Source organism: Streptomyces sp. SL06 (genome assembly GCF_058244745.1).
In genome coordinates, this window is record NZ_JBSYOT010000002.1 from 5,423,354 (window position 1) to 5,538,696 (window position 115,343).

88 protein-coding genes, 1 tRNA gene and 7 pseudogenes (2 of these 96 running past the window's edge) are annotated in these 115,343 nt (G+C 72.1%); 52 read left to right on the top strand and 44 right to left on the bottom strand.

What is annotated here, in order from left to right; genetic code table 11:
• Positions 1-200: the final stretch of a prolipoprotein diacylglyceryl transferase gene (gene lgt / locus AC4IHM_RS24855; protein WP_490869220.1), read on the top strand. 802 nt of this gene lie to the left of the window's left edge; the window shows 200 of its 1,002 coding nt (coding positions 803-1,002); the start codon falls outside the window, past its left edge; it ends in the stop codon at positions 198-200.
• Between the two features lie 36 nt (positions 201-236).
• Here lgt and AC4IHM_RS24860 read toward each other — a convergent pair whose 3' ends face one another.
• From AC4IHM_RS24860 to AC4IHM_RS24885, 6 genes are read right to left on the bottom strand one after another with little or no spacing between them, the layout of a single operon-like run.
• On the bottom strand, positions 237-1,061 hold the full coding sequence (locus AC4IHM_RS24860; RefSeq protein ID WP_490869221.1) for an HpcH/HpaI aldolase/citrate lyase family protein: 825 nt from the start codon (positions 1,059-1,061) through the stop codon (positions 237-239).
• On the bottom strand, positions 1,058-2,263 hold the full coding sequence (locus AC4IHM_RS24865; RefSeq protein WP_490869222.1) for a CaiB/BaiF CoA transferase family protein: 1,206 nt from the start codon (positions 2,261-2,263) through the stop codon (positions 1,058-1,060). The genes AC4IHM_RS24860 and AC4IHM_RS24865 overlap by 4 nt, the downstream gene beginning before the upstream one ends.
• Positions 2,245-3,627: an ADP-ribosylglycohydrolase family protein gene (locus AC4IHM_RS24870; RefSeq protein ID WP_490869223.1), complete on the bottom strand. Its 1,383-nt coding sequence runs from the start codon at positions 3,625-3,627 to the stop codon at positions 2,245-2,247. Before AC4IHM_RS24870 ends, AC4IHM_RS24865 begins: the two co-directional genes overlap by 19 nt.
• Positions 3,615-4,793 (bottom strand): ADP-ribosylglycohydrolase family protein, encoded by a 1,179-nt coding sequence (locus AC4IHM_RS24875; RefSeq protein ID WP_490869224.1) that lies wholly within the window; start codon positions 4,791-4,793, stop codon positions 3,615-3,617. The genes AC4IHM_RS24870 and AC4IHM_RS24875 overlap by 13 nt, the downstream gene beginning before the upstream one ends.
• Complete coding sequence (locus tag AC4IHM_RS24880; RefSeq protein WP_490870929.1) at positions 4,790-5,956, bottom strand: ADP-ribosylglycohydrolase family protein; 1,167 nt, start codon at positions 5,954-5,956, stop codon at positions 4,790-4,792. Before AC4IHM_RS24880 ends, AC4IHM_RS24875 begins: the two co-directional genes overlap by 4 nt.
• 50 nt (positions 5,957-6,006) lie before the next feature.
• The gene (locus AC4IHM_RS24885; protein WP_490869225.1) at positions 6,007-7,140 is read right to left on the bottom strand and encodes an ADP-ribosylglycohydrolase family protein; all 1,134 of its coding nucleotides are present in this window, start codon (positions 7,138-7,140) and stop codon (positions 6,007-6,009) included.
• A gap of 236 nt (positions 7,141-7,376) precedes the next feature.
• Here AC4IHM_RS24885 and AC4IHM_RS24890 point away from each other — a divergent pair, with 236 nt between their 5' ends.
• The 3 genes from AC4IHM_RS24890 to AC4IHM_RS24900 all read left to right on the top strand — a co-directional run bounded on the left by AC4IHM_RS24890 (position 7,377) and on the right by AC4IHM_RS24900 (position 14,538).
• Positions 7,377-8,108 (top strand): VIT1/CCC1 transporter family protein, encoded by a 732-nt coding sequence (locus AC4IHM_RS24890; protein ID WP_490869226.1) that lies wholly within the window; start codon positions 7,377-7,379, stop codon positions 8,106-8,108.
• 429 nt (positions 8,109-8,537) lie between these two features.
• Complete coding sequence (gene gltB, locus AC4IHM_RS24895; RefSeq protein WP_490870930.1) at positions 8,538-13,082, top strand: glutamate synthase large subunit; 4,545 nt, start codon at positions 8,538-8,540, stop codon at positions 13,080-13,082.
• Entirely contained in the window at positions 13,075-14,538 is a 1,464-nt protein-coding gene (locus tag AC4IHM_RS24900; RefSeq protein ID WP_490869227.1) for a glutamate synthase subunit beta, read from the top strand. Before gltB ends, AC4IHM_RS24900 begins: the two co-directional genes overlap by 8 nt.
• 132 nt (positions 14,539-14,670) lie before the next feature.
• Here the strand turns inward: AC4IHM_RS24900 and AC4IHM_RS24905 are convergent, their stop codons facing one another.
• From AC4IHM_RS24905 to AC4IHM_RS24920, 4 genes are all read right to left on the bottom strand, one after another.
• The gene (locus tag AC4IHM_RS24905) at positions 14,671-15,573 is read right to left on the bottom strand and encodes a chitosanase (protein WP_490869228.1); all 903 of its coding nucleotides are present in this window, start codon (positions 15,571-15,573) and stop codon (positions 14,671-14,673) included.
• A 37-nt stretch (positions 15,574-15,610) separates the two neighbouring features.
• Complete coding sequence (locus AC4IHM_RS24910) at positions 15,611-15,835, bottom strand: hypothetical protein (RefSeq protein WP_490869229.1); 225 nt, start codon at positions 15,833-15,835, stop codon at positions 15,611-15,613.
• 301 nt (positions 15,836-16,136) lie between these two features.
• Positions 16,137-16,766 carry an SIMPL domain-containing protein gene (locus tag AC4IHM_RS24915; protein ID WP_490869230.1) on the bottom strand — a complete coding sequence of 210 codons (630 nt, stop codon included), beginning with the start codon at positions 16,764-16,766 and terminating at the stop codon, positions 16,137-16,139.
• A gap of 28 nt (positions 16,767-16,794) precedes the next feature.
• On the bottom strand, positions 16,795-17,709 hold the full coding sequence (locus AC4IHM_RS24920) for a hypothetical protein (protein WP_490869231.1): 915 nt from the start codon (positions 17,707-17,709) through the stop codon (positions 16,795-16,797).
• 121 nt (positions 17,710-17,830) lie between these two features.
• On the opposite strand from AC4IHM_RS24920, the gene AC4IHM_RS24925 reads away from it, so the two are divergent.
• From AC4IHM_RS24925 to AC4IHM_RS24940, 4 genes are all read left to right on the top strand, one after another.
• Positions 17,831-18,181, top strand: a complete 351-nt coding sequence (locus AC4IHM_RS24925; protein WP_490869232.1) for a chorismate mutase — start codon at positions 17,831-17,833, stop codon at positions 18,179-18,181.
• Positions 18,182-18,338: 157 nt separating this feature from the next.
• Positions 18,339-20,936, top strand: coding sequence for an aminopeptidase N (gene pepN / locus AC4IHM_RS24930; RefSeq protein WP_490869233.1), 2,598 nt, complete (start codon positions 18,339-18,341; stop codon positions 20,934-20,936).
• A gap of 290 nt (positions 20,937-21,226) precedes the next feature.
• Positions 21,227-22,585: a pyridoxal phosphate-dependent decarboxylase family protein gene (locus tag AC4IHM_RS24935; protein WP_490869234.1), complete on the top strand. Its 1,359-nt coding sequence runs from the start codon at positions 21,227-21,229 to the stop codon at positions 22,583-22,585.
• Positions 22,582-23,994, top strand: a complete 1,413-nt coding sequence (locus AC4IHM_RS24940; protein WP_490869235.1) for a lysine N(6)-hydroxylase/L-ornithine N(5)-oxygenase family protein — start codon at positions 22,582-22,584, stop codon at positions 23,992-23,994. The genes AC4IHM_RS24935 and AC4IHM_RS24940 overlap by 4 nt, the downstream gene beginning before the upstream one ends.
• Positions 23,995-24,015: 21 nt before the next feature.
• Here the strand turns inward: AC4IHM_RS24940 and AC4IHM_RS24945 are convergent.
• Positions 24,016-25,840, bottom strand: a pseudogene (locus tag AC4IHM_RS24945) (bifunctional metallophosphatase/5'-nucleotidase).
• A 238-nt stretch (positions 25,841-26,078) separates the two neighbouring features.
• Between AC4IHM_RS24945 and pyk the strand changes: the two are divergent.
• The gene (pyk, locus tag AC4IHM_RS24950; RefSeq protein ID WP_490869236.1) at positions 26,079-27,509 is read left to right on the top strand and encodes a pyruvate kinase; all 1,431 of its coding nucleotides are present in this window, start codon (positions 26,079-26,081) and stop codon (positions 27,507-27,509) included.
• Between the two features lie 48 nt (positions 27,510-27,557).
• Here pyk and AC4IHM_RS24955 read toward each other — a convergent pair.
• Positions 27,558-27,631: transfer RNA gene (locus tag AC4IHM_RS24955), tRNA-Leu, on the bottom strand.
• Between the two features lie 101 nt (positions 27,632-27,732).
• Here AC4IHM_RS24955 and AC4IHM_RS24960 point away from each other — a divergent pair.
• Positions 27,733-28,416, top strand: a complete 684-nt coding sequence (locus AC4IHM_RS24960) for an ANTAR domain-containing response regulator (RefSeq protein ID WP_490869237.1) — start codon at positions 27,733-27,735, stop codon at positions 28,414-28,416.
• Between the two features lie 83 nt (positions 28,417-28,499).
• Here AC4IHM_RS24960 and AC4IHM_RS24965 read toward each other — a convergent pair whose 3' ends face one another.
• The 7 genes from AC4IHM_RS24965 to AC4IHM_RS24995 all read right to left on the bottom strand — a co-directional run bounded on the left by AC4IHM_RS24965 (position 28,500) and on the right by AC4IHM_RS24995 (position 37,707).
• Positions 28,500-29,216 (bottom strand): ABC transporter ATP-binding protein, encoded by a 717-nt coding sequence (locus AC4IHM_RS24965; protein ID WP_490869238.1) that lies wholly within the window; start codon positions 29,214-29,216, stop codon positions 28,500-28,502.
• Complete coding sequence (locus AC4IHM_RS24970; RefSeq protein WP_490869239.1) at positions 29,213-30,136, bottom strand: ABC transporter ATP-binding protein; 924 nt, start codon at positions 30,134-30,136, stop codon at positions 29,213-29,215. Before AC4IHM_RS24970 ends, AC4IHM_RS24965 begins: the two co-directional genes overlap by 4 nt.
• Before the next feature lie 4 nt (positions 30,137-30,140).
• On the bottom strand, positions 30,141-31,967 hold the full coding sequence (locus AC4IHM_RS24975; protein WP_490869240.1) for a branched-chain amino acid ABC transporter permease: 1,827 nt from the start codon (positions 31,965-31,967) through the stop codon (positions 30,141-30,143).
• Positions 31,968-31,972: 5 nt separating this feature from the next.
• Positions 31,973-32,905 carry a branched-chain amino acid ABC transporter permease gene (locus AC4IHM_RS24980; protein WP_490869241.1) on the bottom strand — a complete coding sequence of 311 codons (933 nt, stop codon included), beginning with the start codon at positions 32,903-32,905 and terminating at the stop codon, positions 31,973-31,975.
• A 116-nt stretch (positions 32,906-33,021) separates the two neighbouring features.
• A complete protein-coding gene (locus tag AC4IHM_RS24985; protein WP_490869242.1) occupies positions 33,022-34,257 on the bottom strand; it encodes a branched-chain amino acid ABC transporter substrate-binding protein in 1,236 nt (411 codons plus the stop codon).
• Positions 34,258-34,858: 601 nt separating this feature from the next.
• Entirely contained in the window at positions 34,859-35,344 is a 486-nt protein-coding gene (locus AC4IHM_RS24990) for a PaaI family thioesterase (protein ID WP_490869243.1), read from the bottom strand.
• Positions 35,345-35,427: 83 nt separating this feature from the next.
• Positions 35,428-37,707, bottom strand: coding sequence for an FdhF/YdeP family oxidoreductase (locus tag AC4IHM_RS24995; RefSeq protein ID WP_490869244.1), 2,280 nt, complete (start codon positions 37,705-37,707; stop codon positions 35,428-35,430).
• A gap of 188 nt (positions 37,708-37,895) precedes the next feature.
• Between AC4IHM_RS24995 and polA the strand changes: the two genes are divergently transcribed.
• From polA to AC4IHM_RS25010, 3 genes and pseudogenes are all read left to right on the top strand, one after another.
• Positions 37,896-40,619 carry a DNA polymerase I gene (gene polA, locus AC4IHM_RS25000; protein ID WP_490869245.1) on the top strand — a complete coding sequence of 908 codons (2,724 nt, stop codon included), beginning with the start codon at positions 37,896-37,898 and terminating at the stop codon, positions 40,617-40,619.
• Between the two features lie 1,093 nt (positions 40,620-41,712).
• Positions 41,713-42,048 (top strand): hypothetical protein, encoded by a 336-nt coding sequence (locus AC4IHM_RS25005; protein ID WP_490869246.1) that lies wholly within the window; start codon positions 41,713-41,715, stop codon positions 42,046-42,048.
• Positions 42,049-42,389: 341 nt separating this feature from the next.
• Positions 42,390-44,178 (top strand): annotated as a pseudogene (locus AC4IHM_RS25010) (lytic transglycosylase domain-containing protein).
• A 125-nt stretch (positions 44,179-44,303) separates the two neighbouring features.
• Here AC4IHM_RS25010 and hrpB read toward each other — a convergent pair.
• Positions 44,304-46,868 (bottom strand): ATP-dependent helicase HrpB, encoded by a 2,565-nt coding sequence (gene hrpB / locus AC4IHM_RS25015; protein WP_490869247.1) that lies wholly within the window; start codon positions 46,866-46,868, stop codon positions 44,304-44,306.
• 67 nt (positions 46,869-46,935) lie between these two features.
• Positions 46,936-47,598, bottom strand: coding sequence for a class I SAM-dependent methyltransferase (locus AC4IHM_RS25020; protein WP_490869248.1), 663 nt, complete (start codon positions 47,596-47,598; stop codon positions 46,936-46,938).
• A 537-nt stretch (positions 47,599-48,135) separates the two neighbouring features.
• Here AC4IHM_RS25020 and rpsA point away from each other — a divergent pair.
• From rpsA to AC4IHM_RS25045, 5 genes are all read left to right on the top strand, one after another.
• Positions 48,136-49,644 carry a 30S ribosomal protein S1 gene (gene rpsA / locus AC4IHM_RS25025; RefSeq protein ID WP_490869249.1) on the top strand — a complete coding sequence of 503 codons (1,509 nt, stop codon included), beginning with the start codon at positions 48,136-48,138 and terminating at the stop codon, positions 49,642-49,644.
• A 182-nt stretch (positions 49,645-49,826) separates the two neighbouring features.
• Complete coding sequence (locus AC4IHM_RS25030) at positions 49,827-50,765, top strand: PAC2 family protein (RefSeq protein ID WP_490869250.1); 939 nt, start codon at positions 49,827-49,829, stop codon at positions 50,763-50,765.
• 57 nt (positions 50,766-50,822) lie between these two features.
• Complete coding sequence (coaE, locus tag AC4IHM_RS25035) at positions 50,823-51,428, top strand: dephospho-CoA kinase (RefSeq protein ID WP_490869251.1); 606 nt, start codon at positions 50,823-50,825, stop codon at positions 51,426-51,428.
• Positions 51,429-51,551: 123 nt separating this feature from the next.
• Positions 51,552-51,932 carry a tetratricopeptide repeat protein gene (locus AC4IHM_RS25040; protein ID WP_490869252.1) on the top strand — a complete coding sequence of 127 codons (381 nt, stop codon included), beginning with the start codon at positions 51,552-51,554 and terminating at the stop codon, positions 51,930-51,932.
• A 73-nt stretch (positions 51,933-52,005) separates the two neighbouring features.
• Complete coding sequence (locus tag AC4IHM_RS25045; RefSeq protein WP_490869253.1) at positions 52,006-52,704, top strand: class I SAM-dependent methyltransferase; 699 nt, start codon at positions 52,006-52,008, stop codon at positions 52,702-52,704.
• Between the two features lie 61 nt (positions 52,705-52,765).
• Here the strand turns inward: AC4IHM_RS25045 and AC4IHM_RS25050 are convergent, their stop codons facing one another.
• A complete protein-coding gene (locus AC4IHM_RS25050; RefSeq protein ID WP_490869254.1) occupies positions 52,766-53,305 on the bottom strand; it encodes an RNA-binding S4 domain-containing protein in 540 nt (179 codons plus the stop codon).
• Between the two features lie 104 nt (positions 53,306-53,409).
• Here AC4IHM_RS25050 and AC4IHM_RS25055 point away from each other — a divergent pair, with 104 nt between their 5' ends.
• Positions 53,410-54,156, top strand: a complete 747-nt coding sequence (locus tag AC4IHM_RS25055; RefSeq protein WP_490869255.1) for a uracil-DNA glycosylase — start codon at positions 53,410-53,412, stop codon at positions 54,154-54,156.
• A gap of 32 nt (positions 54,157-54,188) precedes the next feature.
• Positions 54,189-55,154 (top strand): prolyl aminopeptidase, encoded by a 966-nt coding sequence (gene pip, locus AC4IHM_RS25060; RefSeq protein ID WP_490869256.1) that lies wholly within the window; start codon positions 54,189-54,191, stop codon positions 55,152-55,154.
• Positions 55,155-55,160: 6 nt separating this feature from the next.
• Here pip and AC4IHM_RS25065 read toward each other — a convergent pair whose 3' ends face one another.
• Positions 55,161-55,766, bottom strand: a complete 606-nt coding sequence (locus AC4IHM_RS25065; RefSeq protein WP_490869257.1) for a TetR/AcrR family transcriptional regulator — start codon at positions 55,764-55,766, stop codon at positions 55,161-55,163.
• Between the two features lie 116 nt (positions 55,767-55,882).
• On the opposite strand from AC4IHM_RS25065, the gene AC4IHM_RS25070 reads away from it, so the two are divergent.
• The 3 genes from AC4IHM_RS25070 (at position 55,883) to AC4IHM_RS25080 (ending at position 59,302) form a co-directional block, all read left to right on the top strand.
• Positions 55,883-56,902 carry an aldo/keto reductase gene (locus AC4IHM_RS25070; RefSeq protein ID WP_490869258.1) on the top strand — a complete coding sequence of 340 codons (1,020 nt, stop codon included), beginning with the start codon at positions 55,883-55,885 and terminating at the stop codon, positions 56,900-56,902.
• A gap of 170 nt (positions 56,903-57,072) precedes the next feature.
• Entirely contained in the window at positions 57,073-58,938 is a 1,866-nt protein-coding gene (locus AC4IHM_RS25075) for an FUSC family protein (RefSeq protein ID WP_490869259.1), read from the top strand.
• Positions 58,939-59,116: 178 nt separating this feature from the next.
• The gene (locus tag AC4IHM_RS25080; RefSeq protein ID WP_490869260.1) at positions 59,117-59,302 is read left to right on the top strand and encodes a DUF8839 family protein; all 186 of its coding nucleotides are present in this window, start codon (positions 59,117-59,119) and stop codon (positions 59,300-59,302) included.
• Positions 59,303-59,338: 36 nt separating this feature from the next.
• On the opposite strand, the gene AC4IHM_RS25085 is transcribed toward AC4IHM_RS25080, so the two are convergent.
• From AC4IHM_RS25085 to AC4IHM_RS25095, 3 genes and pseudogenes are all read right to left on the bottom strand, one after another.
• Positions 59,339-61,252, bottom strand: coding sequence for an ABC transporter ATP-binding protein (locus AC4IHM_RS25085; protein WP_490869261.1), 1,914 nt, complete (start codon positions 61,250-61,252; stop codon positions 59,339-59,341).
• A gap of 241 nt (positions 61,253-61,493) precedes the next feature.
• Positions 61,494-61,927 (bottom strand): annotated as a pseudogene (locus AC4IHM_RS25090) (hypothetical protein).
• Positions 61,924-62,565 (bottom strand): ATP-binding protein, encoded by a 642-nt coding sequence (locus AC4IHM_RS25095; RefSeq protein ID WP_490869262.1) that lies wholly within the window; start codon positions 62,563-62,565, stop codon positions 61,924-61,926. Before AC4IHM_RS25095 ends, AC4IHM_RS25090 begins: the two are co-directional and overlap by 4 nt.
• Before the next feature lie 247 nt (positions 62,566-62,812).
• Here AC4IHM_RS25095 and AC4IHM_RS25100 point away from each other — a divergent pair, with 247 nt between their 5' ends.
• Positions 62,813-63,673 (top strand): Sco1979 family transcriptional regulator, encoded by an 861-nt coding sequence (locus tag AC4IHM_RS25100; protein WP_490869263.1) that lies wholly within the window; start codon positions 62,813-62,815, stop codon positions 63,671-63,673.
• Positions 63,674-63,949 carry a DUF397 domain-containing protein gene (locus tag AC4IHM_RS25105; protein WP_490869264.1) on the top strand — a complete coding sequence of 92 codons (276 nt, stop codon included), beginning with the start codon at positions 63,674-63,676 and terminating at the stop codon, positions 63,947-63,949.
• 171 nt (positions 63,950-64,120) lie between these two features.
• Here AC4IHM_RS25105 and AC4IHM_RS25110 read toward each other — a convergent pair whose 3' ends face one another.
• Together AC4IHM_RS25110 and AC4IHM_RS25115 are read right to left on the bottom strand one after the other, a co-directional pair.
• The gene (locus AC4IHM_RS25110) at positions 64,121-65,611 is read right to left on the bottom strand and encodes a glutamate synthase subunit beta (RefSeq protein WP_490869265.1); all 1,491 of its coding nucleotides are present in this window, start codon (positions 65,609-65,611) and stop codon (positions 64,121-64,123) included.
• A gap of 147 nt (positions 65,612-65,758) precedes the next feature.
• A complete protein-coding gene (locus AC4IHM_RS25115; protein WP_490869266.1) occupies positions 65,759-66,238 on the bottom strand; it encodes an anthrone oxygenase family protein in 480 nt (159 codons plus the stop codon).
• 163 nt (positions 66,239-66,401) lie between these two features.
• Between AC4IHM_RS25115 and AC4IHM_RS25120 the strand changes: the two are divergent.
• Positions 66,402-67,035 (top strand): annotated as a pseudogene (locus AC4IHM_RS25120) (nucleoside/nucleotide kinase family protein).
• A 179-nt stretch (positions 67,036-67,214) separates the two neighbouring features.
• Positions 67,215-68,009 carry a class I SAM-dependent methyltransferase gene (locus tag AC4IHM_RS25125; protein ID WP_490869267.1) on the top strand — a complete coding sequence of 265 codons (795 nt, stop codon included), beginning with the start codon at positions 67,215-67,217 and terminating at the stop codon, positions 68,007-68,009.
• Between the two features lie 61 nt (positions 68,010-68,070).
• On the opposite strand, the pseudogene AC4IHM_RS25130 reads toward AC4IHM_RS25125, so the two are convergent.
• From AC4IHM_RS25130 to AC4IHM_RS25145, 4 genes and pseudogenes are all read right to left on the bottom strand, one after another.
• Positions 68,071-68,993, bottom strand: a pseudogene (locus AC4IHM_RS25130) (carbohydrate kinase family protein).
• Positions 68,990-69,898 carry a pseudouridine-5'-phosphate glycosidase gene (locus AC4IHM_RS25135; protein ID WP_490869268.1) on the bottom strand — a complete coding sequence of 303 codons (909 nt, stop codon included), beginning with the start codon at positions 69,896-69,898 and terminating at the stop codon, positions 68,990-68,992. Before AC4IHM_RS25135 ends, AC4IHM_RS25130 begins: the two are co-directional and overlap by 4 nt.
• Before the next feature lie 121 nt (positions 69,899-70,019).
• The gene (locus AC4IHM_RS25140) at positions 70,020-70,574 is read right to left on the bottom strand and encodes a methylated-DNA--[protein]-cysteine S-methyltransferase (protein WP_490869269.1); all 555 of its coding nucleotides are present in this window, start codon (positions 70,572-70,574) and stop codon (positions 70,020-70,022) included.
• A gap of 103 nt (positions 70,575-70,677) precedes the next feature.
• Positions 70,678-71,556: a glycerophosphodiester phosphodiesterase gene (locus tag AC4IHM_RS25145; RefSeq protein WP_490869270.1), complete on the bottom strand. Its 879-nt coding sequence runs from the start codon at positions 71,554-71,556 to the stop codon at positions 70,678-70,680.
• A gap of 314 nt (positions 71,557-71,870) precedes the next feature.
• Between AC4IHM_RS25145 and AC4IHM_RS25150 the strand changes: the two genes are divergently transcribed.
• The 7 genes from AC4IHM_RS25150 (at position 71,871) to aroQ (ending at position 80,982) form a co-directional block, all read left to right on the top strand.
• Complete coding sequence (locus AC4IHM_RS25150) at positions 71,871-72,746, top strand: MHYT domain-containing protein (RefSeq protein ID WP_490869271.1); 876 nt, start codon at positions 71,871-71,873, stop codon at positions 72,744-72,746.
• Between the two features lie 40 nt (positions 72,747-72,786).
• The gene (uvrB, locus tag AC4IHM_RS25155; protein WP_490869272.1) at positions 72,787-74,937 is read left to right on the top strand and encodes an excinuclease ABC subunit UvrB; all 2,151 of its coding nucleotides are present in this window, start codon (positions 72,787-72,789) and stop codon (positions 74,935-74,937) included.
• A gap of 142 nt (positions 74,938-75,079) precedes the next feature.
• Positions 75,080-75,658 carry a TerD family protein gene (locus tag AC4IHM_RS25160; protein WP_490869273.1) on the top strand — a complete coding sequence of 193 codons (579 nt, stop codon included), beginning with the start codon at positions 75,080-75,082 and terminating at the stop codon, positions 75,656-75,658.
• Positions 75,659-75,755: 97 nt separating this feature from the next.
• Positions 75,756-77,807, top strand: coding sequence for a TerD family protein (locus tag AC4IHM_RS25165; protein ID WP_490869274.1), 2,052 nt, complete (start codon positions 75,756-75,758; stop codon positions 77,805-77,807).
• A gap of 251 nt (positions 77,808-78,058) precedes the next feature.
• On the top strand, positions 78,059-79,075 hold the full coding sequence (locus AC4IHM_RS25170; RefSeq protein ID WP_490869275.1) for a TerC family protein: 1,017 nt from the start codon (positions 78,059-78,061) through the stop codon (positions 79,073-79,075).
• A 127-nt stretch (positions 79,076-79,202) separates the two neighbouring features.
• The gene (locus AC4IHM_RS25175) at positions 79,203-80,303 is read left to right on the top strand and encodes a calcium:cation antiporter (RefSeq protein ID WP_490869276.1); all 1,101 of its coding nucleotides are present in this window, start codon (positions 79,203-79,205) and stop codon (positions 80,301-80,303) included.
• Between the two features lie 205 nt (positions 80,304-80,508).
• Entirely contained in the window at positions 80,509-80,982 is a 474-nt protein-coding gene (gene aroQ / locus AC4IHM_RS25180; RefSeq protein WP_490869277.1) for a type II 3-dehydroquinate dehydratase, read from the top strand.
• Positions 80,983-81,058: 76 nt separating this feature from the next.
• On the opposite strand, the gene AC4IHM_RS25185 is transcribed toward aroQ, so the two are convergent.
• Entirely contained in the window at positions 81,059-81,715 is a 657-nt protein-coding gene (locus AC4IHM_RS25185) for an MBL fold metallo-hydrolase (protein WP_490869278.1), read from the bottom strand.
• A gap of 31 nt (positions 81,716-81,746) precedes the next feature.
• Positions 81,747-82,433 carry a maleylpyruvate isomerase family mycothiol-dependent enzyme gene (locus AC4IHM_RS25190; RefSeq protein WP_490869279.1) on the bottom strand — a complete coding sequence of 229 codons (687 nt, stop codon included), beginning with the start codon at positions 82,431-82,433 and terminating at the stop codon, positions 81,747-81,749.
• Between the two features lie 222 nt (positions 82,434-82,655).
• On the opposite strand from AC4IHM_RS25190, the gene uvrA reads away from it, so the two are divergent.
• Positions 82,656-85,748, top strand: coding sequence for an excinuclease ABC subunit UvrA (gene uvrA / locus AC4IHM_RS25195; protein ID WP_490869280.1), 3,093 nt, complete (start codon positions 82,656-82,658; stop codon positions 85,746-85,748).
• A 126-nt stretch (positions 85,749-85,874) separates the two neighbouring features.
• On the opposite strand, the gene AC4IHM_RS25200 is transcribed toward uvrA, so the two are convergent.
• Entirely contained in the window at positions 85,875-86,432 is a 558-nt protein-coding gene (locus AC4IHM_RS25200; RefSeq protein ID WP_490869281.1) for a YceI family protein, read from the bottom strand.
• Between the two features lie 101 nt (positions 86,433-86,533).
• Between AC4IHM_RS25200 and AC4IHM_RS25205 the strand changes: the two genes are divergently transcribed.
• Complete coding sequence (locus AC4IHM_RS25205) at positions 86,534-87,397, top strand: helix-turn-helix domain-containing protein (protein ID WP_490869282.1); 864 nt, start codon at positions 86,534-86,536, stop codon at positions 87,395-87,397.
• 27 nt (positions 87,398-87,424) lie between these two features.
• Here the strand turns inward: AC4IHM_RS25205 and AC4IHM_RS25210 are convergent, their stop codons facing one another.
• Together AC4IHM_RS25210 and AC4IHM_RS25215 are read right to left on the bottom strand one after the other, a co-directional pair.
• On the bottom strand, positions 87,425-88,333 hold the full coding sequence (locus tag AC4IHM_RS25210; RefSeq protein WP_490869283.1) for a carbohydrate kinase family protein: 909 nt from the start codon (positions 88,331-88,333) through the stop codon (positions 87,425-87,427).
• A 16-nt stretch (positions 88,334-88,349) separates the two neighbouring features.
• The gene (locus AC4IHM_RS25215; RefSeq protein WP_490869284.1) at positions 88,350-89,405 is read right to left on the bottom strand and encodes a LacI family DNA-binding transcriptional regulator; all 1,056 of its coding nucleotides are present in this window, start codon (positions 89,403-89,405) and stop codon (positions 88,350-88,352) included.
• A gap of 287 nt (positions 89,406-89,692) precedes the next feature.
• Between AC4IHM_RS25215 and AC4IHM_RS25220 the strand changes: the two genes are divergently transcribed.
• Positions 89,693-90,118, top strand: a complete 426-nt coding sequence (locus tag AC4IHM_RS25220) for a Rieske (2Fe-2S) protein (RefSeq protein ID WP_490869285.1) — start codon at positions 89,693-89,695, stop codon at positions 90,116-90,118.
• Between the two features lie 69 nt (positions 90,119-90,187).
• Here the strand turns inward: AC4IHM_RS25220 and AC4IHM_RS25225 are convergent, their stop codons facing one another.
• Positions 90,188-91,138: a hypothetical protein gene (locus AC4IHM_RS25225; protein ID WP_490869286.1), complete on the bottom strand. Its 951-nt coding sequence runs from the start codon at positions 91,136-91,138 to the stop codon at positions 90,188-90,190.
• A gap of 353 nt (positions 91,139-91,491) precedes the next feature.
• On the opposite strand from AC4IHM_RS25225, the gene uvrC reads away from it, so the two are divergent.
• From uvrC to pgi, 11 genes and pseudogenes are all read left to right on the top strand, one after another.
• On the top strand, positions 91,492-93,648 hold the full coding sequence (gene uvrC, locus AC4IHM_RS25230) for an excinuclease ABC subunit UvrC (RefSeq protein WP_490869287.1): 2,157 nt from the start codon (positions 91,492-91,494) through the stop codon (positions 93,646-93,648).
• Positions 93,645-94,662: pseudogene (rapZ, locus tag AC4IHM_RS25235) on the top strand (RNase adapter RapZ). The gene uvrC and the pseudogene rapZ overlap by 4 nt, the downstream one beginning before the upstream one ends.
• Positions 94,659-95,750: a gluconeogenesis factor YvcK family protein gene (locus AC4IHM_RS25240; protein ID WP_490869288.1), complete on the top strand. Its 1,092-nt coding sequence runs from the start codon at positions 94,659-94,661 to the stop codon at positions 95,748-95,750. The pseudogene rapZ and the gene AC4IHM_RS25240 overlap by 4 nt, the downstream one beginning before the upstream one ends.
• Positions 95,741-96,730, top strand: a complete 990-nt coding sequence (gene whiA, locus AC4IHM_RS25245) for a DNA-binding protein WhiA (RefSeq protein WP_490869289.1) — start codon at positions 95,741-95,743, stop codon at positions 96,728-96,730. Before AC4IHM_RS25240 ends, whiA begins: the two co-directional genes overlap by 10 nt.
• A gap of 121 nt (positions 96,731-96,851) precedes the next feature.
• Positions 96,852-98,308, top strand: a pseudogene (locus AC4IHM_RS25250) (zinc carboxypeptidase); the annotation flags it as partial.
• Positions 98,309-98,534: 226 nt separating this feature from the next.
• On the top strand, positions 98,535-99,545 hold the full coding sequence (gene gap / locus AC4IHM_RS25255; protein WP_490869290.1) for a type I glyceraldehyde-3-phosphate dehydrogenase: 1,011 nt from the start codon (positions 98,535-98,537) through the stop codon (positions 99,543-99,545).
• Positions 99,546-99,681: 136 nt separating this feature from the next.
• Positions 99,682-100,893, top strand: a complete 1,212-nt coding sequence (locus AC4IHM_RS25260) for a phosphoglycerate kinase (RefSeq protein WP_490869291.1) — start codon at positions 99,682-99,684, stop codon at positions 100,891-100,893.
• A 6-nt stretch (positions 100,894-100,899) separates the two neighbouring features.
• On the top strand, positions 100,900-101,676 hold the full coding sequence (tpiA, locus tag AC4IHM_RS25265; RefSeq protein ID WP_490869292.1) for a triose-phosphate isomerase: 777 nt from the start codon (positions 100,900-100,902) through the stop codon (positions 101,674-101,676).
• 122 nt (positions 101,677-101,798) lie between these two features.
• Complete coding sequence (gene secG / locus AC4IHM_RS25270) at positions 101,799-102,035, top strand: preprotein translocase subunit SecG (protein WP_432136079.1); 237 nt, start codon at positions 101,799-101,801, stop codon at positions 102,033-102,035.
• Between the two features lie 227 nt (positions 102,036-102,262).
• Positions 102,263-102,598 carry an RNA polymerase-binding protein RbpA gene (locus AC4IHM_RS25275; protein WP_003976875.1) on the top strand — a complete coding sequence of 112 codons (336 nt, stop codon included), beginning with the start codon at positions 102,263-102,265 and terminating at the stop codon, positions 102,596-102,598.
• Positions 102,599-102,721: 123 nt separating this feature from the next.
• Positions 102,722-104,374 carry a glucose-6-phosphate isomerase gene (pgi, locus tag AC4IHM_RS25280; protein ID WP_490869293.1) on the top strand — a complete coding sequence of 551 codons (1,653 nt, stop codon included), beginning with the start codon at positions 102,722-102,724 and terminating at the stop codon, positions 104,372-104,374.
• Positions 104,375-104,458: 84 nt separating this feature from the next.
• Here the strand turns inward: pgi and pgl are convergent, their stop codons facing one another.
• The 5 genes from pgl to tkt are packed head-to-tail and all read right to left on the bottom strand — an operon-like array spanning position 104,459 to position 111,061.
• Complete coding sequence (gene pgl, locus AC4IHM_RS25285; RefSeq protein ID WP_490869294.1) at positions 104,459-105,244, bottom strand: 6-phosphogluconolactonase; 786 nt, start codon at positions 105,242-105,244, stop codon at positions 104,459-104,461.
• Positions 105,241-106,296 carry a glucose-6-phosphate dehydrogenase assembly protein OpcA gene (gene opcA / locus AC4IHM_RS25290; RefSeq protein WP_490869295.1) on the bottom strand — a complete coding sequence of 352 codons (1,056 nt, stop codon included), beginning with the start codon at positions 106,294-106,296 and terminating at the stop codon, positions 105,241-105,243. Before opcA ends, pgl begins: the two co-directional genes overlap by 4 nt.
• Positions 106,293-107,816, bottom strand: a complete 1,524-nt coding sequence (gene zwf / locus AC4IHM_RS25295; protein ID WP_490869296.1) for a glucose-6-phosphate dehydrogenase — start codon at positions 107,814-107,816, stop codon at positions 106,293-106,295. Before zwf ends, opcA begins: the two co-directional genes overlap by 4 nt.
• A 4-nt stretch (positions 107,817-107,820) precedes the next feature.
• Positions 107,821-108,939, bottom strand: coding sequence for a transaldolase (gene tal, locus AC4IHM_RS25300; protein ID WP_490869297.1), 1,119 nt, complete (start codon positions 108,937-108,939; stop codon positions 107,821-107,823).
• Positions 108,940-108,973: 34 nt separating this feature from the next.
• Positions 108,974-111,061: a transketolase gene (gene tkt / locus AC4IHM_RS25305; RefSeq protein ID WP_490869298.1), complete on the bottom strand. Its 2,088-nt coding sequence runs from the start codon at positions 111,059-111,061 to the stop codon at positions 108,974-108,976.
• A gap of 358 nt (positions 111,062-111,419) precedes the next feature.
• Here tkt and AC4IHM_RS25310 point away from each other — a divergent pair, with 358 nt between their 5' ends.
• The 4 genes from AC4IHM_RS25310 (at position 111,420) to AC4IHM_RS25325 (ending at position 114,816) form a co-directional block, all read left to right on the top strand.
• Positions 111,420-112,388 (top strand): heme o synthase, encoded by a 969-nt coding sequence (locus AC4IHM_RS25310; protein ID WP_490869299.1) that lies wholly within the window; start codon positions 111,420-111,422, stop codon positions 112,386-112,388.
• Between the two features lie 98 nt (positions 112,389-112,486).
• Positions 112,487-112,840 carry a hypothetical protein gene (locus tag AC4IHM_RS25315; protein ID WP_490869300.1) on the top strand — a complete coding sequence of 118 codons (354 nt, stop codon included), beginning with the start codon at positions 112,487-112,489 and terminating at the stop codon, positions 112,838-112,840.
• Positions 112,841-112,906: 66 nt separating this feature from the next.
• On the top strand, positions 112,907-114,013 hold the full coding sequence (locus AC4IHM_RS25320; protein WP_490869301.1) for an amidohydrolase family protein: 1,107 nt from the start codon (positions 112,907-112,909) through the stop codon (positions 114,011-114,013).
• A gap of 65 nt (positions 114,014-114,078) precedes the next feature.
• Positions 114,079-114,816: a nucleotidyltransferase domain-containing protein gene (locus AC4IHM_RS25325; protein WP_490869302.1), complete on the top strand. Its 738-nt coding sequence runs from the start codon at positions 114,079-114,081 to the stop codon at positions 114,814-114,816.
• Here AC4IHM_RS25325 and AC4IHM_RS25330 read toward each other — a convergent pair.
• A protein-coding gene (locus AC4IHM_RS25330; RefSeq protein ID WP_490869303.1) for a COX15/CtaA family protein crosses the window boundary here: on the bottom strand, positions 114,771-115,343 show its 3' portion. 456 nt of this gene lie beyond the right edge of the window; 573 of the gene's 1,029 nt are visible here — the last part of the coding sequence; its start codon lies off the right edge, out of view; the stop codon is at positions 114,771-114,773. The two genes, AC4IHM_RS25325 and AC4IHM_RS25330, sit on opposite strands and share 46 nt — an antisense overlap.

Genomic DNA, 115,343 nt, shown 5'->3' on the forward strand with positions numbered 1-115,343 from the left:
TCGAACCGGGCGAGCAGTCCCCGGACGGCGAGCCCGCGGACGGCGCGAAGCCGGACGCGGACGCCGAGTCCACGGACCCCGGGGACACCAAGGACGCCGGGGACGGCAAGGACCCCGAGGACACCAAGGACGCGACGGACGCCGGGGACGGTGCCGTGGCGGACGTGAAGGACGGCGCCGACTCCGCCAGCAAGGGCTGACCGGCCCGCCGTACGTCGGCGGGCCGGGGCCGTGCGTCAGGACAGCGCGGGCCGCCGGGCCAGCGACAGGGTGCGCCGGGCCGTCGCCACCACCGCCGCGTCGACGAACCGGCCGTCCGGCAGCGCCTGCGCGCCCGGCTGCGTGGTGGCCGCCTTGACGATCGTCTCGGCCTCCGCCAGCTCCCGCTCGGTGGGCAGATACGCCCGCTCGATGACCGGCAGCTGCCGGGGATGGATCGCGGCCCGGCCGAGGAAACCCAGGGCACGGCCGTGGGCGCAGGACGCGGCCAGGCCCTCCAGGTCCCGGGTGTCCGGATGCACCGACTGGGACGGCGGCGCCAGGCCCGCCGCCCGCGCCGCCACCACCACGCGCGAGCGCGGCCAGTCCAGGCCGGCGTCCCCGCGTACGCCCAGGTCGGCCCGGAGGTCCGCCTCGCCCAGGGCGATGCCGCGCAGCGAGGGATGGGCGGTGGCGATCCGGTACGCCCGCTCCACACCCAGGGCCGTTTCCAGCAGCGCGTACAGCGGCGGCCCGCCGGTGGCCGCCGCGACGCCGGTGATCTGCTCGGGGCACGTCACCTTGGGCAGCCGCAGCCCGGACAGTCCCGGCAGCGCGGCCAGCGCCGCCAGGTCCGCCGCGGCGAGCGGGCCGTCCAGGGCGTTGACGCGGACGTGCACCGGCACCGGATGCCGCTCGGTGAGCAGCTCGGCGGTGGCCGCGCGGGCGTACTCCTTGCGGTCCGGGGCGACCGCGTCCTCCAGGTCGACCACCACGGCGTCGGCCCCGGCGGCCAGCGCCCCGGCGACCACCGAGGGCCGGTCCCCGGGGGCGTACAGCCAGGTCAGCGGGGGCGCGCTCATACGACGCCCTCCTCACGCAGCTCCTTCACGTCCGCCGGGGTGAGCCCGAGCCCGGTCAGCACCTCCTCGGTGTCCGCGCCGTGCGGACGGCCCGCCCAGCGGATCGCGCCCGGGGTGGCGGAGAGCCGGAACAGGACGTTCTGCATGCGCAGCGGGCCCAGCTCGGGGTCGTCGACGGTGGTGACGGTGTCGAGGGCCCGGTACTGCGGGTCGGTCATCACGTCCCGCACGTCCTGGATCGGCGCGACCGCCGCCTCGGCCCGCTCGAAGGCGGCGAGTACGTCGGCGCGGGTGTGCCGGGCGATCCAGTCGCCGACCGCCGCGTCCAGCACGTCGGCGTGCCCGGCCCGGTCGGCGCCCGTGGCGAACCAGGGCTCGTCGACCAGCTCGGGCCGGCCCACCAGGCGCATCACGCGCTCGGCGACCGACTGGGCCGAGGTGGAGACGGCGACCCAGTCGCCGTCGGCGGTGCGGTAGGTGTTGCGCGGGGCGTTGTTCTGGGAGCGGTTGCCGGTGCGCGGCTGGACGTGGCCGAGCTGGTCGTACCAGGTGGGCTGCGGGCCGAGGACGGTCAGGATGGGCTCGATGATCGCCATGTCGACGACCTGGCCCTCGCCGGTGCGCTCGCGGGCGGCCAGCGCCGTCATCACGGCGTACGCCGTCGCCAGCGCGGCGATCGAGTCGGCGAGGCCGAACGGCGGCAGGGTCGGGGGCCCCTCGGGCTCACCGGTCATCGCGGCGAATCCGCTCATGGCCTCGGCCAGCGTGCCGAAGCCGGGGCGGCGCGCGTACGGGCCGGTCTGGCCGAAGCCGGTGACCCGGGTGAGGACCAGGCGGGGGTTGACGGCGGACAGCTCGTCCCAGCCCAGGTCCCACTTCTCCAGGGTGCCCGGACGGAAGTTCTCGACGACGATGTCCGCGGTCGCGGCGAGGCGGAGCAGGGTGGCGCGGCCGGCCGGTTTCGACAGGTCCAGGGTGATCGTGCGCTTGTTGCGGCCCAGCAGCTTCCACCACAGGCCCACGCCGTCCTTCGAGGGGCCGTGGCCCCGGGAGGGGTCGGGCCGGGTGGGGTGCTCGACCTTGATCACCTCGGCGCCGAAGTCGCCGAGCATGGTGGCGGCCAGCGGACCCGCGAAGAGGGTGGCGAGGTCGAGGACGCGCAGGCCGGTCAGTGGGGCGGGCGTCACGGCGGGTTGGGACATGGGCGGGTGGCTTCCCTGTGGGTGAGGTGGGCGAGGGTGTCGAAGCCGGTGCCGTCGAAGTCGCCGACCGTGCTGGCCAGGCGGTTCTTCAGCGGGGCCGTCCAGTGCTCGGGCAGCGCGGCGGGGGAGCCGGCGAGCAGTCCGGCGACGCTGCCGGCGGTGGCGCCGTTGGAGTCGGTGTCCCAGCCTCCGGAGACGGCGCGGGAGACCGAGCCGGTGAAGTCGCCGTCCGCGTGGGTGAGGGCGGCGGCGATCAGGGCCGCGTTGGGGACGGCGTGCACCCAGTGCAGGGCGGGGGAGTGGACGGCGTGCAGCTCGTCCACGACCGTGTCGAAGTCGGTGTGGGCACGGGCGAGCCCCACGGCCTGCCGGACGGCCCGCGCCAGCCGGGAGGCGGGCGGTACGACCGCGAGACCGGCCCGGAGACAGGCGTGGACGTCGTGGGCGCCGGTGGCGGCGGTGGCGATGACGGCCGCCGCGAACATGGCCGCGTAGACGCCGTTGGCGGTGTGGGTGAGGGTGGCGTCGCGGTGGGCCTGCTCCGCCGCGGCGGCCGGGTCCCCGGGGTTGGTCCAGCCGTGCGCGTCGGCGCGGATCAGGGCGCCGATCCACTCCCGGAAGGGGTTGCGGTGGCGGGCGGTGAGCGGGGGTTCGAGGCCGGTCAGGAGATTGCGGTAGGCGACGCGTTCGGCGGTGAAGGTGCGGCCGGCCGGGAGGTCGTCGAGCCAGACGCGGGCCACGTCTGCGGTGGTGAAGGCCCGGCCGTGGCGTCGCAGGAGCAGGAGGTTGAGCAGGGGGTAGTCGAGGTCGTCGTCCTCCGGCATGCCGTCGATGTTCTCGGCCAGTGAGGTGGCCGCGGAGCGGCGGTTCCAGGGGTACGCGGCGCCGAGGTCCCGGGGGAGGCCGCGGGCGGTGAAGTACCTGGTCGGAGGCCAGTTGCCGGTGGCTCGGGCGAGGCGGCGGATGCCGGTGAGGGGGAGCTTCTCGACGGGTTTGCCGAGCAGGCAGCCCACGGCCCGGCCCAGCCAGGCGGCTTCCAGACGGGCGTGGGACGTGCCCGCGTGCGGCGCCGGTGGTGACGCCGGCCACTGCGGGCACAGACGCCGGATGCTCTCCAGGTCCGTCGGTTCCGTGTCCGCCGAGGGGACCGGCAGCCCGGCCAGTTCGTCCAGCAGGTCGTCGGCCAGGAGGCGCAGGTGGGGGGAGGCCGGTTCCGGGGAGGCGCCGGACCGCTCGGGGGCCTCGCGGCCGCCCGCCGCCCGCCAGCGGGCCGCGATCGCCGACGCATCGCGGCCGTCCTGGGCCGCCTGGCGCAGCTCGTGCCCGATCAGGTCCTCGGGCTGGACCCAGGTCAGCCGGAGCATCCCGGGCCCCCGATCGCCGTGAACGCCCGCTCGTGGGCGCGGCGCCGCCGCACGTCGCGCTCGAAGACCTCCCGCGCGACCCCGGCGAGCGTGGCCGCCGGCTGCCACAGGTCCAGGCGGCTCGCCTCCGCGACCGCCTTGGCCCAGTGCTCCGGCACCGGTGAGCCCAGCGCCCCGGCCAGCGCGCCCGCCATCGTGGCGATGGAGTCGCAGTCGCGGCCGTAGTTGACCGCGCCGAGGACCGCGTGGCGGAAGTCGCCGCCGGAGACGAGCAGCATGCCGAGGGCGACGGGCAGTTCCTCGATCGAGTGCAGCCGGGACGGACGGCGGGCGGCCAGCGAGGGCGCCCGGTAGTCGGGGCCCACCGTGTCGTAAGGGGCGACCGCCTCCCGCAGCGGTGCGAGCGCCGACTCGAAGTCCGAGTACCGCGAGGCGACTTCGCAGACCGCCTCGATCGCCGCCCGGGTGCCGTCCTTGGCCAGCGACAGACAGGCCGCCACCACCGACTGCGGTGTCGCCCCCGGCACGCACGCCGCGGCCACCGCCGCCGCGAGGACACCGGCCGCCTCCCGGCCGTACGACGACTGGTGGGCGCCCGCGATGTCCAGGGCCTCGGCGTACGCGGCGGCGGGGTGGGCCGCGTTGACCAGGCCGACCGGGGCCGTGTACATCGCGGCACCGCAGTTGACGATGTTGCCGGTGCCCGCCTCGCGGGGGTCCACGTGGCCGTAGTGGATCCTGGCCACCAGCCACTTCTCCGCCAGGAAGATCCGCTGGAGCGGCAGCGCCTCGGCCTCCAGCTCGGGGATCCAGCGCGGGTGCGTGATCAGGTCGGGGACCAGGTGCTCGGCGACCGCGTAGGCGTCGAGGTGGTCGCGGACCGTGTCGTAGACCCGTACCAGCGCGTGGGTCATCAAGGTGTCGTCGGTGACGTGGCCGTCGCCCTTGTGGTACGGCGCGACGGGGCGGGCGGTGCGCCAGGCGTCGCCGTTCCAGGGGCCGACGATGCCGTGGATCCGGCCGCCGTGGCGTTCGAGGATCTGCTCGGGGGAGTAGCCCTCGACCGGGCCGCCGAGCGCGTCGCCGACGGCCGCGCCGACGAGGGCCCCGGTGACGCGCTCCTCCAGGCTCGCCTCGGCGTGTTTTGCGGTGGTCGTGGATGTCATGCGGGGTGTGGCCCTTCTGCTCGGGCTGGGCGGGACGGTTGCGCGGCGTGCAGGAGGCCGGCGAGTTCGACCAGGTCGGTGCCGGCGAGCCGGGGCAGTACGCAGCCGGGGAGGGTGCGGCAGGCGTCCCGCCAGGGCGCGGGGATCGACGCGCCGCCGCCCAGCGCTCCGGTGAGGGCGCCGGCCAGGGCGGGGGCGGAGTCCGCGACCCTGGACAGACAGGCCGCCGCGGGTACCGCCTCCGCGATGCGGCCGCGAGCCGCGGTGGCCAGGGCGAGGGCCACCGGGACGGTCTCGGCGGCGGCGACGCCGTAGCTGTAGACGTGGTCGACGATCCGGTGTTCCAGCAGGGGGACCAGGGCGAAGGCGCCGTCGGCGGACGCGGCGAGGGCGAGTGCCTGGCGGGCGTTGCGGCCGATCTCCGTGGCCTCGGGCAGCTCTGCGAGCGCGGCCGTCACACAGGCGTCCACGTCCGCGCCGGCGAGGGCGACCGCCAGCGCCGCCGCCATCCCCCGGGCGCCGTGCACACCGTCGCCGTCCTGGGTGTAGCGGGCGTCGAACTCGGCGAGGTCGGCGGCGAGCCGCGGTTCCGCGGGGTGGGCGACGGCGAGGACGCAGGCCCGCACGCAGGCCGCGTCGTCGAAGTAGTGCGGGTTGTCGTGGCCGGTGGCGGGCGGGCGCAGGCCGGTGGCGAGGTTGCCGAGTCCGGCCCGTACCGAGATGCGGGCGCGCAGCGGCAGCACCGCCGACTCGGTCTCCGGGGCGCGTTCCGTCGCCGCGGCCACCTCACGGGCGACGGCGTTCCAGCTCAGGTCGATCGCGGCCCGTATCCGGCGGTCCCGGCCCAGGTCCCCGAGCGCGCTGTCGTCGCCGGCCCGCAGCACCGCCTCCGCCGCGAACACCGCCCACTCGGCGTCGTCCGACGGGCCGAGGCACAGCGGTTCGGGGGGCTGGTTCAGGGCGAGGGGTACGGGGAGGGTGGTGGTCGCGTTCTGCTCGGCGAAGGTGTCCAGCTCGCGGGTGAGCCGACGCGTCCACTCCGGCATCCGCGCGGCCCGGTGCCGAGCGGCCGGCCAGCCGGCGGCGTCCCCGACGGCCAGACCGAGCAGGAGCCCCTCGACCCGCTCGGAGCCCGGCGCGGGCTGCTCCGACGTGTCGGGCATCTCGACGTACGCCGTGGTCGCCGGCCCCTCACCGGCGGAGAGAGGCCCGGTCACGACCCCACCCCCACGACCTCACCACCCGGCACGGGCCCCTCCCGCGTCGCACCGCTCCACCCCACGACGACCGCGCCCCGCCGTGCGGCGTCTTCGGGCGCGGTGAGCGGGGTGTGGCCGGGCGGGGGTTCGGCGGCTCGGTGGGTCAGGAGGTCGGCGACCCTCAGTACGTGGTGGCCGGCCATCGTCGGCAGGCAGGTGCCGCGGGCGGGGCCGATCGCGGCGGCCCAGTCGGCCGGGATGGCGTGGACGCCGCGGGTCGCCCCGGCGAGGGCGCCGGCCACCGCGGCCGTGGTGTCGGCGTCGCGGCCCATGTTGACGGCCGTCAGCACGGCGCCCGCGAAGTCGCCGTCCGCGGCCGCGTACGCGCCGAAGGCGAGGGCGACCGCCTCCGGGGCCAGGTCGGTCCAGGGGTAACCGCCGATGACCACCGCGGCGCGGACGGCACGTTCGCCGCGGTGGGCCGCCGTCATCGCGCGGCGCATGCAGCGGGCGGTCCAGGAGTCCTCCGGGACGACGGCCAGGGCGGAGGCCACGACCGCGACGGGCGGTGCCCCGGCCATCGCCGCCGCGACGCCCGCCGCCACCGCCTGGCCGCCGTAGATGCCCTCGCCGTCGTGGCTGACCGAGCCGTCGATCGCCACCAGCCGGGCCGCCTCGGCGGGGCGGCCGGCCGCGAACACGCCGTAGGGCGCGGCCCGCATGGCCAGGCCGTCGCTCCAGGCGTGCCGGTGCTGGGCGGAGATGGGGGCGGCCAGCCCACGGCGCAGGTTCTCCAGGGTGCCGCGTTCGCTGAAGCCCGCGCCCCGGAACGGGCCCTCCTCCCGGTCCGCGATCCACTCGTGCCAGGCCGTCTCCACATGGGCCGGGGTGAGCGCGGAGCCGTGCCGGGCCAGCAGCAGGCCCGAGAAGATCGCGTACTCGGTGTCGTCGGTCCCGGCCGGCTGCTCGGCCACGTACCCCGTGATCCGGCCCCAGCGGGCGCGGATCTCGGAGGGCTTCATGTTCTCGGCCGGCGCCCCGAGGGCGTCTCCGACGGCCAGTCCGAGCAGCGCGCCCCGGGCCCGTTCGCGCGGTCCGACGGCGCCCTCGGACGCGGGGACCGGGGGAATGCAGGCGGTGGATGCCATGCGGCCTCTCCTCTCCCTTTGCGCATCTGTCCCCGGTGCGGCGCGCACCGCAGCCTCACGGGGCCCAGCGTCACCCGGTCGACCGCTGTACGGACGAGGTCGCGGACCGGCGAGAAGGGGTGAAACCGCAGGTAAGCCCAGCCTTTCCTTGCTGGCGAGGCGGAAATGACCGGCGTAGATTTGGTGTTGTAAAAAAGTAGAACGAGTCCAAACTAGACCCCCCGGGGGGAGTTCCCATGGCCGCCATCGAGACCGGGGCGCCACTGCACGAGGCGCACCGCGACAACCACACCCACCGCGACGTGAACGGCGGCTGGCTGCGCCCCGCCGTCTTCGGCGCGATGGACGGCCTGGTCTCCAACCTCGCCCTGATGACCGGTGTCGCGGGCGGTGCCGTCGGCCAGCAGACCGTCGTGCTGAGCGGCCTGGCGGGTCTGGCCGCCGGCGCCTTCTCCATGGCCGCGGGCGAGTACACCTCCGTCGCCTCGCAGCGCGAGCTGGTCGAGGCCGAGCTGGCCGTGGAGCGCCGCGAGCTGCGCAAGCACCCGGCGGGCGAGGAGGCCGAGCTGGCCGCGCTCTACGAGGCCCGGGGCGTGGAAGGGAGCCTCGCGCGCGAGGTGGCCCGCCAGCTGTCCCGCGACCCCGAGCGGGCCCTGGAGATACACGCCCGCGAGGAGCTGGGCGTCAACCCGGCCGACCTGCCCTCGCCGCTGGTCGCGGCCGGTTCGTCGTTCGGGTCCTTCGCGCTGGGGGCCATGCTGCCCGTCCTGCCGTTCCTGCTCGGCGCCACCGCCCTGTGGCCCGCGGTGCTGCTCGCGCTGACCGGCCTGTTCCTGTGCGGTGCGGTGGTGGCCAAGGTGACCGCCCGGAGCTGGTGGTACAGCGGTCTGCGGCAGCTCGCCCTCGGTGGCGCGGCGGCCGGTGTGACGTACCTCCTGGGCAGTTTGTTCGGATCCGCCGTAGGATAGGTCGGCTCCAGCCTGTGCGCCGGACCGCACAAGTGCCTGTTACTTCCTGGTTTCGAGTGTGTGAGCATCGGGCATGAGCCGTAAGCGCCGCGGGCAATGTCGCCTGCCTCGCATCCGCGGAGTCGGCGACGAGGCTTCCTCCGCCCTTCAGGGCCGACGGACATCGATCTGTCCGTTTCGGTTCTCCATAGCTTTCACCGCCGGGCGCGGCACCCCACCGCGACCCCCTCGGTGTCCGCATGCTGGAACGGACTGTCCCGGTTCCCGAGAACCGCTTCATCATGTAATCTGCACGAAATTTTTCAGCCACGCAGAGGGCCAACGTCGTCCCTCGGCACTTGTACATGCCAGATGACGACGACGGGAGAGCCGATGCGTACGCCGCGCCAGCCGTCCCAGCATTCCGTGGATGGCCGGAACTGGTCCTTCATGGATGCTCGCCCTGCTGCGCAGGGTATGTACGACCCCCGCAACGAGCACGACGCCTGCGGCGTCGGTTTCGTCGCCACTCTGACCGGCGAGGCGTCCCACACCCTGGTCGACCAGGCCCTCACCGTGCTGCGCAATCTGGAGCACCGCGGCGCCACCGGCTCCGAGCCCGACTCGGGCGACGGCGCGGGCATCCTCTCCCAGGTGCCGGACGCCTTCTTCCGCGAGGTGGCCGGATTCGAACTGCCCGAGGCCGGCTCCTACGCCGTCGGCATCGCCTTCCTGCCGGTGGACGGCACCGAGGGCGCCGTCTCACGGATCGAGACGATCGCGGCCGAGGAGGGCCTCACCGTCCTCGGCTGGCGCGAGGTCCCGGTCGCCCCGCAACTGCTGGGCGCCACCGCCCGCTCCACGATGCCGGTCTTCCGCCAGCTCTTCGTGTCGGACGGCGTCTCGCAGGGCATCGCCCTCGACCGCAGAGCCTTCGCGCTGCGCAAGCGCGCCGAGCGCGAGGCCGGTGTCTACTTCCCGTCGCTGTCCGCCCGGACCATCGTCCACAAGGGCATGCTGACCACCGGCCAGCTGGAGCCCTTCTTCCCGGACCTGTCCGACCGCCGCTTCGCCTCCGCGATCGCGCTCGTGCACTCCCGGTTCTCGACGAACACCTTCCCGGCCTGGCCGCTCGCCCACCCGTACCGCTTCGTCGCGCACAACGGCGAGATCAACACGGTCAAGGGCAACCGCAACTGGATGGTCGCCCGCGAGTCCCAGCTCGCCTCCGACCTGTTCGGCTCGTCCCCCGACCTGGAGCGGCTCTTCCCGATCTGCACGCCGGACGCCTCGGACTCCGCGTCGTTCGACGAGGTCCTGGAACTGCTGCACCTGGGCGGGCGCTCACTGCCGCACTCCGTGCTGATGATGATCCCGGAGGCGTGGGAGAACCACGACTCGATGGACCCGGCCCGGCGCGCCTTCTACCAGTTCCACTCCTCGATGATGGAGCCCTGGGACGGCCCCGCCTGCGTCACCTTCACCGACGGCACCCAGGTCGGCGCCGTGCTCGACCGCAACGGTCTGCGCCCCGGCCGCTACTGGGTCACCGACGACGGCCTCGTCGTCCTCGGCTCCGAGGTCGGCGTCCTGGACATCGACCCCGCCAAGGTGGTCCGCAAGGGCCGCCTGCAGCCCGGCCGCATGTTCCTCGTGGACACCGCCGAGCACCGCATCATCGAGGACGACGAGATCAAGGCCCGGCTCGCCGCCGAGCAGCCGTACGCCGAGTGGATCGAGACCGGCGAGATCGAGCTGTCCGACCTCCCCGAGCGCGAGCACATCGTGCACACCCACGCCTCGGTCACCCGGCGCCAGCAGACCTTCGGGTACACCGAGGAGGAGCTGCGGGTCATCATCGCGCCGATGGCCAAGGCCGGCGCCGAGCCGATCGGCTCCATGGGCACGGACTCGCCGATCGCCGCGCTGTCCGAGCGCCCCCGGCTGCTCTTCGACTACTTCACCCAGCTGTTCGCCCAGGTCACCAACCCGCCGCTGGACGCGATCCGCGAGGAACTGGTCACCTCCCTGCGCTCCTCGCTCGGCCCCCAGGGCAACCTGCTGGAGCCGTCGGCCGCCTCCTGTCGCAGCGTCCTGCTGCCCTTCCCGGTGATCGACAACGACGAGCTGGCCAAGCTCATCCACATCAACGCCGACGGCGACATGCCCGGCTTCAAGGCCGCCACGCTCTCCGGCCTGTTCCGGGTCTCCGGCGGCGGCGAGTCCCTGGCCGCCCGCATCGACGAGATCTGCGCCGAGGCCGACGCCGCCATAGAGAACGGCGCCCGGATGATCGTCCTGTCCGACCGCCACTCCGACGCCGAGCACGCGCCGATCCCCTCGCTGCTGCTCACCTCGGCCGTCCACCACCACCTCATCCGCACCAAGCAGCGCACCCAGGTGGGCCTGCTGGTCGAGGCCGGCGACGTGCGCGAGGTCCACCACGTCGCCCTGCTCATCGGCTACGGAGCCGCCGCCGTCAACCCGTACCTGGCCATGGAGTCCGTCGAGGACCTGGTCCGCGCGGGCACCTTCCTGCAGTCCGAGGACGGCACGCCCGACCAGGCCATCCGCAACCTGATCTACGCCCTCGGCAAGGGCGTCCTCAAGGTCATGTCCAAGATGGGCATCTCCACCGTCGCCTCCTACCGCGGCGCCCAGGTCTTCGAGGCCGTCGGCCTCGACGAGACGTTCGTCGCCGACTACTTCAACGGCACCGCCACCAAGATCGGCGGCGTCGGCATCGACGTCATCGCCGAGGAGGTCGCGGCCCGGCACGCGAAGGCGTACCCGGCGAGCGGCATCGCGCCCGCCCACCGCGCCCTGGACATCGGCGGCGAGTACCAGTGGCGCCGCGAGGGCGAACCGCACCTGTTCGACCCGGAGACGGTCTTCCGCCTCCAGCACTCGACGCGCTCCGGCGAGTACGGCATCTTCAAGAAGTACACCGAGCGCGTGAACGAGCAGTCCGAGCGCCTGATGACGCTGCGCGGCCTCTTCGGCTTCAAGTCGGACCGGGGACCCGTCCCGATCGACCAGGTCGAGCCCGTCTCCGAGATCGTCAAGCGCTTCTCCACCGGCGCCATGTCGTACGGCTCCATCTCCCAGGAGGCGCACGAGACCCTCGCCGTCGCCATGAACCAGTTGGGCGGCAAGTCCAACACCGGTGAGGGCGGCGAGGACCCGGAGCGCCTCTACGACCCGGCGCGCCGCTCGTCGATCAAGCAGGTCGCCTCCGGCCGCTTCGGCGTGACCAGCGAGTACCTGGTCAACGCGGACGACATCCAGATCAAGATGGCCCAGGGCGCCAAGCCCGGCGAGGGCGGCCAGCTGCCCGGTCACAAGGTGTACCCGTGGGTCGCCAGGACCCGGCACTCCACCCCCGGCGTCGGCCTGATCTCGCCCCCGCCGCACCACGACATCTACTCCATCGAAGACCTGGCCCAGCTGATCCACGACCTGAAGAACGCGAACCCGCAGGCGCGGATCCACGTCAAGCTGGTCTCGGAGGTCGGCGTCGGCACGGTCGCGGCGGGCGTGTCGAAGGCGCACGCGGACGTGGTGCTGATCTCCGGCCACGACGGCGGCACCGGCGCCTCCCCCCTCACGAGCCTCAAGCACGCCGGCGGTCCCTGGGAGCTGGGCCTCGCCGAGACCCAGCAGACCCTGCTGCTCAACGGCCTGCGCGACCGGATCGTCGTCCAGACCGACGGCCAGCTCAAGACCGGCCGCGATGTCGTCATCGCCGCGCTGCTCGGCGCCGAGGAGTTCGGCTTCGCGACCGCGCCGCTCGTCGTCTCGGGCTGCGTCATGATGCGCGTCTGCCACCTGGACACCTGCCCGGTCGGCATCGCCACCCAGAACCCGGTGCTGCGCGACCGGTTCTCCGGCAAGGCCGAGTACATCGTCAACTTCTTCCGCTTCATCGCCGAAGAGGTCCGCGAGATCCTCGCCGAGCTGGGCTACCGCTCCATCGAGGAGGCCGTCGGCCACGCCGAGACCCTCGACGTCACCCGCGCCGTGAACCACTGGAAGGCGCAGGGCCTCGACCTGGAGCCGCTGTTCCACGTGCCCGCGCTGCCCGAGGGCGCGGCGCGCCACCGGGTCGTCCTCCAGGACCACGGCCTGGAGAAGGCCCTCGACAACCAGCTGATCAGGCTCGCCTCCGACGCGCTGGCCGCCTCGGACGCCACCGAGGCAGCGCCGGTGCGCGCCCAGGTCGCCATCCGCAACATCAACCGCACGGTCGGCACCATGCTCGGCCACGAGGTGACGAAGAAGTTCGGCGGCGCGGGCCTGCCCGACGACACCGTCGACATCACCTTCACCGGCTCCGCGGGCCAGTCCTTCGGCGCCTTCGTCCCGCGCGGCATCACCCTGCGCCTGGAGGGCGACGCCAACGACTACGTCGGCAAGGGCCTCTCCGGCGGCCGGCTGATCGTCCGCCCGGACCGGGGCGCCGAGCACCTCGCCGAGTACTCCACCATCGCCGGCAACACCATCGGCTACGGCGCAACCGGCGGCGAGATGTTCCTGCGCGGCAAGGTCGGCGAGCGCTTCTGCGTCCGCAACTCCGGCGCGCTGGTCGTCTCCGAGGGCGTCGGCGACCACGGCTGCGAGTACATGACCGGCGGCCGCGCGGTCGTCCTCGGCGAGACCGGGCGCAACTTCGCGGCCGGCATGTCCGGCGGCGTCGCGTACGTCCTCGACCTCGACCGCGACAACGTCAACCCGGGCAACGCGGACGCCGTCCACGCCCTGGACGACTCCGACCGGGACTGGCTGCACGACGTGGTGCGCCGGCACGCCGAGGAGACCGGGTCCACGGTCGCCGAGAAGCTGCTCGCCGACTGGCCCGTCGCCGTGGAGCGCTTCAGCAAGATCATCCCCAGTACGTACAAGGCAGTGCTCGCCGCCAAGGACGCCGCCGAGCGGGCCGGTCTCTCCGAGACCGAGATCACCGAGAAGATGATGGAGGCGGCGACCAATGGCTGATCCCAAGGGCTTTTTGAACCACGGCCGCGAGGTCGCCAGGACCCGCCCCGTCGAGGAGCGCGTCAAGGACTGGAACGAGGTCTACGTCCCCGGCTCCCTGCTGCCGATCATCAGCAAGCAGGCCAGCCGGTGCATGGACTGCGGCATCCCGTTCTGCCACAACGGCTGTCCGCTCGGGAACCTGATCCCCGAGTGGAACGACTACGCCTACCGCGAGGACTGGTCGGCGGCGTCCGATCGCCTGCACGCCACCAACAACTTCCCGGAGTTCACCGGCCGGCTGTGCCCGGCCCCGTGCGAGTCGGCGTGCGTCCTCGGCATCAACCAGGCGCCGGTCACCATCAAGAACGTCGAGGTCTCGATCATCGACAAGGCGTGGGAGACCGGGGACGTCGCCCCGAGCGTCCCGGAGCGCCTGTCCGGCAAGACCGTCGCCGTCATCGGCTCGGGCCCGGCGGGTCTCGCCGCCGCCCAGCAGCTCACCCGGGCCGGCCACACGGTCGCCGTCTACGAGCGCGCGGACCGCGTCGGCGGCCTCCTGCGGTACGGCATCCCCGAGTTCAAGATGGAGAAGCGGCACATCAACCGCCGCATAGAGCAGATGCGCGCGGAGGGCACCCGGTTCCGCACCGGCGTCGAGATCGGGCGCGACCTGAAGGCCACCGACCTGAAGAAGCGGTACGACGCCGTCGTCATCGCCGCCGGCTCCACCACCGCCCGCGACCTGCCCGTCCCCGGCCGCGAACTCAAGGGCATCCACCAGGCGATGGAGTACCTGCCGCTGGCCAACAAGGTCCAGGAGGGCGACTACGTGGCGCCCCCGATCTCGGCCCGGGGCAAGCACGTCGTCGTCATCGGCGGCGGCGACACCGGCGCCGACTGCGTGGGCACCGCCCACCGCCAGGGCGCGGCCTCCGTCACCCAGCTGGAGATCATGCCCCGGCCGGGCGAGGAGCGGAACCCGGTCTCCCAGCCGTGGCCGACCTTCCCGATGCTCTACAAGGTCACCTCGGCGCACGAGGAGGGCGGTGAGCGGATCTACGCCGTCTCCACCACCCACTTCGAGGGCGACGAGGACGGCAACGTCCAGTGGCTGCACATGAGCGAGGTCGAGTTCATCGAGGGAAGGCTCACCCCGAAGCCGGGCACCGAGCGCAGGATCCCGGCCCAACTGGTCACCCTCGCCATGGGCTTCACCGGCACCGACCGGGAGAACGGGCTGGTCGACCAGTTCGGACTGGAGCTGGACGCGCGCGGTAACATCGCCCGGGACGCCGACTTCCAGACCAATGTGCCGGGTGTGTTCGTCGCCGGCGACGCCGGTCGCGGCCAGTCCCTCATCGTCTGGGCGATCGCGGAGGGCCGCTCGGCCGCCCGCGGTGCCGACCGCTTCCTGACCGGAGCCAGCGACCTGCCGGCCCCGATCCGCCCGACGGACCGCGCGCTGGCGGTCTGACGGACGGAACAACCGAAGAATGTCCCGTACAAAGGCGTACGGGCGGGCACTCCGGGGGACTTCCCCCGGACCCCCCGAGATGGCGTCTGCCCTTGTCCCCGACCGGACGAAGGGGCAGGCGCCGTCGCATGCTCAGGGCACCCGGTAGGTGTCCCCGTACACCTCCCACACCAGCGGCGTCCGCAGCTTCATGTTCCCGGCCGCCAGGAACCGGCGCTGGGCCGTGTCCACGCGGGAGGTGTCGATGCCCGGACGCTTGGCCGCCATGGCCTTTCGGCGGACATCCAGGAAGACGTTCAGGTAGGCCTTCTCGGAGCCGCCCCGGGCCGGGGTCTTCGCCTCGCGCATGGCCTGCTCGCGCAGCCCGTAGAAGCCCTCGGCGTCCGTGTCCGGGCCGTGGAAGACCATCGCGTCGTAGTAGACGAACTGGCCGAGCGTGCCGAGGCCGTCCAGCTTGGCGAGGCGGACCGCCGGGTCGAAGTAGACGCGGTCGCGCTCCTCCTCCTGCGCGTCGCGGAACGCCCTGACCCGCGCCTCCGCCTTCCAGGCCGCGGTGAAGCCCGGGTCCAGGCCCTGGTGGGAGTCGGTGCCGTCGACCTTGCGCAGGGCGGGCAGATACCCGGCGAGACCGTTGTCCGGGTGGGCCCTGGTGTAGCGCTCGACCAGGGTGAGCAGATCGTGGGTGCCGGTGCAGAAACCGACGATGCCCGCGGTGTAGCCGTCGCCGTCCCCGACGTCCTGGACGGCGCCGTAGGCGGTGCGCCACTCGGTGGTCGAGTTCTCGGCGCTCGACACCAGCTGCTGGGCCAGCTCCTTCTTCGCCGGCGCGGCGAGCCCGGCCGGCAGGTCGGCGATCACCTCGTCGTCGGCCTCGCGCTCCTCCTCGGCCCGGTCCTTGGCGTCCTCGCGGGCCGACTGGGCGGTGGCCGCCGGGGGAGTGACCGGTGCGTCCGCCGAGTCCCCCGGCAGGACGAAGTACACCCCCGTGGCGATCACGGGAACGGCTGCGAGGAGCAGCACACCGGCACGTTTCATAGAGGGATACCTCCGCCTGTCAGGTCCGACACCTTGATCACCGCCCCCACCGCCGGCCGCGCCACCGGCCCCGCCACGCGTACGCCGGGACCGGCGCCCCGCCCGCTGGCTGTCCGCAGAGGCGGCCCTGCCGGGAGGTGGGCCCGGCGGAGAGCGGCGGCCACGGCGGCGGGTCGGCCACGAAGCGGTTGACGGAGGCCGAGGGCCGACCGGGGTCGGCGAGCAGCAGTTCGAGTACCGAACTGCAGAGCGACGAGAGCAAGTAGAGCACGGTGTGACGCGGGCGGCCCAGTGGATCCCGAACGCGCCCCCGTAGCCCGGATGCGGGCCCCGGCGGAAGTGGCGGCCGCCGCGGGACGGCGGCAGCGGGTGGTGGTGCGACGGTGGACTCGCAAGCCACGGCCGGCTCCTCGGGGTGGGACGGACGACGAGCCGGTGGGTACGGCGGCGAACAAAATAGCGAATGCCGGTGGGCGGGCCGAGCGCCGGGGTGCCGCCCGCTCCCCCGACGGCCGTGTGCGCGTGGGGAGTCGGAGGAGTGGTGGCCGGTCGTCGGGACCGTGTCAGTGGCGCAGGGAGAAGCCCAGCAGGACGCCCGCGGACACCTCCACCGCACCCGGCGCCAGGGCGTCGGGCGGTCCGCCGCCCCGGGCGGCGCGGAACGAGGCGAGGGGCTCGGACTCCACGTCCTGGATGTGCAGCACCGGCCCCAGCCGCACGTCCGCCGCCTCCGCGTACACCTGGGCCTTGCGGCGGGCGGCGGACACGGCCCTGCGACGCGCCTCGTCACGCAGCGCCGGCCTGTCGAGCACGTCGAACTCGACGCTGTCGATCCGGTGCGCCCCCGCGTCCACCACGTCCACGATCAGCTGCTCGAGATCGTCCAGCGCCTCGGTCTCCACCGAGTACGAGGCCTGGCAGCGGTAGCCGAGGAGCGTCCGGCCGCCGCCGTGACCGTCGTACTCCGAGGTCAGGCCGAGCCGGGAGCCGGAGACCGAGCCGTCCGGCACGCCGTGCCGGCGCAGCACCTCCCGCAGCCGGGCCACGGCCGCCCGCGCCTGCCGGAAGGCCTGGTCCGGCGAGGGCTCCAGCACGTCCACGGCCGGCTGTACCCGCGCCAGTCCCGGTTCCACCCGCACCGTGCCCGCGCCGAACACGCTGATGCCCCAGGGTTCTTCGATCGCCTGTGTCATACGGGCATTGAAGCAGCGCCCCCGCGCACTACGTGTCGCACTCCAGAACCGTCCGGCACAGCCCGCACCGCGCCCGCACCCGGCCCCGCACCGGCACCCTGATCCGCTGATGGCAGGTCGGGCAGGGAAAGGACACCCGAAGCGGCCCGTGCCCGCCCGCCGTGCTCGCCGTGTCCGCCGTGAAGGCGTACGGGCCGCCCGTCGGGAGGCCCGCGGTGTGCGGGTCCCGGGCGAGGCGGCGGTCGCGGACGTAGCGGCGGCGGCCCGCCCAGCCGGCCGCGGTGAGCGGCGGCTGCCGCTCGTCCCGGCGGGCCCGTGCCATGCCCTTGACGTACGCCGTGTAGGCCTGCGGACTGGTGAACCACACCGACGGGTCCTCGCCGAAGACCAGCGCCCGCTTGGCCAGGACATAGCCGAACTCCTCCGGCGTCAGATACCCGAGCTTCTGCGAGGACGCCGAGTCCTCCCGGTAGGCGTCCAGCAGCAGCCAGCCCGCGCCCAGGTACGCCGTCGCCGTGTCCGTGAGGATCTCGTTGTCCCGGGTGCCGGGGAAGTACAGGTCGAGGCGGTGCAGATACACGTGCATCACCTCGTGCGCGAGGGCCGCCCCGATGTCCCGGCGATGCGTGCGGAAGCGGTCGTTCAGCTCGATGAAGTACTCCGGGCCCGCCGTGAGTTCCACGTTCGCCGCGTGCGTCATCTCGCGGAAGGAGACGATCATGCGGGCGTCGGGCAGCCGGTAGTGCCGCACCAGCTCGTGCGCCACCCGCTGCGCGCCCAGATACAGGTCGTCGGTGTCGTGGAACGCCACGTCCACCGGGGCCACACTGGCCGAGAACGTCTGGACGGTGTCGTACGACAGACGCCTGTACAGCGCGGTGACCGCCGCACGCACCGTCTCCAGGTGCGGGAAGCCGTGCTCGACCGGTCCGCCGTTGGCCACGCCCCAACCCCCAAGACGCCTGAACCCTGCCCTCCACTGTACGAGGAGTACGCCCCGCCGGGGCGTTCAGCGCCTGAGACGGTCTGCGACGGCGCGGGACCCGGCCGTAGGGTGGACGCCCATGACCACCAGCAACACCGGTACCGATGCCGTCGACCCCGCCGTCCGCGAGGAGCTGGGCCGGCTGCGGGACAGCATCGACAACATCGACGCGGCCGTCGTCCACATGCTCGCCGAGCGCTTCAAGTGCACCCAGCAGGTCGGCCACCTCAAGGCACGCCACCGGCTGCCGCCCGCCGACCCGGCCCGCGAGGCGGAGCAGATCTCCCGGCTGCGCACCCTCGCCGAGAGCGCCAAACTGGATCCGGCGTTCGCCGAGAAGTTCCTGAACTTCATCATCGCCGAGGTGATCCACCACCACGAGCGCATCGCGGAGAGCAACGGCGGCGGCACCTCCCCGGCGCCGCGCTGAGCCCGGCCACGGCACGGAGGGCGCGCGCACGGGCACACGCGCCGTGCGCGCACCGCCCGCGGGGGCGCACGGCGAAGAGCACGGCGGACAGCGCGGCGGACCGGACATACCTCGCGTACCGAACCGCCTCTGTGCCCTGCCGACGGCATCAGGCAGCATGTCGTGCATGTCCGTACTGACGCGCGACGAAGCGCAGACCCGTGCCCGGCTCCTCAACGTCCACCACTACGCGATCGACCTCGATCTGACCCGTGGGGACGAGACCTTCGACTCCCGTACCGTCATCCGGTTCACGGTCCGCGGCGACAGGGCGGCCACGGACACCTTCGTCGAGGTCAAGCCCGCCGAGCTGCGCGCCGTCACCCTGGACGGACAGCCCCTCGACCCGGCCGCCCTGGACGGGAACCGGCTGACGCTGAAGGACCTCGCACCGGGTGAGCACGAGCTGCGCGTCGACGCGGCCATGCGCTACTCCCGCACCGGCGAGGGCATGCACCGCTTCACCGACCCCACCGACGGCGAGACCTACGTCTACACCCAGATGTTCATGGACAACGTCCAGCGCGTCTTCGCGGCCTTCGACCAGCCCGACCTCAAGTCCGTCTTCGACCTGACCGTCACCGCCCCCGAGGGCTGGACCGTCCTCGCCAACGGCGTCACCGAGCACACCGGCGACGGCCGCTGGAAGGCCGCCGCCACCCCGCCGGTCTCCACCTACCTCGTCGCCGTCGCCGCCGGACCCTGGCACTCCGTGCGCACCGAGCACCGCGGCCTGCCCTTCGGCATCCACTGCCGCCGCTCGCTCGCCCCCCACCTGGACGACGACGCCGACGAACTCCTCGAGGTCACCCGCGGCTGCTTCGACCGCTACCACGAGAAGTTCACCGAGCCCTACCCCTTCGACTCCTACGACCAGGCGTTCGTCCCCGAGTTCAACGCCGGCGCCATGGAGAACCCCGGCCTGGTCACCCTCCGCGACGAGTTCGTCTTCCGGTCCGCCGTCACCGACACCCAGCGGCAGACCCGTGCGATGGTCATCGCCCACGAGATGGCCCACATGTGGTTCGGCGACCTCGTCACCCTGCGCTGGTGGGACGACATCTGGCTGAACGAGTCCTTCGCCGAGTACATGGGCTACCAGACCACCGTCGAGGCCACCCGCTTCCAGGACGCCTGGACCGAATTCGGCGTCACCCGCAAGCCCTGGGGCTACGACGCCGACCAGCGGCCCTCGACCCACCCCGTCGCCCCCGAGAACGTCGAGGACACCGCCTCCGCGCTCCTCAACTTCGACGGCATCTCCTACGCCAAGGGCGCCTCCGCGCTGCGCCAACTCGTCGCCTGGCTCGGCGAGAAGGACTTCCTGGCCGGCATCAACATCCACTTCGACCGGCACAGGTTCGCCAACGCCGCCCTCGCCGACTTCATCGACTCCCTCGCCGCCGCCACCGACCGCGATGTCCACGCCTGGGCCGACGCCTGGCTGCGCACCACCGGCGTCGACACCCTCGTCCCGGAACTGCGCGCCGAGAACGGCCACTGGAGCCTCGACATCTCGCACCGGGGCAGCACGGGGGTCTGGTCCGCGCCCGACCCCGCCAGGGACCGCAAAGACCCGAAGCACGCCGGACACCTCCATCCCGGGGGAGGCACACGGCCGCACCGCATCACCGTCGGCGTCTACGACCACGACCTCCACGAGGCCGGCCGGCTCACCCTGCGCCAGCGCCTCGAAGCGGATCTCACCGGCGAGAACACCGGCATCAGCACCGCCGGCGCCCGCCCCGCGCTCGTCGTCCTCAACGACGGCGACCTCACCTACGCCAAGATCCGCTTCGACGCCGACTCCTTCCGGACCGTCCGCGAGAGCCTGTCCGGCCTGCCCGACCCGCTCACCCGGGCCGTCATCTGGAACGCGCTCAGGGACGCCGTCCGCGACGGCGAACTGCCCGCCGGCAGCTACCTGGACATCGCCCGCGCCCACCTTCCGTACGAGACCGACCTCGCGCTCGTCGACGGCGTCCTCGCCTTCGCCACCGCCCAGGTCGCCGACCGCTACCTCACTGCGGAGCAGCGGCCCGCCGCCCTGACCACCCTCGCCGAGCTGTGCCGGGACCTGATCCGGCGCACCGAGGACGGCGACCACCCCGGGCTGCGCCTCATCGCCGTACGCCACCGCATCGCCACCGCCGCCCACCCCGACACCATCGCCGCCTGGCTCGCCGACGGCACCGTGCCCGGCGGCCCCGAACTCGACCCCGAGCTGCGCTGGCGCATCCTGACCAGGCTCGCCGTCCTCGGCGCCACCGACGAGGCCGCGATCGCCGCCGAACTCGAACGCGACCCCAGCGCCGCCGGCCAGGAGGGCGCCGCCCGCTGCCGCGCCGCGCTGCCCGACCCGGCGGCCAAGAGCCGCGCCTGGGAGGCCATGTTCGCCTCCGACGACCTCTCCAACTACCTGTTCATCGCCACCGCGCAGGGCTTCTGGCAGCCCGAACAGGCCGACCTCGTACGGGAGTACGTGCCGCGCTACTACGCCGACGCGGTCGCCGTCGCCGCCCGCCGCGGCCCCGCCATCGCCGACGCCGCCGGCCGCTGGGCGTTCCCAGGCCACGCCGTCGACGCGGAAAACCTGCGCCTGGGCCAGGAATGCCTCGCCGGCGCCACCCCCATCCCCGCCCTGCACCGCAAACTGACCGACCAACTCGCCGACCTGTCCCGCGCCTTGCGGGTACGCGAGACACCTGGAGCCTGACCTTGCCGGGTCGGGGTACGTCCTCGGCCTGTGGCCGGCCCGGACTGGTGCCGGCCCGGGGTCGGTGCCGACGCCGACCCGGGACCGGTGCCCGCACCCGGTCGGTGTCCGTCCGGGGGCCGGTGTTCGTCCGGGTCGAGTGTCCGCCCCGCCCCTCCGGTCGGCACCCGACGGAGTCGGCCCGTGCGCAGCCCCTTCCCCCTTTCGGGTTCTGATCCCTGGGCTTTTCGGGTGGGGGCGGGGGTTCGCGTACAAGCTGGTGGCTCCGTCTCCGTGTCCGGAGGGCAGCCATGGGTATGCCGGCTCTTGCCTCGGGGCCCCGCGGGCCCGAGGCCCTGCGGCCCTTGCTCGACACCGTGCTCGACGCCCTGCGGGCCGGCGCCGCGGCGCGGGGCGGACCGTTGCCCGCGGGCGGGCCCGGTGCCGTCACGCACCGGCTGGCGGACGCGGTCGGTGAGATCCTGCCCGACCGCGGCGCACCCGAGGCGCTCCGCGTCCTGGTCACCGCGCTCGCCGAGGGCGCCGCCGACCCCGCCCACCCCCTGTGCGCCGCCCACCTGCACGGCCCGCCCCTCGCCGTCGCCGCGGCCGCCGACCTCGCCGCGAGCGTCCTCAACCCGTCCCTCGACTCCTGGGACCAGGCGCCCGCCGCCTCCGCGCTGGAAGCCCTCGTCACCCACGCCCTCGCCCGGGAGACCGGCGCCGCCGACGCCGTGGTCACCACCGGCGGCACCGAGTCCAACCAGCTCGCCCTCCTGCTCGCCCGCGAGACGCACGGCGCGGGCGTGCGGCTGGTCCACGGCGCGAACGCCCACCACTCCCTGCCCCGCGCCGCATGGCTGCTCGGGCTGCCCGAACCCGTCGCCGTCCCCACCCCCACCGGCACCCTCGACCCCGCCGCCCTCGACGCGGCCCTCACCCGGGTCCCGGGCCCGCATCTCGTCGCCGCCACCGCCGGCACCACCGACGCCGGGCTCGTCGACCCGCTGCCCGAGATCGCCGCCCGCTGCGCCGACCACGGCGCCCGCCTCCACATCGACGCCGCCTACGGCGCGGGCCTCCTCTTCAGCGCCCGGCACCGCGCCCGGCTCGCCGGCCTCGAAGCCGCCCACACCGTCACCCTCGACCTGCACAAACTGGGCTGGCAGCCGATCCCCGCAGGACTCCTCGCGGTCAAGGACGCCGACGACCTCGCGGCCCTCCACCACCACGCCGACTACCTCAACGCCGACGACGACACCGACGCCGGGCTGCCCGACCTCCTCGGCCGCTCCCCGCGCACCAGCCGCCGCCCCGACATCCTCAAGACCGCGGTCACCCTCAAGACCCTGGGCCGCAGCGGACTCGGCGCCCTCGTCGACGCGGTCTGCTCCCTCGCCCAGGAGTTCGCCGACCTGGTCGAGGAGCACCCCGGCTTCGCACTGCACGCCCCGCCCACCATCAGCACGGTCCTCTTCCGGCCCGCACACGCCACCGACGACGCCGTGGCCGCCGTACGCCGCACCCTGCTCACCACCGGCCGCGCCGTCCTCGGCCGCGCCCGCGCCGACGGCCGGCTCTGGCTCAAGGCGACCCTCCTCAACCCCCACACCCGGCCCGGCGACCTGGCCGCCCTCCTCACCCACGTGGAAGGACACCTCCCGCGATGAACACCGCCGCGCACCACACCCCCGAAGCCCCGCGCGACCTCGTCGGCATCGGCATCGGCCCCTTCAACCTCTCCCTCGCGGCCCTCGCCGACCCCCTCACCGGCCTCGACGCCGTCTTCTACGACCAGCGCCCCGCCTTCCGCTGGCACCCCGGCCTGCTCATCGACGGCGCGCGCGTCCAGGTGCCCTTCCTCGCCGACCTGGTCACCCTCGTCGACCCGACCAGCCCCTGGTCCTTCCTCAACCATCTCAGGGCCGAAGGACGCCTCTACCCCTTCTACTTCGCCGAACGCTTCCACATCCCCCGTGCCGAGTACGACGCCTACTGCCGCTGGGTCGCCGAGAGCCTGCCCTCCCTCCGCTTCCACCACCAGGTCGACGCCGTGCGCTGGAACCCCGAACGGGAGGTCTTCGAGGTCGACTACACCCAGCTCGACGCCGACGGAGAGGCCGAGGCCCTCGGCCGCACCCACACCAGGAACGTCGTCCTCGGCGTCGGCACCGAGCCGTACGTCCCCGACCCGCTCAGACCCCTCGCCGACGCGCCCGGCGTCCCCGTCGTGCACGCCGCCGACTACCTCGGCCACCGCGACGCGCTGCTCGCCGCCGGGCACGTCACCGTCATCGGCACCGGCCAGTCCGGCGCGGAGGTCTTCCTCGACCTGCTCCGCCGCCGGCCCGCCGGCCGCGAGCGGCTGCACTGGCTCGGCCGCTCCGAGGCCTTCGCGCCCATGGAGTACTCCAAACTCGGCCTGGAGCACTTCACCCCCGACTACACCCGCTACTTCCACGCCCTGAGCGAACCGGTCCGCGACCGCCTCGTCGCCGCCCAGTGGCAGTTGCACAAGGGCATCGACGCGGACACCGTCGCCGCCATCCACGACGAGCTGTACCGCCGCACCCTCGACGGCGGCTGGCCCGACACCGTCCTCACCCCCGGCGTGCACGTCCGCACCGCCGGCCGGCTCACCGGCACCCGGATCGAACTCCACCTGGAACACACCCAGCAGAAGACCCGCTCCCGCCTCACCACCGACGCCGTGGTCCTCGCCACCGGCCACCGCGAACGCCCCCTCGGGCGCGTCCTCGCCGCTCTGGACCCCTATCTGCGGCGCGACAGCCGCGAACGCCACCGCGTCGACGACCGCTTCCGCCTCGTCCTCGACCCCCGCGTCACCGGTTCCGTCTACGTCCAGAACGCCGAGACGCACACCCACGGGGTCGGCGCACCCGACCTCGGCCTCGCCGCCTGGCGCGGCGCGACCGTCCTCAACGACCTGACCGGGCAGGAGCCGTACCCGCTGCCGGGCCGCACCGCGTTCACCACCTTCGGCCTGGACAACGCACAGCCCCGGATCCCGTCCGCGCGCCGGCACCGGGCGCTCACCCCGCTGGCGGACGGAATCTGAGGCCGTCTCGGCACCGGCGGCTCAGAACACCGGAGTGCCGTCGCGCGTCAACGCCCAGTCCACGGACGCGAAGTCCTTCGGGTCCAGTACGCCCTTGGCCGTCGCCCACTCCGCGATCCGGGTGCGGATCTCCGTCGACTCCGCCCACAGCTCCTTGGCCGACGCCACGTGCGGGAAGGCACCGCCGCCGTTGGCCCGGTAGTTGTTCACCGCCAGCACGAACTCCTGCGCGTCGTCCAGCGGAGCACCGTCGTAGGACAGGTTCTTGATCCGCGCACCGGCCGGCTGCGCGACGTTCGATCTCGTACGTGAGCCCCGACACGTAGTCGTAGTTGTAGTCCGGGCGGCCTTCGGCGTTGGTCAGCCTGTCCACGTCCACCGGCGCACCGGCCGCCGTCTGCACGTAGTACTGCGCCGAGTACTCCAGGTACGCGCGCAGTTGCGCGCCCGTCATCAGCTTCGCCACCAGGGTGTTGTCGAACACGTACAGGCTCGACAGGTCCCGGATGGTCACATCGCCCGCCGGGATCTCGGAGGTCCGCGAGAACGGGGAGGCCTGCGCCAGGACCGGCAGTGACGCGTACTCCGTGCCGGCCAGCGCCTCCTTGACCACGTCCTCCTGCACCTTGGTGATCAGGTCGATGATCGGGGCGTCCTTGTACCGCGCGTCGACCGTCGTCAGCGTCTCGGTCGCGGTCCCGACCACCTGGTTGACGTACGCCACGACCTTCTTGTGCTGGTCCTTCAGCAGCCTGGTGATCCGCGGGTCGTCCGCGACCGTGGCGGAGTCGCGCAGCGACGCCCTGACCGACTCGACGTGCCAGCGGCCCCGCTCGAAGACCAGCTCGAAGTCGAACAGGGTGAGCCGCTCGGCGAAGCACAGCGGCTCCGACAGCACGACCGTCCTGCCGGTCTCGTCGTTGACGACCTTCAGCTCCGCGATCTCCTCGTGGGCGTGCCCGACGAGAATCGCGTCGATGCCCGGCACCTGCTTGGCCACGTTGGCCGCCGCGTTCTCGACGTACGGGATCTGGTCACCGTAGGAGGACGTGCCCGACGACCCGGAGTGCGCCGACACGACCACCACGTCCGCGCCCATCGAGCGCAGCTTCGGCACCCACTTGGCCGCCTGCTCCTCAAGACCAGGGAAGGCCAGCTTCCCCTGCACGTACGCCTTGTCCCAGATCGCGATGCCCGGGTTGGTCAGACCCAGCACCGCCACCTTCACCGGCGGCGCGCCCTTCACCCGGAACGTCTTCATGAAGTACGGCGGGAAGGCGGGCTTGAGCGTCTTGGCGTCGACCGCGTTCGCGCCGAGCAGCGGGAAGCGGCACTGCTGCTCGAACTTGCGCAGGGTCTCGATCCCGTAGTTGAACTCGTGGTTGCCGAGCGCCACCGCGTCGTACCCGATCGCGTTCATCGCCTGTGCCATCGGGTGCACCGGACCGCCCTTGGCGGTGATCGGGTCCACCTTCGCGTAGTAGTACGTCAGCGGGGTGCCCTGGATGGTGTCGCCCGCGTCCAGCAGCAGCGTGTTGTGGCGGCCCTTCTCCTCGCGGACCTGGTTCACCAGCGTGGAGATGCGGGACAGCCCCTGGGCGTTGCCCGCCTCGTCCGTGTACTCGGCGTCCTTGAAGTAGTCCCAGTTGAAGACGTGCCCGTGCAGGTCCGTGGTGCCCAGCACGGTCAGCGCGTACCGCTTGGGCTTCTTCCCGCGGCCCTGGTGCGCCGCGGGCTGGTGCGCTCCGGCCGCCTGGGCCGCCGGAGCCGTCACGGCGCCGGTCAGCGCCACCCCCGCCCCCGTCACGGCGGATCTGCTCAGGAACTTCCGGCGGTTCAACGGCATGGCTGATTCTCCTTGGCGACGCGTCATCAACAACGCGCGTAGATTCGTTCCTGATCGCGCCGCGTGTCAACAGTGGACCGCTCACTTGCCCGAAAGGCGAATTAAGAGCCGCCCCCGAGCGCTCATCGGAGCGCCCTGTCGCACAATTCAACACTTGTCAATAACCCTTTGCTCAAAGGTTGTTGAGTGGTCATACACGGCCAATTCGCTACCGGCCGGTAAGTCATAGGCTCGACCCATGCGCCGAGCAAAGATCGTCTGTACCCTTGGGCCCGCCACCGACTCGTACGACCAGATCAAGGCCCTGGTCGACGCCGGAATGGATGTCGCCCGTTTCAATTTCAGCCACGGCACCCACGCCGAACACGACGAGCGCTACCGCCGGGTCCGCAAGGCGTCCGACGAGACCGGTCGCAGCGTCGGCGCCCTCGCGGACTTTCAGGGCCCGAAGATCCGTCTCGGCCACTTCGGCGAAGGACCCGTACTCCTTGAACGCGGCGACACCTTCACCATCACCGTCGAGGAGGGCGTCGAAGGCGACCGCCACATCTGCGGCACCACCTACGCCGGTCTCGCCGACAACGTCGCCCCCGGTGAGCGCGTCCTCGTCGACGACGGCAAGGTCTGCCTGGAGGTCACCGGTGTGGACGGCCCCCGGGTGCGCACGAGGGTGATCGAGGGCGGCATGGTCTCCGACCACAAGGGCCTCAACCTCCCGGGCGTCGCCGTGTCCGTCCCCGCCCTGTCGAAGAAGGACGAGGACGACCTGCGCTGGGCCCTGCGAAGCGGCTTCGACGCCATCGCGCTGTCCTTCGTGCGCAGCGGGCGGGACATCGTCGAGGCCCATCGCATCATGGACGACGAGGGCCGCCGGGTCCCCGTCATCGCCAAGGTCGAGAAACCGCAGGCCGTGGAGAACATCGAGGACATCGTCGCGGCCTTCGACGGCATCATGGTGGCCCGGGGCGACCTCGGCGTGGAAATGCCCCTGGAGCAGGTGCCGATCGTCCAGAAGCGCGCGATCAAGCTGGCCAGGCGCAACGCCAAGCCGGTCATCGTGGCGACCCAGATGCTCGACTCGATGATCGACAACGCCCGGCCCACCCGCGCGGAGGCCTCCAACGTCGCGAACGCGGTCATCGACGGCACGGACGCGGTGATGCTCTCCGGCGAGACGAGCGTCGGCAAGCACGCCACCGACACGGTGCGCACGATGGCCCGGATCGTCGAGGCGGCGGAGGAGGACGTCCTCGCCAGGGGGCTGCCCGCGCTGTCCGAGCACAACAAGCCCCGTACCCACGGCGGCGCGGTCGCCCGCGCGGCGGCGGAGATCGGTGACTTCCTCGGCGCGAAGTACCTGGTTGCCTTCACCCAGTCCGGCGACACCGTCCGCCGCCTCTCGCGCTACCGCTCGCCCATCCCGCTGCTCGCCTTCACCCCGGAACCGGCGACGCGCTCGCAACTGAGCCTGACCTGGGGGGTGGAGACCTTCCTCGGCCCGCACGTGGACTCCACGGACGCGATGGTCGACCAGGTGGACGAACTGCTCACCGGGTACGGGCGCTGCGAGAAGGGCGATGTCGTGGTCATCACGGCCGGCTCACCGCCCGGGGTCTCGGGCACGACGAACCTGGTCCGGGTGCACCACATCGGGGAGGACGACCGCTGAACGGGTGCTCCACGGATGCCGGAAGGTGCCTTCGAAAGGAAGGTTAAGTGCCCCGGGTGGGACTCGAACCCACACTGAATGCCTTTTGAGGGCATCGTCTCTGCCGATTGGACTACCGGAGCCTCTTCGAACCGAAGGGTAGTGTAGCCCCTCGGTGACTCAAACATACAGGAGCTAGGTAGGCTCTTGTCAGCAGCACCCCTGCCCCGAACGAGGAGCTCACGTGACCGCCCCCGAGTCGCCCCAGCCCGTAGACGTGCCCGACGACGACAAGTCGCACGTACCTCCGCTGACGACCCGTGTCGTCATCGCCGAGGACGAGGCGCTCATCCGGCTGGATCTCAAAGAGATGCTGGAGGAGGAGGGCTACTCCGTCGTCGGCGAGGCCGGTGACGGCGAGCAGGCCGTGGAGCTGGCCCGCGAGCACCGGCCGGACCTGGTGATCCTGGACGTGAAGATGCCCAAGCTCGACGGCATCTCCGCGGCCGAGAGGATCGCCGAGGAGGGCATCGCGCCGGTGCTGATGCTGACCGCGTTCTCCCAGCGCGACCTGGTGGAGCGGGCCCGGGACGCCGGTGCCATGGCGTACCTGGTGAAGCCCTTCAGCAAGAGCGATGTCGTCCCGGCGATCGAGATGGCCGTCTCGCGCTTCACGGAACTGAAGACGCTGGAGAAGGAGGTCGCCGACCTCAGCCAGCGGCTGGAGACCCGCAAGCTGGTCGACCGCGCCAAGTCGGTGCTCCAGACGGAGTACGGCCTGACCGAGCCGGCCGCCTTCCGGTGGATCCAGAAGACGTCCATGGACCGCCGGATGTCGATGCGGCAGGTCGCCGAGGCGGTCATCCAGGACGCCGGTGAGAAGAACGAGAAGAACGAGAAGAACGAGAAGAAGGGGTCCAAGGGCTGAGCCCGCCCCCGGAGCACGAACGAGGCCCGCGTCCCTCCAGGGGGACGCGGGCCTCGTCGTACGGCCGTCGTGGCGGTGCCGGCTCAGTCCTCGCCGAGATAGGCCTTGCGGACCGACTCGTCGTGGAGGAGGTCCTGCCCGCTGCCGGACAGGACGATGTTGCCGACCTCCATGACATGGCCCTGGTCGGCCAGGGACAGGGCCGCCTGGGCGTTCTGCTCGACGAGCAGGATCGTGGTGCCCTCGGACTTCAGCTCGGCGATGGTCGCCATGATCTTCTGCATCATGATCGGAGAGAGGCCCATGGAGGGCTCGTCGAGCATGAGCAGCTTGGGCTGCGACATCAGGGCACGGCCCATGGCGAGCATCTGCTGCTCACCGCCGGACAGGGTCCCCGCGGCCTGCTTGCGGCGCTCTCCGAGGATCGGGAAGAGGTCGTAGGCGCGCTGGATGTCCTTGTCGATGCCCGCCCTGTCGCTGCGCAGGAAGGCGCCCAGGCGGAGGTTGTCCTCGATCGTCATGCGCGGGAAGATGTGCCGCCCCTCGGGCGAGTGGGCGAGCCCCAGGGAGACGATCTGGTGGGCGGGCACCTTCTTGAGCGACTTGCCCGCGAACCTGATCTGGCCGCCGACCGGCTTCAGGAGCCCCGACAGGGTCCGCAGCGTCGTGGTCTTCCCGGCGCCGTTGGTGCCGATGAGGGTGACCACTTCGCCGGCGTCGACCTTGAACGAGATGCCCTTGACGGCCTCGATCTTGCCGTAGGCGACGCGGAGGTCCTCGACCTCGAGCAGTGCGGTCATCGGTCGTTCTCCTTGCCGGCCGCGGTGTCCTTGGGGGTGTCGGCCTGGGCCTGGGCCTGGGCCTCGGCGGCCTCCACTTCGGCCACCTCCGCCGCCCCGGGGTCGTTGTCGAGGGGTTCGCCGAGGTAGGCGGCGACGACCCGCTCGTCGCCCTGCACGGTGGCGCTGTCGCCCTCGACCAGCTTCTCGCCCTGCACGAGGACGGCGACCCGGTCGCAGAGGTTGAAGATGAAGCGCATGTCGTGCTCGATGACGAGGACGGCGATGCCCATGTCGCGGATGGCGAAGACGAGTTCCTCGGTGGTCCGGGTCTCCTGGGGGTTCATGCCGGCCGTCGGCTCGTCCAGGAGCAGCAGCCCCGGCTCGCTGGCCAGGGCGCGGGCGATCTCCAGCTTGCGCTGCTCGCCGTAGGGGAGGTTGCGGGCGAGGTGGTCGGCCTTGGCGGCCAGACCGACGAACTCCAGCAGCTCCATGGCGCGTTTGCGGGAGGCCGCCTCGGCCTTGTGGAAGCCGGGGCCGCGCAGGACGGCCGACCAGAAGCCCTCCCTGGTGCGGGTGTGGCGGCCGACGAGGACGTTCTCCAGGACCGTCATGTTGGCGAACAGCCGGATGTTCTGGAAGGTACGGGCGATGCCGGCGGCGGTGACCTTGAAGGACTTGGGCGGCAGCACCTTGTCCTTGTAGCGGACCTCGCCCTCGGTCGGGATGTACAGCCCGGTCAGACAGTTGAAGAAGGTGGTCTTGCCGGCGCCGTTGGGGCCGATGAGACCGACGATCTCGCCGCTGTTGACGGTGAGGTCGACGCCGCGCACGGCGGTCAGACCGCCGAAGCGCATGGTGACGCCGCGTGCGTCGAGGACCGGGGTGCCGGGGGCGGGGGCGCCCGGGGCGGTGTCCCTGATGGTGGTGTCGGTGGTCATGTGGTCAGGCCCCTGTCTTGCTCAGGACTGTGGGCGCGTCGGCCTCTTCGTGGAATTCCAGCTGGCGGCGACGGTTGGGAATGAGACCTTCCGGACGGAAGCGCATCAGCAGCACGAGCGCGAGTCCGAAGGCGAGGAGCTGGTAGTCGCCGAGGAACTGGAGCTTGTTGGGGATCAGGAAGAGCAGCGAGGCGCCGATGAGGGGGCCGGCGATGGTGCCCATGCCGCCGAGGACGACCGCGGCGAGCAGGAAGGCGGAGTTGGGCGGCGTGGTGCCGGCGAACAGGTACTGCTCGGGCGTCACCGTGTAGGTGACGTGCGCCTGCACGGTACCGGCGAGACCGGCGAGGGTGGCGCCGACGGCGAAGGCGATCAGCTTCACGCGGAAGCCGTTGATGCCCATGGCGAGCGCGGCGGTCTCGTCCTCGCGGATGGCGACCCAGGCACGGCCGATGCGGGAGTCGCCGCTGCGCCGGAAGACGAGGACGACCACGGCCGTGATGACCAGCATCAGGAAGAAGTAGTTCGCGAACCGGCCGATGGTGAAACCGGCGATGTCGTGCTGGATCCCGAGGTCGTAGCCGAAGATCTCGAGGTCCGGGATCGACGAGACGCCGTTGGAGCCGTTGGTGATGTCCGGACCCGAGGTGCCGTCCGTGTTGTTGGCCGCGATCCGGAAGATCTCGCCGAAGCCCAGGGTGACGATGGCGAGGTAGTCGCCGCGCAGCCGCAGGGTCGGGGCGCCGATGAGGACACCGAAGATCAGCGAGGCGACGGCGCCGACGAGCACCGCGGCCCAGAAGGGGAACTGGACGCCGAAGGGCGAGCTGGGCGAGCCGGAGACCAGTGCGGCGGCGTAGGCGCCGACGCCGAGGAAGGCGACGTAGCCGAGGTCGAGCAGGCCCGCGAGACCGACGACGATGTTCAGGCCCAGGGCGACCGTGGCGAAGATGAGGATGTACACGCCGAGGGTGGCGTACTGGTCGTCGGTCTGGGTGAAGGGGAAGCAGGCCGCCGCGATGAACGCGCCGCAGACGGTGATGTTCTGGTGCCGGGCGGTGATCTGCGAGGCCTGGTTGATCAGACCGGCCCGGTGGAGGGCGGTGAACCCGAAGCCCGCGGTGATCAGGAAGCCGATGAAGAGTTCGTCGTACTCGGTGCCGATGCCGTAGGTGAAGACGATCAGCGCGATCGCGAGGACGGCGACGATGATCAGGATCTCGGCGTAGGACGGCAGGGCGCGCAGGGGGCGGGGGCTGCCGGAGGCGAAGGCCGCCCGGACGGTCTGCCAGCCGTGACCGGTGTTGTGCCTGAACCGTTCCCAGCCGGTGTCGTCCGGGTCGAACGGGTCCGGCTCGGGCCGCTCGAAGGGGAGGGCGAGCGCGCCGAGGAGGGCGATCAGGGTGACGGCCGCCGCGATGTAGCCGCCGGGCTCCAGGTTGACGACGCCGCCGAGCTGGAAGCTGATCGCGAGGACGGTGTACCAGGCGGTGGCGAAGGTGCCGAGCGCCGCGGTCTTGACGGCCGCGTCGGCGCCGGCCGGGGTGAGCCAGCGCAGCCCCTTGACGCCGTAGGAGGCGAGGCCGAACAGGGCGGTGAGCGCGCCGCCGATCAGCACCAGGACCTGGAGGCCGCCCGGGTAGCCGTAGACGGTGAGGTCGCCGGGGAACTCGGCGGTCCAGGTCCAGGCGAGGAAGGTGGAGATCACGGAGAGGACGCCGCCACCGGTGGCGAGGGCGCGACCGAGGTGCGGGGGGATGCCGATGAGGCCCCTGGGGGCGTCCGCCGCGGGGGCGTCCGCGGGCTTCGAGGCGGTGGTCTGTGTGGTCATCGGTGTCACGCCCTGTCCGCAACGCGTTCGCCGAGCAGGCCCTGTGGCCTGAACAGCAGCACGAGGATGAGGAGGATGAAGGCCCAAACGTCGGCCCAGGACTGGCTGCCGAACTTGTCCAGGCCGGGGATGTCGGCGATGTAGGCGGTTGCGAGGGTCTCGGCGACGCCGAGGACCACTCCGCCGATCATGGCGCCGTAGATGTTGCCGATGCCGCCGAGGACCGCCGCGGTGAAGGCCTTGAGACCGAGGATGAAGCCCATCTTGAAGTCGATCTGGCCGTACTTGAGACCGTTGGCCACGCCTCCGACGGCGGCGAACACGGCGCCGAGCGCGAAGGCGACCACGATGATGCGGTCGGTGTTGACGCCCATCAGCTTGGCGGTGTCCGGGTCCTGGGCGGTGGCCTGCATGCCGCGTCCGGTGCGGGTGCGCATCACGAAGTAGGCGAGGAAGGCCATGCTGACCGGGGCGGCGACGAGCAGGAAGATGTCGCCCGTCTGGAGGGTGGCGCTGCCGATGCTGAAGGGGCCGCCCTCGATCTGCGGGAAGGGGAGCTTGGACTTGGCGTCCGGGTAGAAGGCCCACACCGCCTGCTGGAGGGCGAGGGAGAGGCCGATGGCGGTGATGAGCGGCGCGAGGCGCGGGGCGCCGCGCAGCGGACGGTAGGCGAACCGTTCCGCCCCGACGGCGACGGCGACGGAGACCACCATGGCGCCGAGGAGCATCAGGGGCAGGGCGACCCACATGGAGGTGCCGTCGGGCAAGACGTACAGGTGGACCGTGAGCGCGCCGAAGGCGCCGGTCATGAAGATCTCGCCGTGGGCGAAGTTGATGAGCTGGACAATGCCGTAGACCATGGTATAGCCGATGGCGATCAGCCCGTACATGGATCCCAGTAGCAGGCCGTTGACCAGCTGCTGCGGCAGTTCGTTCACCGCATGTCCTCCGAGACTTTCGGATAATCGACGGATTTTGGCCGGATGCGCGACCGCGCGGGGCGCCTGTGGAACAGCGCCCCGCGCGGCTCGTGGGCTGTGGTGCGGCGGATGGGTCAGCCGGAGTAGGTACCGGACTTCACGGGCGACCAGGCGCCCTTCTCGACGGCGTACACGGTGAGCTGCTTGTTGGTGGCGTCACCGAACTCGTCGAAGGAGACCTTGCCGGTCACACCGTCGAAGGAGACGTCCTGCATGGCGTCCACGACCTTGGCGCGGGCGTCGTCGGGGAGCTTTCCGTCGTTGTCCTCGACAACCTTCTTGACGGCCTCGATGATCGCCCAGGCGGAGTCGTAGGAGTAACCGCCGTAGGCCTCGTAGGCGTCCTTGTATCCGGCGGTCTTGTAGTTGGCGACGAACTCCTTGGCGGAGGCGAGTTCCTCGACCGGTGCGCCGACGGAGGTCGCGAGGTCGCCGGTGCCGCTGGCGCCCGCGAGCTTGATGAAGTCGCCGCTGTAGATGCCGTCGCCGCCGACCAGCGGAATCTTGGCGCCCGCTTCCTTGATCTGCTTGCTGAGCGGACCGGCCTGCGGGTACTCGCCGCCGTAGTAGACGACGTCGGCGCCGGAGTTCTTGACCTTGGTGGCGACCGCGTTGAAGTCCTTGGTGTCCGGGTTGATGTGCTCGGTGCCGACCACCGTGCCGCCGAGCTTCTTGAACTCCTCGGTGAAGGTGCCGGCGAGGCCGGCGCCGTAGGTCTTCTTGTCGTCGATGACGAAGACCTTGCGCTTCTTGGAGTCGTTGTAGACGTACTGCGCGGCGAACGGGCCCTGGACGGCGTCCGTGGTCGCGGTACGGAAGTACGACTTGTACGGCCGGGTTTTCTTGGTCTGCCAGTCCACGCCCTGGGTCAGCGAGGGGTTGGTGTTGGCCGGCGAGACCTCGACCAGCTTGGCCGTGTCGAAGACCTTCTGCATGGACTCGCCGACCGACGAGTTCAGCGGGCCGACGACGCCGAGGACGTCCTTGTTGGCGACGAGCTTGGTGGCGTTCTGCTGGCCCACCGAGGGCTGGCCCTGGTCGTCGAGGGCCTGGATCTTGAAGGTGACGCCGTCGACGAGCTTCTGCTCGTTGGCCGTCTTCGCGGCGAGGTCCGCCGAGTTCTTGATGCCGAGGCCCAGCGCGGACAGGTCGCCGGTCAGCGGCGCGTCGACGCCGATGACGACGGTGGTGCCCCCGCCGCCGCTGCCGGAGTCCGAGCCGCCGTCGTCGTCGCGCGAGCCGCAGGCGGTGAGGGTGAGCGTTCCCGCCGCCAGAGCGGCGGTGATGGCGATGAGCGAACGTTGACGCACGATCAGTCCTTTCCCTGGCACAGCCGCTTCCCCGTGGAGGCGGCCGAGTCGCGCGCTGGGCCGAAGTGACAATCCGACGGCGCGGTGACTGGCCGTGACTCTAAGCGGGTGCGGGGAACGTGGAGGAGGGTCTGACTCATGATGTGACTCTCTTGTTATGACACGGGGTAATGCAGAGCGGTACTGGATGGGAAGAAGGGCGGAATTCAGGCCGATTCGCCCTGTCCGCATGCTGAGAACTCGCAGGACCGGCGGTACGTGTTCAGGTGTCTGGGGTGTTTTGGTGATTACCCGGAATCGTCGCCTCAAGCGGCCTCAAGGGGCCCGGAACAGGTCCTGCGCATAGCGCGGTCCCGGGGTGAAACCGCGGGCTTGTATTGCGTGCGCATTACGCAGTGTTACATCCAGGAAAGGGGGTCCGGGGTCCTGGGGCGCATTTCCGTACTTCGTTACCCGCAGCGTGACAATGATCTTGCGGGTGGAATGCGGCTTTGTCACGAAAGATCCCGTGGGGGAGGGAGGCTGGGGAGGGAGGGGACGAGGCCGCCGCGAGGCCGTCGGCCACGGTGCCCCGCCCTCCCGGTGCCGGGCGGCGGCGCGGTCAGCCCGCCGCGCCCGCCCGTGCCCCGTCGCCGGGGTTCGCGTCCCGCAGCAGGCAGGTCAGGCGGGCGGTGCACACCCGCCGGTCCTGCTCGTCGCTGATCACGATCTCGTACGTCGCCGTCGACCGGCCCCGGTGCACCGGCGTGGCCACCCCGGTGACCAGACCGGAGCGGGCCCCGCGGTGGTGGGTGCAGTTCAGGTCGACACCGACGGCGATCTTGGAGCTGCCCCCGTGCAGCATCGCGCCGACCGACCCGAGGGTCTCGGCCAGCACCGCCGAGGCGCCGCCGTGCAGCAGCCCGTAGGGCTGGGTGTTGCCCTCCACCGGCATCGTGCCGACCACGCGCTCGGCCGACGCCTGGAGGATCTGGACGCCCATGCGCGTCCCGAGGTGCCCGGCGGAGAACAGCGCGGGCAGGTCGACGCCGAGCGCGGCGTACTCGTCGATGACTTCCTGCGGGAACTGCACCTGCTGCTCGCCCATGGGCCGGCTCCGTTTCGTCGCTCCGTCTGGCTGGTCCCGCCGGCCGGCCCGGTGGGACCTCGCCGACTCGGCTGAGCAAACGCTCAGTCGGTCGCCGATTGTTCCAGACGGACGACCACGGACTTGCTGGCCGGGGTGTTGCTGGTGTCCGCGGTGGCGTCCAGCGGCACCAGGACATTGGTCTCCGGGTAGTACGCCGCCGCGCAGCCCCGGGCCGTCGGATAGTGCACGACACGGAAACCGGGCGCCCGCCGCTCCACCCCGTCCTTCCACTCGCTGACGAGATCGACGTACGAGCCGTCCCGCACGCCGAGCCTCCGGGCGTCCTCCGGATTGACCAGGACGACCCGACGGCCGTTCCTGATGCCCCGGTAGCGGTCGTCCAGGCCGTAGATCGTGGTGTTGTACTGGTCGTGCGAGCGAAGCGTCTGGAGCAGCAGCCGCCCCTCGGGCAGCTCCGGGTACTCCACCGGCGCCGCGGTGAAGTTGGCCTTCCCGGTGGCCGTCGGGAAGCGGCGCTCGTCGCGCGGGGCGTGCGGGAGGGCGAAGCCGCCGGGGTGCGCCACGCGCGCGTTGAAGTCCTCGAAACCGGGGACCACGCGCCCGATGCGGTCGCGGATCGCCGCGTAGTCCTTCTCGAACTCCTCCCAGGGCGTCGCGCTGTCCCCGCCCAGCACCCGGCGCGCCAGCCGGCACACGATCGCCGGCTCGGACAGCAGTTGCGCGCTCGCGGGCTCCAGCCGGCCACGCGAGGCGTGCACCATGCCCATGGAGTCCTCCACGGTGACGAACTGCTCGCCGCCGCCCTGGAGATCACGCTCGGTACGGCCCAGCGTCGGCAGGATCAGCGCCCGCGCGCCCGTGACCGCGTGCGAGCGGTTCAGCTTCGTCGAGACGTGCACGGTGAGCCGGGCCCGGCGCATGGCCGCCTCGGTGACCTCCGTGTCGGGGGAGGCGGAGACGAAGTTGCCGCCCATGGCGAAGAAGACCTTTGCCTCGCCGTCGCGCAGCGCGCGGATCGCCCGTACGACGTCATAGCCGTGCTCGCGGGGCGGGGCGAAGCCGAACTCCTTCTCCAGGGCGTCCAGGAACGCGGGCGCGGGCCGCTCGAAGATGCCCATCGTGCGGTCGCCCTGCACATTGGAGTGGCCGCGCACCGGGCAGACACCCGCGCCCGGACGGCCGATGTTGCCGCGCAGGAGAAGGAAGTTGACGACCTCGCGGATGGTCGGCACGGAGTGCTTGTGCTGGGTGAGGCCCATCGCCCAGCACACGATGGTGCGCTTCGAGGCGAGGACCATGCGCAGGGCCTCCCCTATCTCCTCGCGCGTGAGACCGGTGGCCGCGAGCGTCTCGTCCCAGTCGGCGGCGCGGGCCGCCTCGGCGAACTCCTCGTATCCATGCGTGTGTTCCTCGACGAAGGCGTCGTCGACCGCGCCCTCGGTCTCGAGGATCAGCTTGTTGAGGAGCCGGAAGAGGGCCTGGTCGCCGCCGAGGCGGATCTGCAGGAACAGGTCGGTGAGCGCGGCACCCGCCATGAGCCCCTTGGGGGTCTGCGGGTTCTTGAACCGTTCGAGGCCGGCCTCGGGCAGCGGATTGACGCTGATGATCCTCGCGCCGTTCGACTTGGCCTTCTCCAGGGCGGCGAGCATCCGCGGGTGGTTGGTGCCCGGATTCTGGCCGGCCACGATGATCAGGTCCGACTTGTAGAGGTCCTCGAGCAGGACGCTGCCCTTGCCGATGCCGATGGTCTCCGACAGGGCCGAGCCGGACGACTCGTGGCACATGTTGGAGCAGTCCGGCAGGTTGTTGGTGCCCAGCTCGCGCGCGAAGAGCTGGTAGAGGAACGCCGCCTCGTTGCTGGTGCGCCCCGAGGTGTAGAAGACGGACTCGTCGGGCGAGTCCAGGGCGGTGATCTCCTCCGCCACGATGTCGAAGGCGCGCTCCCAGGTGACCGGCTCGTAGTGCTCGCCGCCCTCCGGGAGGTACATGGGGTGGGTGAGCCGGCCCTGCTGCCCCAGCCAGTAGCCGCTGCGGGTCGCGAGGTCGGCCACGGAGTGCGCGGCGAAGAACTCCGGGGTGACCCGGCGCAGGGTGGCCTCCTCGGCCACGGCCTTCGCGCCGTTCTCGCAGAACTCCGCCGTGTGCCGGTGGTCCCCCTCCGGCCAGGCGCAGCCCGGACAGTCGAAGCCGTTCTTCTGGTTGACGCTCAGCAGTGTCAGCGCGGTCCGTTTCACGCCCATCTGCCGCTGCGCGATACGCATGGTGTGGCCGATGGCGGTGATGCCCGCCGCCGAGTGCTGGGGCTCCGAGACCTTCGGCGCGTCCTGAACCGGATCACCCTTGGGCGGCTTGGTGGCCATCGCGCGCTCCTTCGCTTACGCATGTGAGGTACGTCTCCGATCCTCGCACGGCCCACCGACATCGAGGCCGGGCGGGCGGGGGCGGATGCTGTGAGCAAAGCTTGCGGCGCGTGCGGAGTCCGCCCGGCCACGGCGTGGGAAGGCGACGGCGGGACCGAGTGTCAGTGGTACGTGGCAGGATCGGGGTTGTGGCGAAGACAGCATCGAAGAAGACCGACAGCACCTCCGGCGGCCGTCCCCGGCTGATGCTCATGGACGGGCACTCGCTGGCCTACCGCGCGTTCTTCGCGCTGCCCGCGGAGAACTTCACGACCGCGACGGGCCAGCCGACCAACGCGATCTACGGCTTTGCGTCGATGCTGGCCAACACCCTGCGTGACGAGGCGCCCACGCACTTCGCGGTGGCGTTCAACGTCTCCCGCAAGACCTGGCGGTCCGCGGAGTTCACGGAGTACAAGGCGAACCGCTCCAAGACTCCGGACGAGTTCAAGGGCCAGGTCGAGCTGATCGGCGAGCTGCTCGACTCCATGCACGTCCCCCGCTTCGCCATCGAGGGCTTCGAGGCGGACAACGTCATCGCCACGCTCGCCACCGAGGCCGAGGCCGAGGGCTTCGAGGTCCTGATCGTCACCGGCGACCGGGACTCCTTCCAGCTGGTCAGCGAGCACACCACGGTCCTGTACCCGACCAAGGGCGTCTCCGAGCTGACCCGGTTCACACCGGAGAAGGTCTTCGAGAAGTACGGGCTGACCCCCGCCCAGTACCCCGACTTCGCGGCGCTGCGCGGCGATCCGTCCGACAACCTGCCGGGCATCCCGGGCGTCGGCGAGAAGACGGCCGCGAAGTGGATCAACCAGTTCGGGTCCTTCGCCGAGCTGGTCGAGCGCGTCGACGAGGTGAAGGGCAAGGCCGGCCAGAATCTCCGCGACCACCTGGAGTCCGTCAAGCTCAACCGCCGGCTCACCGAGCTGGAGCGGCAGGTCGAGCTGCCGAGGGCGGTCACCGACCTGGAGCGCACCGCGTACGACCGCAAGGGCGTCGCGATGATCCTGGACACCCTGGAGATCCGCAACCCGTCCCTGCGCGAGCGCCTCTACGCCGTCGATCCCGGCGCCGAGGAGGCCGAGGAGACACCGGTCGTGGTGGACGGCGTGGAGCTGGACGGCACGGTGCTGGGCACGGGCGAGCTGGCCGGCTGGCTCACCGAGCACGGCACGCGGCCGCTGGGTGTCGCCACCGTCGACAGCTGGGCGCTGGGCACCGGCTCGGTCGCCGAGGTCGCGCTCGCCGCCTCCGACGGGAAGGCCGCCTGGTTCGATCCGACGGAGCTGGACGAGGCCGACGAGACGGTGTTCGCGGCCTGGCTGTCCGACGCCGGGCGGCCGAAGGTCTTCCACAACGCCAAGGGCGCCATGCGCGTCTTCGCGGAGCACGGCTGGAGCGTCGCCGGCGTGGACATGGACACCGCGCTCGCCGCCTACCTGGTCAAGCCGGGCCGCCGCTCCTTCGACCTGGACGCGCTGTCCCTGGAGTATCTGCACCGCGAGCTGGCCCCGGCCGCCGCGGCCGACGGGCAGCTGGCCTTCGGCGCGGACGAGGGCGCCGAGGCCGAGGCGCTGATGGTGCAGGCCCGCGCGATCCTCGACCTGGGCGAGGCCTTCGAGGGCCGGCTGGCCGACGTGGGCGCCGCGGACCTGCTGCGCGACATGGAACTGCCCACGTCCGCGCTGCTCGCCCGCATGGAGCGGCACGGCATCGCGGCCGACCGGGCCCATCTGGAGGCCATGGAGCAGATGTTCGCGGGCGCCGTGCAGCAGGCGGTGAAGGAGGCGCACGCGGCGGCCGGACGCGAGTTCAACCTGGGCTCGCCCAAGCAGCTCCAGGAAGTCCTCTTCGGCGAGTTGAATCTGCCCAAGACCAAGAAGACCAAGACCGGTTACACCACCGACGCCGACGCCCTGGCCTGGCTGGCCGCCCAGACCGACAACGAACTGCCGGTCATCATGCTCCGCCACCGCGAGCAGGCCAAGCTGCGGGTCACGGTGGAGGGCCTGATCAAGACGATCGCCGCGGACGGCCGTATCCACACCACGTTCAACCAGACGGTCGCCGCGACCGGCCGCCTCTCGTCCACGGACCCGAATCTGCAGAACATCCCGGTGCGCACCGACGAGGGCCGCGCGATCCGCCGCGGCTTCGTGGTCGGCGAGGGCTTCGAGTCCCTGATGACGGCCGACTACAGCCAGATCGAGCTGCGGGTGATGGCCCATCTGTCCGAGGACGCGGGCCTGACCGAGGCGTTCACCTCGGGCGAGGACCTGCACACCACCGCCGCCGCGCAGGTGTTCTCCGTCGAGCGGGCGGTGGTCGACGCGGAGATGCGCCGCAAGATCAAGGCCATGTCCTACGGCCTGGCGTACGGCCTGTCCGCCTTCGGCCTCTCGCAGCAGCTCAACATCGAGGCGGCCGAGGCCCGTGGCCTGATGGACGCCTACTTCGAGCGGTTCGGCGGCGTACGGGACTATCTGCGCCGGGTCGTCGACGAGGCACGGGCGACGGGCTACACGGCGACGCTCTTCGGCCGCCGCCGCTATCTGCCCGACCTCAACAGCGACAACCGCCAGCGCCGCGAGGCGGCCGAGCGCATGGCCCTGAACGCCCCGATCCAGGGCACGGCGGCCGACATCGTCAAGATCGCCATGCTCAATGTGGACAGGGCGCTGCGCGAGGCCGGCCTCAAGTCCCGCATGCTGCTCCAGGTCCACGACGAAATCGTCCTGGAGATCGCCCCCGGCGAGCGCCCGACTGCGGAGGAACTCGTCCGCCACGAGATGGCGAACGCGGTACGCCTCAGCGTCCCCCTGGGCGTCTCGGTCGGCTCGGGCCCGGACTGGGAGTCGGCAGCGCACTAGCCTCCGGCGGCCGGCGGAGGGGGTCGGCACACCGGGCGAGCCTTCCGCGACGCGCCGAGGCCGCACTGCCCGCGCCGGCCGACGGCCCGGGGCCGGGTCCTCCGGGGGCTGGGGGGCCGGGTCCGAGGCAGGCCCCGGCCTCCCGGCCTCCCGGCCTCCCGGCCTCCCGGCCTCCCGGCCTCCCGGCCTCCCGGCCTCCCGGCCTCCCGGCCTCCCGGCCTCCCGGCCTCCCGGCCTCCCGGCCTCCCGGCCTCCCGGCCTCCCGGCCTCCCGGCCTCCCGGCCTCCCGGCCTCCCGGCCTCCCGGCCTCCCGGCCTCCCGGCCTCCCGGCCTCCCGGCCTCCCGGCCTCCCGGCCTCCCGGCCTCGGGCTTTGTGGCTCTGGCTTTGGCCTTGCGGTCTCGGGTCTCCGGTTGCTAGCCATGGGTCTCGGGTTCAGGCCTCAGCTTCGGCTTTGGGCTTCCGGGCCGGGGTCCCTGGTTCCCGGTCTCACTCCTCGGGTCCCGGCCTTGGGCTCCTGGGCTCCGGGTCGGGCTACGTGTTTCCGGTCTTGGGTTCCTGGTTCCTGACCTTGGGTCTCGGGCTGCGGCCTCGGGCTCTGGCTTTCGGCTGTGGGCTCCCGGGCTTCTGGTCTTGGGTTCCTGGCTTCTGGCCTTGGGTCTCGGGTTCCGGGTTCCGGGTTCTGGCCTCGGGCTCCGGTTTTCGGTCCCGGGCTCCCGGTCTTGGGTCTCGGGTTCTCCCTTCGGGTTCCGGCCTCGGGCTCGGGCCCCGGGCTCTGGTCTTGGGTTCTGGCTTCCGGCCTCGCGCTCCCGGCCTTTGGCCCGGGGTCTTGCCCCCGGGTTCCGGGTTCTGGGCCCGCTCCCGGGTTTCGGGGTCCGCTTCCGGGATTCGAGCGCCGGGGCGTTCCCGTCGGAGGGTCGGCGGCCTTGGCCGATCGGTGGGCGGCCGTGCTGTCGGCGCTCGTACGGGTGTCACTCCGGTGGCCCCCGAGGAGGCGCCCCCGTCGGCGTCGGCCGTGAGGATGCGGGCATGGGTATACGTATGCTCCACCACCGGACGACCCCGGCACGGGCAAGCACAGACGGACCCGCCCGCGTGCCACTCCTCCCGGTCCCGGTCTTCGCGCCGGGCGCAAGTACCGGCCGCGTCCCGACCAGCCTCACGGCGGCCCTGCGCCGCACCGCCGCCGGCCTCCGCCGCAGACTCGCCCGCCGGGAGCCGCCCGCCTGGCGTCTGTGGGCCGACCTGGCCCGCGGCTATCTGGCGCTCGCCCTCGAACTGCTGCCACAGGCACGCCCCGAACGGACCTTCACCGTGTTCGTCGCCACGGCCGACACCCGCACCGCACGACCCGACGATCCGGCCCCGTACCGACGCCTGCCGGACTTCCGGGGACCGGGACCGGGGCCGGAGCCGGACGCCACCCCCTGACCCCCACGGCGTACAGCAGCAGCGCCGGGACACGACCCGCCGCAAGCACGGCCGCACGGCCGCCGCGTGACTCAGTGTGAACGGCAACAGGGCTCCCCGTATGGCCAAGTGGTGAATATCGGGCGCCAACGGGTGCCCGCGCACAGCAAGTTGTCGTAGTGTCGCGTGCGGCACCGTACTGATCGAACAGGCGAACACCGCGCCCGGAGAGCCGGGGTGCAGATGTAGGGGCGGACCGCTCGTCACCGCCAGAGGGGTGCGACGGGCGGGCACGGCAGAACGCAGACAGAGGAAGACAGACGCAGACGGGCGCGCGGACGTCCACGGGAGGGGTTCACTCTATGGCGGCGCATTTCGACAGGAGGCTCCGCAAGGCAGCGGTCACCACCACCGTGGCGGCGGTCGCGGTCGCGGCCCTGTCCGCGTCCCAGGCGCCCAACGTGACCGCCGACGGCAACGGCAGACAGACCACCGCCGACGACGTGCCGAGGTCCGACACGCCCTCCGAGGAGAGCGCCACCGGCAACTCGCCGTACTACACCGACCTGCCGCCGCTCAACAGCCCGAACCCCGCGCCGACCGTCGGCACGCCCGCGTCCCGGGAGCCCGCCGAGGCCGGCATACCCGCGACCGTCCTCGACGCCTACAAGAAGGCCGAGTCGACGCTGCGTCAGGCCAATCCCGGCTGCAACCTGCCGTGGGAACTTCTCGCCGCCATCGGCAAGGTGGAGTCCGGTCAGGCCCGCGGCGGCGCCGTCGACGCCAACGGCACCACCATCGGCCGAATCATCGGCCCGCAGCTCGACGGCAACGGCTTCGCGCTCATCAAGGACACCGACAACGGCGTCTACGACGGCAACAGCAGCTACGACAGCGCCGTCGGCCCCATGCAGTTCATCCCCTCCACCTGGGCGTGGGCGGGCCGCGACGGAAACGGCGACGGCAAGAAGGACCCCAACAACATCTACGACGCCGCCCTCGCCGCTGGCCACTACCTCTGCCGCTTCGACTGGGACCTGTCCACCGACACGGACCTCAAGGCGGCGATCCTCAGCTACAACAACTCGCAGGACTACCTCCGCACGGTCCTGTCGTGGCTGGAGCACTACCGCAAGGGCACCCACGAGATCCCGGACGGCACCGGCACCCTGCCCGTCGGCCGCAGCGACGACACCCCCGCGGGCGGGCCCAGCCCCGCGCCCAGCGGGCCGGGCGCGACCACGAAGCCCAAGGCCCCCGGCACGCCGACGCCGAGCCCCGAGAAGCCGACCGCGCCCACCACTCCCGGCAAGCCCTCCAACCCCGGCACCGGCTCCCCGAGCCCGGACCCGACCGACCCGGCGCCGCCGCCCGAGACCCCCACGCCCACGGACACCGTGCACCACCTGGAGAACGCCGGCACCACGGGGCTCACGGCGATCGCCGGCGAGACGTTCGCCAAGAAGATCAGCACCCGTGCCGAGACCGAGGACGGAGAGGCAGTCGGCAAGGTGCGGATCCGCTTCACCGTCCTGGGCGACACGGACGCCACCTTCACCGGCGGTGAGAAGGTCGCCGCGGTCACCACCGACGCCTCCGGCGTGGCCGTCGCGCCCGCGCTGGTGGCGGGCGAGAAGACCGGCGAGTTCACCGTGCGCGCCACCGTCGTCGGCCGCACCGTCGTCGGCCTCGACTACAAGGCCACCGTCACCGAACGCGTCGCCGACGCCCTCGCCCGCACCGGCGACACCGACCTGACGTGCGCGCCGGGCGGCGAGTTCGCCGACCAGGTCGAGGTGAAGGCCACGTACAAGGGCGCCGCCGCGGACAAGGTCGCCGTCACGGCCACCCTCGTCAAGTCCGTGCTCGACCCGGCCGAGAACGACAAGGGCCCCTACTTCAAGGACGCCGACGGCAAGGCCGTCCGCACCCTGACCGGCCTCACGACCGACGCCAAGGGCGCGCTGACCCTGCCGAAGCTGTACGCGGACGACACCACCGGCACGTATCTGCTCCGCCTCACCACCGCGGGCGGCGCCACGCTCGAACGTCCAGCTGAAGGTGGCCGAGACCGAGGAGGAGCCGGCGCCGGATCCCACCGGGACGCCTCCCGAGACCTCACCCAGCCCCTCCATCAAGCCGGACGCGTAGCCGCACTCCCGCCCGAGCCGACCGAGCGACCGAGGGCGTCCCTTCCGCCACGGCGGCGGGGGCGCCCCGCCCCTGTGCCCACGTTCCCCGTGCCACGTCCGGCCGCGCACCTGGCCGTGGCGCGGTCACGTCGCCCCTCTCCCCCTTTCGAGCCGGGCCTTCGTGTACCGCGTCGGCTCCGCGGTGGCCGGGTCCTCCGGCCACGGATGCTTCGGGTACCGGCCGCGCAGCTCCGCCCGTACGCCCTTGTAGCCGTCCTGCCAGAAGGAGGCCAGGTCGGCGGTGACCGCGGCCGGACGGCCGGCGGGGGAGAGGAGATGGACGAGCAGCGGCACCCCGGCGACCTCGGGAGACCTCCGCAGCCCGAACATCTCCTGGAGCTTCACCGCGAGGACCGGCTGCTCGGGGTCGCCGTAGTCGATCCGGATGCTGGACCCACTGGGGACCACGATCCGCTCGGGGGCGAGTTCGTCGAGCCGCGCCGCCTCCCCGGAGGCCCAGGGCAGCAGCCGAGCCAACGCCTGCCCGGCGTCGATCCGGCCCAGATCGGCGCGCCGCCTGGCCCGGCTCAGCTCCGGCTCCAGCCATTCGTCCACGCGCGCGTGCAGCGCGTCGTCGGAGACGTCCGGCCAGGGCTCGCCGAGATGCCGCCGCAAGAACGCCAGCCGCCGGCGCAGTACGTCCGCCTCGGCCGACCGGCGCAGCAGCCCGAACCCTTCCTGCCGCATCCCCTCCAGCAGTGCGTCCCGTACGAGCCGGGGGTCGGCGTCGGGGAGGGGACGGGCCGTCAGCTCCACGGCCCCGAGCCGCTCGACACGCCGGGCCACCACGTCGCCGTCGGCCCAGCGCACCTCGTCCCGCTCCGTCAGCAGCGCCCCCGCCGCCAGCCGGGCCGTCGCCTCGTCGACGACCGCGCCGAGCTGCACGCGCGCGTGCCCCCGGCCGACGGGCCGGTCGGCCACGGCGACGGCGATCCACGGCGCCCCGCGCAGCGCCGAGGCCTCCGGCAGCTCCGCCCGGGTGCCGGAGACCATCAGATACGAACCGCCGTCCTTCCTGGCCACCCGCTCGGGAAAGGCCAGGGCGGCCACCAGCCCCGCGACACCGTCCTCGGACAGCCCCGGCGCCCGCAGGTCGTCTCCCTTCTCCACGGCGGCCCGCAACCGCCGTACCTCGGCCCGCCACCGCGCCCCGTAGGCATCGCCTGCGCGCCGCGCGGCCCGCAGTACGGCGGCCAGATCGTCCCCGTACTCCCGCGGCGGCTCCTCACTGAGCAGTCCGACCACCTCGGCCACCACCGCCGACGGCGGCCCGGGGCGGCGGCCCGAAGGCCCCGGGCGCGAAAGCTCCGTGGCCGCGGACCCCGCGTCGAGGAGCGCCCGTCCCAGCCGGGGATGCAGGCCGAGACGGGCCAGCCGTACGCCCCGCCCGGTGGCCCGGCCCGCGGAGTCCACCGCGCCGACCGCCGTCAGCACCGACCGGGCCGCCGCCATCGCCCCGCCCGGCGGCGGATCCAGCAGCGCCAGCCCGGACGCGTCCGGATCGCCCCAGCAGGCCGCCTGCAACGCGAACGCCGTCAGGTCGGCCACCTTGATCTCCGGCGCCGGGAACCGCGGCAGGCGGGCGTCCTCCGCCTCCGCCCAGCAGCGGTACACCACCCCCGGCGCCTCACGCCCGGCCCGCCCCGCCCGCTGCCGCGCCGCCGCCCGCGACGCGCGTACCGTCGCCAGCGCGCTCAGCCCGCGCGCGTGGTCCACCCGCGGCTCCCGCGCCAACCCCGCGTCCACGACCACCCGCACCCCCGGAACCGTCAGCGACGACTCGGCCACCGACGTCGCCAGCACCACCCGGCGCCGCGCCCCGGGGGACAGCACCGCGTCCTGCACGGCCGCCGGAGCCCGCCCGTGCACCTGGAGCACGTCCACGTCCCCGGGACTCCCCAGCTGTCCGGCGACCCGGGAGATCTCCCCGACGCCCGGCAGAAAACACAGCACGTCCCCGTCCCGCTCCGCCAGCGCCCGGCGCACCACCGAGGCCACATGCGCGAGCAGCGCCGGATCGACGCGCATCCCGCGCGGCGGCCGCACCGGACGCGCCGGAGGCGCCCACACCACCTCCACCGGGTACGACACCCCCTGTGCCTCGACGACCGGCGCGCCGCCCAGCAGCCGGGCCCAGCCCTGTGCGTCGGTCGTCGCCGAGGCGGCCACCAGCCGCAGCTCGGGCCGCAGCGTCTGCCGTACGTCCCACAGGAACGCCGCCGTGGTGTCCGCGTCCAGATGCCGTTCGTGGCACTCGTCGAGCACCACCGCGTCGACGCCCGTCAGCTCCTGGTCCCGCTGGAGCCGCTGCAACAGCACACCGGTCGTGACGACCTCCACGCGCGTGTGCCGCCCGACCACCCGCTCGCCGCGCACCGTGTACCCGACGCTCGCGCCGGGCCTCTCACCCAGCAGCCACGCCATCCGTCGGGCCGCCGCCCGCGCCGCGATCCTCCTCGGCTCGGCCACGACCACCCGCCGCGCGGGGCCCTCGCCCAGCAGCCCGGCCAGCGCGAGCGGCACCAGCGTCGTCTTGCCGGTGCCGGGCGGCGCGACCAGCACCGCGGTGCCGTGCCCCTCCAGGGCGTCGTGCAGGGCGGGCAGCGCACCGCGCACGGGCAGCGCTTCCAGGGCGTCGTAACGGATCACGCCCCCAGTGTCGTACGACGGCGAAACCGCCCTCCACGCGCGCGTGCGTACGCACCGCGGGAACGGCTCAGTCGCGCTCGCACACGAAGATCGCGGTCCCCGGGACCAGATGCCCGCGCAGCGGCGACCAGCCGCCCCACTCGGAGGTGTTCCACTCGGGCCACTCCGGCTCCACCAGGTCCACCAGCCGGAACCCCGACGTCACAACGTCCCGTACGCGGTCGCCGAGCGTCCTGTGGTGCTCGACGTACACCGCGCGGCCCTCGTCGTCCTGCTCGACGTACGGCGTGCGGTCGAAGTAGGAGGCGGACACCGACAGCCCCTCGGGACCCGGCTCGTCCGGGAACGCCCAGCGCAGCGGGTGCGTGACGGAGAAGACGAAGCGGCCCCCGGGTCGCAGCACGCGGCGCACCTCCCGCAGCACCAGCGTCGGGTCGGCGACGAACGGCAGCGCCCCGTACGCCGAGCACGCCAGGTCGAACGAGCCGTCCGCGAAGGGCAGCACGGCCGCGTCGGCACAGACCAGGGGGACGGTGCCGCCGATGCGCAGGGCGTGCTGGAGCTGGCGGTGGGAGAGGTCCAGGGCCACCGGACGGGCGCCCTGGGCGGTCAGCCAGCGCGAGCACTGGGCGGCGCCGGCGCCGATCTCCAGGACGTCCTTGCCCTTCAGGTCCTCCGGCGGGCCGAGCAGTTCGGCCTCCACCTCGTCCAGTCCCTCGGGACACCACACGAAGCGGTCGTCGCCCAGGAAGGTCCCGTGCTCGTTCTGGTACTCGTCCGCGTTCCGGTCCCACCAGCCGCGGTTGGCGCGGGAACTCTCCGTGACACCGGCGGCACGCCGGGTGGCCTCGGGTTCGGCTCCTTCGGTCTCGGACGTTACGGGCTCTTGGATGACCGGCTCCCTCGTACTAGTCTGCGGGCTCTTCCGTGCCGCCTGCCCCGCGTGTCACGCAAGGGGCGTCCGGGGGTCCATGTGGCCTCGGGAGACGGCTTTTGTGCCGGGTATGCGAGGATCCGCCCCGGGTGTGCGGCTTCGCGCATTGACCCTGCCCGGCTGCCCCCGTATGCTACAAGTTGCGCTGCGGGCCTGCGCACCTCAGACGTAGCAGGTCGCGCTCGCATCTGTTGTATGTCCCCTCGGTTCTCGAGGCGTCACCAGTGGATTTCGGTGATGCTTCCTTGGCTGTCCGGCTTCTTCAGAGCGAAACGGGCTCCCGGCGTAAGCAGTACCTACGACTTCAATGTCCGTACCGGAGCCCTTTCCCACATGACGAGCAGCACCGAGACCACCGCCACCACCCCGCAGGTTGCGGTCAACGACATCGGTAACGAGGAAGCCTTCCTCGCCGCGATCGACGAGACGATCAAGTACTTCAACGACGGCGACATCGTCGACGGCGTCATCGTGAAGGTCGACCGGGACGAGGTCCTGCTCGACATCGGTTACAAGACCGAAGGTGTCATCCCGAGCCGCGAGCTCTCGATCAAGCACAACGTCGACCCCAATGAGGTCGTCGCCGTCGGTGACGAGATCGAGGCCCTTGTTCTCCAGAAGGAGGACAAGGAAGGCCGCCTGATCCTCTCGAAGAAGCGCGCCCAGTACGAACGCGCCTGGGGCACCATCGAGAAGATCAAGGAAGAGGACGGCATCGTCACCGGTACCGTCATCGAGGTCGTCAAGGGTGGTCTCATCCTCGACATCGGCCTCCGCGGCTTCCTCCCGGCCTCCCTGGTCGAGATGCGCCGTGTCCGCGACCTCCAGCCCTACGTGGGCAAGGAGCTCGAGGCGAAGATCATCGAGCTGGACAAGAACCGCAACAACGTGGTCCTGTCCCGCCGTGCCTGGCTGGAGCAGACCCAGTCCGAGGTCCGCCAGACGTTCCTCACGACCCTCCAGAAGGGTCAGGTCCGTTCCGGCGTCGTCTCCTCGATCGTCAACTTCGGTGCCTTCGTGGACCTGGGTGGCGTCGACGGTCTGGTCCACGTCTCCGAGCTGTCCTGGAAGCACATCGACCACCCCTCCGAGGTCGTCGAGGTCGGCCAGGAGGTCACGGTCGAGGTCCTCGACGTCGACATGGACCGCGAGCGTGTCTCCCTGTCGCTGAAGGCGACCCAGGAAGACCCGTGGCAGCAGTTCGCCCGCACCCACCAGATCGGCCAGGTCGTGCCCGGCAAGGTCACGAAGCTGGTGCCGTTCGGCGCGTTCGTCCGCGTGGACGAGGGCATCGAGGGTCTGGTCCACATCTCCGAGCTGGCCGAGCGCCACGTGGAGATCCCGGAGCAGGTCGTCCAGGTCAACGACGAGATCTTCGTCAAGGTCATCGACATCGACCTCGAGCGCCGTCGCATCAGCCTCTCGCTGAAGCAGGCCAACGAGGCCTTCGGTGCCGACCCGTCGGTGGTCGAGTTCGACCCGACCCTGTACGGCATGGCCGCGTCCTACGACGACCAGGGCAACTACATCTACCCCGAGGGCTTCGACCCCGAGACCAACGACTGGCTCGAGGGCTACGAGACCCAGCGCGAGGCGTGGGAGACCCAGTACGCCGAGGCGCAGCAGCGCTTCGAGCAGCACCAGGCGCAGGTCATCAAGTCCCGTGAGGCGGACGAGAAGGCCGCTGCCGAGGGTGTCGACACCGCGGGTGCGGCTCCGGCCGCCTCCGGTGGCGGCGGCGGTGGCTCGTACTCCTCCGAGGGCGGCGACAACTCCGGCGCCCTGGCGTCGGACGAGGCGCTGGCCGCGCTGCGCGAGAAGCTGGCCGGCGGCCAGAGCTGAGCGCACGCTGGGCGCGAGTTCATCGGGCGGTAGCTCGTGAACCGAGGGCCCGTACCCTTCCCGGGGTACGGGCCCTCGGCGTGTACCCGACACCCGGGACGGCCCGATCGGGCCCGCAGCCGGGAATGCCCGGGGCGGGGCCCGCGTTGTCCCGTACGAACACGAGGAGGGGAGCGGTCACTGTGCTTGATCCGCAGGGTTTGTACGCATGGGAGCCGAAGGGCCTGGCCGTCGTCGACATGGCACTCGCCCAGGAGTCGGCCGGACTGGTCATGCTGTACCACTTCGACGGATACATCGACGCCGGCGAAACCGGCGACCAGATCGTCGACCGGGTGCTCGACTCGCTGCCCCACCAGGTCGTCGCCCGCTTCGACCACGACCGGCTCGTCGACTACCGGGCGCGCCGTCCGCTGCTGACGTTCAAGCGGGACACCTGGACGGACTACGAGGAACCCACCATCGAGGTGCGGATCGTCCAGGACGCCACCGGCGCGCCCTTCCTGCTGCTGTCGGGCCCCGAGCCCGACGTTGAGTGGGAGCGCTTCGCCGCGGCCGTACGGCAGATCGTGGAACGCCTCGGCGTCCGCCTGTCGGTGAGCTTCCACGGCATCCCCATGGGCGTCCCGCACACCCGCCCCGTCGGCATCACCCCGCACGGCAGCCGTACCGACCTGGTGCCGGGCCACGGCAGCCCCTTCGAGGAGGCGCAGGTCCCCGGCAGCGCCGAGGCGCTCGTCGAGTACCGGCTCATGCAGGCCGGTCACGAGGCGCTGGGCGTCGCGGCGCACGTGCCGCACTACATCGCGCGCTCCGCGTATCCGGACGCGGCACTGACCGTGCTGGAGGCGATCACCGCGGCGACCGGTCTGGTCCTGCCGGGCATCGCGCACTCCCTGCGCACGGACGCGCACCGCACGCAGACGGAGATCGACCGGCAGATCCAGGAGGGCGACGAGGAACTCACCGCCCTCGTCCAGGGCCTGGAGCACCAGTACGACGCGGCCGCCGGCGCCGAGACCCGCGGCAACATGCTCGCCGAGCCCGTCGAGATCCCCTCGGCGGACGAGATCGGCCGCGAGTTCGAACAGTTCCTCGCGGAGCGGGAGGGCGACAACTGACGCGCTCGCGTCGGCCCGCGGGACGCGCCGCCGCCGGCAGGCCCTAGGCTTCCGCTCATGCTGAAGGTGGGCCTGACCGGCGGGATCGGCGCCGGCAAGAGCGAGGTGTCGCGGCTGCTCGTCGAGTGCGGCGCCGTACTGATCGACGCGGACCGGATCGCGCGCGAGGTCGTCGCGCCGGGTACCCCGGGGCTCGCGGCGGTCGTGGAGGCGTTCGGCGAGGACGTGCTCGCCGAGGACGGCGGCCTGGACCGGCCGAAACTCGGCAGAATCGTCTTCGCCGACCCGGAGAGGCTGGCCGCGCTGAACTCGATCGTGCACCCCCTGGTCGGCGACCGCTCCCGCGCCCTCGAAGAGGCCGCCGCCGAGGACGCCGTGGTCGTCCACGACGTTCCCCTGCTCACGGAGAACGGCCTGGCCCCGCTGTACAACGTCGTGGTCGTCGTGGACGTGGACCCCGCCACCCAGGTGGACCGGCTGGTACGGCTGCGCGGCATGACCGAGCAGGACGCACGCGCGCGCATGGCCGCCCAGGCGACGCGGCAGCAGCGCCGGGAGATCGCGGACGTGGTCATCGACAACGACGTGCCGCTGGACGAGCTGCGGCGCCGCGTCAAGGAGGTCTGGACCGAGCTGACCCGCAGGGCGCACGCGTCGGGCTGAGCGCGCTCTGTGCCGACCGAGGGGTCGTGGCCCGCTCCGAGTCCCGGTGGCCCCGGGCACCTCATCAGGAATAGCGGCTCCCGCGCGGGCGTTGATCCCTTCCAGTGAGGGAAGGACTCTGCCGTGCCCGAGACCAGCGGTTCGACCGGACGTACTCCGGAGACGGATGTCATCGACTTCCGTGCCGCCGAGCAACTGCTCGCGGCCCGGGATCCGAGGGGCGCGGTGAAGCTGCTCGACGGGGTCATCGGCACGCACCCGGAGAACACCGCCGCGCGGCTGCTGCGCGCGCGTGCCTTCTTCGCGGCGGCGCAACTGAGACCGGCCGAGCTGGAGTTCACCATCGTCCTGGAGCGCGAGCCGGACAACGCCTTCGCGCACTTCGCCCTCGCCCGCACCTATGAGCGCCGAGGCTGCCCCGACCAGGCCCGGCGCCACTTCCGACTGGCGGCGGCCCTGGACCCGAACCCGGAGTACCTGCGCCAGGCGCGGTTCGACTCCTGACGCTGAGTTCACTCGGTCGGGTGAACCGAGGCCGGGTGGGAACGGGTGTGCGGGGGCGGCCCGTTGGACGGGCATGGAGCTGAAATTGCGAGAAGGGCACCGGGGGACGGGCCCCGGGGCCATCACCCCGGACGGCTGCGCGGTCGAACTCTACTCGCGGCTGCCCGTCGGACCCGAGCCGGACATCGTCGCCGCCGCCGTGCCCGAGGGCGCGCGGATCCTGGAGCTGGGCTGTGGGGTGGGGCGGATGACGCATCCGCTGCTGGAGCGGGGCTTCTCGGTCACCGCGGTGGACGAGTCGGCCGAGATGCTGGATCGCGTGCGCGGAGCGCGGACCATATGCGGCCCGATCGAGGACCTCGACCTGGGCGAGCGTTTCGACGCGGTGATGCTGGCGTCGTTCCTCGTGCACGCCGGGGACGCCGAGGTGAGACGGGGGCTGCTGCGCGCCTGCGCCCGGCATGTCGCGCAGGACGGCTGTGTACTGATCCAGCGGGAGGGGGCGGACTATCACACGAACCTGCCGCGAGAGCGGGTGGACCCCGCCGGCTTCACGGTCCGGATCGTGTCGGCGGAGCCGGTGGGAGAGGGGGTCGACTCGGTGCGCGTGGAGTACGAGTTCCCGGACGCGGTCTGGACGCAGACCTTCCGGGCCCGGCCGCTGACCCGGGCGCAGTTCGAGGAGGCCCTGGGCGAGGCGGGGCTCGCCGTGGACGGGTATCTGACCGAGGACGGGACCTGGGTGCGGGCGGTACCCGTGCCGCGGAAGTAGGGAAGCAGGGGGGCGGCACCCGGCCTCGCCCGCGCGGTGGGGCGCGGGCGAGCCTGTCGGGTCACGGCCTGGTCTCGGCGTCCCTCCGGGAGTGGGTCAGGCCCTCCAGCCCGCGCAGCCGTTCCAGCTCGCGGCGGTCGCGCTTGGTCGGGCGGCCGGCGCCGCGGTCGCGGATGCCGGCCGGGGCGACGGCCTCGCGGGGCGGGGGCGGCGGGGAGTTGTCGACGTAGCACTGGACGGCGACCGGGGCACCGACGCGCTTGCGGATCAGCCGCTTCACGACGACGACGCGTTCCCTGCCCTCGTGCCGCATCCGCACCTCGTCGCCGACCCGCAGTGCGTACGCCGGCTTCACACGCTCGCCGTTCACCCGGACATGGCCGCCCCGGCAGGCGGTCGCGCCCAGGGAGCGGGTCTTGACGAGACGGACCGCCCAGATCCAGCTGTCCACCCGGACGCTCTCGCCGCTCTGCGGACGCGCGGCCTCGGCGGCGGCGATCGCGGCGGCGGTCTTCGGGTCCGGGGCCTGCGGTCCGGCAGCGGAGCCGCCCTGCGGGGCGGCCGCCCCGCCGCTGCTGCCTGCGTCATGCTCGGAAGCCATGCCCCGACCTTAACCGCCCGGCCCGGACACAGGGGCCGCAATTTCCACCGGCCTCGGTGGCACCTCGTTCCGTCGCGTACCCGGGATGGTTCTACGGTGGAGGGATGGACACCGGCGGCCTCTGCGCACTCGACCGGCGGATCGCCGGGTGCCGGGCCTGTCCGAGGCTGGTCGACTGGCGGGAGGAGGTGGCCCGTACCAAACGGGCGGCCTTCGCCGACTGGACGTACTGGGGCCGGCCGGTGCCGGGCTTCGGCCCACCGGACGCGCGTCTGCTGATCGTGGGGCTCGCCCCCGCGGCCCACGGCGGCAACCGCACCGGCCGGATGTTCACCGGCGACCGCTCGGGCGACGTGCTGTACCAGGCGTTGTACGACGTGGGCCTCGCGTCGCAGCCCACCGCGGTCTCCGCCGACGACGGCCTGGAGCTGTACGGCACGCGCGTGACCTCGCCCGTGCACTGCGCCCCGCCCGCCAACAGGCCGACCCCCGCCGAACGCGACACCTGCCGGTCCTGGCTGGTCCAGGAGCTGGAGCTGCTGCGGCCGACGCTGCGCGCGGTCGTCGTACTCGGCGCCTTCGGCTGGCAGGCCGCGTTGCCCGCCTTCGCCGGGGCGGGCTGGACCGTGCCGCGTCCTCGTCCGGCCTTCGGGCACGGCGGGCAGGCCGTGCTGGACGCCCCCGACGGGCCGGGTCTGCGTCTCTTCGGCTGCTTCCACGTCAGTCAGCGCAATACGTTCACCGGCCGGCTCACCCCCGAGATGCTCCGGGAAGTGCTGCGCGCGGCGGCCGGGACGGCGGGGCTGCCCGTCCGGCCGCGCGGTGAAGGGAGTGCGGGCAAAAGGGGGTGAGCGACCCGAGCCGGCGGCGCTACGGTGCCCCCATGGGCCGTTACCCGCAGATCGCACCGTACGACCACGGCATGCTCGACGTGGGCGACGGCAACCGCGTCTACTGGGAGACCTGCGGAAACCCGGACGGCAAGCCCGCGCTGGTGCTGCACGGAGGGCCGGGATCCGGCGCGGGCGTGAACCTCGGACGGTACTTCGACCCCGCCGCGTACCGGATCGTGCTGCTCGACCAGCGCGGCGCCGGACGGTCGCGACCCCGGGCGAGCGACCACGACACGGACATGAGCGTCAACACCACCGCCCACCTCATGGCGGACCTGGAGCGGCTGCGCGCCCACCTGGGCATCGAACGGTGGCTGGTGTGGGGCGTGTCGTGGGGTTCCGTACTGGGGCTGCGGTACGCGCAGACGCACCCGGGAGCGGTGTCCGAGCTGGTGCTGACCGGCGTCGCGACCGGCTCCAACGCCGAAGTGGCCCTGCTGACCCGCGGGTTGGGGAGGATCTTCCCGGAGGCCTTCGAGCGCTTCCTCGCCGGGTTGCCCGCGGACCAGCGCGACGGCAATCCGGCCGCCGCGTACAACCGGCTGCTGGAGTCGCCGGACGCCGCGGTCCGCGAACGGGCCGCGCGCGCCTGGACCGACTGGGAGACGGCGACGATCCCCGCGCCGCCCCGCTCGGTCGCCCGCTACGAGGACCCGGACTTCCGCCTGGGCTTCGCCCGTACCGTCACGCACTACTGGGGCAACGACCACTTCCTCGGCGAGGGCAACGACGAGGGGGTGGTCCTGCGGGACGCGCACCTGCTGAAGGGCATCCCCGGCACCCTCGTGCAGGGCAGCCTCGACTTCGGCAACCTCCTCGGCACCGTGTGGCGGCTCCACCACGCCTGGCCGGACAGCGAGCTGGTGATCGTGGACGAGGCCGGGCACGACGCCGGGGCCCGGGGGGACGAGGCACTGGTGGCGGCGACTGACCGGTACGCGCGCGGCGCCGCCTGAGACCGGTCAGCCGCTGTGCGGCGGTCGCTGTCCGTCCCCGAGGAGGCCCTCGGCGAACACGGCGACCATCCGCTGGGGCTGGTATCCGGGCCGCTCGACGGGCACGGGCATGCACAGGTTGGCGACGGCGTAGAGCACGTCGTGGGCACTGACGTCGTCGCGGGCGACGCCGGCGGCCACGGCGGAGTCGAGCAGCGCCGCGAGGACGGGGCCGACCTTGGCCATGAAGTAGCCGGGCAGCTCCCTGTAGGCGGCGTCGCCGGAGTGCAGGGCGGGGGCGAGTCCCCGTTTGCTTCCCAGGAACGTCGCGTACTGGCGCAGCCACTCCTTGAGGGCGTCCCCCGGCTCGTGCTCGGCGCCGAGCCGGGGCCCGAGGGCGGCGATGGCGTCGATCCCGCTCTCCACGACGGCCTTGACCAGGTCCGAGCGCAGCGGGAAGTGCCGGTAGAGGGTACCGACGCCGACCCCCGCGAGATCGGCGATCTCCTTCGCGGGCGCGTCCACGCCGGTGGTGTCGAAGACCGTTCGCGCGGCCTCGACGAGGGCGTGGAGGTTGCGCTGCGCGTCGGCACGCCGACGGCGTCCCCCACGGGCAGTGGATGAATCGGGCATGGTCACTCCAGTTGCGTATCCGGAATGGCTTTCCGTATTGTGTTCCGGAAAGCCATTCCGCTTCATTGCAGTCTACGGTGCCGCTCGGCGCCCGGCTGTCGTCCGGAGGTTCTCTCATGCGATACCGCACCCTTGGCCGCACCGGGATCAAGGTCAGCCCCTACGCGCTCGGCACCCTGATGTTCGCCACCCGCATGGGCAACGAGCCCGCGGAGTCGGCCCGCGTCATCCACCGGGCGCTGGACGCCGGGATCAACTTCCTCGACACCGCCGACGCGTACGCCGACTCCGAGGAGGTCGTCGGCAAGGCCCTCAAGGGGCGTCGCGACCATGTCGTCCTCGCGACGAAGTTCGGCCTGCCGGTCGGCGACGACCCCAACCAGCGCGGCACGTCCCGGCGCTGGATCGTGAAGGCCGTCGAGAACTCCCTGCGCCGGCTGCGGACGGACTACATCAACGTCTACCAGATCCACCGTCCGGATCCCGACACGGACTTCGAGGAGACCCTGTCCGCGCTCACCGACCTCATCCGCAGCGGAAAGGTCCGCGCCGTCGGCTCCTCGACCACGCCCGCCTCCGAGATCGTCGAGGCCCAGTGGGTGGCGGAGCGCCGCGGCCTGGAGCGCTTCCGCACCGAGCAGCCGCCCTACTCGCTGCTCAACCGCGGCATCGAGCGCGAGGTCCTGCCCGTCGCCCAGCGCCACGGCATGGGCGTCATGGTCTGGGGCCCGCTCGCCCAGGGGATGCTCACCGGCCGTGTGCGCAAGAACCAGGAGAACCCCCTCATGCGCGCGAGCTTCTCCCGCCACCTCACCGACGAACGCCGCATCGACGTCGTCGAGAAGCTCCTCCCCCTCGCGGAGAAGGCGGGCATGCCCCTGACCCACCTCGCCACGGCGTTCACCATCGCCCACCCCGCCGTCACCAGCGCCCTGGTCGGCGCCCGCACGATGGCCCACCTCGACGACCTCGTCAACGGCTTCAACGTCCGCCTCGGCGACGACCTCCTCGACCGGATCGACGAAATCGTGCCCCCCGGCACCGATGTCACCGCACTCGACCAGGACTACCGGCCGCCCGCGCTGCATAGCCCCCACCTGCGCCGCCGCCCCACGGCCGAACGCGGCGCCGTCTGACCGCCGCGCGGGGCGACCGCCGGTGCCCGGCACACCGTCACGTCCGCGAAACACACGCGTTCTCGCCTGTCCAAGAAGTTCCCTTATCGTTGACAGCACGCACCACAGCCCGGCCACCGTCGCCCGAAGGCTCGCCCCGCCTCCGACCGGACGACAGGAGCCCGCGACCCGTGCACCGCACCGCCCGCCCCGCCGCCCACGCCCTTCCGCCCTGGCTCGCCCATGCCCTCCGTGCCCAGCGCGGGCCCGTGCCCTGGAGCGCGGTGACCCGGGGCGCGCTGGCCGGGGGGCCGCTGCTGCTCGCCGCCGTGCTCGCCGGCCGGGCCTCCCTCGGAGTGGTCGCCGCGATCGCCGCCATGCTGGCCGGCATCAACGACCGGCCGGGCAGTCGCCGTACCTCCGTCGGGCGGGTCGGCGTACCCGCGCTCGCCGGAGCCGTCGGGCTGCTCGTCGGGACGTACGGCGGCCAGCACCTGGGAGCCGTACCGCTGACCCTGGTGCTGACCGGGCTCGGGCTGGTCGCCGGAGGTGTCAGTTCCGTCGGGCCCGTGGCGTCCGGGACCGGGACGCAACTGCTGGTCGCCAGTGCCGTCGGCGCCGGAATGCCGTTGCCCGATCCCGGGTGGCAGCGAGCGCTGGCCTTCCTCGCCGGCGCCGGGTGGCTGCTCGCCCTGCGGCTGCTCCTGCCCACGCCCGGGGCCCTCACCGGCGGCTACCGCTTCGACGGGGAGCGGGCGGCCGTCGCCGGTGTCTACGACGCCGTCGCCGCGCTCCTGGAGGCGGTCGGCACGGAGCACGCCGTGGCCCGCCGGGCCGCGCTCACCGCCGCGCTCGACCACGCACAGGACGCGCTCGCCGGGCCCCGGCTGCGGCGCGAGGCCTCGACCGCGGCCGAACGGCGGCTGCACGCGCAGTACGCCGCCGCGCTGCCCCTGGGCGAGGCGGCGACCGCGCTCGCCTGGGCGGAGCAGCCCGTGCCCGCACGGGCCGTCGAAGGCCCCCGACGGCTCGCCGCGGCCGTCCGCGACAGCACACCCGCGGGTCCGCTGCCCGCGCCCAGCCGCACCGAACCGGCCCTGCGCGCCCTGGACGACGCCCTCCTGCACGCCGCCGAGGCCTTCGACCGGGGCGACGGCCTGAACCTGCACACCCGCGCCCAGTCGGCCGCCTCGCTGGTACGCACCGTGCTGGGCGCGGGCGGACGCGAGTACGGGCTGCGCGTCGGCCTGTGCTTCGGGGGCAGTGCCGCCGTCGCCCAGACGCTGCACCACGGCCACTGGTACGGCTCGCACCAGCACTGGTACTGGCTGCCCGCGACCGCCGTCTTCCTCGTGAAGCCCGACCTCGGCCCGCTCGTGTCCCGGGTGCTGTGCCGGGCGGCCGGGACCGTGCTCGGGGCGCTTGTGTTCGCCGGGTTCGCCGCCGTCCTGCCCCGCCCGGAGGGGCTCGTCGTGCTCGTCGCCGTCTGCGGGGCCCTGGTGCCCGTCGCCGCGCGGCACTTCGCCGCCCAGACCACCGTCGTCACCGTCCTCGTGCTCGCCCTGGTCATGGTGGGCGGCGAACCCCAGGCCTCCGTCGGCCGGATCGGGGAGACGCTGCTGGCCTGCGCGATCGTGCTGGTCGTCGGGCATCTGCCGATGCCGGGGCAGCACGGCGGCGGACTCCGCGCCCGGATCGAGGCGGCCGACGCCGCCGCGCACGTCTACCTCGCCCACGTACTGAGCGAGTCCGCCGACCGTGCCACCCGGTGGACGCTGCGCCGCGAGGCCTACCGCACGCTCGCCGAGACCCGCGCCGCCATCGGCCGTGCCGCCGCCGAACTGCCCGCCCTCGCCCGGCACGCCGCGGGCACGGACGAGGTCGCCGCGGTCCTCGAACGGCTCGTCGACACCACCACCGCCTGCGCCGTGCACCTCGACGACACCGGCCGGCTCACACCCCGCCACACCGAACGGCTCGCCGGGCTGCGCAACGAACTCGCCCAGCGCCACGAGCGAGTGGGCCGGCATCGTGCCGAACTGCCGCTCGCGGGGTGAGCCACGACGAGTACGAGGACCGGGACGCTCCGTAGCGGAAGAGACCGAACGGATGAGATGTGGCTCACACTTTGCGGTGAACGAGTGTCAACTATGTCTCAGTACCATCACCACACCAGGTGTTCACTCCATGGTTGGCGTTTAACTCTACGAGTACAGCGCTACATGGAGGTGCGGGGTGAACGGGCGAACGGTGCTCGAACGCTTTCCCGCGGGTGGGCCGCGAGGATCCTGGCCGGCGGAGGAGTTCGCGCAGGCGCGGCGTCGGGAGGGCCTGTCCGTCGAGGTCGTCATGGACCTCGCCACGGACACGTTCCTGGTCGTGGCGCGCGGCGGCGACGCCTCCGGCGACGCGGCGGCCTGAGCGGCGCGCGCTCCGGGCGGCCCGTCCCGGCTCGCCTCACCCCGCCTCCGGGGCCGGTGCCGGCGCCTTGGCGAACTGTTCCGCCTGGAGGGAGTACAACTCCGCGTAGAGCCCGCCGGTGGCCAGCAGTTCGTCCGGGGTGCCGGACTCCACGAGCCGGCCCTGGTCCAGGACGTGCACCAGATCGGCGTGGCGCACGGACGCCAGCCGGTGGGTGATCAGGACGACCGTCTGCCCGCTGCCGGCCAGGGCGCGGATCTTCTCGAAGACCTCCAGCTCGGCCCGAGCGTCCAGGGCCGCCGTCGGTTCGTCCACGATGAGGATGCGGCCCTGCCGGTACGCGGCTCGGGCGATCCCGATCCGCTGCCACTGGCCGCCGGACAACTCGTGGCCGCCGCTGAAGTTGCGGGCCAGGAGGGTGTCGAGGCCGCGCGGCAGATCCGCGACCACGTCCTCGGCACCGGCCTCGGCGACCGCGTCGGCCACGCGTTCGTCACCGAGCGGCGCCGAGGACCGGCCCACGGCGATGTTCACGCGCGCGGTGAACGGCCAGCGCTTGAAGTCCTGGGCCACCATGGCGACGCGTTCGGCGAGCGCGTGCCGGTCCGCCGTCGCCGTGTCCACGCCGTCCCAGGTGATCCGGCCCCGGTCCGGCGTGTACAGCCCGGCGAGCAGCTTGACCAGCGTCGTCTTGCCCGAGCCGTTCTCGCCGACGAGTGCCACGATCCGGCCGAGCGGCAGGGAGAGCGTCACGTCGTCGAGCGCCGGGCGGGTGGCGTCGCCCGGATAGCTGAACGTGACGTTCTCGAAGCGGATCTCCTTCGGGTCCTTCGGCAGCGCGGCGCCGCCCACCGGGATGGCCCGGCCGGCCGCCTCCCGGTGCAGCCGCTCCAGGTCGCCGACGAACAGGGCCTCCTCGTGGAGCGCGTTGACCTCCACGACGAGGGTGCCGAGGCTCTGTGAGCCGGTGCGGATCGCGATCACGGCCGTACCCGCCACCGACAGGGCCATCGCGCCGCCCAGCAGCAGCCCGCCGAGCGTCGCGTACGTCGCCGCCGTCGCCAGCCCCGTCCACGCCCCCGCGATCAGCCCGGTGCGGGCGGCGAGGCGGGCGAGCCGGGTCTGCTCCGTCTCGGCGCTCTCCGACATCGCGCGGAAGTGCCGCAGCAGGAAGGGGCCCACCCCGTGCACCCGGATCTCGGGGGCCGCGGCCGGTTCGATGAGCAGGCTGCCCAGCAGCCGCCCCGCCCGCTCGTGCTGCACCCAGGCGTGGAACGACTCGTAGCGGCGGCGGGCGAGGGTCAGCGCGCTCCAGGCGCTCGGCAGCGTCATGGTCACCAGCAGCGGCAGCAGCGCGGGGTGCAGTACGGTCAGGACGCCCGCCGCCGCGATCAGCGAGATCATCGCGTTCACCACGCGCGTGCCGAACAGGATCATGCGCCGGGCGGAGGTGGCACCGTACTGGGCGGTGTCCAGGAGCTTGTGGAAGGCGTGGTCCTCGATCGCCGACAACTCCACGCTCGCCGCCCGCTCCAGGTACCGCTCGGTGGCCACCCGCTCCACCTTGGGCTCCAGCCGCCCGGTCGCGTAGGTCGAGGCCGCCCGCAGCAGGGCCGCGACCATCATCACGGCGGCCACGGTGACCAGTGCCGGGACGGTCCCGCGCAGGCGTTCCTCGATCGGCCCGGCGGTCATCAGCCCGGCCAGCACGCTGTTGACGGCGAGCAGACTGACCGCCTGCGCCAGTCCCCGGCCCACCTCGGCCGCCAGCACGGTACGCGCGGCCCGCGGGTCGGCCTGCCGGGCGAGCCGGAGGCTGGACGCCAGCAGGGACGGCAACCGGGTCACCAGGGCCCGGAAACCCAGCTCCAGGAAGGCGTCGGCGTGCTGGTTCCAGCCCATGTCGTAACGCAGCGGACCGCCGAAGAGCAGCCGCTCCGACTCCGACATCCCGGCTGGTTGCGTGCCGCCCTTCCTGCGCACCGTCTGCCTCCCCCGAATCGTGGCCGGACGGCCACTGTCGCGGGAACGGGACGCCCACCGGCAGGGCGTGAGCGGGGGAGGCCGGAGCGCGCGGGCGCGCGCCTCACCGGAGGACGACGGGAGGGGGCGTGCGGGCGACACCGGGGGTGTCGCGGGGGCGTACGGGCGGGCCGGGGGAGCGCGGCGCGGAACGGCGGGCGGCCGTACGTTACGCGCTCACCGGTCGCGACCAGGTGGGTGTCGTGTTCGTCAGCCGGCACAGTGCCAGGTAGAGCGGGATGGGCGGGGTGTACGGAACCGTGCCGTCCGGGCGGTGGATGAGACCGGGGACGACCGGGGCGTCGGGAACGACCGCGCCGGTGGCGTACCGCGCGGGCGCGGGCCACTCCAGGGCGTAGTCGGAGTCGGTCGGGACGATCCACCACCAGTGCGTCTCGTCGGCGTAGACGCAGCCCACACGCGGCAGCCGGGGCAGCACCAGGGGCCCCAGGCTCGCGGGCACCGTCACGGCGTCGCAGCCCAGCGGGGCCGTCATGCCGTCCGGCACGGGCAGCCGCCGGGGTGTCCCGGGGCGCGCCGTCCGCGCTGGAGGCGGACCATCGTGTCCAGACCGAGCGGTCGGATGCCGGACACAACCTTCATAGCCATTCGGTCCCCGTTCCGCGGCGCGACTCCAGCCGGCGTCCCTCCGCCTCGCCCTCGTCACCCGTGCCGTCGGCAGGACCGGGCTTCGGGCGGGCGCCCCAGCCCAGGTCGTTGCCGGGCTCCGACGCGTCCTGCGGCTCGTCGGCCGTGCGCGGCAGCTCCGCCCAGACCAGCAGTCCGGGTCCGTGCTCATGGGCGCCCCAGGCTTCGCAGAGGGCGTCGACGAGGAGCAGTCCCCTGCCGTGCTCGTCCTCGGGCTGCTGATCGGCCGAGGGAAGAGGCTGGCCGGGGGCGCAGCCCTCGTCGCGCACGGCTATACGGACCAGGTCGGCCCCGTCGTGCAGCTCGCACACTATGTGGCTGCTCGCGGTGTGCACGATCGCGTTGGTCACCAGCTCGGAGATCACCAGGGCCGCGGTGTCGCAGGTGTCATCGCACACCGACCAGCCGTTCAGCCGGGCTCGTGTCAGGCGTCTGGCCTGCGCGGGAGAACCCGGATGCGCGGCCAGTTCGAAACGGAACCGGCGCTCGGCGGTGGCGGGCCCCGAAGAGCCGGCTCCCATGGCGGCACCGAGGGCCAGGGAGCCCGCGGTGGCGTCTGTTCCTAAGGGCGCGGACGGAATCACGCTTGCCACTATCGCCCCGCCGTGAACACTTGGCAAGTGTCACTATGAAAAATGCAGAGTGCTGTGTGACGGTCTGGAAGGCCGTGGCACACTGCTCGCAACAGCACGTCGAGCGGCGCCACTTCAGACCGTCGAGGACCTGGCATGGTTTTCGAACAGGTTTTCGAATGGCGCCGCCGGGCTGTCCGCACACGGACGTGCCGGACCGCCCGTACAAGGACAGGGACTCTTCGGGACTCTTGACAGGAGGTGGGCGGTGAGCGAGCCGCGGTCCGCGCCGACGGTCGGCCAGGTCGTTCTCGGCCGGCGCCTGCTGGACCTGCGGGAAGGCGCGGGTCTCAAACGCGAGGAAGCCGCCCGCATCCTGCGCGTCGCCCCCGCCACGGTCCGCCGGATGGAGATGGCCGAGGTCGCCCTCAAGATCCCGTACCTCCAGCTCCTGCTGAAGGCCTACGGTGTCGGCGACGAGGAGGCCGAGGCCTTCGTCCGGCTGGCCGAGGACGCCAACAAACCCGGATGGTGGCAGCGCTTCCACGACATCCTGCCGGGCTGGTTCTCCCTGCACGTCAGCCTGGAGGGCGCGGCCGCGCTGCTCCGTTCCTACGAGCCCCACTTCGTCCCCGGGCTGCTCCAGACCGAGGACTACGCGCGTGGGGTGCTCCTCTCGGGCGCCATCGGACAGACCCGGCCCGACGACATCGAACGCCATGTCGACCTGCGCATGCGACGCCAGGAACTGCTCACCCGCAAGGACGCGCCCCGGCTGTGGGCCGTGATGGACGAGACCGCCCTGCGCCGCCCCGTCGCCGGGCCGGAGGTGATGCGTGCGCAGATCGACAGACTGCTCGAAGCCATGAAGCTGCCCAATGTCACGTTGCAGGTCGCCCCGTTCTCCGAGGGGCCGCACCCCGGCACGTACGGGCCCTTCGTGCTGTTCCGATTCGCCATGCCGGAACTGCCGGACATGGTCTACAGCGAGTACCTGACCGGCGCCGTCTACCTCGACGCGCGCGCCGAGGTGGCGACCCATCTCGAGGTCATGGACCGCATGGCGGCGCAGGCCGCCACGGCACATCGCACGAAGGAGATCCTCCGGGATCTCCGCAAGGAGCTGTGAATGAACCTCATCAAACCCCAGCGCTCGCCGTGGAACCGCCGTGAGCGGATCTACAACGGCATGCCCGCCCGAGAGCTGGGCAGCGAGGGCTGGCACAAGCCGTGGAGCGGCGGGAACGGAGGCAACTGCCTGGAGGCGATGAAGCTCGCCGACGGCCGGATCGCCGTCCGGCAGTCCACCGACCCCGACGGACCGGCCCTGATCTACACCTCGGCCGAGATGACGGCCTTCATCGAAGGAGCGAAGGCGGGAGAGGCGGACTTCCTGCTGTCCTGAGCCATGCACCCTGTTGATTGTTGTTTTTAAGCTGTTTGCCACTGAGTTGACCATCCATCGCGACGAGAACCGAACACCTGGGAGCGGGGCGCTAGCGGGCGGTGGCCCGTAGCCGCAAGTCGTATGCCGTAGGTCGTGGGAAGGGAGAGCGCCGGAGGGTGGTGGCCGCGCTCAGGTCGTCATCGGCCGGTCGTACGGACCGACCGGTGCCGGCAGCCGTGTGCTGCCGCCGGACAGGTGGCGGTCGACGGCCGCGGCCACCGAACGCCCCTCCGCGATCGCCCACACGATGAGCGACTGCCCGCGCGCCGCGTCCCCCGCGGCGAACACCCCCGGGACGTTGGTCGCGAAGTCCCGGTCCCGGGCGATCGTGCCCGCGGGTGCCATGTCCAGCCCCAGCCCGTCGACGAGCCCGTCCTCCCGGTCGGGCCCCGAGAAGCCGAGGGCGAGAAGGACCAGGTCCGCGGGGAGCGACCGCTCGGTGCCGGGCAGCGGCCGGCGCCCCGCGTCCACACCGACCAGGTGCAGCCACCGCACATGCCCCTCCGCGTCACCGGTGAAGCGGAGCGTGGACGCCGCGAACAGCCGCGCGTCCGCGTCCGCCGCCGGCGCGGCCCCGAGGTCGCGTGCCTCCTCGTGCGCGGCCGACAGCCGGTACAGCCGCGGATACGTCGGCCAGGGCTCCGCCGTCTCGTCGCGTTCCGCGCCCGGCTGCGCGTAGATGTCCAGCTGGGTCACGGACGCGGCCCGCTCCCGCACCGCCGTGCCGAGACAGTCCGCGCCGGTGTCGCCACCACCGACGATGACGACGTGCTTCCCGGCGGCGGACAGCGGGGAGCGCTCCAGGTCGCCCTCGCAGACCCGGTTGGCCAGCGGCAGGTACTCCATCGCCTGATGGACCCCGGCCAGCTCCCGGCCGGGCAGGGCCGGATCGCGCCACACGGTCGCCCCGGTGGCGATCACCACCGCGTCGTAGCGCGCCCGCAAGTCGGCGGCGGCCACGTCCCGCCCGACGGCCGTCGAGGTACGGAACTTCGTCCCCTCCGCCCGCATCTGCTCGATGCGCCGTTCCAGGTGCCGCTTCTCCATCTTGAACTCGGGGATGCCGTATCGCATCAGCCCGCCGATCCGGTCGTCCCGCTCGTACACGGCGACCGTGTGCCCGGCCCGGCTCAGCTGCTGCGCCGCCGCGAGGCCGGTGGGTCCCGAACCGACCACCGCCACCGTCCTCCCGGACAGCCGGTCCGGCGGGCGCGGCGGGGTGAAGCCCTCCTCCCAGGCCCTGTCGGCGATCGCGCACTCGACGTTCTTGATGGTGACGGCCGGCTGGTTGATGGCCAGCACACAGCCCGCCTCGCAGGGCGCCGGGCACAACCGGCCGGTGAACTCGGGGAAGTTGTTCGTGGCGTGCAGTCGCTCGCTCGCCGCCCGCCAGTCCGACCGGGAGACCAGGTCGTTCCACTCCGGGATCAGATTGCCGAGCGGACAGGCCTCGTGGCAGAAGGGGACGCCGCAGTCCATGCAGCGGTCGGCCTGCCGGTCGATGATCGGCAGCAGCCCACCCGGCACGTACACCTCGTCCCAGTCCCGGGCCCGCTCCTCGATGGGCCTGCGGGGCCACTCCTCGCGGGGTGTCGTCAGAAAACCCTTGGGATCGGCCATGGCCGTCTTCCTTGCCTGCGGGATGGCTGGCCGTGCGTCGTCGGGCGGCACTCTCCCCACCCACGATACGTCCGGCCCACCCCGCGCGCAGGGCGTCCAACCGTCCGTCGCCCCCGGAGCCGGGCCGTGGCGGCGGCGTCCCGACTCTCAGGTGAGGGCGAGCACGTACGCCACCGCCGCCGCGGCCGAGGAGGCCGTACGGACGTGGTTCCAGGCCGTCCACTCGCGCACGTAGGAGGGCCAGTGGCTCGCCGCCTCCGCGGAGCCCGGCACCAGCCGGAGCAGCGCGGCGTTGCGCGGCACGTTGGCGGCCACGGTCACCCCGAACGACCCGACCAGGTAGAGCGCGCTGCCCAGCAGCAGCTCCACCGCGGCCCCCTGCGGCCACAGCACGAACGTCACCACGGCGATCACCGCGGCCAGCACAGCCGTCCCGAGGAACACGACCATGAAGGCCGGCCGTACCGCGGCCGTGTTGATCGCGTTCATCGCGGCCACTCCCTGGGCGGGCGGCAGCGCCGCGAGCCCCCGCATGACGAAGGTCGAGAACGCGCAGAAGACGCCGGCCGCCAGACCGGTCCCGAGCACCCCCAGCACCGTCAGCACGAAGTACGGTCCGTCGATCATGCCGTGCCCACCCCCATCCGTCGCGCGGTCGCCCACTCGGCACCGTCGGCCACCCACCGCCCCGAGTCAACCTCTTCCCGGACACGGTGACCACGGCCGACCGGAGCGGGCGCACGCGCGAGGGTCCCGGCGGGCGGAACGGCGACTGGCGCATCATGGGCGGGTGCCACTGGAAGCGATCACCTGGGACCGGCTCGGCGACCGCCTCGCCGAGCGCCTGCTCGACCTGGAGCCCGCCGACGGGGGCACCCGGCCCCGCGTCGCCCTCGACGGTGCCCCGGCCGCCCGGCCCGGCGATCTCGCCGAGCGGGTCTCCGAGGCACTGCGTGTCCGGGGCCGCCCCTCTCTCGTCGTCGGAACGGAGGGCTTCCTGCGTCCCGCCTCGGTCCGTCTGGAGTACGGGCGTCAGGAACGTCGAGTCCTACTACAACGGCTGGTACGACACCGGCGCCCTGTGGCGCGAGGTCTTCGACCCCCTCGGACCCGACGGCGACGGACGGGTCCTGCCCGACCTGTGGGACCCGGTCGCCGACCGCGCGACCCGCAGCCCTTATGCCCGGCTTCCTCCCGGCGGTGTACTGCTGCTGCACGGTCCCTTCCTGCTGCGTCACTGGTTCCCCCTCGATCTGAGCGTCCATCTCGTCCTCACCCCCGGTGCACTGCGCCGCCGCACCCCCGAGGCCGAGCACTGGACCCTGCCCGCCTTCGAGCGCTACGACGAGGAGACCGACCCCTCCCGCACCGCCGATGTCCTGGTGCGCGCCGACGATCCACGGCATCCCGCGTGGAACGGCTGACGCGTCGTGAGCGTGTGACCGGTTCTTCGCTCGTCACTCTGCCAGGTCGGCGCGAATCGTGTGCAAGCCTGTGGAAACGGAACATTCCGCTTTGTTCCCGACTGTGGACAGCCCTGTTCCCGGCTGCGGACGGTCCGTCGCCCTCTTCGGGCATGCCGGACAACTGGGATGATCGCGGCATGACGCGAACCGACGGATACCTCCTCGACAACCAGCGGGGTGAGGCGGCGGAGCGCTTCGACGCCTTCGCCACTCTCTTCGACCCCACGACGTTCCGGCACCTCGGGGCACTCGGCGTCGGACCCGGCTGGCGCTGCTGGGAGGTCGGGGCCGGAGGCACCTCCGTGGTGTCGTGGCTGGCCAAGCGGGTGGGGCCGACCGGCAGGGTCCTCGCGACGGACATCGACACCTCGCGGGTCGCTCCGGCCGCCCGGCATCCCATCGAGGTGCGCGTGCACGACGTGGGTGCGGAGGAACCGCCGGCGGAGGGCTTCGACCTGGTCCACGCCCGGCTCGTCCTCGTCCATGTCCCGGACCGGGAACAGGCGTTGCGATCGATGATCAAGGCCCTGCGGCCGGGCGGACGCCTCCTGGTCGAGGACGCCGATCCCGCGCTGCAACCCCTCGTCTGCCCCGACGAGCACGGTCCCGAGCAGCAACTGGCGAACCGGCTGCGGCACGGCTTCCGCCAACTGCTGTCCCGTCGCGGCGCCGACCTCTCCTACGGACGCCGACTCCCGCGGCTGCTCCGGGAGGCCGGGCTGAGCCGCGTGGAGGCCGATGCCTACTTCCCGGTCACCTCGCCCGCGTGCGCCGCTCTGGAGTCCGCGACGGTCCGTCAGGTCCGCGACCAGCTGGTCGGAGCCGGGGTGGCCACCCACGAGGACATCGAGCGCCACCTGGCGAACATCGCCTCCGGCGGCATGGACCTCGCGACGGCTCCGATGATCTCGGCCTGGGGACGCAAGGCATAACCCAGGGACGCAAGGCGCAACTGGGGGACGCAATGCGGGCAGACGCCTCCTCGACCGTCCGTCAGCCGTCCGCCCGGGGCGGCCTGCCGCCCACCTCTTCGACCGCCCTGGCCCCCGCCCGGCACCCCGCGGCCGCCGCCTCCTCGGGCCCCGCGCCCGTGAGCAGCGCGGCGAGGAACGCGCCGGTGAAGGCATCACCGGCGCCCGTACTGTCCCGCGGCGACGCGACCGAGGCGGCGGGAACACACGCGCACACGGTGCCGGAACGGGCCACCAAGGCCCCCTGTGCGCCCTGCTTGGCGATCACCAGCGGGACGTGCCGGCTCAGCTTCGCCGCCGCGTCCACCGCGTCGGGCAGCCCGGTGAGCAGGCACGCCTCGTCACGGCTGGGCAGCAGGACGTCCACGCCCTCGACCAGGCCCAGGAAACGGCCGACGCCCAGCTCGCCGAGGAACCCCGCCGACGCCGGGTCCAGGCTGACCGGCACCCCACGCGCGCGGGCGGCGGCCAGGGCGACCGCGACCAGAGCGCGGCCCGGCTCCGCGAGAAGAGGAGATAGCCGGAGAGATGCAGCCGGGCGACGCCGTCGAGCAGCGAGTCCGACCAGTCGCCCGGTCCGATCCGCAACGACGCCCCGCTGTCCGTCAGAAACGTCCGCTCGGCCGAGTCGCCCGTGTCGACCAGGCAGATCACCGTCCCCGTCGGTGCCGCGGCGTCGACGACGAGGAGCGGGCGCACACCACGGGCCGTCAGCTCCCGCTCGTGCCAGGCCGCCGCGTCGGCGCCGACCCGCCCCAGCAGCCGTACGTCCCCGTATCCCGCGTACGCGGCCCAGCAGGCCACGTTCGCGCCCGCGCCGCCGGGCAGGCGTCGGATCGAGGCGGCCGTGTCCGTGCCGGCGGCCAGCGGCCCCCGGTGCCGGGCGACAACGTCCGTGACGACGTCCCCGACGACCAGCAGCGCACCGCCCGCCCGGACGGTCATGCCCCGGTCCAGGCCGCCGCGACACGTGCCGCCAGGCGCACGTTCCCGCGCACCGCCGCCAGGTTGGCGCTCAGCGAGGCGCCGTCGGTGTGGCGCACCAGATGGCCGAGGAGGAAGGGCGTGACCGCCTGGCCCGTGATCCCGGCCGCCTCGCAGGCGTGCAGCGCGTCGGCCAGCACACGCGCGTGCAGCGCCGGATCGAGCTGCTCCTCCTCGGGGACGGGGTTCGCGAGCACGAGCGCGGACCGCGGCCCGTCGAGCGCGTCCTGCGCCCGCATGACCGCCGCCACCTGCTCCGGAGTGTCCAGCGTCCAGTCCACCGGATACCCCGAGTCGGACAGGTAGAAGCCGGGGAAGCGGTCCGTCCGGTAGCCGGCCACCGCGACTCCCAGCGTCTCCAGCCGTTGCAGGGTCGCCGGCACGTCCAGGATGGACTTCACCCCCGCGCAGACCACCGTGATCCGGGTGCGGGCCAGCAGGCCCAGATCGGCCGACTCGTCCTGCGTCACCGTCCACTGCCGGTGCACGCCGCCGAGTCCGCCGGTGGCGAAGACCCGTATGCCCGCTCGGGCCGCCAGCAGGGCGGTCGCCGACACGGTGGTCGCGCCGCTCGCGCCGGTGGCCACCGCGAGCGGCAGGTCCCGGTGCCCCAGCTTGCGGATGCCGTCCTCGTTCGCGACCCGTTCCAGCTGTTCCTTGTCCAGGCCGACCCGGGGCCGGCCGTCCAGCACGGCGATCGTCGCCGGAACGGCGCCCTCCCGACGTACCGCCTCTTCCAGCTCCCGTGCCACCAGCAGATTGCGCGGGCGCGGCAGCCCGTGCGCGATGATCGTGGACTCCAGGGCCACCACGGGGCGACGCTCGTCGATCGCCGTCCGTACCTCTTCCGACACCACCAGCATCACGCGCCTGCCTCCTGTCCGACGGCTCTCCCGCAGCTCCGGTCACCCTCATCCCTGGCGGGCGGGGGACCGGGCCAAACCCCTGCGGATCACCGAGTACGCCGCCGGGACCGAGAGCCGCCCCCTAGAAGAGCGGCTCGGGCAGCACGCCCTCCAGGGCGAGCAACTGCCGCTTGGTCTCCACGCCGCCCCCGAACCCGCCGATGCCGCCGTCGCTCTCGACGACCCGGTGGCACGGCACGACGACCGGCAGCGGATTGGCCCCCATGGCCGTGCCCACCGCCTGGGCGGCGCCCGGCTGCCCCACCCGGCCGGCGAGGTCGCCGTAGCCGACGACCGAGCCGTAGGGGACGCCGGAGGCCAGCTCGCGCAGCACCTCGCGGTTGAAGCCCGAGATCAGCGACCAGTCCAGCGGCAGGTCGAAGCCCCGCCGCCGCCCCGCGAAGTACGCCTCCACCTGGCGTATCGCCTCGGCCAGCAACGGCGAGCCGGGCTCCTCTACGGGCTCGGTGCCCAGCCGGGCCGCGAGCCGTTCGAGCGCCCGGTCGCGCGCCGGTCCGGTGGCGTGGAACACGACGTTGACCAGACCGTCACGGGTCGTGGCCAGCAGCAGCGGACCGATGTCGCTGCCGACGACGCTCCACACGACCCGCTGTTCGTACTGCCCAGGGCTGTCCATGCGCCCACGGTACGGCCGGCCACTGACAACGCCCGGGACGGCGGCGGACGCGACCGTCCACCGCCCCGGGCGTGACAAGGTCGGAGTCGGCCCGCGCCCCCGCTCAGCTCAAGGTGTCCCGCACCACGTCGGGCTTGTTGCTGATGATGCCGTCGACGCCGTAGTCGGTGACCCGCCGGACGGTGTCGGCGTCGTCGACCGTCCAGGCGAAGACCTCCAGCGGCCTGCCGTGCGGCCCCGTGAACGCGTGGACCGAGGACACGTAGCTCGTCGAGAGGGTGCCGTGCGAGGGGTTGATCTGGTCGGTGAACTCCGCGTATCCAGGCAGGTCCGACACGGGCGGCGTGCCGAGCACCCCGGTCTTGACGGCCGGCTTGAGGTCGTGGACGGTCCTGATGCTGTCCGCGTCGAAACTCTGCACCACGAGCCGGTCGGCCACATGCTGCCGGTCGAGCCAGCCCTCGTTGGCGAGGACCTTGAGGGTCTGCTGCTCGATGCCCGGGTACAGCTCGGGGCTCTTCAGCTCCAGGAGCAGCTTCTGTTGATTGCGCTCGACGCGGTTCACGTACTGTTTGAGCGTCGGCACGCGCGCGCCCGCGTACGCGGACCCGAACCAGCTCCCCGCGTCCAGACGCGCGATCTCCGCGGCCGTGAAGTCCTTCACCTTCCAGGGCGAGCGGTCGGGGAAGACCTCCTCCACGTCGGTCGTACGCTGCAGGCTGTCGTCGTGGAGGACGACGAGTTCGCCGTCCTTGGTGCGCTGGACGTTGTTCTCCACCCAGCGGATTCCCAGCCCGGCCGCCTTGTCGACGGCGGCCAGTGTGTTCTCCGGCGCATACCCGGAGGCGCCCCTGTGGGCGACGATCGTGGGCCCGTCGGCTTCGGCGTCGGCGGCCTGGGCGGTGCGGGCGTGCGAGAGGGGAGCCATCAGGGCGACCCCCAGAAGCGCGGTGGTCGTGACGGCAACTGCGCGCACGTGCATGCTTACTCCTCGCGTCGAGCGATCACGGACAGCACCACTGTGACAGCAGAGGGTCAACAGGAGGGGAGTGCAGAATGGCCACCGGCTGAATGGAGTTGCTCAACTCCGCTCACCGGGGCGGCACAACTGGGGCGAGCCCGTGATTCTTTGCCGGAGAATCGTTCGACCATTCCGGTGGAAGCCATACTCTCTGCACTCGACCCTGACCGTTCGCCCGGTCCCGGGAGGCCGTTCGCCCGGTCCCGGGAGGGGCGCACATCAGGAGATCCGGGGTGCAACCGGGGTGGTGCAGGCAGGCGGAAGGGCAGCCGTACATGCAAGACATGATCGACGGATTCGACTACGGGTTCGTCACACCGCTGGTGGCCTACTTCATGGCCTGTCTCGGCGGTGCCCTCGGACTGCGCTGCACCACCAGGGCCATGCTGGTCACCCGTTCCTGGCGCCCCGGGTGGCTCGCCCTCGCCTCGACGGCGATCGGCTCCGGCATATGGACCATGCACTTCATCGCGATGACGGGGTTCACGATCGAGCACACGCCGATCCGCTACGACTGGCTGATGACCTTCGTGAGCCTGGCCGTCGCCATGGTCATGGTGGGCATCGGGATCTTCATCGTCGGCTACCGGGGCGCCCGGGGGACGGCCCTGTTCACCGGCGGGACCATCACCGGCCTGGGCATCGCCTCGATGCACTACCTGGGTATGGCCGGCATGCACCTGGACGGGCAGCTGACGTACAACACCCTCACCGTGACCGCGTCCGCACTCATAGCCATGGGGGCCGCCACCGCCGCACTGTGGGCTGCCGGACAGGTCCGGGGTTTCCTGTGGAGCGTGGGCGCCGCCCTGGTCATGGGACTGGCCGTCACCGGCATGCACTACACGGGCATGGCCGCCGTCGACGTCCACCTCGAAGGCACGTCCGACTTCTCCGGCGGGTCGCCCGCCTCCGAACTGCTCGCCCCCATGCTGATCGGACCCCTCGCCTTCCTCCTCCTCGCCGGCGTCGTCGTCGCGTTCGACCCGCTGATGGTCATGGGAAAGCCCACCGCGGGCACCGCCGAGTGGAAGCCCGGCGTCCCCGCCCACACCGGGACCCCGCGCACGGTCCGCCGTCCACCGCACCACCCGCACCACATCCGCCGCGCCCTCGTCCGCCGGCGTCGCCGCACCCCGCAGAACCGCTGATCGGAGCCGGTTGTCAGTGCGGGGTCGTACGGTGGAACCCATGCGGCCCGTTTCCCAGATCGAACGCACGGTGGCGCCCTTCGAGGTCGTCAGCCCCTACCAGCCGAGCGGCGACCAGCCGGCGGCCATCGCCGAGCTGGCCCGGCGTGTCGAAGCAGGCGAGAAGGACGTTGTCCTGCTCGGCGCGACCGGCACCGGCAAGTCAGCCACCACCGCGTGGATGATCGAGAAGCTCCAGCGCCCCACCCTCGTGATGGCGCCGAACAAGACCCTGGCCGCCCAGCTGGCGAACGAGTTCCGAGAGCTTCTGCCGAACAACGCCGTCGAGTACTTCGTCTCGTACTACGACTACTACCAGCCCGAGGCCTACGTCCCCCAGTCGGACACCTACATCGAGAAGGACTCCTCGATCAACGAGGAGGTGGAGCGGCTGCGCCACTCCGCGACCAACTCACTGCTCACCCGCCGTGACGTCGTCGTGGTCGCCTCCGTCTCCTGCATCTACGGCCTCGGCACCCCGCAGGAGTACGTGGACCGCATGGTCCCGCTCCGGGTCGGCGACGAACACGACCGGGACGAGCTGCTGCGCCGCTTCGTCGACATCCAGTACACGCGCAACGACATGGCCTTCGCCCGCGGCACCTTCCGGGTGCGCGGCGACACCATCGAGATCTTCCCGGTCTACGAGGAGCTGGCCGTCCGCATCGAGATGTTCGGCGACGAGATCGAGGCCCTGTCCACGCTCCACCCGGTCACCGGCGAGATCATCAGCGACGACCAGCAGCTCTACGTCTTCCCGGCCTCCCACTACGTCGCGGGCCCCGAGCGCCTGGAGCGGGCGGTCAACGACATCGAGAAGGAGCTGGCGGAGCGCCTGACGGAGCTGGAGAAGCAGGGCAAGCTCCTGGAGGCCCAGCGGCTGCGGATGCGTACGACGTACGACCTGGAGATGCTCCGCCAGATCGGTTCCTGCTCCGGGGTCGAGAACTACTCGATGCATTTCGACGGCCGCCTGCCCGGCTCCCCGCCGAACACCCTCCTGGACTACTTCCCGGACGACTTCCTGCTCGTCATCGACGAGTCGCACGTCACCGTGCCACAGATCGGCGCCATGTACGAGGGCGACGCCTCCCGCAAGCGCACCCTGGTCGACCACGGCTTCCGGCTGCCCTCCGCGCTCGACAACCGCCCGCTGAAGTGGGAGGAGTTCCAGGAACGCATCGGGCAGACCGTGTACCTGTCCGCGACCCCGGGCACCTACGAACTCTCCCGCTCGGACGGCGCCGTCGAGCAGATCATCCGCCCCACCGGCCTCGTCGACCCGGAGGTCGTCGTCAAGCCCACCGAGGGCCAGATCGACGACCTGGTGCACGAGATCCGCAAGCGGACCGAGAAGGACGAGCGCGTCCTGGTCACCACGCTCACCAAGAAGATGGCCGAGGACCTCACCGACTACTTCCTGGAACTCGGCATCCAGGTCCGCTACCTGCACAGCGACGTCGACACACTGCGCCGCGTCGAGCTGCTGCGCGAGCTGCGCGCCGGTGAGTACGACGTCCTGGTCGGCATCAACCTGCTGCGAGAGGGCCTCGACCTGCCCGAGGTCTCCCTGGTGGCGATCCTCGACGCCGACAAGGAGGGCTTCCTGCGCTCCGGCACCTCGCTGATCCAGACCATCGGCCGCGCCGCGCGCAATGTCTCCGGCCAGGTCCACATGTACGCCGACAAGATCACGCCGGCGATGGAGAGGGCCATCGACGAGACCAACCGCCGCCGCGAGAAGCAGGTCGCGTTCAACAAGGCGAACGGCATCGACCCGCAGCCGCTCCGCAAGAAGATCAACGACATCGTCGCGCAGATCGCCCGCGAGGACATCGACACCGAGCAGCTCCTCGGCTCGGGCTACCGCCAGGTGAAGGACGGCAAGGGCGCCAAGGCCCCCGTGCCCGCCCTCGGCGGCCAGGCCACGGCCGGCGCCAAGACGGCCAAGGGCAAGAGCAAGGGCAAGGTCAGGGAGACGGTGCCGACCGACCGTCCCGCGGCCGAACTCGCCGGGCAGATCGAGGATCTCACCAACCGCATGCGGGCGGCCGCCGCGGACCTCCAGTTCGAGATCGCGGCCCGGCTGCGCGACGAGGTCTCCGAGATGAAGAAGGAGCTGCGTCAGATGAAGGAGGCGGGCCTGGCCTGACGGCCCGTGGGGGACACGCGCTGTGTTGCAAGACCGACACAAAGCGTGGACCGGGGTGGGGCACTGTCAGTGCCCCTGCGTAGGGTTCTGGTCAACCGCGGGGAGCGCGGCAACAGGGGACCGTTCGAGAGGGGATCAGCGCGTGACCGTGAACATGACCAAGGGCCAGGCCATCAGTCTGCAGAAGAACGACGGCGGCAGCCTGACATCGGTGCGCATGGGTCTCGGCTGGCAGGCGGCCCCCCGGCGGGGTCTGTTCGGCTCCCGCACCCGGGAGATCGACCTGGACGCCTCCGCGGTGCTTTTCGCGGACAAGCAGCCGGTCGACGTCGTCTTCTTCCGCCACCTGGTGAGTGACGACGGTTCGGTGCGCCACACGGGGGACAACCTCGTCGGCGGGGCCGGCCAGGGCGGCGACGACGAGTCGATCCTCGTCGACCTGCAACGCGTCCCGGTCCACGTCGACCAGATCGTCTTCACCGTGAACTCCTTCACGGGCCAGACCTTCCAGGAGGTGCAGAACGCGTTCTGCCGCCTGGTCGACGAGACCAACGGCCAGGAACTCGCCCGCTACACGCTGGCGGGCGGCGGCGCCTTCACGGCCCAGATCATGGCCAAGGTGCACCGGGTGGGCCAGGGCTGGTCGATGACCGCCATCGGCACCCCGGCCAACGGCCGCACCTTCCAGGACCTGATGCCGACGATCCTGCCGGTCCTGTAGCAGACAGGCCCGAACCGGCCGCACCGGTGAGCAGGACGGGCGGGCCGCCGCACGACACATCACGAGTGACGCACGAGTGACATCAGGGGGAAGTGCGATGGCGGCCGAGCTGACGCGGGGACAGAACCACCCGCTTGCGCGGACCCGTCTCGAGATCCGGGTCTCGGCCGGCACGCCGATCGTGGCCGGAGCAACGCTCGGCGACGAGAACGGCACGATTCACGGCGCCGAGTGGGTGGCCCACCCGGGCACACCCGTCCTTCCGGGTCTGGAGGTCCCCCGGCAGGCCGCCGCCGACCACCGCCTCGCGGTGGACCTGGACGCCGTGCCGGACGCCGTGCACCGCGTCAGTGTGCTGCTGGCTCTGCCCGCCGGCGGGCAGGGCCCGGCCCGTTTCGGGGCCGTCGCCGCACCCTTCGTCGCCGTCACGGACCTCGACGGCGGCGAGGTCGCCAGCTACACCATCACCGGTCTGGAGGCCGAGTCCGCCGTCGTCGCCCTGGAGCTGTACCGGCGACAGGGCGCCTGGAAGGTGCGCGCCGTCGGCCAGGGCTACGCGGGCGGCCTCGCCGAGCTTCTCGCCGACCAGAAGCTTCCCCGGGCCCGGCAGCTCGCCGGGAGCATCCACGAGGCGGTGGCGAGCGGGCAGGCCCGTTCCGTGCAGGCTCCCGCGCGCGCGGGGGACGGCGACCGCTCCCGGCAGGCCACCGCCCCGGCGCACGGCCCCCACCACGACCTCGCCCCCGGCACCGCGTCCCAGGGCGCCCCCGGCCCCGTACCGCCGACGTCCCCGTACGCCGCTCACCAGGACGCGCCGGGAGCGCAGGCGCCGGATGTTCCGGGGCGGCACGGGACGCAGCAGCCGTACCCGGGCGGACCGGCAGACCCCGCCACCGCGGGCCGGGCGCCCGCCCCGGCCGGAGGCGGCCCGATCGACTACAGCCACCCGCGCCGGCGGAACACGGCCCCGCCCGCGCCCCCGCCGCCCGCGCCCCCCGCCGACTCCGGCGGACCCGCCCGGCCGGTCGCGGGTGACGCCACCGGCTGGTCCATGGAGGAGCGGCTCTACAACCAGGTGTGGGGCATGTTCGAGGACCTGGCCCGCACCATGGCCGCGTACCGCAGTGCCGTCGACTTCGCCGACTCGCGCATGGAGAAGGAACTCGACCAGGTCCTCTCCGACCCGCGCAGCCGGATCGGCGGGCAGGGCGACGCCGCACGGGAGGCGGCGCGCGCCCGGCACGGCGTGCTGGTGTCCCAGGCGAAGGAGGTCCTGGACCGGGACGTGGCGCAGCTCGTCGCCGAGGCCGAGGTCGTCGAGCCCGCCCTGCCGGCGGCCTACGCGCGCTGGGACAGCCCGGTCTGGCACGCCTACCGCGTCCCCATGGAGATCCCGATGGCCGTGCGGCTGGGGGATCTCCGGCTGCCCGGAGCGGAGCGCATACGCATCCCGATGCTGGTCCGGCTGCCGCTGGAGCGCGGTCTGTGGATCGACAGCGGGCGTTCCGCCTCGCGCGACGGTTCGTTCACCGACTCCCACGAGGCGCGGCACCTGGGCCTGGAGGCGGCGGTCTCGCACGCGGCCCGGCTGCTGGCCGTCTATCCGGCGGGCGAGTTCACCGTGCATGTCATCGATCCGGCCGGATCGGGGGCGCGGGCTCTGGCACCCCTGGTGCAGACCGGGGTACTCGCCGCGCCGCCCGCCCTGGGCGCCGCGGGGGTGGCGGACGTACTCGGCCGTCTCACCCAGCGCGTCGACCTGGTGCAGATGGCGTTGCGCGGAGGCGCTCCCGACGCGCTCCCGCCCGGCCTCGACACCTCCCAACAGCTTTTGATCGTCAATGACTTCCCGCACGGCTTCGACGACCGGGCGGTGAACCAGTTGCGCTACCTCGCCGACGAGGGGCAGGCCGTCGGCGTCCACCTGATGATGGTCGCCGACCGCGAGGAGTCCGCCGGGTACGGGCCGCTGCTCGACCCGCTGTGGCGCTCGCTGCTGCGACTGACCCCGGTGGCCGACGACCATCTCGCCGACCCGTGGGTCGGCCATGCCTGGACGTACGAGCCCTCGCTCGTGCCGCCCGGCGCCCAGGTGCTCCGGCAGGTGCTCGACCAGGTCGCGGCGGCCCGTCGTTCATGGAATCGGTGACCACCTCCGACCTGGGGTTTTGAACTTTATTTGCAGAACTCTTTACCATTTCTTGGTGATTGGGTACTGTCGTCCGTACGGAGGGGAGTACTCCCTGTCTGTGCGGCGTACCCGTCAATACGGATCAGGCCAGATCCCGGGGCGCCGGCCCGTGGGTCCCGGACGCCTCATGCGTCCCGGGCACCAGGGGTGGAAGAGACCTCCGGCAGCGAACGCTGACATCTGCCGTGTGACGTACTGCCGGAGGCGCAGTGGAAGTTTCCCTGACCCTGTGGGTCCTGACCATCGTGGGCCTCGCGGCCCTGATCGCCGTCGATTTCTTCATCGGCCGCAAGCCGCACGACGTATCCATCAAGGAAGCCGGGATCTGGACGGCCGTCTGGATCGCCCTGGCGGGCCTTTTCGGGCTCGGTCTGCTCCTCTTCGGCGGCGGTGAGACCGCCGGTGAGTTCTTCGCGGGCTTCATCACCGAGAAGTCGCTGAGCGTGGACAATCTCTTCGTCTTCGTCCTGATCATGGCGAAGTTCGCGGTGCCCTCGCAGTATCAGCAGCGGGTGCTGCTCATCGGTGTCCTCATAGCCCTGGTTCTCCGGGCCGTCTTCATCGCCGCGGGTGCCGCGATCCTCGCCAGCTTCTCGTGGGTCTTCTACCTCTTCGGCGCGTTCCTGATCTGGACCGCCTGGAAGCTCGTCCAGGACGCCCGCAAGAGCGCGGCCGACGGGCAGCACGGAGAGGACGAGGAGTTCGAGGAGAACAAGCTCCTCAAGGCCGCCGAGCGCCGCTTCGGGGTCGCCGACCGGTACCACGGCACCAAGCTGTGGATCGAGGAGAACGGCAAGCGGGTCATGACCCCGATGCTGGTCGTGATGCTCGCCATCGGCACCACCGACGTGCTCTTCGCGCTCGACTCCATCCCGGCCATCTTCGGCCTCACGCAGGACCCGTACATCGTGTTCACGGCCAACGCCTTCGCCCTGATGGGGCTGCGCCAGCTGTACTTCCTCATCGGCGGCCTGCTGAGGAAGCTGGTCCACCTCTCCTACGGCCTGTCGGTCGTCCTGGGCTTCATCGGGGTCAAGCTGGTGCTGCACGCCCTGCACGAGTCCGGCGTCCACGTCCCCGAGATCGGTATCCCGGTCTCGCTCGGCGTGATCTGCTCGGTCCTCGTCGTCACCACGCTCACCAGCCTCCGCGCCTCCAGGAAGCGGGCCGAGGCGGAGGCGGCCACCGGGAGCGACGACGCCCCGAAGGACAGCGTCGGGACCTGACCGCGTACCGGCCCCGGCCGGGGGCCGGAGACCGGCACCGGGAGCGGCGAGCGGCGAAGAGCCGTCCGCCGCCCCCGGCGTGACCAGGAGGGATGCGCCGTCCGGCGCCCTCTGCGACGATCTCCGCATGGTCATTCGCCCCAGGGTGCTCCTCACACAGTGGACGACTGCCACGCCCGTGTTCGCGGCCGTGCTGCTGGCGGCCACCTGGGGACGCGATCTGCCCGGCGCGGTCGTCGCGCTGCTCACCGTCGTCCTCGCGGTGTCCGTCCTGGCCGCCGTGCACCATGCCGAGGTGGTCGCCCACCGGGTGGGGGAGCCCTTCGGCTCCCTGGTCCTCGCCGTCGCCGTCACGGTCATCGAAGTCGCGCTCATCGTGACCTTGATGGCGGACGGCGGCGAGGGGAGCGCGACCCTGGCCAGGGACACGGTCTTCGCGGCCGTGATGATCACCTGCAACGGCATCGTCGGCCTCAGCCTCCTGGTCGCCGCCCTGCGGCACGGGACCGCCGTGTTCAACCCCGAGGGCACCGGCGCCGCCCTCGCGACGGTCGCGACCCTGGCCACGCTCAGCCTGGTGCTGCCGACGTTCACCACCAGCGCCCGAGGCCAGGAGTTCTCCACCTTCCAGCTGATCTTCGCCGCGCTCTCCTCGCTGGTCCTCTACGGCATGTTCATCGCGACCCTCACGGTGCGGCACCGCGACTACTTCCTCCCGGTCACCCGGCAGGGCGAAGCGATCAGTGTCGAGCACCACGCCAAGGCACCCTCCGCCCGCACGGCACTGATCAGTCTGTCGCTGCTGGCCCTGTCCCTGATCGGCGTCGTCGGCCTGGCGAAAGGGGTGTCGCCGACCATCGAGAGCGGCGTGGAGGCGGCCGGGCTGCACCACGCCGTCGTCGGCGTCGTCATCGCCCTGCTGGTCCTGCTCCCCGAGACCATCGCCGCGGTGCGTTCCGCGCGCCGCGACCGGGTGCAGACCAGCCTGAACCTCGCGCTCGGCTCGGCGATGGCCAGCATCGGCCTGACCATCCCCGCGGTGGCCGTGGCCTCCGTGTGGCTCTCCGGACCGCTGGTCCTCGGCCTCGGCCCCACCCACATGGTGCTGCTCGCCCTGACGGTGGTGGTGGCCGCCCTGACGGTCGCGCCGGGCCGGGCCACGCCGTTGCAGGGCGGCGTGCACCTGGTGTTGCTCGCCGCGTACCTGGAACTCGCCATCAATCCGTAGCGTCGGAGTGGAGCCGTCGCCCCGGCGCGACGCGGCGAGGCCGCGGGCGCCCGAGAGGGCCGGAGCCGGTGTACTCGGCCCGTCCCGCCGGGCGGCGCCGTCGCGATTCACCCGCGGTGACCGCACGCGCCCGGCACCGTGATAGACCGGGACCCGAGCAGCGGTCGAGCAGGGGCCGCCGCGCCCCGAACGGACCGGAGGAACCGTGCCCCGCAGTCTGGCCCATGCCCCGATCATGATCCTCAACGGCCCCAACCTGAACCTGCTGGGGCAGCGCCAGCCGGAGATCTACGGCTCCGACACCCTCGCCGACGTCGAGGCCCTGTGTGTGAAGGCCGCGGCGGCGCACGGCGGCACGGTGGACTTCCGCCAGTCCAACCACGAGGGAGAACTGGTCGACTGGATCCACGAGGCCCGGCTGAACCACTGCGGCGTCGTGATCAACCCCGCCGCCTACTCCCACACGTCCGTCGCCATCCTGGACGCGCTCAACGCCTGCGACGGGCTGCCGGTGGTGGAGGTCCACATCTCCAACATCCACCGGCGGGAGGAGTTCCGGCACCACTCCTACGTCTCGCGGCGCGCCGACGGAGTCATCGCCGGGTGCGGTGTGCAGGGGTACGTGTTCGGCGTGGAGCGGATCGCGGTGCTGGCCGGGGCGGGACAGGCCCGGACCTGAGCGCCGGGGCCGCCGGCCGGGAGCGTGCGCTGCCCACCGGCGCGGGTGAACGCCCCGCACGGGGCGCGTACGACGCTCACCAGCCGCGCGCGAGCCATTCGGGCAGGTGCGGCCGTTCCGTGCCGAGCGTGGTGTCGTTGCCGTGCCCGGGGTAGACCCACGTCTCGTCCGGGAGCACGGCGAAGATCTTGGTCTCCACGTCGTGGATGAGGCTCGCGAACGCCTTCGGGTCCTGGTGGGTGTTGCCCACACCGCCCGGGAAGAGGCAGTCCCCGGTGAACACATGGGGATGCCCGTGCGGGTCGTCGTACACCAGGGCGATGGAGCCCGGCGTGTGACCGACCAGGTGGCGCGCGGTGAGTTCCACGTGCCCCACCCGGATCGTGTCGCCGTCGTCGACCAGGACGTCGGTCGGCACGGGGATGGCCTCCGCGTCGTCCCGGCCGGCGTGGGTGCGGGCGCCGGTGGCCGCGACGACCTCGGCCAGCGCCTGCCAGTGGTCGCCGTGCCGGTGGGTGGTGACGACGGACGCGATGCCGTCGTCACCGATCGTGCCGAGCAGCGCGTGCGCGTCGTTGGCGGCGTCGATCAGCAGTTGCTCGCCGGTGGCCCGACAGCGCAGCAGATAGGCGTTGTTGTCCATCGGGCCGACCGCGACCTTGGTGATCATCAGGTCCTTGAGTTCATGCACGTCGGCGGGGCCGCCGACCCGCACCTCTCCGCTGTACGTCATGACTGCCAGCCTAGGGGGTGTCGTCGGCGGGCTACAGCGGCGGCAGCGTCGGCAGCGGGCCGCCCTCCACCGTCAGCCGGGCCCCCTTGCGACGCCCGGCGAGCCAGCCGAGCAGGTCGGCCGGGGCACCGGTGACGCTCACCCCGGGCTCGCTCGCCTCCCGGCCCGTGCGCCACGCGCGCGTGCCGTCCGTGAGCCGGGTGGGCGGCACGTCGGGGTGCCCGGCGAACCGGGCGGCGAGGAAGCCGGTCTCCCGCTCGGTGAACTCCGCCGGAAGGTCCTCCAGCTCGTACCCGATGCCCAGATCCACGTGGTGCAGCTCCACCTCGATCCACCGCCGGAACGGCACCCGGGACGCGGAGTCGGTGACCCCGTTGCGCAGCTGCACCGTGCGCGACCAGTCCGCGGTCGCGGCCGCGGCCTCCTGGAACCGGGCCGCGCTCTCGCGCACGTCGGCGAGCTGGGTGTCGAGGGGCCGCGCGGCGTCCCGCTCGATGTCGGTGTCGCGGGCCTGGGGGGAGGCGTACATGGGGCGGTCCTGGAAGACGTTCACGAGTGCGTCCGCGTTGCGGGCCAGGTGGGCGAGAACGTGACCGAGGGTCCAGCCGGGAAGCCGTGACGACTGCGTCACGGAGGCGTTGTCCAGTTTTCCGGCCGCGTTGAGCACTCGTTCGGTCGCGTCCCGTACAGATGCCAGGTCATGGGCGTGATCAATCATGACGCAGACCCTAGACCCGCCACACCTTCGGGTGAAGGTGGCGAACGACGGCCGCAATTCGAATGCACGTGCTATATGGTCGAAGGCGGCGTCGGGCATGCTGGGGAGTCGGGGTTTGTTGACAACCGGTGAATCCGACCGGCGTTGTCAGTGGCTCGCCCTAGTCTGGGAAAGACGGGGGCCCCGCCCCTGTCACTTCTCTCAAGAAAGGTGCGGACCGGCGTGGCCGACCGTCTCATCGTCCGTGGCGCGCGCGAGCACAACCTGAAGAACGTCTCGCTCGACCTGCCTCGTGACTCGCTCATCGTCTTCACGGGTCTGTCCGGGTCGGGCAAGTCCTCCCTGGCCTTCGACACCATCTTCGCCGAGGGCCAGCGGCGCTACGTGGAGTCGCTCTCCTCCTACGCCCGGCAGTTCCTCGGCCAGATGGACAAGCCGGACGTGGACTTCATCGAGGGCCTCTCCCCGGCGGTCTCCATCGACCAGAAGTCGACCTCGCGCAACCCGCGCTCCACGGTCGGCACCATCACCGAGGTCTACGACTACCTGCGCCTGCTCTTCGCCCGCATCGGCAAGCCGCACTGTCCCGAGTGCGGCCGTCCGATCTCGCGCCAGTCGCCGCAGGCCATCGTCGACAAGGTCCTGGAGCTGCCGGAGGGCAGCCGCTTCCAGGTGCTGTCGCCGCTGGTGCGCGAGCGCAAGGGCGAGTTCGTCGACCTCTTCTCCGACCTCCAGACCAAGGGCTACTCCCGCGCGCGGGTGGACGGCGAGACCATCCAGCTCTCCAGCCCGCCCACGCTGAAGAAGCAGGAGAAGCACACCATCGAGGTGGTCGTCGACCGCCTCTCGGTGAAGGGCCGTGCCGGGGACGGGCAGAAGGAGCACAGCGCCAAGCGCCGCCTCACCGACTCCGTGGAGACCGCGCTCGGCCTCTCCGGCGGCATGGTCGTGCTCGACTTCGTCGACCTCCCCGAGGACGACCCCGAGCGCGAGCGCATGTACTCGGAACACCTGTACTGCCCGTACGACGACCTGTCCTTCGAGGAGCTGGAGCCCCGCTCCTTCTCCTTCAACTCGCCCTTCGGCGCCTGCCCCGACTGCTCCGGCATCGGCACACGCATGGAGGTCGACCCGGAGCTGATCGTCCCCGACGAGGACAAGTCCCTCGACGAGGGCGCCCTCCACCCCTGGTCGCACGGGCACACCAAGGACTACTTCGCCCGCCTCATCGGCGCCCTCGCGGACGCCCTGGGCTTCCGGACGGACATCCCCTTCGCGGGCCTGCCGCTGCGCGCCCGGAAGGCCCTGCTGTACGGCCACAAGACCCAGGTCGAGGTCCGCTACCGCAACCGCTACGGCCGCGAGCGCCGCTACACCACGGCCTTCGAAGGCGTGATCCCCTTCGTCAAGCGTCGGCACCGAGAGGCCGAGAGCGACGCCGGCCGGGAGCGCTTCGAGGGCTACATGCGGGAGGTGCCCTGCCCCACCTGCGGAGGCACCCGCCTGAAGCCACTGGTCCTCGCGGTCACCGTCATGGGCAGGTCGATCGCCGAGGTCTCGGCGATGTCCATCAGCGACTGCGCGGAGTTCCTGGGCGAGCTGAAGCTCAACGCCCGTGACAAGAAGATCGCCGAGCGCGTGCTGAAGGAGGTCAACGAACGGCTGCGCTTCCTGGTCGACGTCGGCCTGGACTACCTCTCGCTCAACCGCGCGGCCGGCACCCTCTCCGGCGGCGAGGCCCAGCGCATCCGCCTGGCCACCCAGATCGGTTCCGGACTCGTCGGCGTGCTCTACGTCCTCGACGAGCCGTCCATCGGTCTGCACCAGCGCGACAACCACCGGCTGATCGAGACCCTCGTCCGGCTCCGCGACATGGGCAACACGCTCATCGTCGTCGAACACGACGAGGACACCATCAAGGTCGCCGACTGGATCGTCGACATCGGCCCCGGCGCGGGCGAGCACGGCGGCAAGGTGGTGCACAGCGGTTCCCTCAAGGAGCTGCTCGACAACACCGAGTCGCAGACCGGCCTGTACCTGTCCGGCAGGAAGGCCATCCCGCTGCCCGACATCCGCCGGCCGCACGACCCGTCCCGGCAGCTCACCGTGCACGGCGCCCGGGAGAACAACCTCCAGGACATCGACGTGTCCTTCCCCCTCGGCGTGTTCACGGCCGTCACCGGAGTCTCCGGCTCCGGCAAGTCCACGCTGGTCAACGACATCCTGTACACCCACCTGGCCCGCGAGCTGAACGGCGCGCGGAATGTTCCGGGCCGGCACACGCGCGTGGACGGCGACGACCTCGTCGACAAGGTCGTCCACGTCGACCAGTCGCCCATCGGCCGCACCCCGCGGTCCAACCCGGCGACGTACACGGGCGTCTTCGACCACGTGCGCAAGCTGTTCGCCGAGACGACGGAGGCGAAGGTCCGCGGCTACCTGCCCGGCCGGTTCTCCTTCAACGTCAAGGGCGGTCGCTGCGAGAACTGCGCGGGCGACGGCACGATCAAGATCGAGATGAACTTCCTCCCGGACGTTTACGTCCCGTGCGAGGTCTGCCACGGTGCCCGGTACAACCGGGAGACCCTGGAAGTCCACTACAAGGGCAAGTCCATCGCCGACGTGCTGAACATGCCGATCGAGGAGGCGACCGACTTCTTCGAGGCGGTCCCCGGCATCTCCCGGCACCTGAAGACGCTGAAGGACGTTGGCCTCGGCTACGTCAGGCTCGGCCAGTCCGCGACCACCCTGTCCGGCGGCGAGGCACAGCGGGTGAAGCTCGCCAGCGAGTTGCAGCGCCGTTCCACCGGACGCACGGTCTACGTCCTGGACGAGCCGACCACCGGCCTGCACTTCGAGGACATCAGCAAGCTGCTGACGGTCCTGGGCGGACTGGTCGACAAGGGCAACACGGTCATCGTCATCGAGCACAACCTCGACGTGATCAAGACCGCCGACTGGGTCGTCGACATGGGCCCGGAGGGCGGCGCCGGCGGTGGCCTGGTGGTCGCCGAGGGCACGCCCGAGCAGGTCGCCGGGGTCCCCGCCAGCCACACCGGCAAGTTCCTGCAACATGTCCTCGGCGCCGACCGGATCAGCGACGCCGCCCCGGTGAAGGCCCCGCGCAAGGCGGCGAAGACGGTGGCGGCCAAGGCCACCGCCAAGAAGACCGCCACGAGGACGGCCACCGGCACGGCCGCGAAGAAGTCCGCTGCGCAGAAGACCGCCACGAAGTCGACCGCCACGAAGGCGACCGCGGCCAAGAAGGCCGCCAAGCCCGCCGCGAAGAAGACCACGCGGACGAGCAAGGCCTGACCCGCAGCCGCACCGGGCGGAGTGAACCACGCCCACCCCGCGGTGCTCGCGACGGACACGCCGACGCGCCGGGTCCCACGGACAACCCCCGTGGGACCCGGCGAACCGTCGGTGCGGCCCGCCCGCTCAGGCGCCCTCCGGCTCCACGAACTGCATGTCGAGCTGGATCTTCACGACCTCTCCGAGCAGCCCGGGAGCGAAGTCCAGGCCGAACTCGCCGCGCCGGATCTCACCCGTCGCCTCGAACCCGGCGTGCCGGCCGCCGCCGGTCGGCACGCTCTCCAGACCGCCGAACTCCACGGCCAGCGTCACCGGACGGGTCACGTCTCCGATCGTCAGCTCGCCCTCCATGGCCCAGTCCTCGCCCCCGCCCGACACCCGGGTCGAGCGGAAGGCCATCGTCGGCCGCTTCTCCACGTCGAGCAGGTCGGAGGCGCGTACGTGCGCGTCCCGGTCGGTGTTCCCGGTGTCGACGGAGGCCAGGTCGATCGTCGCGGTCACCCGGACGTCCTCGATCCGCTCCCCGACGGACAGTTCGGCCCGCACGCCGTTGAAGCGCCCCCGCACCTTGGAGATCCCGAGGTGGCGGATGGTGAAGTTCACGGCGGAATGGAAGGGGTCCAGCACCCACTGACCTGGGGCGATCGGCAGGGGAGCGGCGGGGGTGGCGGTGTCGTTCGTCATGCCTTCCACTGTGGGCGCGCCGCGCGCTCGAAGGGAGACCGGGCCGAGCGTGGTAGTCGCAGGGCCACCCTTCCAGCCACGCGCATTGGTACGTTCCAGACGTGAGCGACAAAGAGTTGGGCACGTTCCTGCGGACCCGGCGCGAGTCCGTGACCCCGGCCGAGGTGGGGCTCCCCACCGGCCTGCGCCGCCGTACCCCCGGCCTGCGCCGCGCCGAACTGGCCACCCTCGCCGGCGTCAGCGTCGAGTACCTCACCCGGCTGGAACAGGGACGCGACCGCAACCCGTCCGTCCAGGTGCTCGGTGCCCTCGCCGACGCGCTGAACCTGTCGCTGCGGGAGCGGGTGCTGCTGCGCCGCCTGACCAAGGAGGCCGACTGCGGCGACCCGCTGCTCTGCGCGGCGGCCCCGCCGCTCGGCCGTGGCGCGCGCCCCACCGTGCGGGCCGTACTGGAGCGGCTGGAGCCCACCCCCGCCGTGGTGCTCAACTGGATCGGCGACGTTCTCGCCCACACCGACGGCTACGCGCAGGTGACCGGCCCGATCGGGCTGCTCGACGACGAGCGGCCCAACCTGCTGCGGTACCTGTTCACCGACGAGCGCGCCCGCACCGCCCACCCCGACTGGGACCGCGTGGCCGACGATCTGGTGGCCCAGCTCCGGCACGAGGCTCCGCTGCGGGACCCCTACGTCAAGGAGCTGGCCGACGAACTGACGGTGACGGCGGGAGCGCCCTTCGCCGACCGGTTCGCCGACCTCGGCGCGGCGGTCCGGCGCGTCGGGACCCAGTACATCGAGCACCCGGAGGCCGGACCGCTGCGGCTGCTGCACGAGACGCTGTCGCTCCCCGAGGAGGGGCAGCGTCTCGTCGTACACCTTCCCGCGGACGGCGCGACGGCCGCCGCCCTGGACCGGCTGAACGGCCGCCGCCCAGGCGCCCTGCGGGCCGTGCGGCCGGCGGGCTGACCGCGGGCCGGTCCGGGGCCGGCGCCGTCAGAGGGACACTTCGTGGGCGTACGGCGGCTCGGCGCCCGCGCGGGAGCAGGTGACCGCCGCCGCGCGGGCGGCGAAACCCAGCAGCTCCGCCCAGCCGCCCGGCCCCAGCGCGGCAACGGCCTCCTCGCCGAGGGCGTCCCGCACTGCGAGCCCGTGCAGCAGCGCCGCGTTCACCGTGTCGCCCGCGCCGATCGTGTCCACCACCTCGACCCGCTCGCCCGGCACCGCGTACTCGCCCCCGTCGCGGGTGTACGCCGTCAGCCCGGCACCGCCCCGGGTGACCACGACCGCCGCCGGGCCCGCCGCCAGCCACTCCCGGGGCGTGCCGCCGAGCCACTCGGCGTCCTCGGCGGACAGCTTCAGCAGCGTCACCGACGGCAGCCAGCTCCTGAAGCGGGCCCGGTAGGCGTCCGGGTCCGGGATCAGCCCGGCCCGGATGTTCGGGTCCAGCGCCGTGAACACGCCCCGCGCGGCCGTCTCGCGCAGCAGTTCCTCGTACGCGCTCGCGCCCGGCTCGAGCACCAGCGAGCAGGTCCCGAAGGAGATGGCCCGGGTGCCGGACGGCAGCGCGGCGGGCACCGTGAACAGCCGGTCCGCCGTCCCGTCCACGTAGAAGGAGTACGCGGCCGAGCCGTCCGGGCCGAGCGAGGCCACGGCGAGCGTCGTCGGCTCGGCCCCGCGCCGCACCGGCGAGACATCCACGCCGGTCTCGCGCAGCCGGTCGAGGAGCGCCTCGCCGAAGGCGTCGTACGACACCCGGGAGCAGAAGGCGGCGGGGGAGCCGAGGCGGCCCAGCGCGACGGCCGTGTTGTACGGGCCGCCGCCGAGCGCGGGCCGCAGCGCGGCCAGGGCACCCGTGCCCTGCGGTACGAGGTCGATCAGTGCCTCACCGGCGACGACGATCACGGGAGGGTCCTACCTTTCAGGGGTGGTTGCTCTGGTCATTCGTAGGATCGGACTGCTCGGGGCAGCCGCAGGAGGTGCGGTGGACGAAGGCGCAGGGCAGCCGTACGGTCCGCGCGGGGCGGTCCGGCGCGGCGAGGCGCTCCAGCAGCAGGCTGACGGCCTGCGCGCCGAGGTCCCGGCTGGGCTGGGCGACGGCGGTGAGCCGGGGCGAGAAGAGGTCCGCCCAGGCGAAGTCGTCGAAGCAGCACAGCGCGAGGTCGCCGGGCACGGACAGACGGCGTTCCCGCAGCGCGCGCAGGGCGCCGATGGTCATCGCGTTGTTGGCGGTGACCAGCGCGGTGGGCGGCACCGCGAGGGACAGCAGGGCCGCCGCGGCCCGTTCGCCGCCCGCCGCCTCGGAGTCGCCGTGCACCAGCAGCCGTTCGTCGTAGGGCAGCCCGGCTGCGGCGAGGCCGTGCCGGTACCCGGTGATCCGCTCGCGCGTCGTACTGAGCCCCGGCCGGCCGGCGACCAGGCCGATGCGGCGGTGGCCGAGCCCGGCGAGATGGGTGACCAGCAGTGTCGTCGGCTCGGCGCTCTCGGCGCAGACCTGGTCGAAGCGCGGGGCGTCCTCTGCCTCGGGCACGTCGACGGCCCGGTCGAGGAACACGGCCGGCACCCGGTGGCGTCCGAGGTAGGCGAGGAGGGCGCGCGGTTGCGCGGAGGGCGCGACGATCATGCCGTCCACGCGCCGTTCGTGCAGCAGTTGGACAACCTTGCGCTCGTGTCCGGGATCGTCGTGCGGGTCGGCGATGAGCAGGCTGTAGCCGTGTTCCAGGGCGCTGGCCTCGACACCCTGGAGGATCTCCGTGAAGTACGGGTTACTGATCGCCGACACCGCGAGCCCGATGGAGCGGGTGCGGGAGGTCACCAGGGAGCGGGCGAGGGTGTTCGGGGTGTAACCCAGCTCCTCGACGGCGTCCAGCACCGCCTGGCGAGTGTGCGGGAGCACCGGGCGGGTGTCGTTGAGGACGTGCGAGACGGTCGCCACGGAGACCCCGGCGCTGCGCGCGACATCGGCCATGGTCGCCATCGGCGTGCCCCCTTCCACGTGCCGCGGCGCGGCGGCCCGCGGGTGTACTGGCGGGGACCGTATCTCATCGAGAGGCGGACGTAAACGCTTGCGCAAGCGTTTACGTCCCTGCGTCACGCCTCCACCCCGGTCTCCGCACCCGCCCGGTGACCCACCCGCGCGACCCACCTCCGGCCCACCCCCGACCCACCGCGCAGGAGGGCCGCGAGTGCCGGATATCGTCGCTCTGCACGACCCGCGCGTTTCCCGCACGGCCCTCTGCCCCGACCAGCGTCAGTGGAGAACCCATGCCCGGCCGTCCCGTCCCGAGCCGCCGCACCGTCCTGCGCTCGGCGGCCCTCACGCCAGTCGCCGGACTCGGTCTGGCCGCCTGCTCCCCGGGCAACGACGGCGTCGCGGCGGCCACGCCGACCGCGCCCGTGGAACTCGGCGCGGACAGCGAGGTGGCCAAGGGCGCGACCAAGCTCTACCGGGACGGGAACGTGGTGGTCAGCAGGGCCGAGGACGGCTCCCTGAAGGCGTTCAGCACGGTCTGCACGCACGCGGGGTGCCCCATCAACAAGCTGGAGGGGACGAAACTCCTCTGCCCCTGCCACGGCAGCGAGTTCGACGCCCGGACCGGCGAGGTGCTGCGTTCCCCGGCGAGCGTGCCGCTCGTCGCACTGTCGGTCGAGGTGAAGCAGGGCCGGATCGTCGCGAGCCCGATCAGCTGAACCGCTCCGAGGATCCGCTCCGCGGCGGGTGCGGCACCCGGCGGGCCCCGGCCGCGGTCGGGGCCCCGCTCAGCCCCAGTCCCACCCGATGCCCAGCATCCCCGAGCGCACGCGCGGCTCCACGAGGTGCACCGAGTGGTGCCGGCCGCTGAGGGCCAGCTCCTGCCGGCCACCGCGCGGTGCGGCCGGCGAGTGCTGCGTGAACCGGTGGCAGCGCACCGGCAGGGCCGCGGCGTCGAACCGCACCTGGAGCGCGTACTGCCCGCCCGTCGAACCGAACCCGCGGACGTACTCGCGCGAGACCCCCGCCGTGCCGTCCTCGACGCCGTAGCGGAACAGGTGGGTGTCCCCGGCGCGCAGATACGTGTCGAAGAGCAGCTCGGTCACGAGCACACCGGTGTCGTGGTGGGTGCGGACCCGCCCCGTGCGGCAGTTCTCCAGCGCGTGGACGGCCATCCGCGCGGGAGCGCACCCGGGGTCGCCGTGGTGGACGGCGACGAAGCGGTCGACGCCGTCGCGGTGGGCGCGCACGATGTGGTGCGACTCGTGTCCGGCCAGCTCACGGCGTGCCCCGATCCGGACGCGTTCGTGGTGACCGAGGGTGTGCACCCCGCCGTCCGGCGACGGCTGGCCCAGCTCGGCCAGCAGCCGGGCCAGGACCCCCGAGGCCGCCACGTGGGCGCGGTAGGAGCGGGCCGCGGGCCGGCCGTCCGCGGCCTCCTCGTCGGCCTCGGCGAGCAGGCGTATCAGGGACTCCTCGGGCAGCTGGAGTATCTCCTCCAGGGCCCGCACGGCGCGCAGCGACTCCGGGCGCTGCGGACGCCTGGCGCCCTGCTGCCAGTAGCTGAGACTCGTGACGCCCACCTTCACCCCGTGCCGCGACAGATGGTGCTGCACGCGCTGCAGGGGCAGCCCGCGAGCGGCGATCGCGGCGCGCAGGGCGACGTGGAAGGGGCCACCACGCAGGGCCGAGTCGAGTTCCGCGGTGGCGACGTCCGCGTGCTGGGTGGCGTGCGGCATGCGGGGGGCCTTTCTGTGTAGTTCCCGACGGCTGGTCAGACCGTTCGACGCGGATCGACCGAGGCCGCCCGCCCCCGGTCGTGGCGCAACGGTCCTCACATCCGTACGCCGCGCTTCAGGGCCCCCGAGTCCCTCCGCATTGAAGCGTGTTGCCCAGGCCCCGACAACACCTGTCGCCCCACCGTCACGCGCTCCTGGCCGAGAACGCACGGGCCCGCGGCCCGGCGGGCACCCGGTGTGACCGACCGGCCCCGGACCGTCCGCACCGGGGCCGCGGGGAGGTCCTCCACAGGGTCCGGCCCGTCGTCCACAGCCCCGCCGCGGTGTCGGTCCCCGCCAGTAGGGTGTGAGTCATGGCCGACCCCTCCAGCTACCGCCCCAGGCCGGGAGAGATCCCGGACTCCCCGGGGGTGTACAGGTTCCGTGACGAGCACCGCCGGGTGATCTACGTCGGAAAGGCGAAGAGCCTGCGCCAGCGCCTGGCGAACTACTTCCAGGACCTGGCGAGCCTGCACCCCCGCACCCGCACCATGGTCACCACGGCCGCGTCCGTGGAGTGGACGGTGGTGTCCACGGAGGTCGAGGCGCTCCAGCTGGAGTACTCCTGGATCAAGGAGTACGACCCCCGGTTCAACGTGAAGTACCGCGACGACAAGAGCTACCCCTATCTCGCGGTGACGATGAACGAGGAGTTCCCGCGGGTCCAGGTGATGCGCGGCCACAAGAAGAAGGGCGTGCGCTACTTCGGGCCGTACGGACACGCCTGGGCGATCCGCGACACGGTCGACCTCCTGCTGCGCGTCTTCCCGGTACGCACCTGCTCGGCCGGCGTCTTCAAGAACGCGGCCCGCACCGGCCGCCCCTGCCTGCTCGGCTACATCGGCAAGTGCTCCGCGCCCTGCGTGGAGCGGATCTCCGCCGAGGACCACCGGGAGCTGGCCGAGGAGTTCTGCGACTTCATGGCCGGCCGCACCGGCACCTATCTGCGCCGCCTGGAGCGGCGGATGACCGACGCGGCCGAGGAGATGGAGTACGAGCGGGCGGCGCGCCTGCGCGACGACATCGGAGCCCTCAGAAAGGCCATGGAGAAGAGCGCGGTCGTGCTCGCCGACGCCACCGACGCCGACTTGATCGCGGTCGCCGAGGACGAGCTGGAGGCGGCCGTCCAGATCTTCCACGTGCGCGGCGGACGCGTGCGCGGCCAGCGCGGCTGGGTCACCGACAAGGTGGAGGAGATCACCACCGGCGCCCTCGTCGAACACGCCCTCCAGCAGTTGTACGGCGAGGAGAGCGGGGACGCCGTCCCCAAGGAGGTCCTGGTCCCCGCGCTGCCGGACCCGGTCGAGCCCGTCCAGCAGTGGCTGACGGACCGCCGGGGGTCGGGTGTGTCCCTGCGCATCCCGCAGCGCGGCGACAAGAAGGCGCTGATGGAGACCGTCCAGCGCAACGCCCAGCAGGCGCTCGTCCTGCACAAGACCAAGCGCGCCTCCGACCTGACGACGCGCTCGCGCGCCCTGGAGGAGATCGCAGAAGCCCTCGGCCTCGACAGCGCGCCGCTCCGGATCGAGTGCTACGACATCTCGCACCTCCAGGGCGACGACGTTGTGGCCTCCATGGTCGTCTTCGAGGACGGACTGGCCCGCAAGAGCGAGTACCGGCGCTTCCAGATCAAGGGCTTCAGGGGGCAGGACGACGTCCGTTCCATGCACGAGGTCATCACCCGCCGCTTCCGCCGCTACCTCGCCGAGAAGGAACGGACCGGCGAGTGGGCGGACGAGGAGGGACTCGCCGCCGCCGCTGCCGACGCCGACGCCGACGGGGGGCAGCGGGCGGACGGCGGAGCCGCCGTGGACGGTCACCCCGCGGCGGACGGCCGGGCCGCCGCTCTTGACGGCCCGGCCCTCAAGGACGACGACGGCCGCCCCAAGCGGTTCGCCTACCCGCCCCAGCTCGTCGTCGTCGACGGCGGGCAACCGCAGGTCGCCGCCGCCCAGCGGGCCCTGGACGAGCTGGGCATCGACGACATCGCCGTCTGCGGTCTCGCCAAGCGGCTGGAGGAGGTCTGGCTGCCCCGCGAGGACGACCCGGTCGTCCTGCCCCGCACCAGCGAGGGCCTGTACCTGTTGCAGCGGGTCCGTGACGAGGCCCACCGCTTCGCGATCACCTATCAGCGCACCAAGCGCGCCAAACGCTTCCGCTCCAGCCCGCTGGACGACGTGCCCGGCCTGGGGGAGACCCGCAAACAGGCCCTGATCAAGCACTTCGGTTCGGTGAAGAAGCTACGGTCGGCGACGGTCGACCAGATCTGCGAGGTGCCCGGCATAGGCCGCAAGACGGCCGAGACGGTCGCCGTGGCCCTCGCTCGGGCGGCCCCGGCCGCGCCCGCCGTGAACACGGCGACCGGAGAGATCATGGATGACGAGGACGGGGCACCCGAGACGGCGGGGGACGCCCCGGGGGAGTCCGTGTCCGCGGGCACCCCGGACGAACGACGGGGCCAGGAGAGATGACCGAGCACGAGGCAGAGCCCACAACGGGACGAGAACAGGCCCACCGCACGACCGGCGAGGAGGCGGGCCCGCAGCAGGCCGGCTCCGAACCGCGCCAGGACAACGGAGCACAGGTGAGTACGGGCAAGGAGAAACCCGGGGCGCACGACGCGGCCATCCCCGAACTGGTGATCATCTCCGGCATGTCGGGCGCCGGCCGCTCGACGGCTGCGAAGTGCCTGGAGGACCTGGGCTGGTTCGTCGTCGACAACCTCCCGCCCGCGCTGATCCCCACCATGGTGGAACTGGGCGCCCGCTCGCAGGGCAACGTGGCCCGCATCGCGGTCGTCGTCGAACGTCCGCGGCCGGCGCTTCTTCGACAACCTGCGCGAATCCCTCGCGGACCTCGACGCCCGCGGCGTCACCCGGCGGATCGTCTTCCTGGAGTCCTCCGACGAGGCCCTGGTGCGCCGCTTCGAGTCGGTGCGCCGCCCGCACCCCCTCCAGGGCGACGGCCGCATCGTCGACGGCATCGCCGCCGAGCGGGAACTCCTGCGCGAGCTGCGCGGCGACGCCGACCTGGTGATCGACACCTCCAGCCTCAATGTGCACGAGCTGCGCGCCAAGATGGACGCCCGGTTCGCCGGCGAGGAGGAGCCCGAGCTGCGGGCCACCGTGATGTCCTTCGGGTTCAAGTACGGCCTCCCGGTCGACGCCGACCTGGTCGTGGACATGCGCTTCCTGCCCAATCCGCACTGGGTCCCGGAGCTGCGCCCGTTCACCGGCCTGAACGAGGAGGTGTCGTCGTACGTGCTCAACCAGCCGGGGGCCAAGGAGTTCCTCGACCGCTACACCGAACTCCTCCAGCTGATCGCCACGGGCTACCGTCGCGAGGGCAAGCGCTATGTGACCGTCGCCGTCGGCTGCACCGGCGGCAAGCACCGGTCCGTGGCCATGTCGGAGAAGCTCGCCGCCCGGCTCGCCGCCGAGGGCGTGGAGACGGTGGTCGTCCACCGGGACATGGGCCGGGAATGACAGGCCGTACTCCGCGGCTGAGCAGGCTGCGCCGGGTGGTACCCGAGGGGCGCGGCGGCCGACCCGCCGACGCCCGCGCCGTCCGGCCGGAACAGGCGCGTGGCGGCAAGCCGCGCCGCCGGGGCGCCCAGCCCAAGGTCGTCGCCCTCGGCGGCGGCATGGGTCTGTCCGCCTCGCTCGCCGCACTGCGCCGGATCACCGGCGACCTCACCGCCGTCGTCACCGTGGCCGACGACGGCGGCTCCAGCGGGCGACTGCGCGACGAGCTGGGCGTCCTGCCGCCCGGCGACCTGCGCAAGGCGCTGGCCGCGCTGTGCGGCGACGACGACTGGGGCCAGACCTGGGCCCGCGTCATCCAGCACCGCTTCCAGTCCCAGGGCGACCTGCACGAACACGCGGTCGGCAATCTGCTGATCGTCGCCCTGTGGGAGCAGCTCGGCGACCATGTCCAGGCACTGGATCTGGTCGGCAAGCTGCTCGGCGCGCACGGGCGCGTGCTGCCCATGTCCGCCGTGCCGCTGGAACTCCAGGCCCTGGTCCGGGGCCACGACCCGGACCGGCCCGACGAGGTGGTGACCGTACGGGGGCAGGCGACCGTGGCGCTCACGCCCGGCGAGGTGCAGTCCGTGCACCTGGTGCCCAACGACCCGCCCGCCGTCCACGAGGCGGTCGACGCCGTTCTGGACGCCGACTGGGTGGTGCTCGGACCCGGGTCCTGGTTCTCCTCGGTCATCCCGCACCTCCTTGTGCCCGATCTGCTGGACGCGCTGGTCGAGACGAAGGCGCGCCGGGTGCTCTCCTTGAACCTCGCCCCGCAGCCCGGAGAAACAGAGGGCTTCTCTCCGCAGCGTCATTTGGAGGTTTTGGGACGACACGCCCCTAAACTCGCCCTGGACGTGGTGCTGGCCGACGAGGCCGCCGTGCCCGACCGTGACTCGCTCACCGATGCCGCGAAACGGTTCGGCGCCGCGGTCGAGCTGGCTCCGGTAGCCCGAGCCGACGGGACCCCGAGGCACGACCCGGAGCTGCTGGCCGCCGCGTACGACCGTATTTTTCGGATGCATGGAAGGATCGGCCCATGGCGATGACGGCAGCGGTGAAGGACGAGATCTCCCGGCTCCCCGTCACCCGTACCTGCTGCAGAAAGGCGGAGGTCTCCGCCATGCTGCGGTTCGCCGGCGGCCTTCACCTGGTGAGCGGGCGCATTGTGATCGAGGCGGAGCTGGACACGGCGAGAGCGGCACGCCGGCTCAAGCAGGACATCCTGGAGATCTTCGGGCACAGCTCCGAGCTGATCGTGATGGCACCGGGCGGTCTGCGCCGCGGTTCGCGTTACGTCGTCCGGGTGGTCGCCGGCGGTGACCAGCTGGCCCGGCAGACCGGCCTGGTGGACGGCCGGGGCCGGCCGATCCGCGGCCTGCCGCCGCAGGTGGTCTCGGGGGCCACCTGCGACGCCGAGGCCGCCTGGCGCGGGGCGTTCCTGGCGCACGGTTCGCTCACCGAGCCCGGCCGCTCCTCGTCCCTGGAGGTGACCTGCCCGGGTCCCGAGGCCGCGCTCGCACTGGTCGGCGCCGCCCGCCGGCTGTCGATCGCCGCCAAGGCCCGCGAGGTGCGCGGCGTGGACCGGGTCGTGGTCCGCGACGGCGACGCGATCGGCGCCCTGCTCACCCGGCTCGGCGCCCACGAGTCGGTGCTGGCCTGGGAGGAGCGGCGGCTGCGCCGCGAGGTCCGCGCCACCGCCAACCGGCTCGCCAACTTCGACGACGCCAATCTGCGCCGCTCCGCCCGCGCGGCCGTCGCCGCCGGTGCCCGGGTCCAGCGGGCCCTGGAGATCCTCGCCGACGACGTGCCCGAGCACCTCGCCGCCGCGGGCCGGCTGCGCATGGAGCACAAGCAGGCCTCCCTGGAGGAGCTGGGCGCCCTCGCCGACCCGCCGCTGACCAAGGACGCCGTCGCCGGCCGCATCCGCCGCCTGCTGGCCATGGCCGACAAGCGGGCCTCGGACCTCGGTATCCCCGGCACCGACGCCAACCTCGGCGAGGAGCTGGCCGACAACCTCGTCGGCTGACCCGAGGCGAGTCGGCCGGGCCGCGAGGAGACCGCCAACAGGCCGGTGCCGACGCCCACTTGGGTGATCGGCACCGGCTTTCGCGTGTCCTGTCGGCGCCCTTGACCCGATCATGAGGTGTCTGAAGCCCTGGCGGGGCGGCGAGAGATACGGCGGCGAGGACAACCTGTACTTCGACGAGTGCCGGGCCCGGGTCGAGGACGGCGACCGGGGCGACCGGGTGGAGGTCTGGTTCACCGGCGGGACGGAGAGCGGCACACGCACCGAGAGCACGCACTTCACCTACACGATCGCCGAACGGCCTCCCGCGGATGTCCTCGTCGTCGCCGAGGAGGGCGCCGAGGCCACCGGGGCACAGACATACGTGGACGCCATCGAGGCCAACGGGCGGCGGGCGGCCGTCTGGGACGTTGCCGCACAGGGCGCCCCCGACACGCTCGGCGTCCTGAACCACTTCCGTACCGTCGTCCACTACACGGGCGGCGCGCTGCCCGGCAACGCCACTCAGCTCCAACTGCGCGTCTTCCTCAACGAGGGCGCCGCGCTGATCGAGGCCGGCCGGCGGGCCGGCGGCACCGTCGACCTCGGCGGCGGCACCCTGTCCGACGACTTCAGCCAGTACTGCCTGGGCGCCCACACCCGCACCTCGACCACCGGCGCCACCGGGTTCACCGGCTCCGGCGCGCTCGACGGAACCGGCTGCGCGCTCGGTGACGCCCCCGGCAACCCGCTGGACGCCGCCGGAACCTACGGAGTCACCTCGGACGCGCTGCCCGCCGGCACCCACCCGCAGTTCGCGAGCGCGGGCGCCGGGAAGTTCGCCGGGACGGTCAACCCGTACGGGCCCTACGCGGGGGAGTGGATGGCCGCGGCCGTGCACAGCGACGACTCCTACAAGCGCCTCACCCGCACCGTCGACCTCACCGGTGCCGGCGCCTCCGACCGGCCCATGCTCCGTGCCCGGTTGCTGTGGGACACCGAGCGCGGCTACGACCACGCCCTGGTCGAGGCGCACACCACCGGCGCGGACGACTGGACCACGCTCCCCGAGGCGGGCGGCGCCACCGGCACGTGCCCGCGGAGCACGCGGCCGGGTTCCACCTGGCGGAGCACCCCTGGCTGGAGCACTGCCTCGCCCTGTCCGACGACGGGTGCGCCCCGACCGGCACCACCGGACGGCGGAACACCCTCACCGGCGCCTCCGGGGGCTGGAACCAGGTCGAGTTCGATCTGAGCGGCTACGCCGGGAAGTCCGTCGAGGTGTTGATCGCCTACGTCACCGACCCCGGCAGCGGGGGACGCGGCGTCCTCGCCGACGAGACCTCGCTGGTCGCCCGGGGCACGGCGACCGGGACCGAGGGCTTCGAGACCTCGCCGGGCGCCTGGCGGGTCCCCGGGCCGCCGGCCGGCAGCCCCGCCGCCCCGAAGGACTGGGCCCGCACCGGCACCCTCTTCCAGACGTACGGCGCGGTCACCACCGACGACACCGTGCTGCTGGTCTTCGGCCTGGAGCACCTGACCGAACCGGCCGCCCGCGCGGCCCTGGTCCGGCGGGCGTTGCATGCCCTGAACGAGTGAATCCCGGTACAGCGGGGAGTGGCACGGTGTAGCCAAATCGGGTGATCGGTCCCCATGCCCGGGGCGGTCCGTACCTCTACCGGCGGGTACGGACCGCCGTGCCGGGTATGGGCCGTCTCGATGTCACCCCCGACGCCGTGGAGAGGTAGGGTCGGAGGTGGTCGGGGACATCCCAAACACAGCTCGCCGGCACATCGGGCCGGCGTACCAACGAGGAGATCGGTTCGTGACGATCCGCGTAGGCATCAACGGCTTTGGCCGCATCGGTCGCAACTACTTCCGCGCGCTGCTGGAGCAGGGTGCGGACATCGAGATCGTGGCTGTCAACGACCTGGGTGACACCGCGACCACCGCCCACCTGCTCAAGTACGACACCATCCTCGGCCGCCTCAAGCAGGAGGTCTCGCACACCGAGGACACCATCACCGTCGACGGCAGGACCATCAAGGTCCTCTCCGAGCGCGACCCTTCCGACATCCCGTGGGGCGAGCTGGGCGTCGACATCGTGATCGAGTCGACCGGCATCTTCACCAAGAAGGCCGACGCCGAGAAGCACATCGCCGGCGGCGCGAAGAAGGTCCTCATCTCGGCCCCGGCCAAGGACGAGGACATCACCATCGTGATGGGTGTCAACCAGGACAAGTACGACCCGGCCAACCACCACATCATCTCCAACGCCTCCTGCACCACCAACTGTGTGGCGCCGATGGCCAAGGTCCTCGACGAGAACTTCGGCATCGTCAAGGGCCTGATGACGACGGTGCACGCGTACACGAACGACCAGCGGATCCTGGACTTCCCGCACAAGGACCTGCGCCGCGCCCGTGCCGCCGCGGAGAACATCATCCCGACCACCACGGGTGCCGCCAAGGCCACCGCCCTGGTCCTCCCGCAGCTCAAGGGCAAGCTCGACGGCATCGCCATGCGCGTCCCGGTGCCCACCGGCTCGGCCACCGACCTGGTCGTGGAACTCCAGCGCGAGGTCACCAAGGACGAGGTCAACGCCGCGTTCAAGAAGGCCGCCGACGGCGGCGACCTCAAGGGCTTCCTGTTCTACACCGAGGACGCCATCGTCTCCTCGGACATCGTCGGCGACCCGGCCTCCTGCACCTTCGACTCCTCCCTGACCATGGTCCAGGAGGGCAAGACGGTGAAGATCCTCGGCTGGTACGACAACGAGTGGGGCTACTCGAACCGCCTCGTCGACCTCACGGTCTTCGTCGGCGACCAGCTCTGATCGACTTCAGCAGGCACCGCGATGCGGTGGCAGGGCTCGGGCAGCGCAAGGCCGCGCTGCCCGAGCCCTGCGTCGCGTCCGCCGCGACCAGCCCTCGTAGGATCACGAGCGATCCGAGAACCCAGGAGCCCTCAGCATGAAGACGATCGACGAACTGCTCTCCGAAGGCGTCGCGGGCAAGCGCGTCTTCGTCCGCGCCGACCTGAACGTGCCGCTGGACGGCACCACCATCACCGACGACGGCCGTATCCGCGCCGTGGTGCCCACCGTCAAGGCCCTGGCGCAGGCGGGCGCCCGCGTGATCGTCGCCTCGCACCTGGGCCGCCCCAAGGGCGTCCCGGACCCTGCCTTCTCCCTCGCCCCGGCCGCCGCCCGCCTCGGTGAACTCCTCGGCTCCGAGGTCGCCTTCGCTAAGGACACGGTCGGCGCCTCCGCCCAGTCCACGGTGGCCGGCCTCGCCGACGGCCGGATCGCCGTCATCGAGAACCTGCGCTTCAACGCCGGTGAGACCAGCAAGGACGACGCCGAGCGCGGCGCCTTCGCCGACCGGCTGGCCGGCCTCGCGGACGTGTACGTCGGCGACGGCTTCGGCGCGGTGCACCGCAAGCACGCCTCGGTCTTCGACCTCCCCAAGCGGCTGCCGCACTACGCCGGTTACCTCATCGCCACCGAGGTCGGCGTCCTCAAGAAGCTCACCGACCACGTGCAGCGCCCGTACGTCGTTGCCCTCGGCGGTGCCAAGGTCTCCGACAAGCTCGCCGTCATCGACCAGCTCCTCGACCGGGCCGACCGGATCCTCATCGGCGGCGGCATGGCGTACACCTTCCTCAAGGCCAAGGGGTACGAGGTCGGCATCTCCCTCCTCCAGGAGGACCAGATCCCGGCCGTCAGGGAGTACATCGAGCGCGCGGAGAAGACCGGCGTCGAGCTGGTCCTGCCCGTCGACGTCCTGGTCTCGACCGAGTTCCCGGACCTGAAGGCCAAGGCGCCGACCCACCCCACCACCGTCGCCGCGGACGCCGTCCCGGCCGACCAGCTGGGTCTGGACATCGGCCCCGAGTCCCGCAAGCTGTACGCGTCCAAGCTCGCCGACGCCGCCACCGTCTTCTGGAACGGGCCCATGGGCGTCTTCGAGCACCCCGACTACGCCGAGGGCACCAGAGCGGTCGCCCAGGCACTCGTCGAGGCCCCGGGCTTCACCGTGGTCGGCGGCGGCGACTCCGCCGCGGCCGTGCGTACGCTCGGTTTCGACGAGAATGCATTCGGCCACATCTCGACCGGCGGCGGCGCCTCCCTCGAATACCTCGAGGGCAAGACGCTCCCCGGCCTCGCCGCACTGGAGGACTGACCTCACATGAGCACCCGCACGCCGCTGATGGCGGGCAACTGGAAGATGAACCTCAACCACCTCGAGGCCATCGCCCACGTCCAGAAGCTCGCCTTCGCCCTCGCGGACAAGGACTACGACGCCGTCGAGGTCGCCGTCCTCGTACCCTTCACCGACCTGCGCTCCGTGCAGACCCTGGTCGAGCACGACAAGCTCAAGGTCAAGTACGGCGCCCAGGACATCTCCGCCCACGACGGCGGCGCCTACACCGGCGAGATCTCCGGCCCGATGCTCGCCAAGCTGCGCTGCACCTACGTCGCGATCGGCCACTCCGAGCGCCGGCAGTACCACGCCGAGACCGACGAGCTGGTCAACGCCAAGATCAAGGCCGCCTATAAGCACGGCCTGACCCCGATCCTGTGCGTCGGCGAGGAGCTGGACGTCCGGGAGGCGGGCAACCACGTCACCCACACCCTCGCCCAGGTCGAGGGCGCGCTGAAGGACGTCCCGGCCGAGCAGGCCGAGACGCTCGTGATCGCCTACGAGCCCGTGTGGGCCATCGGCACCGGCAAGGTCTGCGGCGCCGACGACGCCCAGGAGGTCTGCGCGGCCGTCCGCGGCAAGCTCGCCGAGCTGTACTCGCAGGAGCTGGCCGACAAGGTCCGCATCCAGTACGGCGGCTCGGTCAAGTCCGGCAACGTCGCCGAGATCATGGCGAAGCCCGACATCGACGGTGCCCTGGTCGGCGGTGCCTCGCTGGACTCGGACGAGTTCGTCAAGATCGTGCGCTTCCGCGACCAGTAGGTCGACCAGTAGGTTGACCGGTGAGTATGCGCTAGCGGCGATACGTCGTACCCTTGCGGGGGCATGGAGGCCCGCCACCATGCCCCCGTCGTTCATCCGAGTCCGAGGAAGTTGGTCCAGCCGTGGTTTTGGGGTTCTCGATCGCCCTGATCGTCTTCAGCCTGCTGCTGATGCTGCTGGTGCTGATGCACAAGGGGAAGGGCGGCGGCCTCTCCGACATGTTCGGTGGCGGTATGCAGTCGTCCGTCGGCGGCTCCTCGGTCGCCGAGCGCAACCTCGACCGGATCACCGTGGTGGTCGGTCTGCTCTGGTTCGCGTGCATCATGGTGCTCGGCCTGGTGATGAAGGCGAACAACTGATCGCGGACAACTGATCAGCGCCGCACACACGGCACGCACTTTTGCTCGTAAGGCCCCATGTACGGTACGCGCTTCACGGCGCGGCCTATCATGGGGCCTGCGTCTTGTCGTTTGGGCTCGCAACTCCAATCACTGGACGCGCGTTGGGCCTTACGTAGACTGAGGCGCTCGCGGCGAAGCGAAACGCCGACTCGTTTTGCGGCACCATCACGCAGGGAGTTACGACCGTGGCAAGTGGCAACGCGATCCGGGGAAGCCGGGTCGGGGCGGGGCCGATGGGCGAGGCCGAGCGCGGCGAGTCCGCGCCGCGTCTGCGCATCTCCTTCTGGTGCTCCAACGGACACGAGACACAGCCGAGCTTCGCGAGCGACGCCCAGGTCCCGGAGACCTGGGACTGCCCGCGCTGCGGCTTCCCCGCCGGACAGGACCGGGACAACCCACCGGACCCGCCCCGCACCGAGCCCTACAAGACCCACCTGGCGTACGTGCGCGAGCGCCGCAGCGACGCGGACGGCGAGGCGATCCTCGCCGAGGCGCTCGCCAAACTGCGGGGCGAGATCTAGACCCGGACTCCCCGGCCGCTCCCCCGGTCTCCTTGCGACTCTCCCGGTCTTCTTCCCCCCTGATCAATTAGGTTGGGACAGCCGGGACAGCTGGGACACCCAAGGAAGAGGCTGAAGTCCGACATGAACGCAGACGGCCGTACCAGGCTCAACCAGACGCCCGAATGGACCGCGCTGGCCAAGCACCGCGAGGAACTCGGCGAGGTGCGGCTGCGTGAGCTGTTCGCCGCCGAACCGGATCGCGGCACCGGCCGCGCGCTGCGGGTGGGAGACCTGTACGTCGACTACTCCAAGCACCTCGTCACCGACGAGACCCTGCGGCTGCTGCGGGAACTGGCCGTCGCCACCGGCGTGTTCGACCTGCGCGACGCCATGTTCCGCGGCGAGCGGATCAACACCACCGAGGACCGCGCCGTGCTGCACACCGCGCTGCGCGCCCCGCGGGACACGGTGATCGAGGTCGACGGCGAGAACGTCGTGCCCCGGGTGCACGCCGTGCTCGACAGGATGGCCGGCTTCGCCGACCGGATCCGCTCCGGCGAGTGGACCGGCCACACCGGCAAGCGCATCCGCAATGTCGTCAACATCGGCATCGGCGGCTCCGACCTCGGCCCCGCCATGGCCTACGAGGCACTGCGTGCCTTCACCGACCGCGAGCTGACCGTCCGCTTCGTCTCCAACGTCGACGGCGCCGACCTGCACGAGGCCACCCGCGACCTGGACCAGGCCGAGACGCTGTTCGTCATCGCCTCCAAGACGTTCACCACCATCGAGACTGTCACCAACGCCACCTCCGCCCGTACCTGGCTGCTGCACGCGCTCGGTGACGAGAGCGCCGTGGCCAAGCACTTCGTCGCGCTGTCGACGAACGCCGGCAAGGTTGCGGAGTTCGGCATCGACACGGCCAACATGTTCGAGTTCTGGGACTGGGTCGGCGGCCGGTACTCCTACGACTCGGCGATCGGCCTCTCCCTGATGATCGCCATCGGCCCGGACCGCTTCCGGGAGATGCTCGACGGCTTCCACGTCGTCGACGAACACTTCCGCACCGCGCCCGCCGAGTCCAACGTGCCTTTGCTGATGGGCCTGTTGGGTATCTGGTACGGCAACTTCCACGACGCCCAGTCGCATGCCGTGCTGCCGTACTCGCACTACCTGTCGAAGTTCACCGCCTATCTCCAGCAGCTCGACATGGAGTCCAACGGCAAGTCCGTCGACCGCGACGGGCGCGCGGTGGACTGGCAGACCGGACCGGTCGTCTGGGGCACGCCGGGCACCAACGGGCAGCACGCCTACTACCAGCTCATCCACCAGGGCACCAAGCTGATCCCGGCGGACTTCATCGGCTTCGCCGAGCCGGTGGCCGGGCTGAGCGACGAGCTGAAGGCCCAGCACGACCTGCTGATGGCCAACTTCTTCGCACAGACCCAGGCGCTCGCCTTCGGCAGGACACCGGACGAGGTACGGGCCGAGGGCGTGCCGGAGGAACTGGTCCCGCACAAGACCTTCCGGGGCGGCCACCCGACGACCACCATCCTCGCCCGTGAGCTGACTCCGTCGGTGCTGGGGCAGCTCGTCGCGCTGTACGAGCACAAGGTGTTCGTACAGGGGGCGGTGTGGAACATCGACTCCTTCGACCAGTGGGGCGTGGAGCTGGGGAAGGTGCTCGCCAAGCGGGTCGAGCCGGCGCTCACCGGGGGCGCGGAGGTGCCGGGACTGGACGCGTCCACGCGGGCGCTGGTCGCGGCCTACCGGGAGCTGCGCGGGCGGGCGTGAGGACGCGGAAGGGGCGGCGAGGGTTTTCACCCCCGCCGCCCCTTCCTCTTCGCGTCCCCGGAGGGCTGCCGCCCCCGGGCCGGGTTATGCCGACGCCGGTGGGTACAGCGATCTCGGCAGTTGTGAGGCCGCCGCCGAGTCCAGGAGCCACAGGGTGCGGGCCCGGCCGCGGGCTCCCGCCGCGGGGGCCTGGACCTCGCCCGCGCCCGAGAGGGCCATCGCGACCGCGTTCGCCTTGTCCTCGCCCGCCGCGAGCAGCCACACCTCACGGGCCGCGCGAATCGCGGGCAGGGTCAGGGAGACGCGCAGGGGCGGCGGCTTGGGGGCGCCGTGGACGCCGACCACCGTGCGCTCCGTCTCACGCACCGCGGGCAGTTCCGGGAAGAGCGACGCCACATGGGTGTCCGGGCCGACGCCGAGCAGCAGCACGTCGAAACCCGGCACCGCGGCGTGGTTCTCCGGGACGGACGCCGTGGCCAGCTCCTGTGCGTAGGCGGCGGCCGCCGCCTCCACGTCCGCCCCATGGGGGCCGTCGGACGCCGGCATCGCGTGCACCCGCTCGGGGTCCAGCGGCACCGAGTCCAGCAGCACCTCGCGCGCCTGGGTGACATTGCGCTCCGGATCGCCCTCCGGCAGGAAGCGTTCGTCGCCCCACCACAGGTCGAGCCGGCCCCAGTCGACGGCGTCCCGGGCCGGTGACCCGGCGAGCGCGGCGAGCAGCCCGTTGCCGTTGCGGCCACCGGTGAGGACCACGGACGCGCTGCCCCGGGAGGCCTGCGCGTCCACGATCTTCGTGATCAGCCGGGCCGCCGCGGCCTCGGCCATCAGCTCCTTGTCCCGGTGCACGACCAGCTGGGGGGTGTCACTCACTGCGCCGTCGCCCCCCTCACCGGTGCCGCCTCCTGCGCCGTGTCCTGTGCGGGAGCTTTCGCAGCCGCCCCGCCGGAAGCGGCGACCGTGAGGACTCCGCCGCCCTGCCCGGAGCCTCCTTTGGCCGGCGCGTTCAGCCGGTTCACCCCGTAACGCAGCGCCGAGGCGTATGTGTCGTCCGGGTCGAGCCGCCGCAGCTCCTCCGCGAGCAGCTCGGCCGTCTCACGGCGCTTGAGGGCGACCGCGCGCGCCGGCTGGCCCTGGATGGACAGGTGGGCGAGCGAGCCGTCGGCCCGGTCCAGGACGACCGGACCGCAGTCGGTGCCCAGCCGGACCGCCGTCAGACCCGGGCCGCCGGACATCGAGCGCTTCACCGGCACGTCCAGCCGGTCCGCGAGCCACATCGCGAGCAGCTCGCAGCTCGGGTTGAACTCCTCGCCCTCGACCTCCACCTCCTGCACCTCGCAGTCGACCTGGTCCAGGGCCGCCGCCAGCATGGAACGCCACGGCGTGATGCGGGTCCACGACAGGTCGGTGTCGCCCGGCGCATAGGCGTCGGCGCGGGACACCAGCTCCCGTATCGGCTCCTCGCAGGCGTAGGTGTCGGTGACCCGGCGCTGGGCCAGTGCGCCGAGGGGGTCACCGGCCGGGTCCAGCGGCGCGTTCACCGGCCACCACACCACCACCGGCGCGTCCGGCAGCAGCAGCGGCAGGACCACCGACTGGGCGTGGTCGACGACGTCGCCGTACAGCCGCAGCACGACCGTCTCGCCGGTGCCCGCGTCCGCGCCGAGGCGCACCTCGGCGTCCAGCCGGGACTGGGTGCGGTCCCGGGGGGAGCGCGAGACGCGCCTGATGACGACGAGCGTGCGCGAGGGGTGCTCGTGCGCGGCGTCGCTCGCGGCCTTCAGCGCGTCGTAGGCGTTCTCCTCGTCGGTGACGATGACCAGCGTGAGCACCATGCCGATGGCCGGGGTGCCGATGGCCCGGCGCCCCAGCACCAGCGCCTTGTTGATCTTGCTGGCCGTGGTGTCCGTCAGCTCTGTCTTCATGGCCGACGCCAGCTCCGTCCGTCTCGTTCGAGCATTTCGTCCGCCTCGACGGGCCCCCAGGTGCCGGCCGGATACTGGGCCGGGGTGCCGTGCCGGTCCCAGTACTCCTCGATCGGGTCGAGGATCTTCCAGGACAGCTCGACCTCCTCGGTGCGCGGGAAGAGGTTGGCGTCGCCGAGCAGCACGTCCAGGATGAGGCGCTCGTACGCCTCCGGGCTGGACTCCGTGAAGGACTCCCCGTACGCGAAGTCCATGGACACGTCCCGGATCTCCATCGAGGTGCCCGGCACCTTGGAACCGAAGCGGACGGTGACGCCCTCGTCGGGCTGGACGCGGATGACGATCGCGTTCGAGCCGAGTTCCTCGGTGGCCGTCTGGTCGAAGGGGGAGTGCGGGGCCCGCTGGAAGACGACCGCGATCTCGGTGACCCGGCGGCCCAGCCGCTTGCCGGTGCGCAGGTAGAAGGGGACGCCCGCCCAGCGGCGGTTGTCGATGCCGACCCTGATGGCCGCGTAGGTGTCGGTCTTCGAGTTGGGGTCGATGCCCTCTTCCTCCAGATAGCCGACGGCCTTGGCGCCGCCCTGCCACCCGGCCGCGTACTGGCCGCGTACGGTGTCGCGGCCCAGGTCCCTGGGGAGCCGGACCGCGCCGAGCACCTTGGTCTTCTCCGCGGCCAGCGCGTCCGCGTCGAAGGAGGCGGGCTCCTCCATCGCGGTCAGGGCCATCAGCTGGAGCAGGTGGTTCTGGATGACGTCGCGGGCGGCGCCGATGCCGTCGTAGTAGCCGGCCCGGCCGCCGATGCCGATGTCCTCGGCCATGGTGATCTGCACATGGTCGACGTAGGAGCGGTTCCAGATCGGCTCGAACATCGTGTTCGCGAAGCGCAGCGCCAGGATGTTCTGGACGGTCTCCTTGCCCAGGTAGTGGTCGATGCGGAAGACCTGGTCGGGGGCGAAGACCTCGTGCACCAGCGCGTTGAGTTCCTCGGCCGACTTCAGGTCGTGGCCGAACGGCTTCTCGATCACCGCACGGCGCCAGGAACCGCTCGACTGGTCGGCGAGACCGTGCTTCTTGAGCTGCTGGATGACCACCGGGAAGGACTTCGGGGGCACCGAGAGGTAGAAGGCGAAGTTGCCGCTCGTGCCCTGCGCCTTGTCCAGCTCCTCGATGGTGCCGCGCAGCCGCTCGAAGGCGTCGTCGTCGTCGAAGGTGCCCTGGACGAAGCGCATCCCCTGGATGAGCTGCTGCCAGACCTCCTCGCGGAACGGCGTGCGGGAGTGCTCCTTGACGGCGTCGTGCACGACCTGGGCGAAGTCCTCGTCCTCCCAGTCGCGGCGGGCGAAACCGACGAGCGAGAAGCCCGGCGGAAGCAGACCCCGGTTGGCGAGGTCGTACACGGCGGGCATGAGCTTCTTGCGGGAGAGGTCACCGGTGACGCCGAAAATGACCAGACCCGACGGCCCCGCGATGCGCGGGAGCCGTCGGTCTGCGGGGTCACGCAGCGGATTGCCGCTTGACAATGTCCTAGCCCTCCGAGGGGGCGAGGCGCTTCAGCTCCGCCTCGGTCGACTTCAGCAGGTCGGTCCAGGCGTCCTCGAACTTGTCGACGCCCTCCTTCTCCAGCAGCTGGACCACCTCGTCGTAGGAGATGCCGAGCTTCTCGACCGCGTCCAGGTCGGCGCGGGCCTGCTCGTAGGTGCCGGCGACGGTGTCGCCCGTGACCTCGCCGTGGTCCTCGGTGGCCTCCAGGGTGGCCTCCGGCATGGTGTTCACGGTGTTGGGCGCGACCAGGTCGGTGACGTACATGGTGTCGCTGTACGCCTTGTCCTTGACGCCGGTCGACGCCCACAGCGGACGCTGCCGGTTGGCGCCGGCCCGCTCCAGGGCGTTCCAGCGGTCGGAGGCGAAGACCTCCTCGTACGCCTGGTAGGCGAGCCGGGCGTTGGCGACGGCGGCCTTGCCGCGCAGGGCCTTGGCCTCGTCGGTGCCGAGCGCGTCGATCCGCTTGTCGATCTCGGTGTCCACGCGGGACACGAAGAAGGACGCCACCGAGTGGATCTGCGAGAGGTCGAGGCCGCGCTCGGCGGCCTTCTCCAGGCCGGTCAGGAAGGCGTCCATGACCTTGCGGTAGCGCTCCAGCGAGAAGATCAGCGTGACGTTGACGCTGATGCCGAGGCCGATGGTCTCGGCGATCGCCGGAAGGCCCGCCTCGGTCGCCGGGATCTTGATGAACGTGTTGGGCCGGTCCACCAGCCACGCGAGCTGCTTGGCCTCGGCGACCGTCGCCCTGGTGTTGTGCGCGAGGCGCGGGTCCACCTCGATGGAGACCCGGCCGTCCTTGCCGCCGGTGGCGTCGAAGACGGGGCGCAGGACGTTGGCGGCGTCGCGGACGTCCGCCGTGGTGATCATGCGGATGGCCTCTTCGACCGTGACCCTGCGGGAGGCGAGGTCGGTGAGCTGCTGGTCGTAGCCGTCGCCCTGCGAGATCGCCTTCTGGAAGATCGACGGGTTGGTGGTGACGCCCACGACGTGCTGCTGGTCGATCAGCTCGGCGAGGTTGCCGGACGTGATCCGCTTGCGCGACAGGTCGTCCAGCCAGATCGCGACGCCTTCGTCGGAGAGGCGCTTGAGTGCGTCTGTCATGGAAAATGCATCTCCTACGTATCGTGTGTGAGGGTCAGCGCTGGGCTGCGGCGAGCGATTCCCGGGCGGCGGCGGCCACGTTCTCGGCGGTGAAGCCGAACTCGCGGAAGAGCACCTTGGCGTCGGCCGAAGCACCGAAGTGCTCCAGGGAGACGATGCGGCCGGCGTCCCCCACGTACTTGTGCCAGGTCAGGCCGATCCCGGCCTCCACCGCGACCCGGGCCCTCACGGACGGGGGCAGGACGCTGTCCCGGTACCCCTGGTCCTGCTCTTCGAACCACTCGACGGACGGCATGGACACCACGCGGGTCGGCACCCCGTCGGCCTGGAGCTGCTCGCGCGCCGCCACCGCGACGTGCACCTCGGAGCCGGTGGCGATGAGGACGACCCGCGCCTCGCCGCCCTCGGCCTCGAACAGCACATAGCCGCCCCTGGCCGCTTCCTCGTTGGGCTCGTACGTCGGCACACCCTGGCGGGTGAGGGCGAGGCCGTGCGGCCGGCCCTTGCCGAACTCCTTGGTCCAGCGGCGCATGATCTCGCGCCAGGCGATGGCGGTCTCGTTGGCGTCGGCCGGGCGGACCACGTTCAGACCCGGGATGGCGCGCAGCGCGGCGAGGTGCTCGACCGGCTGGTGGGTCGGACCGTCCTCGCCCAGACCGATGGAGTCGTGCGTCCACACGTAGGTCACCGGCAGGTGCATCAGCGCCGACAGCCGCACCGCGTTGCGCATGTAGTCGGAGAAGACCAGGAAGGTGCCGCCGTAGACGCGGGTGTTGCCGTGCAGCGTGATGCCGTTCATCTCCGCGGCCATCGCGTGCTCGCGGATGCCGAAGTGGATGGTGCGGCCGTACGGGTCCGCCTCGGGCAGCGGGTTGCCCGCCGGGAGGAAGGACGAGGTCTTGTCGATCGTCGTGTTGTTCGAGCCGGCCAGGTCGGCCGAGCCGCCCCACAGCTCCGGGACGACCGCGCCGAGCGCCTGGAGCACCTTGCCGGACGCGGCACGCGTGGCGATGCCCTGGCCCGCCTCGAAGACCGGGATCTTCTCCTCCCAGCCCTTGGGCAGTTCGCCCTGGGCGACGCGCTCGTACTCGGCGGCGCGGTCGGGGTTGCTGTCCCGCCACTGCTGGAAGGACTTCTCCCACCCGGCGCGGGCCGCCCGGCCCCGCTCAAGTGCCTGCCGGGTGTGGGCGATGACCTCGTCGGGGACCTCGAAGGACTTCTCCGGGTCGAAGCCGAGGACGCGCTTGGTGGCCGCGACCTCGTCGTCGCCGAGCGCCGAGCCGTGCGCGGCCTCGGTGTTCTGCGCGTGCGGGGCGGGCCAGGCGATGATCGAGCGCATGGCGATGAAGGACGGCCGGTCGGTGACCCGCTTCGCCTCCTGGATCGCGTCGTAGATCGCGTACGGGTCCAGGTCGCCGTCCGGCTTCGGGGCGACGCGCTGCACGTGCCAGCCGTACGCCTCGTACCGCTTGACCGTGTCCTCGGAGACGGCGGTCTCGGTGTCGCCCTCGATCGAGATGTGGTTGTCGTCCCACAGCAGGACCAGGTTGCCGAGCTTCTGGTGGCCCGCGAGGGAGGAGGCCTCGGCGGAGATGCCCTCCTGGAGGCAGCCGTCGCCGGCGACGCAGTAGACGAAGTGGTCGAACGGGGACTCGCCCGACGCGGCCTCCGGGTCGAACAGACCTCGCTCGTAGCGGGCGGCCATCGCCATGCCCACCGCGTTGGCGACACCCTGGCCCAGCGGGCCGGTCGTCGTCTCCACGCCGGTGGTGTGGCCGTACTCCGGGTGGCCCGGGGTCTTCGAGCCCCAGGTGCGGAAGGACTTGAGGTCCGCCAGCTCCAGGCCGAAGCCGGCCAGGTACAACTGCGTGTAGAGAGTCAGGGACGAATGGCCGGCGGACAGCACGAAACGGTCGCGTCCGACCCAGTTCGCGTCGGCCGGGTCGTGCCGCATCACCTTCTGGAAGAGGGTGTACGCGGCGGGCGCCAGGCTCATCGCCGTACCCGGATGGCCGTTGCCAACCTTCTGTACGGCATCGGCGGCCAGGACGCGGGCGGTGTCCACGGCCCGCTGGTCCAGTTCGGTCCACTCGAGGTCTGTGGTGGTCGGCTTGGTGCTCACCCTGAGTCAGGGCTCCTCTCCACATGTCGGATGCCGGTGCGCGTGGCGCCACCGGCTGCCGGCGCGTCCGTGAGTCGGCCGGCCATTGTCGAGCCTACCCCCGTAAGTACGTGCGTTTTTCCGTCGGAAACCAGAGTGACGGGACTCTTCTGGATCCGCTTGTCGACTGGGTGAAACGGCATTCGGCAAGTGAATACGGAGCCGCTCATCCGACTGCTCAATCGACCCTCCGAACGCACGTCGGAGCACCCCCTCCAACACGACCCCACCCCCGCGAAGGCCGAGGTACGGGCAACGTCTAAAGTGGCGTGGTACGCGCGAGCCTTTACCGCCACTTCACACGGTCGGGCTTGCTGGGATGTCTCTGTCAGGGGTGTGCGTGACGGCCGTTGAATCCCGTCCTGCGGGGGTTATCGGGACGAGCCAGAGCCCGAGTCACCGGCCGTTCGGGGCCCGTGTCAAGGCGTTCGTGGCGCTGACCAAGCCGCGGATCATCGAGCTTCTGCTGATCACCACCGTTCCGGTGATGTTCCTCGCCGAACAGGGTGTCCCGGATCTCCGGCTCGTGCTGCTGACCTGCGTCGGCGGCTATCTGTCCGCCGGCGGCGCCAACGCGCTGAACATGTACATCGACCGCGACATCGACGCGCTGATGGACCGGACCTCGCAGCGCCCGCTGGTGACCGGCATGGTCAGCCCGCCCGAGTGCCTCGCCTTCGGCATCGCCCTGGCCGTCGTCTCGACGGTGCTGTTCGGCCTCACCGTCAACTGGCTGTCGGCCTGGCTCTCGCTCGGCGCGCTCCTCTTCTACGTCGTCGTCTACACGATGATCCTCAAGCGCCGCACCTCGCAGAACATCGTCTGGGGCGGCATCGCCGGCTGCCTGCCCGTGCTCATCGGCTGGTCGGCCGTCACCAACTCGATGTCCTGGGCGCCGGTCATCCTCTTCGGGGTGATGTTCTTCTGGACGCCGCCGCACTACTGGCCGCTGTCCATGAAGGTCAAGGAGGACTACGCGCGCGTGGGCGTGCCGATGCTCCCGGTCATCGCCTCCAACAAGGTCGTCGCCCGGCAGATCGTCATCTACAGCTGGGTGATGGTCGTGGTGTCGCTGCTGCTGACGCCGCTGGGCTACACCGGCTGGTTCTACACGGCGGTCGCGCTGGCGGCGGGCGGCATGTGGCTGTGGGAGGCGCACGGGCTGCAGAACCGCGCCAGGGCCGAGGTCACCGGCGGCAAGCTCAAGGAGATGCGGCTGTTCCACTGGTCCATCACCTATGTGTCGGTGCTGTTCCTCGCCATCGCGGTGGACCCCTTCCTGCGCTGAGCGCCTCTCTTCGGGCACGTCCGACGGGCGGGGTGCGTGGTCAAGGCCACGCACCCCGCCCGTCGCCGTTCGATCTACCCGTCGGTAGCATCCTGGGCATGGCAGACACGCAGCAGGTTGACACGAAGGCCGGATGGGCCGAGCGGTGGGCCGAGCACCGGGTGACCCGGCTCGCCCGGTGGATCGGCTCCTTCGCCAGGGCGCACGGCGGCGCCGAGGCCCAGGTGGCCCACCTCGGTGAACGCGGCGCCCGGATCGTGCTCGTCGGCGAGGACGGCACCTGGGGCGACCTGGTCGCACCCTCCGTCGAAGCCGCCCGGAAGGCCGTGGAGAAGTCCGGGGTCACCGTCCACGAGGACTTCGACGGCGAGTTCGCGGCCAAGGTGACCACGGGCCCCTACGAGTGGTCCCGCATGGCCGGCATCCAGGTCGGGGGACCGAGCAACACCTGACGCCGGGTCCACCCGTTAGGACCGTAGGAAGCCGCAAGGCGCACGGTCCCACCACGGGGAGTCCGGATGATCGAAACGCCGTCCCTGGTGGACCAGTACTGCCACGGCGTCCTCAGAACGGAACTGGGCCTCGGCACCTTCGAGGCCCAGCTCGCCCGCACCGAGGGCCCGCCCGCGCCGGGCACCACCCTCTTCGACACCCAGACCGGCTTCGCGGTACGCCGCTGGTGCCCGCCCCTGCTCGGCCTGGAACCGCACTGCCCGCCGGCCCGCTACCTGGCCCGGCGCCGCGAGCTGGGCGTCATGGAGGCCGACCGCCTGCTGCTGCGCGGCAGCGGCATCACGACCTACCTCGTCGACGCCGGACTGCCCGGCGACCTCACCGGGCCCGCGGAGATGGCCTGTGCCGCGGACGCCGACACCCACGAGATCGTGCGCCTGGAGCTGCTGGCCGAACAGGTCGCCGACACCTCCGGCACCGTCGACTCCTTCCTCACCAACCTCGCCGAGGCCGTGCACGGCGCCGCAGCGGGCGCGGTCGCCTTCACCTCCGTCGCGGGCGTACGGCACGGCCTGTCGCTCGCGCCCGAACCCCCCGGCCCGGGGGAGGTGCGCGGCGCCGCCGCCCGCTGGCTGACCGGACGCGAGGTCGGCGGTGAACTGAGCGACCCGGTGCTGCTGCGGCACCTGCTGTGGATCGCCGTCGCCTCCGGCCTGCCCCTCCAACTGCACGCGGGCCTCGGCGAGCCGGGCCTGCGCATCGACCGCACCGACCCGGTGCTGCTCACCGACTTCGTACGGGCCACCGCGGGCCTCGGCACCGACCTGGTCCTCCTGCACGGCTACCCCTACCACCGGCACGCCGCCCACCTCGCCGGCGTCTTCCCGCACGTCTACGCCGACGCGGGCGCCGCCCTGGTGCGCACCGGCGCCCGCGCCGCGACGGTCCTCGCGGAGATCCTGGAGCTGGCCCCCTTCGGCAAGATCCTTTTCTCCAGCGGCGCCCAGGGACTCCCCGAGCTGCACGTGGTGGCCGCCCGGCTCTTCCGCGAGGCCCTCGACCGGGTGCTGGGCACCTGGGTGGCCGAGGAGGCGTGGTGCCCGGGGGACGCGCAGCGGGTGGCGGAAATGATCGCGTCGGGCAACGCGGAGCGGGTGTACGAGCTGGAGTGAGGCGGGCGCACAGGCAGGAGCGGGGCGGGTGTACGGGCCGGGGCGGGGGCGGGGAGACTGGGCGGATGCCGACCCAAGCCCTGCTCGACCGCTTCCTCGCCGGACTGGAGAGCCTCGGCCCCGTCGCCGTCTGGGCCCACGGCTCGCTGGCCGGCGGCGACTACCAGGAGGGCCGCAGCGACCTCGACCTGATCGCGGTACTCGCCCGCCCGGTCACCGCGTCCACGGCCTGGCGGCTGGGGCTGCTGCACGCCTCGCTGCGCGCCGAGCCGCTCGCGCCGCAGCTGCACTGCACCCATCTGTCGCCCGGCACCCTCGCGGACTCCGGGCGGCGCCATCTGACCTGGGCCCACGGGCAGCTCCTCAAACGGCCGGTCACGCCGGTCACCCGGCGTGAGCTGCACACCTTCGGGCGCGTCCTGCACGGCGCGGCGCCGGAACGCCTGCTGCCGCCGGTGCCGGAGAGCGAACTGGCCGCGTTCGTCGTCCGGGACCAGCGGGACTTCTGGCGCCCGGCCGTGCGCCGCGACGACCTGTGGCGACAGGACGTTCGGGTCGACCTGGGTCTGCTCACCTTCGCCCGCGCCACCGCCACGCTGCGGGAGGGCCGCCTGATCTCCAAGCGGCAGGCCCTGGCGGAACTGCCCGGCCTGGGGGCGCCCGAGGAGGTGGTCCGGGACATCGGGCAACGGCGCTACGGGAACCCCGCGCCGTCCGACGGCGAGTGGACCGACCGCCGGGGCAGGCTGACCCGGGGTTACCTGGGTCCGGCCATCGACACGCTGGTGGCGTCGTTCTCCTGAGCCGGCAGGCCCGGCGCGGGCGTCGTGTCCCCTGCGCGCTCGCGCAGCGCCAGCAGCACGCGCAGCGCCGCGATCCACACCAGGCACGAGCCGAACATGTGCAGGCCGACCAGGATCTCGGGGAGGTCGGTGAAGTACTGGATGTAGCCCAGTGCCCCCTGGGCGAGCAGCACCAGGAACAGGTCGCGGGTGCGGGCGAGCGGCCCGCCGGGCGCGTCGACCGCCTTGAGGACGAACCACAGGGCGAACGTCAGCGTCACCACGATCCACGCCAGTACGGCGTGCAGTTTGCTGACCGTCTCCCAGTCCAGCGGCATCCGGGAGACCTCGCTGGAGTCGCCCGCGTGCGGGCCCGCGCCGGTCACCACGGTGCCGACCGCGATCAGCAGCGCGCAGACGCCGACCAGCACCCACACCAACTGCCGCACCGCCTTGCCGACCAGGGGGCGCGGCGGTGCGTCGCTCTCCCGGGTGCGCTGCCAGGTCACGGTCGCGACGGCGATCAGCGCGGTGGACAGCAGGAAGTG

Bases quoted from the DNA above. Each gene is read 5' to 3' on its own strand.
- AC4IHM_RS24860 (WP_490869221.1), bottom strand. From the start codon at position 1,061: ATGAGCGCGCCCCCGCTGACCTGGCTGTACGCCCCCGGGGACCGGCCC.
- AC4IHM_RS24865 (WP_490869222.1), bottom strand. From the start codon at position 2,263: ATGTCCCAACCCGCCGTGACGCCCGCCCCACTGACCGGCCTGCGCGTC.
- AC4IHM_RS24870 (WP_490869223.1), bottom strand. From the start codon at position 3,627: ATGCTCCGGCTGACCTGGGTCCAGCCCGAGGACCTGATCGGGCACGAG.
- AC4IHM_RS24875 (WP_490869224.1), bottom strand. From the start codon at position 4,793: ATGACATCCACGACCACCGCAAAACACGCCGAGGCGAGCCTGGAGGAG.
- AC4IHM_RS24880 (WP_490870929.1), bottom strand. From the start codon at position 5,956: ATGCCCGACACGTCGGAGCAGCCCGCGCCGGGCTCCGAGCGGGTCGAG.
- AC4IHM_RS24885 (WP_490869225.1), bottom strand. From the start codon at position 7,140: ATGGCATCCACCGCCTGCATTCCCCCGGTCCCCGCGTCCGAGGGCGCC.
- AC4IHM_RS24890 (WP_490869226.1), top strand. From the start codon at position 7,377: ATGGCCGCCATCGAGACCGGGGCGCCACTGCACGAGGCGCACCGCGAC.
- gltB (WP_490870930.1), top strand. From the start codon at position 8,538: ATGGATGCTCGCCCTGCTGCGCAGGGTATGTACGACCCCCGCAACGAG.
- AC4IHM_RS24900 (WP_490869227.1), top strand. From the start codon at position 13,075: ATGGCTGATCCCAAGGGCTTTTTGAACCACGGCCGCGAGGTCGCCAGG.
- AC4IHM_RS24905 (WP_490869228.1), bottom strand. From the start codon at position 15,573: ATGAAACGTGCCGGTGTGCTGCTCCTCGCAGCCGTTCCCGTGATCGCC.
- AC4IHM_RS24915 (WP_490869230.1), bottom strand. From the start codon at position 16,766: ATGACACAGGCGATCGAAGAACCCTGGGGCATCAGCGTGTTCGGCGCG.
- AC4IHM_RS24925 (WP_490869232.1), top strand. From the start codon at position 17,831: ATGACCACCAGCAACACCGGTACCGATGCCGTCGACCCCGCCGTCCGC.
- pepN (WP_490869233.1), top strand. From the start codon at position 18,339: ATGTCGTGCATGTCCGTACTGACGCGCGACGAAGCGCAGACCCGTGCC.
- AC4IHM_RS24935 (WP_490869234.1), top strand. From the start codon at position 21,227: ATGGGTATGCCGGCTCTTGCCTCGGGGCCCCGCGGGCCCGAGGCCCTG.
- AC4IHM_RS24940 (WP_490869235.1), top strand. From the start codon at position 22,582: ATGAACACCGCCGCGCACCACACCCCCGAAGCCCCGCGCGACCTCGTC.
- pyk (WP_490869236.1), top strand. From the start codon at position 26,079: ATGCGCCGAGCAAAGATCGTCTGTACCCTTGGGCCCGCCACCGACTCG.
- AC4IHM_RS24965 (WP_490869238.1), bottom strand. From the start codon at position 29,216: ATGACCGCACTGCTCGAGGTCGAGGACCTCCGCGTCGCCTACGGCAAG.
- AC4IHM_RS24970 (WP_490869239.1), bottom strand. From the start codon at position 30,136: ATGACCACCGACACCACCATCAGGGACACCGCCCCGGGCGCCCCCGCC.
- AC4IHM_RS24975 (WP_490869240.1), bottom strand. From the start codon at position 31,967: ATGACCACACAGACCACCGCCTCGAAGCCCGCGGACGCCCCCGCGGCG.
- AC4IHM_RS24990 (WP_490869243.1), bottom strand. From the start codon at position 35,344: ATGGGCGAGCAGCAGGTGCAGTTCCCGCAGGAAGTCATCGACGAGTAC.
- AC4IHM_RS24995 (WP_490869244.1), bottom strand. From the start codon at position 37,707: ATGGCCACCAAGCCGCCCAAGGGTGATCCGGTTCAGGACGCGCCGAAG.
- rpsA (WP_490869249.1), top strand. From the start codon at position 48,136: ATGACGAGCAGCACCGAGACCACCGCCACCACCCCGCAGGTTGCGGTC.
- coaE (WP_490869251.1), top strand. From the start codon at position 50,823: ATGCTGAAGGTGGGCCTGACCGGCGGGATCGGCGCCGGCAAGAGCGAG.
- AC4IHM_RS25045 (WP_490869253.1), top strand. From the start codon at position 52,006: ATGGAGCTGAAATTGCGAGAAGGGCACCGGGGGACGGGCCCCGGGGCC.
- AC4IHM_RS25050 (WP_490869254.1), bottom strand. From the start codon at position 53,305: ATGGCTTCCGAGCATGACGCAGGCAGCAGCGGCGGGGCGGCCGCCCCG.
- AC4IHM_RS25055 (WP_490869255.1), top strand. From the start codon at position 53,410: ATGGACACCGGCGGCCTCTGCGCACTCGACCGGCGGATCGCCGGGTGC.
- pip (WP_490869256.1), top strand. From the start codon at position 54,189: ATGGGCCGTTACCCGCAGATCGCACCGTACGACCACGGCATGCTCGAC.
- AC4IHM_RS25065 (WP_490869257.1), bottom strand. From the start codon at position 55,766: ATGCCCGATTCATCCACTGCCCGTGGGGGACGCCGTCGGCGTGCCGAC.
- AC4IHM_RS25070 (WP_490869258.1), top strand. From the start codon at position 55,883: ATGCGATACCGCACCCTTGGCCGCACCGGGATCAAGGTCAGCCCCTAC.
- AC4IHM_RS25085 (WP_490869261.1), bottom strand. From the start codon at position 61,252: ATGTCGGAGTCGGAGCGGCTGCTCTTCGGCGGTCCGCTGCGTTACGAC.
- AC4IHM_RS25105 (WP_490869264.1), top strand. From the start codon at position 63,674: ATGAACCTCATCAAACCCCAGCGCTCGCCGTGGAACCGCCGTGAGCGG.
- AC4IHM_RS25110 (WP_490869265.1), bottom strand. From the start codon at position 65,611: ATGGCCGATCCCAAGGGTTTTCTGACGACACCCCGCGAGGAGTGGCCC.
- AC4IHM_RS25115 (WP_490869266.1), bottom strand. From the start codon at position 66,238: ATGATCGACGGACCGTACTTCGTGCTGACGGTGCTGGGGGTGCTCGGG.
- AC4IHM_RS25125 (WP_490869267.1), top strand. From the start codon at position 67,215: ATGACGCGAACCGACGGATACCTCCTCGACAACCAGCGGGGTGAGGCG.
- AC4IHM_RS25140 (WP_490869269.1), bottom strand. From the start codon at position 70,574: ATGGACAGCCCTGGGCAGTACGAACAGCGGGTCGTGTGGAGCGTCGTC.
- AC4IHM_RS25145 (WP_490869270.1), bottom strand. From the start codon at position 71,556: ATGCACGTGCGCGCAGTTGCCGTCACGACCACCGCGCTTCTGGGGGTC.
- AC4IHM_RS25150 (WP_490869271.1), top strand. From the start codon at position 71,871: ATGCAAGACATGATCGACGGATTCGACTACGGGTTCGTCACACCGCTG.
- uvrB (WP_490869272.1), top strand. From the start codon at position 72,787: ATGCGGCCCGTTTCCCAGATCGAACGCACGGTGGCGCCCTTCGAGGTC.
- AC4IHM_RS25165 (WP_490869274.1), top strand. From the start codon at position 75,756: ATGGCGGCCGAGCTGACGCGGGGACAGAACCACCCGCTTGCGCGGACC.
- AC4IHM_RS25175 (WP_490869276.1), top strand. From the start codon at position 79,203: ATGGTCATTCGCCCCAGGGTGCTCCTCACACAGTGGACGACTGCCACG.
- AC4IHM_RS25185 (WP_490869278.1), bottom strand. From the start codon at position 81,715: ATGACGTACAGCGGAGAGGTGCGGGTCGGCGGCCCCGCCGACGTGCAT.
- AC4IHM_RS25190 (WP_490869279.1), bottom strand. From the start codon at position 82,433: ATGATTGATCACGCCCATGACCTGGCATCTGTACGGGACGCGACCGAA.
- AC4IHM_RS25200 (WP_490869281.1), bottom strand. From the start codon at position 86,432: ATGACGAACGACACCGCCACCCCCGCCGCTCCCCTGCCGATCGCCCCA.
- AC4IHM_RS25215 (WP_490869284.1), bottom strand. From the start codon at position 89,405: ATGGCGACCATGGCCGATGTCGCGCGCAGCGCCGGGGTCTCCGTGGCG.
- AC4IHM_RS25220 (WP_490869285.1), top strand. From the start codon at position 89,693: ATGCCCGGCCGTCCCGTCCCGAGCCGCCGCACCGTCCTGCGCTCGGCG.
- AC4IHM_RS25225 (WP_490869286.1), bottom strand. From the start codon at position 91,138: ATGCCGCACGCCACCCAGCACGCGGACGTCGCCACCGCGGAACTCGAC.
- uvrC (WP_490869287.1), top strand. From the start codon at position 91,492: ATGGCCGACCCCTCCAGCTACCGCCCCAGGCCGGGAGAGATCCCGGAC.
- AC4IHM_RS25240 (WP_490869288.1), top strand. From the start codon at position 94,659: ATGACAGGCCGTACTCCGCGGCTGAGCAGGCTGCGCCGGGTGGTACCC.
- whiA (WP_490869289.1), top strand. From the start codon at position 95,741: ATGGCGATGACGGCAGCGGTGAAGGACGAGATCTCCCGGCTCCCCGTC.
- AC4IHM_RS25260 (WP_490869291.1), top strand. From the start codon at position 99,682: ATGAAGACGATCGACGAACTGCTCTCCGAAGGCGTCGCGGGCAAGCGC.
- tpiA (WP_490869292.1), top strand. From the start codon at position 100,900: ATGAGCACCCGCACGCCGCTGATGGCGGGCAACTGGAAGATGAACCTC.
- pgi (WP_490869293.1), top strand. From the start codon at position 102,722: ATGAACGCAGACGGCCGTACCAGGCTCAACCAGACGCCCGAATGGACC.
- opcA (WP_490869295.1), bottom strand. From the start codon at position 106,296: ATGAAGACAGAGCTGACGGACACCACGGCCAGCAAGATCAACAAGGCG.
- tal (WP_490869297.1), bottom strand. From the start codon at position 108,939: ATGACAGACGCACTCAAGCGCCTCTCCGACGAAGGCGTCGCGATCTGG.
- AC4IHM_RS25310 (WP_490869299.1), top strand. From the start codon at position 111,420: ATGTCTCTGTCAGGGGTGTGCGTGACGGCCGTTGAATCCCGTCCTGCG.
- AC4IHM_RS25315 (WP_490869300.1), top strand. From the start codon at position 112,487: ATGGCAGACACGCAGCAGGTTGACACGAAGGCCGGATGGGCCGAGCGG.
- AC4IHM_RS25320 (WP_490869301.1), top strand. From the start codon at position 112,907: ATGATCGAAACGCCGTCCCTGGTGGACCAGTACTGCCACGGCGTCCTC.
- AC4IHM_RS25325 (WP_490869302.1), top strand. From the start codon at position 114,079: ATGCCGACCCAAGCCCTGCTCGACCGCTTCCTCGCCGGACTGGAGAGC.